This window comes from Streptomyces sp. WAC03905, from assembly GCF_057371075.1.
The window spans coordinates 3,767,962-3,879,504 of sequence record NZ_JBXYDZ010000003.1 but is presented as its reverse complement, the minus strand read 5'-3'; the positions used below and the strand labels follow the sequence as shown (position 1 = coordinate 3,879,504).

Sequence of the window (111,543 nt, the reverse complement as noted above, 5' to 3'; positions counted from 1 at the left end):
CGATGGCGACGCGCTGCTGCTGGCCGCCGGACATCTCGTCGGGGAAGCGGTCGGCGAGGATGCCCAGGTTCATCTCCGCCAGGGCGGCGAGGGCCGCGCCGCGGGCCTTGCGGGCCGAGGTGCCGTCCAGTTCGAGCGGCAGGGCCACGTTCTCGGCGGCCGTGAGGGCCGGGATCAGGTTGTAGTCCTGGAAGACGTAGCCGATGCTGCGGCGGCGCAGGGCGGCCAGCTGCTTGCGGCTCGCGGTGGTGATGTCGGTGCCCTCGACCAGCACCCTGCCGCTGCTGGGGACGTCGAGGCCGCCCGCGAGGGTCAGCAGCGTGGACTTCCCTGAGCCGGACGGGCCCATGACGGCGACGAGTTCGCCGGGGTGGACGGAGAGGTCGATCCCGCGCAGGGCGTGCACTTCGGTGGCGCCGCTGCCGTGGGTGCGGACGAGCCGCTCCAACTGCAGTACGGGTTGCCGGGACTGGCGCTGGTCGGACATGAGGGTTCCCCCCTGGAACGGTGGTTCAGCGGCGCCAGGTGCGGGCGCTGCGGGGCCGGTCGGTGGTGGTCGGAGCCGTGGTCTCGGCGGCGGCCTGGGGCGGTTCGGGTGCGGAGGCCCTCCTGTCGGCCGGCAGGGAGAGCCGGACGAGCCGGGCTTCGCAGTGGTCGAGCCAGCGGGCCTCGGCCTCGGTCTGGAAGATCAGTTGTTCCAGGACCAGCAGCCAGGCGACGTCGTCGCGTTCGCGGGACTGTCCGTTCTCGACCGCCGCGAGGGCGGTGGCCTTGAGCCGGGTGTAGTCCTGCATCGCGCGGATGGTGGCGTGCCGCTGGGACTGGATGACGGCGCGGATGTCCACGCCCGGGGCTCCCACGGCCATGGCGAGCTTGATGGACAGCTCGTCACGGGGCGGGTTGGCCCGGTCGACGGGACGCTCGTACCACTCGCGCAGCTCGGCGCGCCCGGTGTCGGTGATGGCGTACAGGGTGTGTCCCGCGGCGTCCTCGCCGTCGGGTGCGACGAGGCCGTCGCGTTCGAGACGGGCGAGGGTCGTGTAGACCTGCCCGACGTTGAGCGGCCAGGTGGAGCCGGTCCGGGATTCGAATTCGGTGCGCAGCTGGGAGCCGTACCGAGGACCCCGTTCCAGCAGGGCGAGAAGCCCGTGACGGATCGACATACTCGGTATGTATACCGAGTATGTTCACGCAGGGCAACCGTTCTGGGGTGGGCTTCGGCGGTGTCCGGTCCCCGGTGCGGCCGTTAGGCGCCCCGGCGCAGCCGTACGCCCAGATAGCCCAGACCCAGTCCCATCAGGGCGAATCCCGTACCGAGCGGCAGTATGTGCGCGGCCAGGTCCGCGGCGCGGTCGTTCGGGCCGGTGCCGAGCGCGCTGACGTCGTCACGCACGGTCGGCCCGATGGCCGTGGGTCGTGCCTGGGCCCGCGGCGGCGGCGTGGGCGCGGCGGGGGGCGGCGTGGCCTCCGTGCGCGGACGGACCGGCAGCGGCCGGGAGGCGATGAGCAGCTCGGGGTTGGCGGGTTCCCCCGCGGGCCTGCCCGGCCGCTCGCGGCCGACGCCCGCGGCGCTGCCGGCCAGCTCCTCGTGGACGTCCTCGCCCTCGTCCTCCCGCTCGAAGGCCGCGGTGTACGCCGGCCGGGCCGCCCGCGCCGCCTGGGCGGCCGTCCGGGTCACCGCCTGGGCCACCGCACGGGCGGCGTACGGTGCGACGCGCTCGGCGGGGGCGCGGTGGGGAGGGACCGGGCCGAGGGGGCCCGCGTACGCGGAGGCGGCGGGGGCGAGGGCGGCGGCGGCCAGCGCGGCGCACGCCAGCCAGCGCGAAGGACGGAAGCCTTGGATCACGGGGAGCCCCTCCCGTCCCGAGCGGCCGGCGTGCTCGCTGGAGTCAGCGATATGCGCTCAGATTTACATAGTGGGGCAAAACCGGCATCCCGGACGCCCTATCGGGTGTCCGGGATGCCGGTGTGTCGTGCGTCCGCGCGGGGCGGCTACTCCGGATTGCCGGTGGACACGGTCAGCGTGTACTCCGTGCCCTCCTTGTTGATCTTGTCCCCGGCGTTCGGGGTCTGGCTCAGCACCGTGTCCTTGCCGTACACGGCCTCGTCCTTCTGGACGATCGTGTACTTGCCGCCCGAGGCCTGGATGCAGGCCTTGACCGACAGCAGGTTCTTGTACTTGAGGTCCGGCGCCGAGTACTTGCCGGCCTCGCTGTAGTGCTTCACCGGGTCCGAGCACTTCTTCGGGTCGATCGTGCGCGAGACGTCGGGGCCCTTGAACCCGGCCTTCGCCGACGCGGAGGCGGAGGCACCCGGATCCGCCGTGGCGTCCCCCTTGTCCTTGTCGTCCCCGTTCATCGAGATCGCCGCGATCAGACCGCCCACGGCCAGCAGCGCCACCGCGACCGCGCCCACGACCACCGGCATGTTCCGCTTGCCGCCACCGGAGCCCGACGGGCCCGCCGTGCCCGTCGGGGAGATCGTGTACGGGGGCGGGGTCTGCGGCGCGTAGCCCTGCTGCGGCGGGGGCGTGTGCGGGTAGGCGTAGCCGCCCTGCGCGTGCGGCTGCGGGGCGGGCGTCGGCGCGTAAGGGGCCGGTGTCGGGTTGTGCGGCGCCTGGTAGGGCTGCTGCACCGACTGCGGCGGAGCCTGGAAGCCGGAGTCCACCGGCGGGAACACGGCCGAGGACACGCCCGCGCCACTGCTCAGGGGCCCCTGGCCCTGGACGATGACCGGCGCCCCGGTCTGCCCGGAGCCCAGTACCCGCGCGACCTCGTCGCCCATGGCCGCGGCCGTCGGGAAGCGCTCGTTCGGGTTCTTCTTCAGCGCACGCGCCACCAGCGCGTCCATCGCGGGCGTCACCGACCGGTTGATGGAGGACGGGGCGACCGGCTCCTCCTGCACGTGGGCGTACGCGATGGCCAGCGGCGAGTCCGCGTCGAACGGGATCCGGCCCGTCAGCAGCTGGAACAGCATGATGCCGACCGAGTACAGGTCGGACCGGGCGTCGACGCCGCGCCCCAGGGCCTGTTCGGGCGAGAGGTACTGCGGCGTGCCGACGACCATGCCGGTCTGCGTCATCGAGGTGACCCCCGACTGCATGGCGCGGGCGATGCCGAAGTCCATCACCTTGACCACGCCGCGCTTGTTCACCATCACGTTGCCGGGCTTGATGTCGCGGTGGACGAGCCCCATCTCGTGGCTGGTCTCCAGGGCGGCCAGCACGTCGGCCGTCACCTTCAGCGCCTTGTCCGCCGGCATGGCGCCGTACTGCCGGACGTCCGCGTCGAGCACCGAGCCGAGCGGCTTGCCCTCCACGTACTCCATGACGATGTACGGCATCACCGCGCCGTCGCCGGAACGGCCGTCGCCGAACGACACTTCGCCCTCACCGGTGTCGAAGACCGAGACGATGTTCGTGTGCGACAGTTTCGCTACAGCCTGGGCCTCGCGGCGGAAGCGCTCGCGGAAGGACTGTTCCCGGCCGAGGTCGCTGTGCAGGGTCTTGATGGCGACCTGCCGGTCGAGCGCCGAGTCGTACGCCAGGTACACGGAGGCCATGCCGCCGGCCCCCAGCAAGTCCCGCAGCTGGTAACGGCCACCGGCCAGAGAGCCGCCCGCGTACTGGCCCTGAGTGGCGTCCTGGCTCATGACTGTTGGTTCCCCTCGGCGTGTGTCCCCGCGCCCCCGGCGTGGCGCACGTGGCGCCCAGTCTGCCCCAGGGCAAGCACACGTCAAGCCAGGTGCCCGTTCCGTGACCACACGTGCACAGGGTGGCCTTGTCCGAACGGCGACCGGTTCGGAGGCTGTAGCGTTCACCGGAGCACCAATAAAGAGGACACCGCTGAGCGGCGGCCGAGAGATACGACGGCGAGGACTGATGGCACCCGAACCCGAGGGAAACGGCGCCGGGATGACCGATGGTCCTGAGCACTGGGGCGACGGTGGCCTGGTGGGCGACGGTCGTTACCGGCTGACGCACCGGCTGGGCCGCGGCGGCATGGCGGAGGTGTTCGCGGCCGAGGACGTGCGGCTGGGCCGCACCGTCGCCGTGAAGCTGCTGCGCGCCGACCTGGCCGAGGACCCGGTGTCCAAGGCCCGCTTCACGCGCGAGGCGCAGTCCGTCGCCGGGCTCAACCACCACGCGGTCGTCGCCGTGTACGACTCCGGCGAGGACCGGGTCGGCCCGAACACCGTCCCGTACATCGTGATGGAGCTGGTCGAGGGCCGCACCATCCGCGACCTGCTCATCAGTGCCGAGGCCCCGGGTCCCGAGCAGGCGCTCATCATCGTCTCGGGCGTGCTCGAAGCCCTCGCGTACTCGCACCAGCACGGCATCGTCCACCGCGACATCAAGCCGGCGAACGTCATCATCACCGACGCCGGCGCGGTCAAGGTGATGGACTTCGGCATCGCCCGCGCCCTGCACGGCGGTCAGGCGACGATGACCCAGACCGGCATGGTCATGGGCACCCCGCAGTACCTCTCGCCCGAACAGGCCCTCGGCAAGGCCGTGGACCACCGCTCCGACCTGTACGCGACCGGCTGCCTGCTGTACGAACTCCTCGCGCTGCGGCCCCCGTTCACCGGTGAGACCCCGCTCTCCGTGGTCTACCAGCACGTCCAGGACGCGCCCGTACCGCCCTCGCAGCTGCCCGAGGGCCACCACATCCCGCAGGAGCTCGACGGCCTCGTCATGCGCTCCCTCGCCAAGGACCCGGACGACCGGTTCCAGAGCGCCGAGGAGATGCGCGGGCTGGTCCAGTACGCGCTGCAGATGCTGCACGACCAGGGGCCGAACACCGGTACCTGGAACACCGGCCCGGTCACCATGGCGCTGCCCCACGGCCGCGGCGGCGCCGCCGCCACCACGGCCATGCCGGTGGGCGGGGCCGGCGGCGGGCACGGGTACCCCGCGAACGCCTCGACCTCGCAGTTCCAGCAGCCGATGGTGCCGCCGCTGAACCCGGACGACGGCACGGCCTTCCCCGGCGGCCCCGGCGGCCACGGCGGCGGTCACAGCGGGGGCTACGAGGCCTACGACGACCGGCGCGGCAACGGCGGCGGCCGGTGGAAGATGTGGCTGTTCGCGGTGCTCGCGATCGTCGCGATCGCGGGCGGCGTGGCCTACGCCGTCAGCAGCGTCGGCGGTGGCGGGGGCGGCCAGAAGAAGGACCCGGGGACGACCCAGACCGCCCCCAGTGACAAGCCGAGCGCGTCCGACTCGCCGGACCCCACGCAGTCGCGCCAGCCGACGGACACCGCGCCGTCGAACAGCAACGACACCCCGGTGCAGCCGACCCGCACCCGGACGCAGACCGCGAGCCAGTCGCCCACGGCGTCGGCGACGACGTCGCCCACCGCGTCGGCGACGAAGAGCGCGACGGCGAGCGCGACCGCCAGCCCGACCAAGAGCGCCCCGGTCACCAACCCGCCCACCAAGTCCCAGCCCCCGCCGGGGCCCGACAGCGCGGAGTGAGCACGGGACGGGCCCGGCGGAATCCATTCCGCCGGGCCCGTTCCCGTACGAGGGCCGGTGCAGTTCACCGGAACGGCGCAGGTCATCGAGCCGACCGCGGAAGAACGGGAACTCTTCGGCCCGGGTCCGCATTTCGTGAACGGCGAGGTCTTGGCGGGGGTCCGGGGAATTGAAATGGTCCGCCCCGTACGACACCACACTTCGGTTGCACGCCTGGTGGTGGCCCCGGGGTGCTACCGCTTCTCCGCATGCAGGCGGGCCACGTAGGCCGCGGCCTGGGAACGGCGCTCCATGCCCAGCTTGGACAGCAGGCTGGAGACGTAGTTCTTGATCGTCTTCTCGGCCAGGTGCAGGCGCTCGCCGATGACGCGGTTGGTCAGGCCCTCGCCGATCAGGTCGAGGATCTTGCGCTCCTGCTCGGTGAGGTTGGCGAGGCGGTCGTCGCCCTTGCCGCCCTTGCCGTCGCGCAGCCGCTCCAGCACGCGGGCGGTGGCGACCGGGTCCAGCAGCGACTTGCCGGCGGCGACGTCACGCACGGCGCTGAGCAGTTCGTTCCCGCGGATCGCCTTGAGCACGTAGCCCGAGGCGCCCGCCATGATCGCGTCGAAGAGGGCCTCGTCGTCGGCGAACGAGGTCAGCATCAGGCACTTGACGTCCTCGTTGCGGGAGCGCACCTCGCGGCACACCTCCACCCCGCTGCCGTCCGGCAGCCGGACGTCGAGGACGGCCACGTCGGGACGGGTGGCGGGGATGCGGACCAGGGCATCGGCGGCCGTACCGGCCTCGCCGACGATCTCGATGTCCTCCTCGACCGACAGCAGCTCGTGGACGCCCCGACGGACCACTTCGTGGTCGTCCAGGAGGAATACCTTGATTTTTCCGTCTTCGCGCACGAAGTCAGTTTCACACACTCACCCCTTCCCTGCCGGAGTTACCCGGGATAACGTGCCGTTGTTCCCGGCCCCTGCAAGGCTGTGACCAGTGGTTGTTCCCGCCGCTGCGGATTTACTTGGAAATCCAAGCAAAAACGCAGGTCAAACGGGGTTTCGCAGTTATGCGGCGCACTGGGTAACGTGCATTGCGCAGGGCACTCGCCGGGACGCCTGTCACGCCTGAATCCCGTACGCGACGCGCACCCACCCCGTGCGCTCGTTACGGATGCAGGTGAGCCGCACTGGACCCCGGAGAACCCGGGTGCCGGACCGACGGAGGAGCACAAGTGACCGTGGAGAGCACTGCCGCGCGCAAGCCGCGACGCAGCAGCGGCACCAAGCGGGCGGCAGGTGCGGCGAGCGCCGCCAAGCCCGCCGCTGCCACCGCGCAGACGCAGGACGCTGAACCTCAGCTCGTACAGCTGCTGACGCCCGAAGGGGAACGGGTCGACAACGCGGAAAACGCGGAGTTCGCCTCCTTCGTCGCAGACATCACCACCGAGGACCTGCGCGGGCTGTACCGCGACATGGTCATGACCCGCCGCTTCGACGGTGAGGCGACCGCCCTGCAGCGCCAGGGCGAGCTGGGCCTGTGGGCCTCGCTCCTGGGCCAGGAGGCCGCGCAGATCGGCTCCGGCCGGGCGCTGAACGACGCGGACTACGTCTTCCCGACCTACCGCGAGCACGGGGTCGCCTGGTGCCGCGGGGTCGACCCGACGAACCTGCTCGGGATGTTCCGCGGCGTCAACCACGGCGGCTGGGACCCGAACCTCAACAACTTCCACCTCTACACGATCGTCATCGGCTCGCAGACGCTGCACGCGACCGGATACGCGATGGGCGTGGCCAAGGACGGCGCGGACGCGGCCGTGATCGCCTACTTCGGCGACGGCGCGTCCAGCCAGGGCGACGTGATGGAGGCCTTCAACTTCTCCGCGGTCTACAACTCCCCCGTGGTGTTCTTCTGCCAGAACAACCAGTGGGCGATCTCCGAGCCGACCGAGCGCCAGATGCGCGTGCCGCTCTACCAGCGCGCGCAGGGCTTCGGCTTCCCCGGCGTCCGAGTCGACGGCAACGACGTCCTGGCCTGCCTGGCCGTGACCCGCTGGGCCCTGGACCGGGCGCGCCGCGGCGAGGGCCCGACCCTGGTCGAGGCGTTCACGTACCGCATGGGGGCGCACACCACCTCCGACGACCCGACGAAGTACCGCCGGGACGAGGAGCGGGCCGCCTGGGAGTCCAAGGACCCCATCCAGCGGCTGAAGGCCCACCTGCTGGCGACCGGGGGCGCCGACGAGGCGTTCTTCGAGGAGCTGGAGGCCGAGAGCGAGGCCATGGGCAAGCGCGTGCGCGAGGCCGTGCGCGCCATGCCCGACCCGGACACCATGGCGATCTTCGAGAACGTCTACGCAGACGGGCACGCGCTCGTCGACGAGGAGCGCGCGCAGTTCGCCGCCTACCTCGCGTCCTTCGAGCCGGCCGAGGAGGGTCACTGATGGCTGTCGAGAAGATGTCGATCGCGAAGGCGCTCAACGAGTCGCTGCGCAAGGCCCTGGAGCAGGACCCCAAGGTCCTGATCATGGGCGAGGACGTCGGCAAGCTGGGCGGTGTCTTCCGCATCACCGACGGCCTGCAGAAGGACTTCGGCGAGGAGCGGGTCATCGACACCCCGCTCGCCGAGTCGGGCATCGTCGGCACCGCCATCGGCCTGGCCCTGCGCGGCTACCGGCCGGTCGTGGAGATCCAGTTCGACGGTTTCGTCTTCCCGGCGTACGACCAGATCGTCACGCAGCTCGCGAAGATGCACGCCCGGGCCCTGGGCAAGATCAAGCTGCCCGTCGTCGTCCGCATCCCGTACGGCGGCGCCATCGGCGCGGTCGAGCACCACTCCGAGTCCCCCGAGACGCTGTTCGCGCACGTCGCGGGCCTGAAGGTGGTCTCCCCGTCGAACGCGAGCGACGCCTACTGGATGCTCCAGCAGGCGATCCTCAGCGACGACCCGGTGATCTTCTTCGAGCCGAAGCGCCGCTACTGGGACAAGGGCGAGGTCGACACCGAGGCCATCCCGGGCGAGCTGCACAAGTCCCGCGTGGTGCGCGAGGGCGCCGACCTCACCCTGGCCGCCTACGGCCCGATGGTGAAGGTCTGCCTGGAGGCGGCGGCCGCGGCCGCCGAGGAGGGCAAGTCGGTGGAGGTCCTCGACCTGCGCTCGATGTCCCCGGTCGACTTCGACGGGATCCAGGCGTCGGTGGAGCGGACCCGCCGGCTCGTGGTCGTCCACGAGGCGCCGGTCTTCCTCGGCGTGGGCTCGGAGATCGCCGCCCGCATCACCGAGCGGTGCTTCTACCACCTGGAGGCCCCGGTGCTGCGCGTGGGCGGCTTCCACGCCCCGTACCCGCCGGCCCGCCTGGAGGACGAGTACCTGCCGGGCCTGGACAGGGTGCTCGACGCCGTCGACCGCTCGCTGGCGTACTGAGGAGCCGCGTTCCATGACCATCCGCGAATTCAAGATGCCCGACGTGGGCGAGGGCCTCACCGAGGCCGAGATCCTCAAGTGGTACGTCCAGCCGGGTGACACCGTCACCGACGGCCAGGTCGTCTGCGAGGTCGAGACGGCCAAGGCCGCCGTCGAGCTGCCGATCCCGTTCGACGGCGTCGTGCACGCGCTCCTGTTCGAGGAGGGCACCACGGTCGACGTCGGCCAGGTGATCATCTCGGTGCAGACCGGCGACGCCGGCGCCGGGGCACCGGTCCAGACGGCCGCCGCGCCCGTCGCCGAGGCCGCTGCCTCGGCTCCGGCGGCCGCGGCCGCTCCGGCCGAGGAGCCCGCCGCCGAGGCCCGCCAGCCCGTCCTGGTCGGCTACGGCGTCTCCACCGCCTCCACCAAGCGCCGCCCGCGCAAGGCCACGGCCACCACGGCCGCGCAGAACGGCACGGCCGCCCCCGCGGCGCCCGCCGCCCCGGCCGCGCCGGTGCTCCCCGCCGTCCCGGCCCAGCCCACCGGTGAGCGGCCGCTGGCGAAGCCGCCGGTGCGCAAGCTCGCCAAGGACCTCGGCATCGACCTGGCCTCGGTCGTACCGACCGGCGACGGCGGCGTCGTGACCCGGGAGGACGTCCACGCGGCGGCCGCCGCGGCGATCGCCCCGCAGACCGTCCCCGCCGCCGCGGCCCCCGCCGCGGCGCAGACCCCGGCCCAGGCCGTGGTCGCCGAGGCCGCTCCGGCGGCCGGGACCCCGGAGCGCGAGACCCGTATCCCGGTCAAGGGCGTCCGCAAGGTCACCGCCCAGGCCATGGTCGGGTCCGCCTTCACCGCGCCGCACGTCACCGAGTTCATCACCCTCGACGTGACGCGCACGATGAAGCTGGTGCAGGAGCTCAAGGACGACCCGGACCTCGCGGGCCTGCGGATCAACCCGCTGCTCCTGATCGCCAAGGCCGTCCTGGTGGCCATCCGCCGCAACCCGGACGTCAACGCGTCCTGGGACGAGGCGGCCCAGGAGATCGTGCTCAAGCACTACGTCAACCTGGGCATCGCGGCGGCCACGCCCCGCGGGCTGATCGTCCCGAACATCAAGGACGCCCACGCCAAGACCCTGGGAGAGCTGTCGGAGTCCCTGTCCTCGCTGGTCGCCACGGCCCGCGACGGCAAGACCTCCCCGGCCGACATGCAGAACGGCACGATCACCATCACCAACGTCGGCGTCTTCGGCGTCGACACCGGGACGCCCATCCTGAACCCCGGCGAGTCCGCGATCCTCGCGGTCGGTGCGATCAAGCTCCAGCCGTGGGTCCACAAGGGCAAGGTCAAGCCGCGCCAGGTCACCACCCTGGCCCTGTCGTTCGACCACCGCCTCATCGACGGCGAGCTCGGCTCCAAGTTCCTCGCCGACATCGCGGCGGTCCTGGAACACCCCCGTCGGCTGATCACCTGGTCGTAGCCGACCCGCTCACGCGGCCGACGGCCGGTCTCCCCCGAGGAGGCCGGCCGTCGGCCGTTGCCGGGCCCGGAATCCCCGGTCGGGCCGGGAGGCACCGTGTGATCATCGGCGGATGCTCTTCCGCGCTGCCACCGCAGACCCCGCAGACCTGGACCGCGCCGTCGCCCACCCGGCCGACGGCCCCGTCCCCGCCCTGACCGCCGAGAGGATCCGCGAGGAACTCGCCGGGAAGCGGATGCGCCCCGAGTGGACCTGGACCGCCGAGGACGAGAACGGGGAGGTCCTCGCCCGCGCCCTGTGGTGGGGCCGGGCCGACAGCGCGCAGCCGATCGCGCTCGACTGCCTCCAGGTGCGGGCCGGGGTGGCCGACCCCGCCGCGGTCGCCGCCGGGCTGCTGGACGCCGGCCACACCGCCTTCGGCAGGCGCCCGGGCTACAACATCTCGCTGCCCCGCGGCTGGCACACCGACCCCGGGCTGGCCGCGGCGGTCGCCTGGCGCCGGGAGGCGGCGCACCGGACCGGCCTGACCCGCGAGATCGAGCGCCTGCGCTACGAGTGGACCCCGGCGGCCGGGACGGCCGAGCCCACCGGCCGCCTCGTCTTCCGCGACGGCAGCGACGAGGAGATGCTGGACGCCTTCGTCCGGCTCTCCCGCGGCAGCCTCGACCTGGCCACCCGGCACGAACTGGAGCTGATGGACGCCGAGCAGCTGGCCCGCGAGGACTTCGCGTTCTACCGCGACTGCCCCGGCGAGCGCTCCTGGTGGCGCCTGGCCCACCTGCCCGACGGCCGCCTCGCGGGACTGGCCGTGCCCTCCGCGACCCCGTACCACCGCAACGTCGGCTACCTGGGTGTCGTACCGGAGCAGCGCGGCCGGGGCCTGATCGACGAGGTCCTCGCCGAGATCACCCGCTTCCACGCCGCCGAGGGGGCCGACCGCATCACCGCGACGACGGACACCGTGAACCTGCCCATGGCCGCCGCCTTCGACCGCGCGGGCTACCGGGTCACCGAGGTCCGGCTCGTCCTGGAGGCCCCGGGCCGGTGATCCGGCCCGCCCCGGGCGGTAACCTGCCGCCGGGGGAAGGGGGCCGGGGTGTCCATGGCCGAACTGCAGGTCTACTCCGTCGAGGAGGCCGACGTCACGGGTGGCGTGTGCGTGGTCCGCTGCATCGGCGGGGTGGCCCGCGCCGGGCAGGTCTACGCCGTGGGCGCGTCGCGGATGTGCCTGCGCCACATCGAGCGGCACGGACGGCCCGTCCACTCCTTCGACGCCGGGCACACCGCGAAGGTCCGCCTCAGCGGCGCCATGGTCGCGCTGCTCTCCCGGGGACAGGTGCTGACCGCGGTGCCGCCCGACGGGCACGCGCTGGAGGACCTGGAGGCCTGGCTGGCCACCGACCCGCCGCTGCGCGACGAACCGCAGCCCCGGACCCTGCGCGTCCTGGCCGGCGTACGGATGCGCGACGAGCGCCTGGCGGACGGGGTCCGGCTGCGCTGGGGCCGGGTGGCCCTGGCCGCCACCCACCGCTGCGCGGCGGCCGAAGCCACGCCCGAACTGGCCGGAGCGCCCGAACTGGCCCACGTTCAGGTGTACTTGATCGAGCAGTTCGGCCCGGACCGCGGCGGCGACCCGGTGGACCTGTGCCGGGAGCTGCTGGCACTGATCGACCTGACCCCGCCCCAGGCGGCGGCCCAGGGCCGCACCTGGCGCGACCTCCCGCACCACCGCATCCGCCACCTGCGCCGCATCAAGAACCTGATTCCGTGGCTGACCGCCCTGCGCCCCCACCTGCCGGACGACGGCCCCCTGGCGACGTCGGTCGACGCGTGGACGCGGACCAGGGCCCTCCTGCCGTAGCGGGGCGGGGACCCTGATCCGGCGTGCCGACAAGAGCACTTCTAGCGGGCGGCGTTGCCGAGGACCTTGGTCGGGGTGATGCGGACGACCACGCGGACGTCCTCCGGCGGGGCGTCCTGGTACTCCTTGCCGGCGCCCGGGCCCATGTACTCCTCGGCGATGCGGACGGCCACCGCCCTGCCGACGTCCTCGGTGACGGTGGCGGTGCCGCGGATCTCGGCGTAGAGGAAGGGATTGGCCAGGTCGAAGACGGTCAGGCCGACCCGGCCGTCGCGCACGATGTTGCGCTCCTTGCGGCGGCCCTGCTCGGTGGAGATCAGCAGGTCGCCCCCGTCGCGGGTCACCCAGATCACGGAACTCTGCGGGCTCCCGTCGGGGTTGATGGTCGACAGGACGGCGGGATGCGGCGCGTCCAGCAGGCCCCGTACGGTTTCGTTCAGCTCAACGGTCATGGGAGCGAGGTTAGTTGCGGTACGGCGTGCGACGCGGCCGGACGCCGGCCGGGACGACGACTACCCGAGGTCAATCACTTCCAAGGGATGTTGCGCCAGGGGCTGGCGGGGTCGGTGGTCAGCGTGACGTGGGCGGCGAGGGCACCCGTGTACCAGGTGCCGAACTCCTCCTCGTCGAAGTGCAGGCACCGGCCCAGGACGTACCCCGCGGAGAACTCCTCCCACGAGCGGTACGTCCCGCGGGCCGACTCCCCGGCGCGCAGGACTGCCTTCTCCGCCTCGTGCAGGGTGCCGTAGCGGCAGCCGATGCCCCAGCGGGCCATCTGGGAGGCGCGGCCGAGGTCCCACGCCTCGACGGAGCGGACCCAGCCGTCCTCGGGGAGCAGTCCGTCGGCCCGGAAGCGCTGTTCGTAGCGGGCTATCCGGCCTATGAGGCGCCTGACACCGGCTATCTCCCCCTCCACCTCGGCGGCCGGGCGGGGCCGGGCGACCGTGACCCCGTCGGGGGTGAGCTGCGGCTCGGCGGCCCGCTCGGCGTTGCGGCGCATGCTCGCCTCCGCGGCGTGCCGCCAGTGCTCCACGTCCACGGGCCCCGCGAAGTCGGAGGCGAGGACGCGGCGGACGCGCAGCGCGAACTCCCAGACGGGGCTGACCACCGAGGTGTTCAGGAGCTCTTCGAGGGTGGCGAGCCAGTCGGCCCGGTCGGTGATGCTCCAGCTCTTGGCGACGCGGCGGCGCTCGTGCCGGTAGCCGCTGCCGTGGTAGGCGAGGGCGTTCCAGAACTCGCCGTTCGTGACGGCGAGATGCGCGCCGACGGCGAGGCCGTGCGCGATGTCGCCGTGCAGGGGCCCGCCGGTGAAGAGGGCGTGCACCCTGCCCTCGGGCAGGCCGTAGCGGGGCGCGGCGTCGGCGTGGGCGCGCCAGCGGGCCAGGTCGGCGGGGGTGGTGGTGAGGTAGGCCTCGGCGGGCGAGCCCGGGTTCACGGCGAGGAAGGCGGGGTCGTCGGCGGCCCACACCTTGGAGAACCAGCCCAGGCTGCGGGACTCGAAGACCGTCTCGGGGGTGGGCGCGGGCAGCATGCCGGCGGTGCGGACGACGAGCATGCGGTCCGGGGTGGGGTGGAAGAAGACCGCGTCGGGGTGCGCGTCGGCCTGCACGCGGGGCTGCACGAGGAAGAGCTGGGCGCGCGCGAGCACGTCGAAGTACGCGGCCCAGTCGCCCGCGGTCTTGGCCTCGTACAGCTCTCTCTCGATGACGCTCGGCGCGATCCAGGTGCCCATACGGGGACCTTATACGGACCCCTCACCGACCCGGCGGGCCCGTTCCGCCTTCCCCCGGGTACGGTCGTCGGGACAGGTGGGGCACGGTCAAGGGGGTTGGGGCATGGGACGGTTCGGCACGGCGGGGACCGGCGGCGACGCGGCCGTGACCGTGTACTGGCGGCCGGGGTGCGTGTTCTGCATCAAGCTCCGCACGCAGCTCCGGGCGGCGCGGATCCCCTACCGGAAGGTCAACATCTGGCGGGACCCCGACGCGGCGGCCTTCGTCCGCGGCGTGGCCGACGGCAATGAGACCGTGCCGACGGTGGTCGTCGCCGGCCGGCCCCCGATGGTGAACCCGTCCGTGGCCGAGATCAGAACGGCCCTGTCCGCCGGGTGAGTTGACCGCGGCCGGACGGGGCCGCGGCACGCCCCCCGCGTGCCACCGCGCGACCGCGCGGACCCCCTTGACGCTTCCCGGCGGGGGAGGGACGCTCCCCGGATCTCTGATCCGAACGGTCGCAGCCGGGGGGCCGCCATGCCGCAGGAGTCTGTTCAAACGGTGGGGGAGCTGCGCGCGCAGCTGAGTGCGCGGGGGGCGCGCTGGTCGGTGTCGGAGCACCTCGCCGACGAGGACCCGGTGCCGCGGCCCTCGCTCGGTCTGGAGCCCGGCGCGAACCTGACGCCCGCCGCCGAGGCGGGCACGATCGATCTGCGCGGGCTCGTCGGGCACGCGAGCGGCAATCCCCACCTGACCCGCCGCCGCGCCGCTCACGGGCTGCTCGCCGGAGCCGGGGCGGGGGGCCCGGTCCCGGGCGCCCGGCCCGCCGCCGTGGACTGGCGCAACCGCTGGGGCTGGCCGTGGATCACCAAGGTCAAGGACCAGAACCCCTGCGGCTCCTGCTGGGCCTTCGGCGCCGCCGGCCTGGTGGAGTCCATGGCGCGCATCGAGCACGACGTGTGGGCGGAGCGTTCCGAGGGCGACGTCCACGACGGTCTGCGGTTCAGCTGCGGCCAGGGCAGCAACCCGGAGACCGCCCTGGACTGGATCACGGCCAACGGCGGCCTCGCCGACCCGGACTGCTGGCCGTACAGCACCCCGCCCGCCGGGCTGCCGGCCGCCCGGCGCGACGCCTGGCGCGCCGAGTACACGCCGAGCTGGGACCGGTCCGGCCGGACCGTCCGGGTCACCGACTACGTCCGGCTCGGCGACGTCGAGCAGCAGAAGGTGTGGCTGGACACGGTCGGCCCGCTGACCGCCTGCTTCGACGTCTACGACGACTTCTTCGGGCTCGGCTCCGGGGTCTACCACCGCACCAGCGACCGGCTCGCGGGCGGCCACTGCGTGCTGGTCGTCGGCTATGACGACGCGGCGGGCTGCTGGCTGTTCAAGAACTCCTGGGGCACGGGCTACCACGTGGGCGGCTACGGCCGGATCGCCTACGGCGAGGTCGCCATCGACCACTGGGCCAAGTGCGGGCTGCGCGGCACCAATCCGGACCCGTGGACCAAGCGCCGGCTGCACACCGGCAACGTCTACGAGAGCGGCAACGGCCGCGCCCACCGCAACTTCGAGCTCCTCGCCACCACCACGGGTGCCCGGCTCCAGCACTGGTGGCGGGAGGGCGACGCGCCCTTCGCCTGGGCCCGCGCGGGCACCTTCGCCAACGACGCCTCCGGCCAGCCCGCCTTCACGGGCACCACCTACAACCGCAACATGGAGTCCCTGCACGTGACCACAGGCGGCCGGCTGCGCCACTGGTACTACGAGCAGTCCGCCGCCGTGTGGCGCGACGGCGGTGCCTTCGGCCCGGGGGACGCGGCGGTCGGCTCCACCCCGGCGTTCATCCAGAGCGACTACGGCAAGCCGGGCAACTTCGAGGTGGTCGTCCGCACCGCCGACGGCCGGCTCAACCACTGGTGGCGGATCAACGGCGCCCCCTGGACCTGGAACGACGGCGGCCGCTTCGCCTCCGGCATCGCCCACTACGGCCCCGCCCTCGTCCAGACCCGCTCGCGCCACCTCGACCTGGTCGCCGCCCGCACCGACGGCCTCATGCAGCTGTGGTGGCGCGACGACCCCGACGGCTTCGCCTGGCGCGCCGGGGAGGTGTTCGGCAGCGGTACGCCCGCCACCTCCGCGCCCTGCCTGATCGAGGGGCAGTACGGGGCCGCCGACGAGGACACCGCCGGGAACTACGAACTGTGCGTGGCCGTGGCGGGCGGCCGGGTCGAGCACTGGTGGCGCGGCAACGCGAGCGGCTCGCCGTGGCGGCGCGGCGCGGTCTTCGGCCACGACGTCGCCGCGGTCACCGGGATGCTCCAGGGCAGCTTCGGGTTCAACCTGGAAGTCGTCGTCCTGCGCACCGACCGCCGCCTCCAGCACTACTGGCGCGACGGCGCGGGCTGGCACGAAGGGCCGGTGATCGGCCCCGTCTGAGAGGACCGGGCGGGCGTGGAGGTACGCAGTGTCGTGCTGGACCCCGGTGAGCCGTACGAGCTGCGGCTCACCGGACGCGGGGCGCGCGGGTACGTGTGGACCTGGCAGGTCACGGGGGACGCGGACGTCGTCTCGGTGGAGCCGGCCCCGGGCACGGCGGGCGCCGGCGCGCCGCCCGGGGCGGCGGTGGAGCTGGGCTACGTCGTGCGGGCCCGGCCGCCGGGCGGGGGCCGGGCCAGGATCCGCTTCGCGCAGGTCCGGCCGCCCTATCCGGCCGAGGCCCCCTACGACGAGTTCGTGCTGGACGTGGAGGTCAGGCGGCAGGGCGGTGGCGAGGGCTGAGGACCGTGTGCTGCAGGGCCTCCAGGGGCCCGCGGTCGAAGCGGCGCAGCCACAGCCGCGACCCGGCCACCAGGGTCAGGCCCACGCCCGCCCACAGGCCCATCACCCACCAGGGGCCGCTGCCGGCCAGCCGTTCGGCCAGGCCCAGTCCGACGCCGTAGCAGAGCAGCACGCAGAGCAGGTTCTGGGCGACGTAGCAGGACAGGGCGGTTTGACCGACGGAGCCGAGGGCGCGGCTCGCGGCGCCGGGGAGCCACCGCCGGTCCAGGGCGGTGCCGAGCAGGCCGATGTAGCCGAGGGCGAGCAGCGGGGCGGCGCCGTAGCGGCCCAGGAGGTAGAAGTCGTCGCCGCCGAGGGCGGTCGCGGCGTTCAGCGGCAGTCCGAGGCCCAGGCCCCAGGCGGCCAGCCGGATCCGGATGCGCCGGCCGCCGTCGGTGGCGGCGAAGGCGCCGGCGCGGTGCAGGCGCACGCCGAGGAGGAAGAGGAAGACCAGCAGCCCGAAGGAGATGACGGGTTCGATGCGCAGGACGGCGAAGTGCTCCAGGCGGAAGGCGACCTGCTCCGGCCAGCTCCCGTGGGCGTACAGGCCGACGGCGGACGGGTCCGGGGGCTGCGGCGCGCCGTCCGGGCGGGTCACGGCGTCGAGGGTGAGCAGGCCCATGAGGGCCAGGTGCACCGCGCCGGCCGTCCACAGGGCCGTGCGCCGCACCCGCTCGGAGCGGGCCAGCAGCCGGGCGACGAGCAGGGCCGTCACGGCGTACCCCATCAGCACGTCCCAGGCGAAGACGAGGACGAAGTGGAGGGTGCCCTCGACGAAGAGGAAGGCGGCGCGCCGGGGGTAGCGGCCGGGCCACGGCTCGCCGCGCCGGGCGGCGGAGTCGTACTGGATGGCCAGGCCGACGCCGAACAGGACCGTGAGCAGGGCCAGGAACTTGCCGTCCGCGAGGAAGCGGAAGACGGCCTCGGCGATGTTCGCGGCGGAGGGGTCGGCGAGCGCGTCGGGTGCCTTCAGGCCGCCCTGGAGCACGCTCCACTCCGAGCCGGGGGAGGCGAAGATCCAGACGTTGGTCATGAGGGTGCCGAGGATCGCGGCGCCGCGCAGGACGTCGAGGAGGGGGAGCCGGGTGGTCGTGCGGACCACCGGGGCGAGGGTGTCGGCCATGTCTCCAGGCTTCCGGCGCGCCGGGCCGAGTACGTCCTGCGGGCGGACGAAGGCGCCGTACATCCTTCGGTGCAGAGGGGCGCGGCGGAGGTCGGAGAGGCGCGGCCGGGTCGCACCGGCCGCACCGCGGGTCCACATCCTGGACCGGACCACTCCTTGCACCTGTGTTGTATCTATGCTGTGCGCATGTCCGCCGCCACCAGCACCGCGACCGCCGCAGACCGCGTCTACCGCCACGTCAAGCACGGGGTGCTCGACCGGCGCTACGAAGGCGGCACCCTCCTCACCGAGGGCGAACTCGCCGAGGCGGTGGGGGTGTCCCGGACCCCGGTCCGCGAGGCGCTGCTGCGCCTGGAGACCGAGGGGCTGCTGAGGCTGTACCCGAAGAAGGGCGCCCTGGTCCTGCCGGTCTCCGCGCAGGAGATCAACGACGTCCTCGAAACCCGCCTGCTGGTCGAGGAGTTCACCGTGCGCAGGGCCGTGCCCGCGCCACCGGGCCTGCTGGACCGGCTCGGAGAACTGCTCGACGAGCAGCGCCGGCACGCCGCCGCGGGGGACCTCCCCGCGATGATGGCGGCGGACCGGGGCTTCCACGCCGAGATCGTGCGCAGCGCCGGGAACCAGATCCTGTGCCGGCTCTACGACCAACTCCGCGACCGGCAGCTGCGGATGGGCGTGGCCCTGCTGCACGCGCACCCCGACCGGCTGGAGCGGACACTGGCCGAGCACACCGAGATCCTGGACGCACTGCGTGCCGGGGACGCCGAGGCCGCCGCCGCCGCGGTGCGCGGGCACATCGGCCGCGTCGAGTCGCTGGTCCGGGGGCCGGGCCTGTGAGCGCCGGGTCCTCGGGCGCCGGGCAGTTGAAGGACCCGCCGGGCGGCGGGAAGGCCGTCGCCGTCTGGGGCATCGGCGTCGCCGTCTACTTCGTCGCGGTGATCTTCCGTACCAGCCTGGGCGTGGCGGGACTCGAAGCGGCGGACCGCTTCCACGTCAACGCCTCGGCCCTGTCCACCTTCTCCCTGCTCCAGCTCCTCGTGTACGCCGGCATGCAGGTCCCGGTCGGCCTGATGGTGGACCGGCTCGGCACGAAGAAGGTGCTGACGCTGGGCGCGGTGCTCTTCACCACCGGGCAGCTGGGCTTCGCGCTGTCCCCCTCCTACGAGACGGCCCTCGCCGCCCGCGCGCTGCTGGGCTGCGGCGACGCGATGACCTTCATCTCCGTGCTGCGGCTCGGCACCCGCTGGTTCCCGGCCCGGCGCGGGCCGCTGATGGCGCAGCTGGCCGGGCTCGTCGGCATGGCGGGCAACCTCGTCTCCACCCTCGTCCTCGCGCCCGTCCTGCACGGGGTCGGCTGGACCGCGGCCTTCGCCGGCAGCGCGGCGGCCGGGCTGGTCGTGCTGGTGCCGCTGGTGCTCTTCCTGCGCGACCACCCGGAGGGCCACGAGCCGGCGCCGGCTGCCCGGACCGGCGGCACGGGCTTCGTACGGCGCCAGATCAAGGAGTCCTGGAGCGAACCCGGGACCCGCCTCGGCCTGTGGGTGCACTTCACCACGCAGTTCCCCGCCATGGTGTTCCTGCTGCTGTGGGGCATGCCCTTCCTGATCGAGGCGCAGGGGCTGACGCGGACCACCGCGGGCGGACTGCTGACGCTGGTCGTCGCCTCGAACATGGTGCTCGGACTGGTCTACGGCCAGATCATCGGCCGCCGCCAGTCCGCCCGGATACCCCTCGCGCTGGGGACGGTCGCCCTCACGGCCCTGCTCTGGGGGGCGGTCCTGGCCCACCCCGGCGGGCACGCACCCATGTGGCTGCTGATCACCCTGTGCCTGGTGCTGGGCGGCTGCGGCCCGGCCTCCATGATCGGCTTCGACTTCGCCCGGCCCGCCAACCCGGCCGAGCGCCAGGGCACCGCCTCCGGCATCACCAACATGGGCGGCTTCATCGCCTCGATGACGACCCTGCTGACGGTGGGCGTCCTGCTCGACGCCACCGGCGACGACTACCGCATCGCCTTCTCCACGGTGTTCGTGCTCGAAGCGCTCGGAGTCACCCGGATCCTGAGCCTGCGCCGCGCGGCACTGGCCCGCGAAGCCGCGCGCGGCCGCGGCACCGTCCCCGCGCACGCAGCCGTACCCTCGCCCGCTGCACCGCCGGTACCCCGGCCCGCACAGCGGACCGGCCCGGAGGCGGAACCGCAGCCGCGGTCCACCGCGCACCCCCTGCCGGAAACAGCGGGGCGCGAGACGCTTTAGGGCGGCCCGGCGGTCCGGCGGCCCGGCGGTCAGGCGGCCCGGCGGTCAGGGGGCCCGGCGGTCAGGGGGTCACGGCGAACTGCGTCAGGATGGCCTCCGCCAGCTGTCCGTCGCCCTCCACCTTCACCCGGTCGGCGACCGTGTGCGCCCGCACCCGGCCCGCCGCGAGCCGGACGTACGTCTCCCAGTCCATGGTCAGCGTCACCGCCGGACCCAGCGACGGCGACTTGTCCACCGTGCCCCGGCCGTCCGCGTCCACCCGCACCGTCCGCATGAACTCCAGCTGCCCGTGCACGTCGATCACCACCGCCGAGTTCGCCGGGGCGCCCGCCCGCTTCGCGACCACCTTCGGCAGCCCGGACAGCAGCACGTCCCGCGCCACGTGGGCACCCGGCGCGTCCCAGTTCCCCGGCGCGCCCAGCGCCCACCGCAGGTCCTGCTCGTGGATCCACACGTCGAACGCCCGCAGCCGCAGTGCGTGTTCCAGGGTCACCTGATCGCCCAGCGGCCCCCGCACCATCGTGTCCGGATCCCGCTTCTCGTTGCGCAGCTGCCGCGCGCGCCGGATGACGGTGTACTCCAGCTCCGAGGTCATCTCCGGCGCCGTGTGGTGGCGCCGTACGTCGACCTGCACCTCCATGTACCGGCTGAACTCGTCCACCACGTGCCGCAGGTCCCGCGCCACCGTGTGGATCGGCCGCGGGTCCCCGAGCTGCTCGCACTCGATGCCGATGATGTGGGAGACGACGTCGCGCACCGACCAGCCGGGGCACGGAGTCGCCCGGTTCCACTCGCTCTCCGCCAGGGGGAGGACCAGCTCGGATATCGCCTCGATCGAGTGCGTCCACGCGTCGGCATAGGGCTGAAGGGTGGGATGCGGATGGACGGTCAACGGGACCCCTCGCGGTGCTGTTCAGTGGCGTCGTTCAGTGGCGCGTTTCGGAAGCAGTGGACTCAGTTTCCAAAACTACGCTGCCTGTGAGCACCCCGGCAGTGCTTTCGTGTGACGATTCGTAGGCCCGAGTTGACGGCTTGAACGCCAGGACGGTGGTAGTGTGCGCGCCTCGTTGATCCAAATCGCAGTGAACGAGGGCGAGTCGGTGTCTTCCCGGCGCGCCCGTGCGGCCGATCTCGTACGGGAGCAGGACGGGTCCGACCTCGTCGTGCTCCCCGAACTGTGGACGGTCGGGGCGTTCGCCTACGAGCAGTTCGAGACCGAGGCCGAGCCGCTGGACGGACCCACCTTCGAGGCCATGTCCGGGGCGGCGCACGACGCCGGGGTCTGGCTGCACGCCGGCTCGGTCGTGGAACGCGCCGGCGACGGATCCCTCTACAACACCGCCCTCGTCCTCTCCCCGGCCGGCGAGCTGGCCGCCACCTACCGCAAGATCCACCGCTTCGGCTTCGACCAGGGCGAGGCGGTCCTCATGTCCGCCGGCGACTCCCTGACCACGGTGGAGCTGCCGGAACAGACCCTCGGCATCGCGACCTGCTACGACCTGCGCTTCCCCGAACTCTTCCGGGGCCTGGTCGACGCCGGCGCCACCACGATGATCGTCGCCGCCGGCTGGCCCGAGCGCCGCCGCTCGCACTGGACGCTGCTGAACCGGGCGCGCGCCGTCGAGGACCAGTCGTACGTGCTGGCGTGCGGGCTGGCCGGCACCCACGCCGGCGTCGAACAGGCCGGGCACAGCCTGGTCGTCGACCCGTGGGGCGAGGTCCTGGCGGAGGCCGGCCCCGGCGAGGAGGTCCTCACCGTGGACCTGGACCCGGCCAAGGTCCCCGACACCCGCGCGCAGTTCCCGGCCCTCTTGGACCGCCGCCTGAACCGCTGACGGGCAGCCGGGCAGCCGGTCAGCCGCCCTGGAACCAGAACCAGAGCGCGAGGGCGGTCGGAACGGGGCACGCCACCGCACCGAGCAGGAGCATCCGCGCGGACGCGGACAGGTCGCGGACCCGGGGGACGCGGGCCAGGGCGACGATCCCGGCGGCGCCCGCCGGGATCAGCAGGAGCGGCAGGACCGGACCGGCGGCGGGCTCGCCGGCCGCGGCGGTCCAGAACAGTGCGATGCAGGCGAGGCCGCCGATCAGGCAGACCGCGAGGGCGGTGACCGCCCAGAGCAGGCCGGCGAGCACGACGACGCCGGCCCGGTGCCTGCGGACGGGCGCCGCGGGCCGCGCGGGCTGCGCGGACTGCGCGGACTGCCACGGACCGTACGGGGCCGCGTGAGTGCTGGGGTTCACCGCAGGGGTTCCTTCCGTGGTGCAGTGTGCAGTGCTGCATGCCGTGGTGCCCCGGTCCGGTCGTGGTCCGGTGGCGGGACGGCGTCCCGCCGCGGGGACGGACACGATCATCGCCGCCGGTCCGTCGCGGCGGCATGGGCGCGGATGCTCATGTCACCCGGGCCGCGTACTCAGTCGCCCGGGGCGTCGTCCTCCCGCTCCTTCTCGGCCATCCGGATCACGCACACCGCGACCGCGACCAGCAGCGCCGCGTCCGCGTCCTCCCGGACCACGTCCACCGCGTACGTCTCCCGCACCCGGTACCACTGCCGCGAGACCAGCGCGAGCAGCTCCCCGTCGTACTCGACCTTGAACTCCCGGTCCAGGATCCGGCCGCTGACGTCCAGCTCCGTGCCGTCCACCAGCGTCACCCGGAAGTGGTTGCGCAGCAGCGAGAAGCGCTTGCGGCGGATCACCGCGAGCCGCTGCTCGTCCCGCTCCAGGGTCATCGCGTCGCGGAAGGCGAAGAGCTTCTCCCGCAAGGTGATCAGGATCCGGCCGTCGGGGTCCTTCAGCTCCAGCGTGTCCCGGAACCGCAGCGCCTTCCCGTCGACCAGGAAGGCGTGCCGCCCGTCCTCGTCCTCGATCCAGTAATCGTCCCCGATGGCCAGCATTTTGTCCCGTACGAGGTATTTCATGCGCTGATCAGTGCCCGCGATAGGTTGCCCTCATGCCACTCCTCTACGTGACCGACCTGGCGTACCCCGCACGCGGCCGCCGCTACTGCGACGAGGACATATTCCTCACCTCCCGGCTGCGCCGGCACTTCGCGCTGGCCCTGTGCCACCCCGCCGACGCGCGCGCCCTGATGCCCGGCTTCGACGCCGTGATCGTCCGCAACAGCGGGCCGGTCCTGCACTACCAGGAGGAGTACGACGCCTTCCGCGCCGCGGCCCTCGCCACCGGCACGCCCGTCTACAACCCCCTCACCGGCCGCGCCGACATGGCCGGCAAGCAGTACCTCCTCGACCTGACGGCCGCCGGCTACCCGGTCATCCCGACCGTCGACGACCCGGCCCGGCTCGCGGAACTGCCCCAGGTGCCCGAGTACGTCGTCAAGCCGAAGCAGGGCGCCGACTCCATCGGCCTCACCTTCACCGCGACCCCGGCGGGCCCCGCCGGGGACGTCCTGATCCAGCCGCGCATCGACTTCGCGTACGAGGTGTCCTTCTACTTCGTCGACGACGCCTTCCAGTACGCGCTCCACGCCCCCGACCCGGCCCGCCGCTGGGAGCTGCGCCCCTACGAACCGACCGGCGCGGACCTGTCCTTCGCCCGCTCCTTCGTCGAGTGGAACACCCTCGGCCACGGCATCCAGCGCGTCGACGCCTGCCGGGCGCCCTCCGGCGAACTGCTCCTCGTCGAGCTGGAGGACCTCAACCCGTACCTGTCCCTCGACCTCGTGCCCGAGCCGGTCCAGGACGCCTTCGTCACCGCCCTCACCCGGTCCCTCCACTCCTTCCTCGGCTGATGTCAGAGCCGGATGCCAGGCTCTTCCCATGGACAAGACGACGTTCTGGCAGCTGATCGAGACGGCCCGCACGGACACGGCGGCGGAGGCGGAAGCGGGCGGGGACGCGGGCGGGGACGCGGTGGCGCGGCGCGCCGGGGAGCTGCTCGCGGCCCGGCCGCGGGCGGAGATAGCCGCTGCCCAGCAGGTGCTGTGGGACCTGCTCGCGGAGTCCTACCGCAGCCCGCTCTGGGCCGCGGCCTACATGATCAACGGCGGCTGCTCGGACGACGGCTTCGACTACTTCCGCGGCTGGCTCCTCATGCAGGGCCGTTCGGTCTTCGACGCAGCCCTGGCCGACCCGGACTCCCTCGCCGGCCACCCCGCGGTCCGCGAGGCGGCCGCCGAGGGCCTGGAGCTGTGGGACGAGGGCGCCCTCTCGATCGCCTGGAGGGCCTACGAGAGCGCCACCGGCCGAGAACTCCCGGCGGACTCCTTCACGATCAGCTACCCGCCGCTGGACCCGTCCTGGGACTTCGACTTCGACGACGCGGCCGAACTGGCGACCCGACTGCCGCGCCTGAGCGCCCTGTTCGACTACTCGTAGCGGTACAGCAGCGACTCGTGCTCCTGCCGGCGGATGTCCTCGACCGTCAGACCGGGCATGTCCAGGTGGGCGAGGGTGACCTCGGCGGAGCTGGGGGCGGCGTCCTCGGCGAGCCACTGCTCGGGCTTCCAGGCGCCGCTGCGCAGGAACGCCTTCGGGCAGTGCTGGTAAGCCTCCTCGACCCCCACGACGATCGCGCTGCGCGGCGGCTTGCCCACCGCGGTCAGCTGCTCCAGCAGCCGCGGATCGGCGGAGACGCAGGCCCGCCCGTTCACGCGCAGCGTGGTGGCGCGGCCCGGGATCACGAAGATCAGCCCGGCCCGGCCCGTCTCCACGATGTTGTGGGCGGTGTCGAGCCGCTTGTTGCCGGTGGCGTCGGGGACGGCGAGGGTGAACTCGTCGAGGACCGCCACGAACCCGGGCGGACCGCCCCGGGGCGTCACGTCACAGTGCCCACCGGCCCCGGCGCTGGCCACGAACACCAGCGACGACCGCCCGATGACCGCCCGCGCGGCCTCGTGGATCCGGTCCACGGCCTTGCGCCGCGCCATCTCCCCCGGCTCCTCGTACAGCTCGCGCAACTGCGCGGCACTCCGCACGGCACCGGCACTCAAAGCCTCGAACATCCGCCCCCCGCTCCCCCCGCTGTCCGTCACCCCCCGCACGCTACCGGCAGCTCAGAGCCCACTGGTGTCGAGGACGATCCCGAACGGCTCCGGCAGCCGCACGGCCGTCCCGAGGGGATGCGGCCCGTCGACCTTGGTGTACCCCAGGATCCCGGGCTCCGCGAACAGGGTGACGGACCGCTCCGGCCGGTCGACGAGCAGATAGAGCGGCGCCCCGTACGCGGCGTACCGCTTGCGCTTGACGACGCGGTCGGTACCACGCTCCCACGCGGCCGCCGCCACCGTCGTCACCCCTACGGGTGCCCCGCCCCGCGGGGGCGTCGTACCGGCGTGACCGGGCGTTCACGGGCGGATGGCAAGCTTGAAGGATGAACGATGCTGCTCCGGCGCCCACCCCTGCGCCCGCACCCCGCAAGCGTGCCCGTGTCCGTGCCCCCGAGCTGATCGGCAAGGGGGGCTGGCTGAACACCGGCGGGAAGGACTTGACCCTCTCCGACCTGCGGGGACGCATCACGATCCTCGACTTTTGAGAATTGACAACGGACCACCGAACTCTTCGTCACACTGATTGTGTGCACCAAGACACGATCTGTGACCTGTACCTCCGCCTGTCTCTTGACCGGGACGGCAAGACCGCAATCGAACGGCAGGAAGCAGACTGCCGTGCCTGGGCCGAACGCAACGGACTGACCGTCCGCAAGGTCCACATAGACAGAGGGCGCTCCGGCTACAAGACCGTTGAGCGCAAGGGCTTCGACGCCGCGCTGGCGGCCGTCACGGCGGGCGTCGTCGGCACGCTGATCGTCTGGAAACTGGACCGCCTGTCCCGCAAGGGCATCGGCCAGGTCGGCAAGGTGCTGGACGACATCGAGAAGGCCGGCGGCCGTCTCGTCTCAGTCGTGGACGGTCTCGACACCTCGAACGACTCGGCACGCATGGTCGTGGCGATGCTCGCTGAACTCGCCCGATCCGAATCGAAGAATCTCGGCACACGCGTCGGCCATGCCAAGCGATACCTACGCAGCAAGGGTCAGTGGATCGGCGGACAGCCTCCGTACGGGCTGCTCATCGACCCGCAGGCCAAGAAGCTCGTCCACGACCCGGAGCACGCCGTCTACGCCCGGCTGATCGCGGACGAAGCGCTCGCCGGAACGTCGCTGGTCAAGATCGCCCGACTTCTCAACGAGTACGAGATTCTCTCGCCCAGAGGCGGGCAGTGGAACGCGGCCAGCATCATGCAGCTCCTGCGCTCCCCGGCGTTCGCCGGCCTGATGCCGGAGACCGAGACCGTCGAGACGGACGACGGCGAGCGGAAGTACACGGGCAGGGTCTTCCCGTACCGCGATCCCGAGACTCTGGACACCGTCGAGATCGGCGAGGGGATCATCACGGTCGGAGAGCGTGAACGGATCATCCGCACCCTGGAATCCAGGACGTTCGTACACGCAGGAAAGCGGCGGCCGAAGCCCGAGGGGACGGCGCTGCTCACGGGACTCGTCTACTGCGCGGTACCCGGCTGTGGTCGCCGGATGCACCGGGTGGGAGGCAGCTACCAGTGCATGGCTCGCCGCGCGGGTAACCAGTGCATCGGAGCATCAGCGCTGGCTGAAGCGGTTGACCAGTACGTGACGGAACAGTTCCTCACGAAGCTCCCAGCGCTCGAACCAGACGACCCGTTGCTTGTCGCGATCGCAGACCGCTGGGTCCACCGCGTGGACCCGGAGACCTTCGCGAAACGTGATGCGCTTACTGCTGAGATCCAGGATGAGGAAGCCCGCCTCGCCGATCTGGAGGACGCGCGATATGTGCGCGGTGAGTTCAGTGGCCCCGCAGCCGTGGAGCGCTACAACCGGCTTGCAGAGCGACTGAGGGGACGCATCGAAGGGCTCGGCGCCGATCTTCGCAAGCTCCCCATGCCGTCCGTGGACGTGTCGCCGATGCTTGACGGCCTCATCCTGCGTGAGGCGTGGGCTGAGGCCACGAACGAAGACCGGCGCGGCCGGTTGTCACTCGCGATAGACCGGGTTGAAGTGACCAAGGGAGTGCGCGGACAGCGGATCATCCCTGAGCAACGCATCCAGATCCATTGGGCGAAGCTGGATGCCGACAGCGTCACCTGAGCACCGGCGTAACCCTCCGGCTGTCGGCAGCGGACACGCGTGACGAAGTGACGCTCTCCCTCCGTTACCTCTTATAGAAGTGTTGTTGTTTCTATGAGTGGATCAGAAATAATCGTCATTCCGTCACTTCGTCACCCGGGATGTCCAAAGTTCAGGCGCAGCCCCCACTGCGACCCCGGCCCCAGCTCGGAAAACGCGCCCTGGGTGCGGCTCCGTTTTTGGACTGCCGACCCTTGCGGCCACTGGGAAAGGGCCTCTTTGAAACCCTGGGAATGCCCCCGTTAAGGGGTCATAGGCTGTGCGAAAGGTTGCTGGAGCCTCCGGTGGCTGCCCGTGCTGGGTGGCTGTCGGGGGCTTCGCCGTACCCGCGCCGTGAACCAACAAGCTTGTCCTGACGCCCTCTTGCGCCGGTCAGCCGCAGGAGTGAGGCTCGTGCACGTTCGTGCAACCGACTCGACACCTGGAGTGATCGTGAACCTAAGGTTCCTCGGCATCATCCCGAACACGCCGACCGACGAGTCCCCGACCATCTGGCTTGATGAGGAGACCGGTGACCTGCTGATCCAGTCGTACAAAGCGACGTCGGAAGAGGTGAGGGCCTGCCAGGAGATCGGCTCGATCCCCGGGCACTCCACGGACGTGCCGGACCACGAAACGATCATCAGGCTCCCTGCGGTGATGCTGAAGTACATCCCGCGCCCGGACGAGAACGGAGAAGCCGGAAGTGCAGCCACCCGCGCGTAACGCACTGGCCCGCGCGCAGCACTCGGCCGTGCATCTTGAGGTGCGTGACAGCTACATGCTCGATGACCCGGAGTTCCTTGCCTGGCAGCAGGGTAAACGGCTGGACCCGGCTGATCGGTCGTCGTGGTGGGGCGGCTGGCACGACGCGGTGAGTGCTGCCACGGCGCGCGGAGTGGTGGTCCGCCGGGTCCGCATCGTGTCCGAGCCGATCAGTGACTACGTGCGCTATGAGTACGACTGCACCTTCACCAATCTCGCTGCGGGTGAGATGGTCCGGTGGCTGCCCCGCCGGCAGACGACGGACTTGGCGTTGCCAGGTACGGACTTCTGGGTCTTCGACGGCATCCAAGCCCTCTTCCACCACTTCACCGGAGAGGGCCAGTTGGACGAAGACGGGCGGGAGTACACCGACGATCCTGCACGGGTCCACCTGTGCACCACGGCGTTCCAGGCCGTCTGGCAACGCGCCATCCCGCACGAGGAGTACAAGCCGCGCTGACCGGTCACCACCATGGCTGTCTCTCCCTCTTCGAGTGCCCAGCAGGCCCGGCAGGCGCTGGCGAACCGACTCGCTGAGCTATGCCGGGACTCCGGCCTGAACGGGCGCGATCTCGCCCGGCTCTGCGGATGGCACCCGTCCAAGTCATCCCGGATCATGAACGCCCGTACGCCTCCGTCCGCCGACGACATCCGGGCTTGGTGCCGCGCGTGTGGGGCCGAAGGGCAGACGGACGACCTGATCGCCTCGCTGCGAACGGTCGAAGGCATGTGGGTCGGGTGGCGGCGCATGGAGCGCACTGGGCTCAAGCAGGCCCAGGAAGCCCGTCTCCCGCTCTTCGAGCGAACCCACCGGTTCCGCGCCTACTCCTCGTGGTTCGTTCCGGGCCTGATCCAGACCTACGGCTACACGGAAGCCGTCTTGCGTGCCGTTCAGCGGAGGCGGGTCGAGGTCGATGACGTGGCCGATGCCGTCGCCGTGCGCATGGAGCGTCAGCGCGTCCTCTACGAGGGCGACCGCCGGTTCGCGTTCCTGGTTGAGGAGTCGGTCTTGCGTAACGGTCTCGGTGGGCCGGACGTCCAAGAGGAACAGCTCGGCCACCTGCTCACGGTCGGCTCCCTGCCCAGCGTCAGCCTGGGTGTGGTGCCCACGCGGACCGATCGGTCCCGGATGCCGGTGGAAGGGTTCTGGATCTTCGACACGGCACAGGTCAACGTCGAGCTGGTCTCCGGCTACCTCACGCTGACCCAGCCGAGCGAGGTTGCCGCGTACGCGGACACGTTCACCGAACTGGCCGAGATGGCCGTCCATGGGGCGAAGGCCCGCGCGCTGATCACCAGCGCCATTCAGACGCTCAGGTGACGACCGTGCAACCTCATGCAATCTCCTGGGAGTCGCAGCTCCGCCGTTCCTAGCGTGGCCGCTACACGACGAAACGAGGAGCGGGGCCGTGAAGACGATCACGTACGCGCAACCCCCGGTAGAGCTGCCGTTGAGAACAGCCCCGGACCCCGTACCGGCGGCCGGCTGCGGGGTCTGCGCCGCCCTGGCCGCACGGCGCCGGGACGCCCGTCACCGGCGCGACCACTCCACGGCCAGTGATTGCAACGTGGAGCTCCGGAACCACCCGCACCCCGGGGAAGCGACATGACCGTGAGGGCCGTGCTCCGGTACGTCAGCTACGTCATGCACCGCCACCCCTCGGCGGAGACGACGGCGACGGCACGGTGCCTGAACCCGGATTGTCAGTGGCCTGCCTCGCCGACCGGGAACGCGGACGTGTGTACCGACATGTGCATCGAGCACACGGGCCGGACCGGTCACATGACCTTCCTGCGGGAGTTCTCGGAAGTCGCCGTGGTGGAGCGCATGCCCTGAGCAGGCGGTTCGCACCGGCGTGATCCTGCGTACACGGGCGGATGGCAAGCTTGAAGGATGAACGATGCTGCTCCGGCGCCCACCCCCGCGCCCGCACCCCGCAAGCGTGCCCGTGTCCGTGCCCCCGAGCTGATCGGCAAGGGGGGCTGGCTGAACACCGGCGGGAAAGATCTCACCCTCGCTGACCTGCGAGGTAAGTGCGTTGTTGTGGATTTCTGGACCTTCTGCTGCATCAACTGCCTGCACGTTCTCGACGAGCTGCGCGAGCTGGAGGAGAAGCACCGCGACACCGTCGTGATCATCGGCGTGCACTCGCCGAAGTTCGTGCACGAGGCCGAGCACGCGGCCGTCGTCGACGCCGTCGAGCGCTACGAGGTCCACCACCCCGTCCTCGACGACCCCGAGCTCGCCACCTGGAAGCAGTACGCCGTCCGCGCGTGGCCCACGCTCGTCGTCATCGACCCCGAGGGGTACGTCGTCGCCCAGCACGCCGGCGAGGGGCACGCCCACGCCATCGCCAGGCTCGTCGAGGAGCTGGAGGCCGAGCACGAGGCCAAGGGCACCCTGCGGCGCGGCGACGGCCCGTACGTGGCGCCCGAGCCCGTCGCGAGCGACCTGCGCTTCCCCGGCAAGGCGCTGCTCCTGCCCAGTGGGAACCTCCTCGTCTCGGACTCCACCCGGCACCAGCTGGTCGAGCTGGCCGCCGACGGGGAGAGCGTCGTACGCCGCATCGGCAGCGGCGAGCGCGGCTTCGCCGGCGACAGCTTCAGCGAGCCTCAGGGGCTGGCGCTGCTGCCCGACGGCCGGGTGGTCGTCGCCGACACCGTCAACCACGCGCTGCGGGTCCTGGACCTGGAGACCGGCGCCGTCGAGACGGTCGCCGGCACCGGCCGGCAGTGGTGGCAGGGCTCGCCGACCTCCGGGCCCGCCCTTGAGGTGGACCTGTCCTCGCCGTGGGACGTGGCCTGGTGGCAGGGCAAGGTGTGGATCGCCATGGCCGGTGTCCACCAGCTGTGGACCTGGGACCCGGCGGAGGGGACCGTCGAGGTCGCCGCCGGCACCACCAACGAGGGGCTGCACGACGGGCCGGCCGCCGAGGCCTGGTTCGCGCAGCCGTCCGGGCTCGCCGCCGCCGGGGACCGGCTGTGGATCGCCGACTCCGAGACCAGCGCCCTGCGCTACGTCCACCCCACCGACGAGGGCTACGCGGTCACGTCCGCCGTCGGCACGGGCCTGTTCGACTTCGGGCACCGGGACGGCGACGCCGCCCAGGCGCTGCTCCAGCACCCGCTCGGGGTGACGGCCCTGCCCGACGGCTCCGTCGCGGTGTGCGACACGTACAACCACGCCCTGCGCCGTTACGACCCCGCCACCGGCGAGGTCTCGACCCTCGCGACCGACCTGCGCGAGCCCAGCGACGCCGTGCTCGTCGGCGGGGACATCGTGGTCGTCGAGTCCGCCCGGCACCGCCTGACGCGGCTGCGCCTGCCGGAGGAGGCGGTACGGGTGGACGCGGTCGCCCACCGCACCCGGCGTGCCGCCACCGAGGTGGCGCCGGGCACGCTCCGCCTCGACGTGGTCTTCCGGGCCCCGAGCGGCCAGAAGCTCGACACCCGCTACGGACCCTCCACGCGCCTGCTCGTCTCCTCGACGCCGCCGGAGCTGCTGGCGGACGGCGAGGGCACGGGCACGGACCTGTTCCGGGAAGCTCGCGCTGAACCCGGACGTCACCGAGGGCGTGCTGCACGTCTCGGCGATGGCGGCGTCCTGCGACGACGACCCGGCCAACGAGTACCCCGCCTGCCACGTCCACCAGCAGGACTGGGGCGTCCCCGTCCGCGTCACCGCCGACGGCGCCTCCCGGCTGCCCCTCGTCCTCGCGGGCATGGACGACGAGGGATAGCCGCGGCGCACTGCGGGTGCCCGTGGGCCTTCCTGGGGGTCAGCCCTCCAGGAAGGCCACCAGGGCGTTGGCGAGGAGGTACGGGTCGTCCGCGCCGCACAGCTCGCGGGCGCTGTGCATCGAGAGGATCGCGACGCCGATGTCCACGGTCTGGATGCCGTGGCGGGCGGCCGTGATCGGGCCGATGGTCGTGCCGCACGGCATCGAGTTGTTGGAGACGAACGTCTGCCACGGCACGCCGGCCCGCTCGCACGCGGCGGCGAACACCGCGCGCCCGCTGCCGTCGGTGGCGTAGCGCTGGTTGACGTTGACCTTCAGGATCGGGCCGGCGTTGGCCCGCGGGTGGTGCGTGGGGTCGTGCCGCTCGCCGTAGTTGGGGTGCACGGCGTGCCCGGTGTCGGAGGACAGGCAGATGGTGCCGGCGAAGGCCCGCGCGCGGTCCTCGTACGTGCCGCCTCGGGCGAAGACTGAACGTTCCAGCACGTTGCCCAGCAGCGGGCCGTCGGCGCCGGTGTCCGACTGCGAGCCGTTCTCCTCGTGGTCGAAGGCGGCCAGCACCGGGATGTGGTCGAGCTTCGCGGCGCCGGAGACGGCGGCCAGTGCCGCGACGCCCGCGTGCACGGACAGCAGGTTGTCCATCCGGGGTCCGGCGACGAGCTCGCGGTCGCGGCCCAGGTAGGCGGGCGGTTCGATCGAGTGGACCATCAGGTCCCAGCCGGCCACCGAGCCGTGTTCCAGGCCCTCTTCCTCCTCCAGGAACGCGATGAGGTCGCCCTCGTGCGCCTCGCCGAGGCCCCAGATCGGCTGCATGTGCCGCTGCTTGTCGAGCTTGAGGCCGTCGCTGTTCACCGACCGGTCGAGGTGCACGGCGAGTTGGGGCACGCGCAGCAGCGCGCGGTCGATGTTCACGAGGCGCTCGGTGCCGTCGCGCAGGGTGAGCCGTCCGGCCAGGCCCAGGTCCCGGTCCAGCCAGGTGTTGAGCAGGGTCCCGCCGTAGATCTCGACCGCGATCTGCCGCCAGCCCTGCGAGCCGGTGTCGGGGAGCGGCTTGACCCGGAGGTTGGGCGAGTCGGTGTGGGCGCCGACGATGCGGAAAGGCGTGTGGGGGGAGGCCCCTTCGGGGACGTACCAGGCGATGAGCGCGCCACCGCGGAGCACGAACTTGCCTCCGGTGCCCGCATCCCAGGCGTCCGTCTCCGACAACTGCCTGAAGCCTGCCTTCTCCAGCCGTTCGGCGGCGTTGGCCACGGCGTGGTACGGCGACGGACTGGCCGTCAGGAAGGTCATCAGATCGTCGGTGTGGCCGCGGTCGAAGCGGGCGGGAGAGCTCATCGTATTTCCCTTGTGTGGAAGCCCCCGGCTGCAGCCGGGTGAGGAAACGCATTTCCGGCTCGGAGCCTCGCTGCGGAGGATTGCCGCAGCGTGAGGCTGTGACCTGTGCTGGTGTTCGGATCGTGCCCGACCCTAGCGTCCGGGGTGTGGGGAGTCCTTGTGCGAAGCGGTCGTTCACGTGCCGTTTCCGGCCGCCGGCCGCCCGCGCCGCGGAAGGGCCGCGGGCGTGCGGGAGCGCTCACGACCGTGACGGGAACGCCGCGGGCCGTCGTCCGGCCGCCGGCCCGGCTGCTGCTGCCTGTGGAGCGGATCTGAGACCTCATCGGGAGTCCTCCTCTCGGTCGGGGCGGTCCGCGGCGGAACGGGAAGTCCCCACTCGTGAGTGTGGGAACCCCCTCCCGTCGGGGAGGGGGGATGCCAAGTGGTTCACCTTAACGAGGGCCGGGGCCGTGTCCGTCATGGCCGGACCGGGCGGGTCGCCGGGCGGAGCGGGCGTTCCTCAACCCGGCGGGCGGTCGAATCGGCGCTGCAGCTGCCTGCGCTCGCCCCGGCGGATGCGCGGGAGCATTTCCGGGATCTGCGGGGAGCGCTGGGCGCGTCTTCTGCGTCCGGCGCAGAAGATGCAGCCCTCGCCGGGGGGTGCGTCGGGGTCGATGGGGGCGCCGGGGTGCTCGGAGCAGCCCGAGGCGTTGCGCGGGCGGGACAGTTCGCGGGCCACGATGAAGGCGCGGTGGAGGTCGTCGGCGATGCGGACGAAGTCCTCGGCGGGGGAGGACAGGCCCAGGTGGAACCGCTGGTCCTCGACGGTGCGCAGGTGGGCGCGCAGAGCCTGGAGGGTGTACGGGCCGTCCGGTACGGGGTAGCCCAGGCGGCGCTGCTCTCCGGCGGGGGCGGCGCCGGGGCCGCCGCGGTGGCGCTGTCCGAGGCGTCGGCGGTCGTTGCAGAGGAGGCAGCGGCCCCAGCCCTCGGGGGCCTCGGGGTCGAGGGCGCCGTTGGGGTGTTCGGGGCAGCCGGTGTAGCTCCTGGCGGGGGCCAGTCCGGCGGCCGTCTGGAAGGCCACGTACAGCGCGTCGGCGATGGTGTCGTACTCGGCGGGGTGCGCGCCCTCGTACAGCTCGCGCAGGTGGTCGCCGAGGCTGCCCAGGCTCGCCTGCAGCTCCTTGAGGGCGTACGGCCGCCCGGTGGGGACGGAGTACCCCCTGCTGCCGTGCTGATCCTGTGGACTCATGCCTACGAGCGTCCCATGAACGACTGACATCGGGGAAAGCCGCAGTACAGGGCGCCGGTGGGCGGGGCCCGTGCATGCGGCAGCGGCCGGGTCCCTGTGCGGGGGACCCGGCCGCTGTGCGGGCGCGGCGCGGCAGTGCCGCGGGCGGGGCGGCCTCCTAGAAGGCGGCCTCGTCGAGCTCCATGAGGGAGTTGTCGACGGCCTCGGCCAGCTGGCGCTGGACCGAGACGCCCGGGAGGACCTCCGCGGCGAAGAACTTCGCGGCGGCGATCTTGCCGGTGTAGAAGGGGACGTCCTTCGCGGAGGCGGTCGCCAGCTTCTCGGCGGCCACGGCGGCACCCTTGAGCAGCAGGTATCCGACGACCACGTCGCCGGAGGCCATCAGCAGGCGGGTGGTGTTCTGGCCGACCTTGTAGATGTTCTTGACGTCCTCGCCGGTGGCGGTGAGGTCGACGATCATCTGGCCGACGATGGCCTCCAGGTCCACGGCGGCCTTGGCGAGCGCGTCGCGTGCGCCGGCCAGCTCCTCGCCGCCGACACCCTCGGCCAGGAACTTCTTGATCGTCTCGGAGACGATGTTCAGCGAGGCGCCCTGGTCTCGGACGATCTTCCGGAAGAAGAAGTCCTGGCCCTGGATGGCCGTGGTGCCCTCGTAGAGGGTGTCGATCTTCGCGTCGCGGATGTACTGCTCGATCGGGTACTCCTGCAGGTAGCCGGAGCCGCCGAAGGTCTGCAGGGACTGGGCGAGCTGCTCGTAGGACTTCTCCGAGCCGTAGCCCTTCACGATCGGCAGGAGCAGGTCGTTCAGGCCGATGAGGGAGGAGGCGTCCTCGCCGGCGGCCTGCTTGACCTGGATGTCGTCCTGGACGGTCGCGGTGTAGAGGACGAGGGCGCGCATGCCCTCGGCGTACGCCTTCTGCGTCATCAGCGAGCGGCGGACGTCGGGGTGGTGCGTGATGGTGACCTTGGGTGCGGTCTTGTCCATGAAGTTCGCCAGGTCCGGGCCCTGCACGCGCTCCTTGGCGTACTCCAGCGCGTTCAGGTAGCCGGTGGAGAGCGTGGCGATGGCCTTCGTGCCGACCATCATGCGCGCGAACTCGATGATCATGAACATCTGGCGGATGCCGTCGTGCTTGTCGCCGATCAGCCAGCCCTTGGCGGGGTGCCGGTCGCCGAAGGTCATCTCGCACGTGTTGGAGGCCTTGAGGCCCATCTTGTGCTCGACGTTCGTGGCGTAGACGCCGTTGCGCTCGCCCAGCTCGCCGGTCTCCCAGTCGAAGTGGAACTTCGGGACGAGGAAGAGGGACAGGCCCTTGGTGCCCGGGCCGTGGCCCTCGGGGCGGGCGAGGACGTAGTGGAGGATGTTCTCCTCCATGTCGTGCTCGCCGGAGGTGATGAAGCGCTTCACGCCCTCGATGTGCCAGGAGCCGTCCTCCTGCTGGACGGCCTTGGTGCGGCCGGCGCCCACGTCCGAGCCGGCGTCCGGCTCGGTGAGGACCATGGTGGATCCCCAGCGCTTCTCGACGGCGATCTGGGCGATCTTCTTCTGCGCCTCGTTGCCCTCCTCGTGGAGGACGCCGGCGAACGCCGGGCCGGAGGAGTACATCCAGACGGCCGGGTTCGAGCCGAGCAGCAGCTCCGCGTAGGCCCAGACGAGGGAGCGCGGGGAGACGGTGCCGCCGATCTCCTCCGGGATGCCCAGACGCCAGTACTCGGAGTCCATGAAGGCCTTGTAGCTCTTCTTGAACGAGGCGGGGACCGGCGCGGTGTTGGTCTCCGGGTCGAAGACGGGCGGGTTGCGGTCGGCGTCAGCGAAGGACTCGGCCAGCTCGTTCTCGGCGAGGCGGGCTATCTCGGACAGGACGCTCTTGGCGGTCTCGGTGTCCATCTCCTCGAACGGACCGGTGCCGTAGTGCTGGTCGCGGCCGAGCACCTCGAAGAGGTTGAACTCGATGTCGCGGAGATTCGACTTGTAGTGCCCCATGGCGACGGCTCCGTTAAGGCTCGGGGAGACAGGTTCCTCGTACATACCAATCGGTAACGTCATGATGCTACCCGCCGGTAATAACGGCAACCCTTCCACGGGGACTGTGATCAGGGTCAAGCTCGCACCACACGGTCTTGGCGTCCTGCCCCTGCGTGACTCCCCAGCGCAGCGCCACCGCGGCGAGCAGGGCCAGCCCCCTCCCGGATTCGTCGCCCTCGGCCGCCGGGCGCGGCACGGGCCACGCGTGCGGATCGGGATCGGTGAGCTCGACCCGCGTACGGGTTGCCCTTCCGCTGACCCGCAGGGTGACGGGCGTGCCCTCGCCGAGGTGGCGGACGACGTTGGCGAGCAGCTCGGTCACGCACAGTTCGGCGTCCCCGGAGCCCGCCCCGAGGTGCTCCCGTACGGCGTGCCGCAGCATCGGGGCGGCCCGGGCGGTGGCGGACAGCCGGATCACGAACTCGTTCACGGCTTGGCCAGAGCGGTCGCGATCCGCCGCGCGGTGGCCGGGTTGCAGTTGCCGAGGGCGATGAGCGGCGGTGTCCCGTAGCGCCCGGCGTAGGAGGGCAGGTGCAGGTCCAGCGAGGGCAGGGTGATCCCGTGCGCGGCGAGCGCGCCGCGCAGTGCGGTGAGGGCCGCGGCGGCCTCGCGGTCGTGGGGGTGGTCGCTCATGGCAGGCCTTTCGTGGCGCAGTGTGACGAAGTCCTCACAGGCTGCCGCCCGGCCGCCTACCGTGGGAAGGGTTTCCGGTTGCGCTGGACAAGTGGCAAATGGCGGTGGTGGGTTGTGCCGGCTCGCAAGGACCCGGACGCGTCGGCGAACGTGCCGTCCTTCTACGGCGCGGAGCTGCGCTACAAGCGGGAGGCGGCCGGTCTCACGCTCGACCAGCTGGCGGAGGGGAGCTTCCGGGGGGTGCCCTTCCTGAGCCAGATCGAGCGTGGTGAGCGACGCATGCCGCTGGACCTGGCCCGGCACGTGGACGCGAGGCTGGGCACGGACGGCTTCTTCGAGCGCCGCTGTGAAGACGCGCGCCGTGCGAGGCAGTCGGGGCACGCCGAGTACTTCGCGGACGTCGCGGAGATGGAGCCGTTCGCCGAGACCATCGACGAGTGGGCCCCGATGCTCGTGCCGGGGCTGCTCCAGACCCCCGCGTACGCGCGGGCGATCAGCCGCGCCGCCATGCCCCGGGCGTCCGACGAGACGATCGAGACGCTGGTGGCGGCCCGGATGGGCCGGGCGAAGCTCTTCGACGGCGAGTGTCCGCCCGACTTCTGGGTGGTGCTCGACGAGTCGGTGCTCCGCCGCCCGGCCCTGCCCGCGCCGCAGATGGCGGAGCTGCTGGAGCACATCGCGGCGGTGGTCCGCCGGACGAGGTCCATTCTGCAGATCGTCCCGGAAACGACCGCCGCGCACGCGCTCATGATGGGCATGGCGAAGCTGATGACCTTCCCGGAGGCGCCGCCCGTGGTCTACCTGGAGAGCCTGCACAGCGGCCAACTCATCGACTTTCCGGCCCTCGTGAAGGAGTACCGCAGGTCTTACGATCTGCTGAGGGCCGCCGCCTTGCCGCCGGAGGCGTCCCTGGCCCTCCTCGACGCCGCGGCAGAGGACTACCGAGATGGCAAGCAGCGGAATTGACCTGAGCGCCGCGACCTGGCGCAAGAGCAGCTACAGCAACGGCACGGGCGGCGACTGCGTCGAGGTGGCGGACGGCCTCGTCGGTGTCGTGCCCGTGCGGGATTCCAAGCGGCCCGACGGTGGGGTGGTCGTGGTCAGTGCGGCGGCCTGGGCGCCCTTCGTGGCCGCGCTCAAGGGCTGCTGACCGCACCCCGCAGGGCATCGGTGGCCGGTACCGGCCGGTATGGGGGTGGGCGCTCGGTAGGGTGGCCGCATGTACGGCTATGACCAGAACCCGGGCGCCCAGCAGCAGTACGCCCCTCAGCAGCCCCCGCAGGGCTACGGGCAGGCGCCGCCGCTGTACCCGGAGCCGTCCCCTCCCTCCCTCGCGGACGCCGTACGGGCCTTCACCACGGGGTCCATGTCCGCCGAGGACTTCCAGCAGGTCTTCGCCACCTCGAAGGTCTACTGCCCGCGCGGGGAGACCCCCGGGTTCCTGGCGCTGCACAACACGCAGCAGCCGGTCATCCCCATGTTCACCACGCTCAAGGAGCTGCGCCGGTACGCCGGCAAGGAGTCCAAGTACTTCGTCATCACCGGCGCCGAAGTGATCGACCTGCTCCCGACCGGCTACGGCTTCGTCCTCGACATGGAGGGCGACCACCGGATGGTCTTCGACGCCAAGGCGGTCGAGCAGATGGTCGACTTCGCCATGCGCCGCATGTACGGCTAGACGCCGTTCCGGCCGACGTCCCCGGGGGTGGACCGTGCTGAGGGTGCACTTCACGACCGAGGACCTGCTGAACGTCACCTTCGCGAGCGAGCCGCTGCCCCTGGTGGAGACGGCGATGGCGCTCGTCGCCTGGCAGCGCCGGGACGAGCAGGCGGTTTTCGGCCGCTGGCGCGGCCGTGTCGGCAGGGAACTGCCCGACCGTGCGCTGCCGCTGCTGGACCTGCTCCGGCCGGACGGCGACAACCCCGCGTTCATGGAGCCGTACGCGCGCACGCTGGAGGAGGGTATGGCCGCCGTACGGGACGCCGCCCCCGGCCTCACGGCGGCGCAGCTCGCCCGCGCCGCGGCCCGGGCCCCCGGGCCGGACTCCTGGCTGCGCGCGCTGTGGGGCGGCGACCGTGACGCCTGGGACCAGCTCGACGGGGCCGTCCGGTCCGCGCACGAGGTGCTGGTGGCCCCGGTACGGGCCCGGATCCGGCAGTCCTTCCGGGCGGACGTCGCCTGGCGCACGCGGCTGCTGGCCACGCACGGCATCAGGGCGTGCCTGGCCAGTACGCACCCGGCGGCGGGCTGGTCGGGTGCCGTCTTCGAGGTGGACCGTCCGCCGCACTACGAGGTGCGCCTCGGCGGGCGCGGGCTGGTGCTCATGCCCTCGCCGTTCTGGACGGGCCGCCCGCTGGTGGCCGAGCACCCGGACGGGCCGTACGTCCTGCTGTACCCGGCGCTGACCCCGCTGCCGCTGACCTCCCCCGAGCCGGCGGGGAGCCCGTTGGACGCCCTGCTGGGCCGGACCCGGGCGGCGGTGCTGCAGCTGCTGGTGGAGCGGCGCACGACCAGTGAACTGGCCCGGGACCTGGCCATCAGCCTGCCCTCGGTGTCCGAGCACACCCGCACCCTGCGCGCGGCCGGCCTGATCACCACGGAGCGGGACGGCCGGGCCGTCCTGCACGCGGTGACCGGCCTCGGCGTGGACCTCCTGCACAGCGGCGTCTGACCGACGCTTCGGCCCTGCCCGAAAGGGTCGCGGGCCGGGCGCCCGCGTCGGAGCATCGGTGCGGCGGGGGCGTCCCGCCCCCGGCCGACGGGACGTGCCGGTGAGCGGGTGTGCACCGTCCCTACAACCATGCGGGCCCGAACGTGGTCTCCGACTGCGGGCCCACGGTGCAGCCGGGCGACGGCGGGCCCGAGGACCCGTCGCCCGTCAACTCCCTGTTGATCGCGTCCTCCTGGGGCGGCGCCGGGTACGGGGGTCCCGGCACCGCCCACGGACACGCAGGTCAAGGGGGGAATGGCCCCCGGGGAATGTCCCCGGGGGCCACTCTGTTCTGTGGGGTGTGGCAGAAAGTTCGAGTTTCAACTAAACTCGGATCAGAAGGAGGTCCTGACCATGCCCGCAGTGACTGTTGAGAACCCGTTGACGCTTCCGCGCGTGGCCGAGCCGCAGGCGGTCGTCCCGCGCAAGGTGCTGGCCGTCGTCTCCGCTCCGAGTGGGTTCGAGGGTGAGGGATTCCCGGTGCGGCGCGCGTTCGCCGGGATCAACTACCAGTACCTCGACCCGTTCATCATGATGGATCAGATGGGCGAGGTGGAGTACGCGCCGGGCGAGCCGAAGGGCACCCCCTGGCACCCGCACCGCGGCTTCGAGACCGTCACGTACCTGATCGACGGAACCTTCGTCCATCAGGACACCAACGGCGGCGGCGGAACCATCAACGGCGGCGACACCCAGTGGATGACCGCCGGTTCGGGCCTGCTGCACATCGAGGCCCCGCCGGAGTCCCTCGTCGTCAGCGGCGGGCTCTTCCACGGCCTCCAGCTGTGGGTGAACCTCCCGGCCTCCGACAAGATGATGCCCCCGCGCTACCAGGACATCGGCGGCGGCAAGGTCACCCTCCTGACCACCCCGGACGGCGGCGCCCTGCTCCGCGTCATCGCGGGTGAGATCGACGGCCACCAGGGTCCGGGCATCACCCACACGCCCATCACGATGATCCACGCGACCGTCGCACCGGGTGCGCAGATCACCCTGCCGTGGCGCGAGGACTTCAACGCGCTGGCGTACGTGATGGCAGGGCGCGGGGCGGTCGGCGAGGACCGCAGGCCCCTGCACACCGGGCAGACGGCCGTCTTCGGCGAGGGCGGATCGCTCACGGTGCGGGCGGACGAGTCGCAGGACTCCAACGCCCCGGACCTGGAGATCGTCCTCCTCGGCGGGCGCCCGATCCGGGAGCCGATGGCGCACTACGGGCCGTTCGTCATGAACAGCCGGCAGGAGCTCCAGCAGGCCTTCGACGACTTCCAGGCCGGCCGCCTGGGCCGCATCCCCACCACGGCCCGCACGGGCCTGGGCCACCGCGGCACGGGCGAGGCCGCGGAGGACTGACCGTCCACGGCGCCACGGCGCCACCGGCGCACCACCACGGGCCGCGCCCCCTGGCACGGGGGCGACGGCCCGTTTGCGTCGTGTCCGGGGCCGGACACCCCCTAGGCGTCCGGCCGCTTGGACTGCTCGTACAGCTCGAACCAGATCGACTTGCCCTCGCCGCGCGGGTCCACGCCCCACGCGTCGGCCAGCATCTCCGTCAGCAGGACCCCGCGGCCGCTGGACGCCATCTCGCCCGGGTGCCGCTTGTGCGGGAGCTCGTCGCTGGAGTCGGCGACCTCGACGCGCAGCCGGCGCCCGCCCAGCTCGCCGACCGCCTCCGCGACCAGCAGGGCGTCGCCGTCCGTGTGCATGAGGACGTTGGTGACCATCTCGGAGACCATCAGCACCGCCGAGTCGACCTGCTCCTCGTCGGCCCAGTCGTGCAGCAGCTCCCGGACCTGCCGACGGGCCCCGGCGATGCGTTCCGGTTCGGCCTGGGCCACGGTCAGCATGGTGCGGCGGGCCGGCCGGACCGGGTGCGGCGACGGGCTGCCGCAGCCGCAGCCCCCGCCCTCGCGGCACAGCAGGACGACGGCTATGTCGTCCTCGCGGCGGTCGGCCAGCGGGCCGGTGGTGTGGTGCGAGGACGGCCCGTGCACGGCCTGGACCAGCAGGTCGGCCAGCGTTTCCAGATGTTCCGGCTCCGGGCCGCCGGCCTCGTGCGTGTCGGCCTCCAGGACGGCGCGCAGCCGGGCCCAGCCGGTGTCCAGGTCGTGCCCGCCGGTCTCGATGAGCCCGTCGGTGCACAGCATCATCGTCTCGCCCGGCTCCAGCGTGAACCGGGTCGTCGGGTAGTCGGTGTCGGGGACGATCCCGAGGGGGAGCCCGCCGGCGGTGGGCCGCATGAGCACCGTGCCGTCGGTCATCCGCACCGCCGGGTCGGGGTGGCCGGCGCGGGCCACCTCCAGCGTTCCGGTCTCCGGGTCGCACTCCACGTACAGGCAGGTCGCGAACCGCGGGCTCTGCGCGTCCGGGTCCTCCTGCGCGCCGGACTCCTGGGTGGCGCACAGCCCGGCGAGGAAGCGGGAGGCCCGCGAGAGCACGGCGTCCGGCCGGTGCCCCTCGGAGGCGTAGGCCCGTACGGCGATCCGCAGCTGGCCCATCAGGCCGGCCGCCCGGACGTCGTGGCCCTGCACGTCGCCGATGACCAGAGCGAACCGGCCCGAAGGCAGCGGGATCATGTCGTACCAGTCGCCGCCGACCTGGAGCCCGCCGCCGGTGGGGACGTAGCGTGCGGCGATCCGCATGCCGGGGATCTCCGGGCCGAGCTGCGGCATCATCGACCGCTGCAGGCCGGTGGTGAGTTCCCGCTCGGACTCGGCCACCCCGGCCCGCTGGAGCGCCTGGGCGAGCATCCGGGCCACGGTCGTCAGGACGGACCGCTCGTCGGGGGAGAAGGACGCCGGCTGCCTGAACGCGGCCATCCAGGCGCCCATGGTCCGTCCGGCCACGATCAGTGGCAGGAAGGCCCACGACACCCGGTCGAAGCGCTGCGCGAGCGGCCACGTGGCAGGGAAGCGCCGCTTGTAGTCCTCGGGGGACGGCAGGTAGATCGCCCGGCCGGTCCGGACGACCTCGGCGGCCGGGTAGTCCGTCTCCAGCAGCATGTCCGTGAAGGGGCCCTCGTCCCCGGCGTCGTGCCCGTGGTGCCCGATGACGGACAGCCGGTCCCCGGCCACGCCGAAGACGGCGAGCCCGTCGGGGTTGAAGCCGGGCATGGACAACGAGGCGGCCACCCGCAGCACCTCCGCCGTGGAGCGGGCCTCCGCCAGCGCCCGGCCCGCGTCCAGCAGGAAGGCCTCCCGGGAGCGCCGCCAGTCGCCGGTGATGGGCGTGTGGACGGCCGTGGTGCCCGGCTGGGGTTCGGCGATCTCCTGGATGGTGCCGATCAGCTCGTAGTCCAGGGTGCCGTCGGCCGACCACCTCTCCAGGGGCTTGGATCGGCTGCGCACGGTCCGCATGACTCGGCCGTCCATGTCCATGATCCGCAGCCGTGCCTCGGCGAGGGTGCCCTCGGCGACGGCCAGGTTCACGATCCCGTTGATCTCGTTCCAGTCCACCGGGTGGAAGCGGGAACGCACGGCGACCTCGGGCAGCACCACCGGTTCGGCGGGCAGCCCGAGGAGCCGGGCGGCCTCCGCGTCGAGGGAGACCGTCCCGGAGGCGTTGTCCCATTTCCACAGACCCGTGCCGACGGCGGCCAGGACATCCTCGGTGCGCACCCGGTCATCTTTACAGGTCGCATCCGGTACGTGCCTGTTCGCACGGTGTCGGGCCCATTTGCGCAGGCGGGCGACAGTGCCCGACCCGCCGCCGTCCCGGACGGTAACCTTGGGACGGTTGAATCCACCCTGGTATCGCGTAGAACTGGATGACTGATGCATCGGTACAGGTCCCACACCTGCGGCGAGCTCCGCGCCTCTGACGTCGCCGCCGACGTCCGACTGAGCGGCTGGCTGCACAACCGTCGAGACCTGGGCGGCATCCTCTTCATCGATCTGCGCGACCACTACGGCATCACGCAGCTGGTCGCCCGCCCCGGCACCGCGGCGAACGAGGCCCTCAGCAGCGTCACCAAGGAGACCGTCGTCCGCATCGACGGCAAGGTCGTCTCCCGCGGCGCGGACAACGTCAACCCGGACCTGCCCACCGGCGAGATCGAGATCGAGGTCTCCGCGGTCGAGGTGCTCGGCGCCGCCGCCCCGCTCCCCTTCACGATCAACACCGACGACGGTGTGAACGAGGAGCGCCGCCTGGAGTACCGCTTCCTCGACCTGCGCCGCGAGCGCATGCACCGCAACATCATGCTGCGGTCGGCGGTCATCGCCTCGATCCGCTCGAAGATGGTGGCCCTCGGCTTCAACGAGATGGCGACCCCGATCCTCACCGCGACCTCCCCCGAGGGCGCCCGTGACTTCGTGGTGCCGTCCCGCCTGAACCCGGGCAAGTTCTATGCCCTGCCGCAGGCCCCGCAGCAGTTCAAGCAGCTGCTGATGATCTCCGGCTTCGACCGGTACTTCCAGATCGCGCCCTGCTTCCGCGACGAGGACGCCCGCGCCGACCGCTCGCCGGGCGAGTTCTACCAGCTCGACGTCGAGATGTCCTTCGTCGAGCAGGAGGACGTCTTCCAGCCGATCGAGCGCCTGATGACCGAGCTCTTCACGGAGTTCGGCGGCGGCCGCGAGGTCACCTCGCCGTTCCCGCGGATCCCCTTCCGCGAGTCGATGCTGAAGTACGGCAACGACAAGCCCGACCTGCGCGCCAAGCTGGAGCTCGTCGACATCACCGACGTCTTCGAGGGCTCGGAGTTCAAGGCGTTCGCCGGCAAGCACGTGCGTGCCCTGGCCGTGCCGGACACCGCCGCCCAGCCGCGGAAGTTCTTCGACGGCCTCGGCGAGTACGCGATCTCCCTCGGCGCGAAGGGCCTGGCCTGGGTCCGCGTCGGCGAGGACGGCACGCTGACCGGCCCGATCGCGAAGTTCCTCACCGAGGAGAACGTCAAGGTCCTCACCGAGCGCCTGGGCCTGGTCCCGGGCCACGCCGTGTTCTTCGGCGCGGGTGAGTTCGACGAGGTCTCCAAGATCATGGGCCCGGTCCGGGTCGAGGCCGCCAAGCGCGCCGGCCACTTCGAGGAGAACGTCTTCCGCTTCTGCTGGATCGTCGACTTCCCGATGTACGAGAAGGACGAGGAGACCGGGAAGATCGACTTCTCCCACAACCCGTTCTCCATGCCGCAGGGCGGCATGAAGGACCTGGAGGAGAAGGACCCGCTCGACATCCTGGCCTGGCAGTACGACATCGTCTGCAACGGCATCGAGCTGTCCTCCGGCGCCATCCGCAACCACGAGCCCGAGGTCATGCTGAAGGCCTTCGCGATCGCCGGCTACGAGGCGGAGACCGTCGAGCGCGAGTTCGCGGGCATGCTGCGCGCGTTCCGCCTCGGCGCCCCGCCGCACGGTGGCATCGCCCCGGGCGTGGACCGCATCGTGATGCTGCTGGCCGACGAGCCGAACATCCGCGAGACCATCGCCTTCCCGCTCAACGGCAACGCGCAGGACCTGATGATGGGCGCGCCGACGGTGCTGGAGGAGGCCCGCCTGCGTGAGCTGAACATCGCACTGCGCAAGCCGGTCGAGACGAAGGCGGCCGACGCCAAGCCGGTCACCGAGTCCGTCCACCCCGACGCGGCGCGCTGAGCGACAGCCGGACGCGGAAGGGCCCGGGGGCGGGCGATGCCCCCGGGCCCTTCCGCCGTTGTGCCTAGAAGTTCCCCAGGACGCCCTTGAGGAGGGCGGCCGAGGTCAGTTCGGCGGGGGCGGGGCCGGCGTGGAAGAAGCCGGCGTTCTCGGCGTCCAGCTTGCGCAGGAAGTCGAAGGCCTTGGAGTCGTGGTCGCCGAAGGCGACGAACTGCCAGTGGATGCCGGGGGCGGCGGTGGCGGCCTCGGTCAGTGCCTGCCGGGCGGGCTGACGGTTGTCGGGGGCGCCGTCCGTCTGGAAGACGACCAGGGCCGGGCCCTCGCCGCCGTCCTTGCGGTAGTGCTCGACGACGGCCTCGACGGCCACGTGGTAGCTGGTGCGGCCCATCCGGCCGAGCTCGGCGTGCCGGCCCTCGACCCATGAGCCGTAGTGGCTGTCGAGGGTCAGGTCGGCGGTGCCGTCCACGTCCGTGGAGAAGAACACGGTGTGCACGGTCGCCTCGTCGTCCAGGTGCGCGGCGAGGGCGAGGGCGTGGTCGGCGAGGTGCTGGGCGCTGCCGTCCTTGTAGAACCCGCGCATCGAGCCGGAGCGGTCGAGGACGAGGTAGACCTTGGCGCGGGCGCCGGCCTTCCCCTTGCCCCTGAGCACCTGCCCGGCGGCCTTGTACGCGGCCGCCACCCCGGGCGCCCGCCGCCGCACGGCGGCAGCCGCGTGAGCGGGCCCCTGAACCCCTGCCTCCGGCGCGGCGGTGACGCCCGGCTCCGTGGCGGCGGTGGTGTCCGCCTCCGGCGCGGCCTGCTCCGCGGGGACGGCCGGGGTCTCGTCCGCGGCTTGCGCCGCGGGCTCGGCCTCCGGGACATCGGTCGCGACCGGCGCGACGGCGGGTGCCTCGTCCTGAGCCTGCGGCGCGGCGGCGACGACCGGCTCGGTGGGAGCAGGGGCGCCGACCTGACCCTCGGGCTCGGCGGGCTCCGGGGCGGCGGTGATGTGCGCCTCCGGCGCGGCCTGCTCCGCGGGGACGGCCGGAGTCTCGTCCGCGGCCTGCGGCGCGGGCTCCGCGACAGTCGCGTCGGCCTGCGTCTGGGGCTCCGTGACGGCGGCGGCCCCGGCGGGCTGCGCCTGCGCCGCTGCGGGGGCGGGTGCCTCGTCCTGGGCCTCCGGCTCGGCGGGCTGCGCCTCCGCCGCTGCGGGGGCCTCGTCCTGGGTCTGCGCCTCCGCGGCGGTGGTGGTGTCCGCCTCCGGCGCGGCCTGCTCCGCGGCGACGGCCGGGGTCTCGTCCGCCGCCTGCGGCGCGACCTCGGCCTCCGGGGCATCGGTCGTGACCGGCTCGGCGACGGCGGCCTCGGCGGGCTGCGCCTGCGACGCTGCGGCGGCGGGTGCCAAGTCCTGAGCCTCCGGCTCGGCGGCGGCGGCCGGCTCGGCGGGCTGTGCCTCGGGCGCCGCGGGCTTCGCCGAGGGCGAGGGGCGGCGGGCCTCCGGGACCGTGGGGTCGGCCGCCGGGGCGGGGGCGGTCAGGACCGTGCCCGCCTCGCGGTCCCGCGTGGTCTGCGGAGGAACCGTCGGGTTGTCGAAGGACGCCGCCACCAGTTCGGCGGCGGCGTCCAGGGGGTTGCGTTCCGCCTGGTTCGGGACACCCGCCGAGGTGGCGTCCGAAGTTTCCGGAACCGGTTCCGCAGACCGTCCGAACACCTTGCGCAACAAGCTCCGAATACCCATGGGCCAGGCCTTTCGCATGAGTGCGTGCGTCATTTGTCCGTGCTGCGCGGTTGATCCCTGCCCAGAGTGGACACGTAAGGTTATCGGCCGCCCGGCTGGATCTTCGGCAGGGGCGCCTTTCGTGGCGTCCGCCTCCCAGGGGCGCGCACACCGATCCCGAACTGCCGCTCCGACGTGCCGGGTTCACCCATCGTTCATCCCCGCGCCGCCGCTTCGGCGCAACCCGGGCCTACCGTCGCGGCTGGATTGTTCCGACACGTTGTCGGCGGCCACGCAGCTACTCGGAGGACACTCGTGCGCAAGCTTCTGCCGTTCATCGGCAACCCGCATGGGAGCGGCCGTTCCGCTCTCACCTGTCGTTACCGCTGTGGCGACGCCTGCTTCCACGAGGTGCCGAACACAAGCGACAACGAGTACGCGGGCGATGTCATAGCCCGTGCCTACTCCCGCCGCTCGATGCTGCGCTCCGCCGCCGTCGTGACGGTCGCCACCGCGGCCGGTTCGGCCGTCGCGCTCAGCGGCCCGGGGCAGACCGCCAACGCGGCCCCCACCGCAGAGACCCCGGGTGCCGGCAAGGGCGGCGAGGCCGCCCGCGGCCTGCGCTTCAAGGCCGTCGCGCCGAACACCGACGACAAGGTCACCATCCCCGAGGGCCACGAGCAGAACGTGGTCATCCGCTGGGGCGACCCGATCGTCAAGGGCGCACCGGGCTTCAACGCCGACAAGCAGACCGCCGCCGCGCAAGCCGGTCAGTTCGGCTACAACAACGACTTCCTGAGCCTCCTCCCGCTCGGCGGCGACTACGAGCGCCAGCAGCTGCTCGTGGCCAACCACGAGTACACGGACGAGAACCTCATGTTCAAGGCGTACGACCCGGCCAACCCGACCCGCGAGCAGGTCGAGATCGCCTGGGCCGCGCACGGCCTGTCCGTGGTCGTCGTCCAGGAGGACCACCGCAGCGGCAAGCTGACCGCGGTCACCCGCCACCAGCTCAACCGCCGTCTGACGGCCACGAGCGAGTTCCGCATGACCGGGCCGGCCGCGGGCAGCGCTCTGCTGAAGACCTCCGTCGACACCACCGGTACGAAGGTGCTGGGCACCCTCAACAACTGCGCGGGCGGCACCACCCCGTGGGGCACCACCCTCCACGGCGAGGAGAACTTCAACCAGTACTTCGCCAACGCCGGCCAGGTCACCGACCCCACCCGGGCCGCCCGCCTGAAGCGCTACGGGATGACCACCGGTGCCACCGAGCGCAAGTGGGAGCGCTTCGACAAGCGCTTCGACGTGGCCCAGGAGCCCAACGAGTCGCACCGCTTCGGCTGGGTCGTCGAGCTGGACCCCTACGACCCCCACTCCGTCCCGCGCAAGCGCACCGCACTGGGCCGCTTCAAGCACGAGGCCGCACAGCCCCGCCTGACCGAGGACGGCCGTCCGGTCGTCTACATGGGCGACGACGAGCGCTTCGACTACTTCTACAAGTTCGTCTCGTCGAAGCAGATGAAGAAGGGCAACTCCCGCGCGGCGAAGGAGCACAACCTCACGCTGCTCGACGAAGGCACCCTCTACGTCGCCAAGCTCACCGGCGACAGCCCGGCCGCCGAGCTCGACGGCACCGGCAAGCTCCCCGCCGACGGCGAGTTCGACGGATCCGGCGTCTGGATCAAGCTGGCCACCGGCAACGTCTCGCACGTCGAGGGCATGACCGCCGAGGAGGTGTACGTCTTCACGCGCCAGGCAGCCGACAAGGTGGGCGCCACCAAGATGGACCGCCCCGAGGACGTCGAGCCCTCCCCGCGCACCGGCCGCGTCTACGTCGCGCTGACCAACAACACCGACCGCGGCAAGGCCGGCAAGGAAGGCGCCACCGAGGCCAACCCGCGCAACCTGAACAAGCACGGCCAGATCCTGGAGCTCGCCGAGAACTTCGACGACCCGGCCGGCGACGGCTTCGCCTGGCGGCTCTTCCTGGTCGCCGGTGACCCGAACGACCCGGCGACCTACTTCGCGGGCTTCCCGAAGGACAGGGTCAGCCCCATCTCCTGCCCGGACAACGTGGCTTTCGACCCGCACGGCAACCTGTGGATCTCCACCGACGGCAACCAGCTCGGCTCCCACGACGGCCTGTTCGGCGTCGCGACGGCCGGTGAGCGCCGCGGCGAGCTCAAGCAGTTCCTGACCGTGCCGCGCGGCGCCGAGACCTGCGGCCCGCTGATCCAGGACAAGCGCGTCCTGGTCTCCGTCCAGCACCCGGGCGAGATCGACGGCGCGTCCGTCGAGAAGCCCCAGTCGGTGTGGCCCGACGGCCCCGGCAGGATCGTCCGTCCGGCCGTCGTCTCGGTCTGGCGCAAGGACGGCAAGAACATCGGCGTCTGATTCCCTGCGCCGAGCAGATGTTTCATGTGAAACACACATCGCGTGCAGCGTCTGCCCGGCGCGTCAGCTTCCCTCCGGCAGCCGTCCGACGGGAAGCCTGAGCGTCGTCAGCGCACCCCCGTCCGGGGCGTTGGCGAAGCTCAGGTCGATGTCCAGGACGGCTGCCTGGCCCGCCACGATCGTGAGTCCCAGCCCGTGGCCCCGCCCGCGTCCGGGGTCTCCTGTGCGGAAGCGCTGGGGACCCTGCTCGATCAGTTCGGTCGGATAGCCGGGCCCGTGGTCGCGTACCGTCACCACGGGGCCCTCGACGGTCACCTCGATGGGTGGCCGGCCGTGTTTGTGCGCGTTGACCAGCAGGTTCGTCAGGATCCGGTCGAGGCGCCGCCGGTCGGTGAGCACCGCGGCGTCCCTGATCACCCGTACCGAGACGGCGGGACCCGCTCCGGAGACGGCCCGTTCCACCGCCCGCCCCAGTTCCACCGGGGCGAGGTCGGCCCGCTCCACGCCCGATTCCAGGCGGGAGATCTCCAGCAGGTCCTCGGTCAGCAGGTGCAGGGCCTTCAGCCGGTCGTTGATCATTTCCTTGGGGCGGCCCTCGGGCAGCAGCGCCGCCGCGGCCAGCGACCCGGTGAGGGGGGTGCGCAGCTCGTGCGCCACGTCCGCCGTGAAGCGCTTCTCGGCCTCCAGCCGTTCCTGGAGCGACCCGGCCATGAGGTCCAGCGCCTGCGCCACGTCCCGTACCTCGTCCCGGTCCCGGGAGCGGCGGCCCGAGCGCCGCTCGTCGGCGCGGGAGGGGAAGCCCACCCGCGCGTCCAGGTCCCCGGCGCTGATCCGGCGGGCCACGGCGGCGGTCGTCGCGAGGCGGCGGCTGATCCGGTCGGCGAGGAACAGGCCGGCCAGCGCGACCACGCCGGCTGCCAGCGCGGCGGAGGCGAGGATCGCGGTGTCGATGTCCCGCAGCCGGTTGCGGGTGCCCTCGAACGGGATCCAGACGGCGAGGGCCCGCTGGTCGGCGGGGGCCGCGGCCCACATGACGGGCTTGCCGTCGAACGTCCCGACCATGCTTCCGGTGTCGCCGCGGGCCACGAGGTCGCGCAGCGGGCGTGGCAGCTGGGTCGGGGCGAGGACGATGTTCACGTCGCCGTGCGTGGTGCCGTACTCGTAGTGGCTGAGGGCGTGCTCCAGGGCCGCGTCCGCGTCCTTGCGGACCTCGCCGACGATCTGCCGGGCGACGACGTTGTGCACCAGGACCCCGAGTGCGGCGGCCACCATGCAGCACACCGCCGTGGTGGTCAGCGCGATCTTCCAGCGCAGGCTGCTCAGCGCGTGCATCGGCGTGCGTCCGGGCCGAGCGGGACACCGGTGAGGGACGCGCAGTCGTCGAGAGTGAGCTGGCTCAGGTTCATGATCCCGGCCTTGGAGTCCCACACGTAGTCGGAGACGGCGTAGTAGGCGGGGTTCGACGTCGGTTCGCGGACGGCCAGGTGTTCCGCGGCGACCTCCACCCCCTCCAGTACCGCCCGCCGGGACAGGATCCGGGCGATCCGCCCGTCGTCCTGGACGGTGTAGACGCGCAGCTCGCTGAGCCGGCCGTCGAGGTCCAGGGCGGTGATCAGCTCCTCCCGGCCGTTGCCGGTCAGGTCGTGGTAGACCGCGGGGCGCACCGGGCAGTCGGGGCCGCCGTCCACAGCCTGTGTGCAGAGCGCGACGCGCTGGACGGCCCGGGGGTCGACGAGCAGGCCCGTACCGCGGTCCTGTTCCGTGGCGGAGGTGACGTCGGCGCGTACGACGCTCACCGGGTTCACCTCGCGCAGGTGCAGGTCGGGGACCTTGGGCAGGTCCGGGACGACGGCGGCCGTGCCCGGCCTCTGGGCCGCGTCGGGCGGGTCGGGCCGGATGTCCTGCCACAGGCTCTGCGGGGCGTGCACCGTGCCGAGGTCGCCTTCGTTCTGGAGCCCTTCCACGTCGGCGCACCCCGCCAGGGCCAGGGCCAGGACGAGGACCGTGACGGCGGCCGGTGCGCGGTACATGCTCCGATGCTCCCCCGTTCGGTCCGGTGCGGCCCGGTCAGCGCTCCGGCTGGGTGATGCCGCGGGCCGCCGCGAGTTCCTGGTGCACGGGTGCCAGGACGCCGGAATCCTCGCCCTCCGGTTCCCCTTCGCCCAGGACCGGGGTGGTGCTGCTGCGGACGCGGACGGCCAGGTCCCGCAGTTGCCGGGCGATCGCCGCCACTTCCTCGGGTGCCGGGGGCGGGGCGCCGTGGTTGACGCGGACCCGGGCGGCGGTGACGGCGTCCACGATGCGTTCGACGGCGACGACCAGCGGCCACCAGGCGGCCGCGCGGGTGCCGGTCGGCGGCGGTTCGGTCAGGGCCCGCTGGAATTCGCTGCGGACGCCCGACAGGTCGCGGTAGAGCCGCCGCCGGGCCTGGAGGCGGCCGGTCCGGGCGGCCGCGAGCGCCGCGTCGTCCGCGGCCGGTGCGAAGGCGCGTTCCACGTAGCGGGCGGCGTCGTCCACGGTGTCGGCGAGCCGGTCCCCGATCCGGGTGTGCCAGCTCTCGGGCCACAGCAGGTACCCGGCGATCAGGGTGATGGCGCAGCCGATCAGGCTGTCGAGCAGGCGGGGGCGGATCAGGTCGAAGCCCTGGTGGTTGAGCAGGTCCGAGAGCAGCAGGATCACCGGGGTGATCGCGGCGGTCTGGAAGGCGTACCCCTTGGCGGAGAAGACCGGGATCAGCGCCCCGAGGACCATCATCACCGGCACGTCCCACCAGCCGCGCGGTACCTCGGAGAGTACGGCGGCCGCCACGACCAGTCCGAGGGCGGTGCCGAGCGCGCGCAGCAGGGCCCGCGAGAACACCGAGCCGAAGTCCGGCTTGAGGACGAAGGTGACGGTCAGCGCGACCCAGTAGGACCGTTCGATCTCGACGACCGACACGAGGGACTGGGCGAGGCCCACGCACAGCGCGAGCCGCAGTCCGTAGCGCCAGGACGTCCCGGACATCATCATGTCGCGCACCGCCCGGCGGGCGCGGACCCGCAGCGCGGCGGGCCGGCCGAGGCGGTCGTCGACGTTGTAAGGGTCCGGTTCTGCCAGGTGCACGATGGTCGCGGCGTGCCGCAGCGCCGCGTCGAGGGCCCGTTCGGCGGGGGTGCGGGCGGGGGGCAGGTCCAGTACGGGCGCCTCGGTGCGGCCCTCCTCGACGGCGGTCGCCAGCTCCCGTACGGCCGCGGGGATCCCGGGCGGCAGCGGCCGACCGCGCAGGTGGGCGGCGGGCGCGGCCTCCACCAGCGGGATCACCACGTTGAGCTGGGACAGCATGCGGACGAGGGACGGGCTGCGGCCGTGCACCCGGGCCCGGCGGCCCAGGATCAGGTCGTAGGCCTGGTTGAGTTCCCGGGTGACCCGGCGGCGCCGCTCGTCGTAGAGGTCGCTCGGGCCGCCGGCGGCTTCCAGGGTGTCCGCCAGGGCCCGGTAGGCGGCGGCGACCGCGGCCCGTTCGGGCCGGCGGCCGCGCAGGGGCCATCCCAGGAGGGTGAGGGCGAGGACGAAGAGTCCGCCCGCGCCCAGCAGCAGCGGGGCCGTCCACCAGGGCTGCGGCATCGGGAGCCCGGCGCCGACCACGGCGTTGAGCAGGAGCAGCAGTCCGGACACGGAGGCGACCGTGCCGATGGAGGAGATCATCCCGGAGACGAGGGCGATCAGGGTGAGCACGCCGACGGCCACCCAGCCGTGGCCGTAGACCAGCGTGCCGAGGGTCACCCCGACGGCGCCGAAGAGCTGCGGGACGGCGATGTTGAGGACGCGCATCCGGTAGGCGTCGGCCGTGTCGCCGATGACCCCGGACAGGGCGCCCATGGAGGCGAGCGCGCCGTACTCGGGCTCGTTCAGGGCGAAGCCGACGGCGAGCGGGACGGACAGCGCGACCGCGGCTCGTCCCGCGGCGGCCCAGGGGACCGGAGCGGTGGTCGGCTTCAGACCCCGGAGCAGCCAGGCGGGCGGGGCCAGCGGGTGGTGCCGGGGGCGCCGCGACGATATGTGTTCGGTGCGTTCGGTGCTCATTCCCGCTTCCGTGCCGCCGCTCGCGATTCGGTTCTTCTGCGTTCTTCTGCGCCGTTCTGCGCGTGTTGTACCTTCCGAGCTTATGGGGTGCGGCGCAGTCGTCCCGTCACCCATGCCGCGAGGGCCGCCGCGAGCCCGATCAGCAGCACGACCCAGGCGGTGGTGCGCAGGAACGCGGTGAGGGCGTCGTACACCGCGCCGGCCGCGGCGCGGTCGATGTCGGCCGGCAGGTCGTCCAGCGTGAGGCGGCGGCACACCTCCACCGTGATCCACAGCAGTACGGCCCCGACTGCCAGTCCCAGGCCGGTGGCGATGACGGCGCGCCGCCGGCGGACGGCGACCGCGACGGCCGACACGGCCAGGAGCAGGGTCAGTACGGGGAGCCAGACGCCGGCGATCTGGAGCATGCGGAACCCCTTCCGGAGAGCGCCGAGGTTGTCGTACTCCATGACCTCCACCGACAGCCGGGTCACCGGGATGCGGTCCGCGAAGGGCACCTCGTCGGCGACGAGTTCGCTCTTGATCTGGGCGACGACGGGCGCGAGGTCGATGGTGACGGCGTTGCCGTGACCGGTGGTGAGGGCGTCGAGGAAGGCGGCGTGGGCGGCGCGGTTGGCCGCGTCCCAGGCCGTCCGGTAGGCGGGGGTGTCGGCGAAGGAGTGCAGTGCCTCGCCGAGCAGGGCGTCCACTCCGGCCTGGAAGGGGCCCGCGTCGATCTGCCCGGTGAGGGCGCGGGCGGTGTGGGTGACGACGACCTCCTGCACCGCCGGGTTCTCGGCGAGCGGCGACATGGCCGCGGTGTAGCGGCCGGCGTCGCCCAGGTCGCGGTCGGCCCAGTACGCGACGGCGCCGGCGGGCACCATGAGGGCCACGAGCACGATGAGTACCGCCGACAGGATGGTGCGCACGTCACCAGGGAAAGCGGCGACGGGCCGGGGCGCGAGCGGTGTTGCTGCGGGCGGGTGGCCGACCGTGCGAAGCCGTGGCGGCCCGCACGCCCTGACCGCTGATCCACTTGCCGGTCCCCGGCGGCGGGTGTGCCCTGGATGATGGGAGAGAGGAGCCCGTCATGGCACATGCGGCACCCGCTGCCCCGCGGCAGCACCGACAGATGGCGGACATGGCCCACCTGAGCAAGGGCGCCTACGTGCGGCCACTGCTCCTCGGACTCGTCTACGGCGTCTGGTGCGCCTTCATCGAGCGCCAGGAAGGACCGGTGACCGTCGCCAACGTCTTCTACGGGATCCTGTGCGGCGTGATCTTCGCCGGGATCATGTTCGCGCTGGCCAGGATCGGCCCGCGGATGATGCGCGAGGTCCACGCCGCCGCCTACGGGGCCTTCGGCGGTATCGCGGTGGGCTATCTGCACAGCCTCACCGACGAATCGATCCTGAAGTCCGTCGTGATCGGCCTGGCGGTCGCCGTGGGCGTCGGCGCGACCGCCTTCTACCGCTACTACACGCACGAGGACTGAGCGCGGGCGCCCGCCCGGTACGCGCAGGGGCGCCGGCTCCGCCGCCCGTGAGCGGGACGGGGGAGCCGGCGCCCCTCGCTGCGTGCCGGCCGGTCCTACGCGGCCGGGGTCCGCTGCGGATCACCCTCGTCCTCGACGGACGACGGGGCCGGGGTCTTCGGCGGAGTGCTGGGCTCGGCCTGGCGCACGGGCGGCGCGAAGCGGGAGACCTCGGCACGGAGCATGGCGTTCAGGGCGGCGTACGGGTCGATGGGCATGCGGAACCTCACGGTGCTCAGGGGGGTGTGGGGATGCGCCGGGGACTCGGTCCGCTCAGCAGCGCAAAACCACACTCCGCACCGTCCGCAGGGCCGGGGCGGGCTCGGCCGCCGCTCCCGCACGCGGCCCGCACCCCGGGGCATCGCCCTGTTTCACGTGAAACACCGCGAGCGGCGTCCGCGGTACGCCGTGGAGCCCGCGTGCGGGTGCCCGTACGGCCGCGCGGGCCTCGGGGCCGGCGGCCGGATCGGAGGAGCCCTCGGTGGGTTCACCGGGCTCGGCGGGAGCCATGGGCTCGGCTGGTGCCGAGGAGGCCGGGCGGTGCTCGGCGGCGGCCGCGCCGGCCGGACCGGCACCGAACACGCACAGCAGCACGACGCAGGCCGCGGTGAGCGCCCTCGTCAGTGCCGTGCGTGCGTGTCGCCTCCAGGTCATGCGAGGGGTCTGCCCCGCCACACCGGGCGACTCCCGGACGGACCCCCAGAAGCAGCCGACCGGGGGACGAAGACACACCACACGGCTGACAGTCCGCCAGTGTCAACTGCTGCTGCGGTGTCCCGTCAGCCTCGCCAGCACGGCGGTCTCGCCGCCGATCACGCGCAGTTGGGCCCGGCCGGGCAGGTCATCGCGTCCGGAAGCCCTGCCGGGCGAGACCCCGACGACGGTGAACACGGCCGTACGCCGGTCCGCGCGCGGGATCTCGATGGTCCGGCCCCGCCGCAACTCCCCCAGCCGCAGACCGCTTCCGGTGACCACCGCGGTGCCGGCCGCTCCGGGCGCCGGCCCCGCCGAGTCCCAGGACGCCTGCTCGTCCTCCCCGCCGAACGGCACGTCGACGCCCAGGCTCGGGATGCGCAACCGCAGGGGCCGCGCGGCCCGCAGGGGCCCCGAGACGGTCCTCAGCGGCCCCGCGGCGATCCTGTGCGGCCGGGCCACCTCACCGGGACGGTTCCCGCCGGACTGCTCCAGCTCCCGGACGAGACGGCGATGGCCGGACAGCCCCAGCGCCCGTGAGGGCAGCGCGTCGTCGGTGGTCGCCGCTGCGGCCGGCGCCGCCCCCTCCGTCCGCTGCAACGCCACGACGGTGGTGACCAGCAGAGCCACCGTCAGAGAGGCGACCACCCACTTGGCGCGGGGCATGGGATTCCCTCCTGTCCGGCTCGTGCGGCCGGGTCATGTGAGCAGTGGACACTTCCTCTGCCCATCGGCACACCGTGCAACACGGAGGACTGACACGGAGTCACGGGCGTGTCCCCGCACGATCGGGGAGTCTTCGCAGCTCGCGCCGGTCCGGGCCGCCGGCCGCCGGGCCCGGCGCGGATACGCCCGAACGGGTGAGGGGCCGACGGCACCGCGAGCCCCGGCCCGCGGGGTCACATGACGACGGCCGCGGTGCCCGCCCCCATGGCCACGGCGGCCAGGTGCACCGCCGGGTGGCCGTAGTCGCCGTACCAGAGGTGGCGGGCGAGGCCGCCCAGTGCGGCCAGGGCGGCGATGATGCCGATCTGGCCGAACAGCGTGACGGCGCAGCAGGGAGCCAGGAGCAGCAGGAAGGAATTCAGCCAGAAGGGTGCGGCACCCGTCCAGCCCCGCCATTCCCTGATCGCCGTCGCCATGGACTATCGACCCCTTCATCATCAACTCGTCGGCTGCACAGCCTCCTTGGGTGAACGGGTGGGCACAAGGGCCCGGTCGGCTAGAAAACCGGGGGCCAGGCCGAAAGTCGTCCCCGCCCGGTCCGGACGGCCGGGGGCGCCCGGGGAGGTCCGGCAACCGACCGGGCTTACGCTCCCCCCATGAAGAGTCAGTCGGTGCGCCTCCTCCTCGTGCGCCCCCCGCTGGACACGGCCGCCCGCCAGGGCCGCTTCGGTCACGCACCGCCCTGCCCCGGGTACGACGGCCTGCGCGGTCTGGACACGGGAGAGTGGGCCGGACGCACCCTGGACGAGGTGGCGGCCGAGGCCCCGCAGGACCTGAACGCCTGGCTGACGGACCCCGCCTGGGCGCCGCCGGGCGGGGAGTCCCTGGACGCGCTGATCGCCCGCGTCGGGGCGGAGCTGGCCGGCCTGGCTCCGGGCACGCACCGGGCCGAGGTCGAGCAGGCCGTCGTACGGGCGGCCGTGGTGCACGCCCTGGAGCTGCCCGCGGCGGCCTTCTGGCGCCTCGACGTACGCCCGGAGTCGGTGACGACCCTGACCGGGCGGGCCGGGCGCTGGAACCTCCTCGTCGGCCGGGCGCAGGACGAGCTGCCGGGGCCCGGGAGGACGGCGTAGCGGGAGGGCGGCCACGGGAACGGGCCCGCACCCCGCGACGCGGTGCGGGCCCGGCTCACGACGGCGCGTGCTGCCGGACGCGTCCTACGCCACGATCCAGTCGGACGTCGCGATCACGGGCCGCACGCCGTCACGGTGGATGGTGCCCTCGATCAGGCCGTACATGCGGTCCGCCGCGAAGTAGACCTCGTTGTCGTTCTTGAGGCCGAAGGGCTCCAGGTCGACGAGGAAGTGGTGCTTGTTGGGCAGGTTGAGCCGCACCTCGTTGACCTTGGGGCAGTTGTCGAGCACGCGCTCGGCCATCTGGTTCAGGGTCTGCTGGAGCGAGTAGGAGTACGTCTCCGCGAAGGCTTCCAGCATGTGCTTGCGGACCTTCTTGTACGACTGGTCCCAGTCGTGGCCGGGGTCGTCGGCGGCCAGCGCCGAGTGCGCCCAGCGTGCGGTGACCTTGGTCGCCAGGATGCGGTCGTACGCCTCCTTGAGCGTCGTGTACTTGTCCTTGATGTACCCGTGGAACTCGGAGTTCGTCGAGTTCATCACCGTCAGGTCCTTCAGGCCCGAGATGACCTGCAGCCCCGTCGTCTCGCTGTAGGTGACCTGCGCGGTGCGCACCTCCTGGCCCTTGAGGACGAAGGAGTGCTGCTCCTTGCGCGTCGGGACCGGGATGCGCTCCCAGGCGAATTCCTCGATGCGGATCTGGGCCTCGCGGATCGGCGCCTGCGAGGAGACGAAGTGCTTGGCGAGCAGGATGCCGAAGGCCTCCGGGGACTCGATGCCGTGTTCCTTGCCGAAGGCGTACACCGTGTTCTTGGTGGTGTCGGTCGGCAGGCAGTTGGCGTTGTCGCCGGTCAGGTGGACGTCGCGGAACTCACCGCGGAGCGCCACCGAGACGTTGAGGTCGCGGATCTCGTGCCAGGAACCGTCGTTGCCCTTGCGGGTGACCTTCACGATGCGGTTCTCGGCCTTGCCGTACTGGTTCTGTGCCAGGACGTGCTTGCTCATGCTGTCTTCCTTCGGGTACTCGGGAACACGGAGTCCGTACTTCTGGATCCCGTACGCCCGGCGTCCAGCGGTCGTCCCGCTCCCCGCCGTTCGGCCCCGAGGGGCCGCCCCGGGACTGACGTGCATCCCGGTCCGTAGGTGCTCGGCCTGTTCTGGCGTTGGTGGCCTGCACGGATTGCAGCACGCGCGCGGCGGGTTGACCACCGCACGGATCCTCCGAACACCGGCACCAGCGGATTGGGCGACCCCACAGAAGAGCAGGTCAGACGGTGTGCGCGTCGGCCACCGTCAGGGCCTCGTCCAGGATCCGCAGCCCCTTCTCCACGTCGTGCGGCGCGATGTTGCAGGCCGGGGCGATGTGGATCCGGTTGCCCGCGACGAGGGGCCAGAGCCCGCCCTTCTTGCACGCGGCCGCGAACTCCGCCATCGGCGCGTTGTCCGCCCCGGCGGCGTTGTACGGGACCAGCGGCTCGCGCGTCTCCTTGCTGCGGACGAGTTCGAGCGCCCAGAACGTGCCGAGGCCGCGGACCTCGCCGACCGAGGGGTGCCGCTCGGCGAGGGCGCGCAGACCGGGGCCGAGGAGGTCGGCGCCGGTGCGTGCGGACTGCTCGACGACGCCCTCCTCCTCCATGACGTTGATGGTGGCGACGGCGGCCGCGCAGGCCAGCACGTGCCCGGAGTACGTCAGGCCGCCCGGGTAGGGCCGGCGGGCGAAGGTCCCGGCGATGGCTGCCGAGACGGCCACCCCGCCCAGCGGTACGTAGCCGCTGGTCACGCCCTTGGCGAAGCAGATCAGGTCGGGGGTGACGTCCCAGTGCTCCGAGGCGAACCACTTCCCCGTGCGCCCGAAGCCGACCATGATCTCGTCGAGGACGAAGACGATGCCGTAGCGGTCGCAGAGCGCGCGGACCCCGGCGAGGTATCCGTCGGGGTGCACGAGGACGCCGGGGGCGCCGCCGACGGTCTCCAGGATGATCGCGGCGATGGACTGCGGTCCCTCGAAGACGATGGTGTCCTCCAGGTGACGCAGGGCCCGCTCGCACTCCTCGGCCTGCGTCGCCGCGTAGAAGGGCGAGCGGTAGGCGAAGGGCCCCCAGAAGTGCACGACGCCGGCCGTCGCGGAGTCGTTGCCGAAGCGGCGGGCGTCGCCGGTCAGGTTGATCGCGGTGGACGTGGCGCCGTGGTACGACCGGTACGCGGACAGCACCTTGGGGCGCCCGGTGTGCAGCCGGGCCATGCGGACGGCGTTCTCCACCGCCTCGGCGCCGGCGTTCGTGAAGAAGATCTTGTCGAGGTCGCCCGGGGTGCGCTCGGCGATCAGCCGGGCGGCCTCGGAACGGACGTCGACGGCGAAGCCGGGCGCGACCGTGCACAGCCTGGCGGCCTGCTCCTGGATGGCGGCGGTGACCTTGGGGTGCTGGTAGCCGATGTTGGTGTAGACGAGGGCGCTGGAGAAGTCGAGGTAGCGGTTGCCCTGGTAGTCCCAGAAGTACGACCCCTCGGCGCCGGCCACGGCGAGCGGATCGATGAGTTCCTGCGCCGACCAGGAGTGGAAGACGTGCTTCCGGTCAGCGTCTTTCACGGTCCTGAGGGCGTCGGCTTCTGCGTTCATGAAACGAGGGTAATAGTCCAGGATGTGGACGCGGCGGGGGTCGCCCGCGCCGCGGGGTCTTCGGACGCGAGCACCCGACCCGGTTCGGGCGCCGGCAGGATCGGCGGGGCCGGCAGTCGTGGTCCGCCGATTTCGACGCCGTTTCGGTCCTCGTCCCGTGCGTCCAGGGGGCCGGCGTCGAAATCCGCAGGCGGCCATTGCGTGATGTGCCCCCGGGACAGTGCCGTTTCGTCGGGGCGGGGCGCCGGAAGGACCCGAAATGCGGCCAGTTGGCATGAGGATCCGATGGGAGTCGCGTCGGTGTGGTGACCGGCCAGGGTGAATTCCAGCCGCTTCGGCGTCAGTTTGGCGCCGGCCGCCTCGGGGAGGAAATGGGGCGGTGCGCGCATTCCGGCAATCGCTACGGCCGGGGGGAACGTGTCTTTCGTTTCGAGTGAATGCGTCCTGCGCGTGACCGTGGCGGCGGCCCCTGTGGCGTCCTTCGACCCGACGGGCCCGCGGGCCCCGGCGGCCGAGGCCGCGCCGGCGTCCGGAGGTGTCCGCGCCGGGTGCCTCCCTGCAAGGAGCACGCCGAGGGACCGGGACGGCCTCCGCGCCGGTGCGCGGGGGCCGTCCGCGGTGTGCTGGACGGGGTGGAGGCTACTTGTCGGAGTAGCTGAAGTCCCCGACCGTCCAGGCGCTGACGTTGTCGAGGGCGATCCGGTACATCCCGCCGGTCTCGGGGATCCCCACCGGGCCCTGCAGGATGCGTGCCACGTGGAAGTGCAGGTGCGAGGGCGGGTCGCCGGGCTCCGCGGCCCCGCCTCCGGGGGAGCTGAACACCTCGGCGAACGGGCCGAGCTGGTCGGAGTCCCGCAGGACCTCCGCCACGCGCTGGCGCCAGACGCGTTCGGGGGCGAGGCGGCCGGTGATGACGGCGCCGTTCACGACCACCGTCAGGGACATCTGATTGGTCTGTTCCGACTCGACCATGGCGGCGAGGTCGCGGAGCAGGTCGTCAGGGATCGACATGGGCAGGGACTCTAGCAAGCGGTCCCGCCCCCGGGTGGTGCTTCCGGCGCTGCGGCGGCCGATTCCCGACGGCGGTGAAACGGGCCCGCGGCCCGCACGCAGGGGTGCGGGCCGCGGGCCCGTTCGCTCGCGCGCCGACGCGGGCACGGGGCCCGGCGCCGGCGTGGGCGTCAGTGTCAGGCGGGAACGATGTTCTCGGCCTGCGGGCCCTTCTGGCCCTGGGTGACGTCGAAGGTGACCTTCTGGCCTTCCTGGAGCTCACGGAAGCCGGACGTGGCGATGTTCGAGTAGTGGGCGAAGACGTCCGCGCCGCCACCCTCCTGCTCGATGAAGCCGAAACCCTTTTCCGCGTTGAACCACTTCACGGTGCCGGATGCCATGCGAGTTCTCCTTTGGGGCAGTGCCCGGGCCGCACTGTGCGGACCCGGCGTCGACGAGATGATTGCCCCGACCGGAAATCTGTACCGGAAATGAAAAGTGCACCCACCGAGAATAAGGTGAGAGCACTTGTAAGCTTTTTGGGGACCACAACCGCAACTGCCGTCACCGTAGCACAGGGAAACCGGTGGGCCGGGAAAGCCTTCCCGTCCCGTATTCTGGCGTCGCGGAACAAGATATCCGGCCATTAGATCCTATGAATGCGCCACCGGATCAGGCGCCGATGCGCACGAGCGCGAGCGTGATGTTGTCGGGTCCTCCCGCGTCGATAGCGGCTTTCCACAGCTCGAAGGCCGCCCTGCCGTCGTCGTGCACCCGCAGCAGTTCCTCGATCGCGTCGTCCGGCACCGGATCGGTCAGCCCGTCGCTGCACACCAGGTAGCGATCGCCCTCGGCCAGCGGGAAGGTCCCGATGTGCGGGGTGATCGGGCTCGGCCCGCGGCTGCCGCCGAGCACCTGCGTGACGGCGGAGGTGGTGCGGTGCCCGGGCGCCGGGGGCGGGCTGTCGTCCACGCTCACCTGGTGCAGGCCGTCCCGCGCCGCGTGGAACACCTTGCTGTCGCCGACGTTGAACACCAGCAGCGACTCGCCCAGGACCAGGGCACCCGCGACCGTCGTCCCCATGGCCGTCAGGTCCGGCCGGCCGTCCGCGGCCGCGTGCACCGCGTCGTTGCACAGGTCCAGCGCCCCCGCGACCGCCTCCGCACGGTCCAGGGAGGGGCCGAGGGAGGACAGCTGGCGCACCACCAGCTCACTGGCCACCTCCCCCGCCGGCTGCCCGCCCAGCCCGTCGGCGACCGCGACGACGAGTGGCCTGCCGAGCGGGAACACCAGCGTCTGGGGGTTCTGGGTCACGGTCCCGCACAGGGTCCACGGCCCGATGACGAGACTGTCCTCGTTGTGCTCGCGGACCAGGCCGACATGGCTCAGGGCGGTCACAGCTATGTACGACACCTCGACGTCCCGCCTCTCCGCAGCGTGATCCGGCAGACGCGTACCCGCCACCATTGTCGCGCCGCTCCGGCATGCGCGGCGCGGCCTGCCGGAGCACGCTGGTCGTGGAGCCGCCTGTCCCCCGACGGCGGCCCGGCCAGGAAGGACTGCCGTTGATGTTCGCGAGGCTGAGCACCTACCAGGGTTCCCCCGTCCCCGCGGAAGGGGACCTGGGCGCGCATTCGGAGGAGATCGTCCGGCGGGTGCAGGACGCGCCGGGCTTCCGGGGCGTCTACTACCTGGTCGACCGGGCCACCGGTGAGGCGAGGTCGCTGACCCTGTGGGAGGACGAGCGGAGCATGCGGGACAGCGAGGAGCTCGCCCACCGGATCCGCGAGGACACCGCCCGGCGGGAGGGCCAGCAGGTCGTCGCGGTCGAGCACTTCGAGGTGGGCTTCAGCCACCTGGGGACGTAGGGGCAGCACCCGGCGCCCGCGTCCCGGCGCGGCGTGCGGGCGAGGTACGAAGGACGAGGAGCGATGGTCATGGGCAAGCTCGCGATCGACCAGCTGCGGGAACGGGTGCGCGGGGCGGTCGTCGCCCCCGACGACGCCGCCTACGAGGAGGCGCGCGCGGTCAACAACGCCATGATCGACCGGAGGCCGGCCGTGGTCGTGCGCTGCGCCAACGCCGGTGACGTGGTGGCAGCGGTCGACTTCGCGCGGGACAACGCGCTCGACCTCGCCGTGCGAGGCGGCGGCCACAGCGTGCCCGGCTTCGGCACCTGCGACGACGGCGTCGTCGCCGACCTGTCGGGGATGCGCGGGGTACGCGTCGACGCCGCCCGCCGTACGGCGCGCGCGGAGGGCGGCGCCACCTGGGGCGACCTCAACGCGGCGACGTACGCCTACGGGCTGGCCACCACCGGCGGGATCATCTCCACCACCGGCATCGGCGGGCTCACCCTCGGCGGCGGCATCGGCTACCTGTGCCGCGGGCTGGGTCTGAGCTGCGACAACCTGATCTCGGCCGACGTGGTGACGGCGGACGGCCGGATCCTCGTGGCGAGCGAGGAAGAGAACCCCGACCTGTTCTGGGCGCTGCGCGGCGGCGGCGGGAACTTCGGCGCGGTCACCTCCTTCGAGTACCGGCTCAGTCCGGTCAAGGACGTCTACGGCGGCCCGATGCTCTTCGAGCTGGACGACGCGGCCACCGTGCTGCGCTCCTTCGCCGACTACATCGCCGACGCCCCGGAGCAGCTCGGCGGCTTCCCGGCCTTCCAGCTGGCCCCGCCGCTGCCGTTCATCCCGGCGGACCGGCACGGTGAGCCGTTCGCGCTGATCGTGGCGTGCTGGGCCGGGCCGCTCGACGAGGGGGAGCGGGCCCTGCAGGCCTTCCACGACTTCGCCCCGGTGGTCGCGGAGCACGTCGGTCCCATGCCGTACCCGGCGCTCAACGGCGCCTTCGACGCGCTCGTGCCGCCCGGTCTCCAGCACTACTGGAAGGCCAACTTCGTGACGGAGCTGAGTGATTCCGCGATCGAGGCGCACCTGGTGCACGGCCCGAAGCTGCCCGCCGTGAACTCGACGGTCCACATCTACCCGATCAACGGCGCCTGCCACCGCGTCGGACCGCAGGACACGGCCTTCGCCTACCGCGACGCCTCCTTCGCCACGGTCATCGCCGGCATGTGGCCGGACCCGGCCGACAACGAGGCGAACACCGCCTGGGTCCGCGACTACTACGAGGCCACCGCCCCGCACTCGGAGGAGGGCGGCTACATCAACTTCATGGCCGAGGACGACCAGAGCCGGATCAGGGCCAACTACAAGGGGAACTACGACCGTCTGGCGGAGGTCAAGCGGGCGTACGACCCGGACAACCTCTTCCACCTGAACCAGAACATCCAGCCCGCCGCCTAGCGGCCTCCCGGCCGGCGCGGACGGTGGCGGGGCGGGCGGCGGGCCGGTCGCGGGGCGGTCTCGGGGCGGATCGGTGCGGATGCGGAGCGTGTCCGGTTGTGCATATTTTGTCGTAGTACCGGATGGTCCCGTACGCCTGGTTCGCCCTGATCGAGGAAGGCCCCTCCATGAAGCGTTTGCCGGTGATCGGTGTGCTCTGCCTCAGCGCGGTGTTCGGTCTCAGCGCGTGTTCCGACGACAGTTCCTCCCCCGCCGAGGAGGCCACCGAAGCCGCGGCCGACCTGTGCACCGACCTGAACCAGCTGAAGGCGGACAACGCGAAGCTGAAGGCCCTCGACCCCGCCGTGGCCACCAAGGACCAGATGAAGGACGCCTACGACGCCGTCCAGCAGGACTGGGAGGACGTCAAGGAGAACGCGAGCAAGATGAAGGACGCGGAGCGTTCCGCGGTGCAGTCCGCCGCCGAGAACCTCAAGAAGAGCTACGAGAACCTGCCGGGAGACACGACCGGCAAGGACGCGCTCACCCAGCTCCAGCCGCAGATCCAGCAGCTGGACCAGGCCGCGACGAACGCCTCCGCCGGTCTCAAGTGCTGACGACCGGTTGAACGCCCGCCCCGCTCCGCGCAGCAGGCCCCGTCCGGACCCCCGGGCGGGGCCTTCCGCCGCTCAGGGCTCCTCGTCGTCCACGAAGGGAGGGCCCGCGTGTCCCCCGCCGCTCCGCTTGCGCATGGCGACCTTCATGGCGCCGAAGAGGGCCTTGGCGATGACGCCCACCACGATCAGGTCGGCGACCATCTGCACGGTCGTCAGCACGCGCCCCGTGCCCGTGACCGGGACGATGTCGCCGAAGCCCACGGTCGCGAACACCGTGACCGTGAAGTACAGGGCGTCCGTGCGGTTCAACGACTCGGAGAAACTGCCCGGCACGCTCTCGGAGAGCATGAAGTAGGTCGCCGAGAAGACGATGAGGAACAGCGGTACGCCGGTGGCCATCGCCTCCAGGGCCGACAGCCGCGGATACTCCGAACGGGCGATGGCCGAGACCTGCCAGGCCGTCAGCAGGCCGAAGGCCAGCAGCCCCAGTACGAGCGTCAGGACCGTCAGGACGCCGAAGCCGCCGTCCAGGGGTGACAGGTAGTACAGGGCCGTGAGCAGGCCCGCGGCGGCCGTCGCGCGCAGGCAGTGGCCCAGCAGGGCGCGCCTGCGGCGACGGGCTGCGTTGCGTTCCATGCCTTCAGGAGAACGGCCCGGCCCGTATCCGGCGACCGGAGCCGGCGCCGGGAGGCGCACCCCGTCAGCGCGTGAGGTCGTACAGGCTCCGGCCGACCAGCCACAGGCCGAGGACGAGGCAGGCGAGGACGATCGCCGGGTCCTTGTGGTCGGAGAGCCACGCCCGCATCCCCGTCAGCGCCCGCGCCGCCCGCTCGGGGGCGAACACCATGTACAGCTCCATCGCCAGCAGCGTGGCGGACGCCAGGATGCAGAAGCCGAACAGCGCCAGGTACGTGGCGCTGTCGGAGAGGTTCGCCTCGACGACGGTGGCGGCGGCCGCACCCACCATGCCCCACGGCTGGAGGAGCACCGCGAGCCCGGCGGCGGACCACGCCGACGCCTGGTCCATGCGCGAGGTGATCGGGTGTGCGTCCTCGTCGGCGGGGCCGGGCCGGGCCCCCTCGGAGGCGGGTGCCGCGCCGGCCGCGGGCCGCCGCCGGCGCCGGTACTCGGCGTAGGCGACCAGCCCGATGCCGATGGCCAGCCGGACCGCGAGACCGGCCGTGGACGGCGGGGAGCGCGGCGGCGGTGGCTGGCCACCGGTGAGGAGCAGCACGACGGCGATCACGGCGACGAGGCAGCCGAGCCAGGCCAGGATGAAGGCGAGCCCCTTCCACAGGCCGCCGGGCGCGGACACCACCAGCACGAACGCCATGACGGGCAGCGGATAGAGCGTGATGATCAGCCCGATGACGATCAGGTCAAGCACCATCGGCTTTTCCCCGTCGGTGGATCGACCCCTCCTCGGGGACCGGTAGGGGAATGCTCATGCGTCCATCGTTCCCCCGCCCCCGCAGGGCGGCAAAAGATGCGGCATTCGCTCCGCATGCGGAGCAACTCACCCGCCTGTATCAATGAAGTACCACGTGCATGATCGGAGTCGGGCATGGACGACTATCCACTTCTCAACCTCTTCTGGACGATGCTGTGGTTCTTCCTGTGGGTCATGTGGTTCTTCCTGCTCTTCAAAGTCATCACGGACATCTTCCGTGACCACAGCCTGCACGGCTGGGGGAAGGCGGGGTGGCTCATCCTCGTGCTGCTGGTGCCGTTCATCGGCGTGTTCGTCTACGTGATCGCGCGCGGCCGCAGCATGCACGAACGGGACGCCAAGCAGATCAAGGACAACGAGGCGGCCTTCCGCTCCTACGTCCAGCAGGCTGCCGGCAGCACCGGCGGTGGCGGCGGTTCGGCGGACGAGTTGAGCAAACTCGCCGCGCTCAAGGACAAGGGCGACATCAGCCAGGAGGAGTTCGACCGGGCGAAGGCCAGGATCCTGGCCTGATCCCGGGCGGCCCGCGGGCTCACGCCCGGTCCGGGGGCGGGGGCGGAGGACCGGCCGGTCCTCCGCCGCCGCCCCCGCCGCCGCCACCGGCGCCGGCCGTGTCGTCGGTGACACGGCCGCCGGCCGCGAGCAGGGCCAGTACGGCGAGCACCGCCAGCAGGATCAGCACCAGCAGCAGCACCGTGAGCACGGTCGGGTGGTTCCACAGCGCGAACACGAGCGCGACGACGAGCAGGACGCCCACGGTGAGCGCGTGCCGGTGTGCCTCCACCCACCGGCCCGCGGTCCCGGTGCGCACCCCGTGTCCGGCGCCCCAGCGGGCGGCGGAGTCGGCCGTACGGTCGGCCCGGCCGCGCACGCCGCGCGGCAGCCGGCCCGCCCCGGACAGGTAGGCGCCGAGCGCCACGACGACGCCGAGCACCATCGCGGTCCGCAGGCTGACCCGCAGGAACCGCACCAGCGTGTCGAAGACGGCCGCCGCCGCGGCCGGGGACTGGACCTCCGGGGGGAGGTGGTCGAGGTAGTAACGGCGGCCCACGACCAGGGCGATGGCGACCAGCAGGCAGGCGAACGCCGCGCACAGGGCGGTGGTCACCAGCGCCCGGCGCCGGCGCCGGGCGAGCAGCACTCCGGCCGCCCCGAGGACGACCGTGACGACCGGCAGCCAGTTGCCGAGGACGTCCAGGAGACGCACCGCGCCCCGGATCTTCCCCAGCTCGTCGTTCTGGAAGAGCACCATCTGCTTGTCGACTTCGGGGATCTTGGACGCGGGGGAGACCCCGGCGGCCACCAGCTCGTCCTTGACCTTGTCGACGGCCTCGCCGACGTCGAGGGTGACGGTGCCCCCGTCGACACCGACGGCACCGCGCCCCTTGCCGGTGAGCGCGTGCACCACCGCGTTGTGGGCGGCGCGGTTGGCCACGGTCCACACCTTCTCGAAGCGGTCGCTCTCCACGAAGCGGGTCGCCACCTTGGAGACGACCTGGTCGGCGGCCGAGTCCAGCTGCGGGCCCAGCGCCTTCACCGCGGCGCCCACCCGCGGCGGCAGCCCCTGGGCCTCCAGCCACTTCGCCAGGTCGGCCGTGACCTGGGAACCGTCCACGCGTACGTCCGCCGCCTTCGTGATGCGGTGGACGGCGGCCTCCTCGATCGCCGGGTTCGAGGCGAGGGGCTGGACCGTCGAGACGTACCGGTCGGTGTCCAGCACGATGTCGTGCACCCAGACCGTGAGCAGGGAGATCGGCACGAAGATGCAGGTCAGCGTGATCAGCACCGCCGACACCGCGCTCTTGGCGATCCGCCCGCCCCGGGACCCGCCGCTCCGGGCCGCGGTCGGTGGGGCGGTCGGCGCCGCGCCGGGCGGGTCACCGGGTGACGGGGACGGCTCGCTCATGGCTCTCCCGGGGACGACGGTGCACGGCAGGGCGCGGCGAAGGGCCGCACCCTGCCATTGGACCCGGGCCGCCCGCCGCCGCGCCTGTTCGGCTGGGCCCTCCAGGTGACGCCGCCCCGGACGGCCCAACGGGCCCGACGGGCCCGTCCCTCAGCCTCCGGCCACGGCGTGCAGCGGGCTCAGCGATGCCGCCCGGCGGGCGGGGACGACCGCCGCGGCCGTGCCGATCGCCAGGGACAGCAGGCACACCAGCAGCAGCGTCCCCCACGGCAGCACGAACGCGTACTGCGCCACCGCCCCGTTCGCCAGCGAGCCGACGGCCCAGGCACTGAACACCCCGCCCACCAGCCCCAGCAGGGTGCCGAAGCCGGCGACGATCACGGCCTCCAGCCGGACCATGCGCCGCACGCCGGCCCGGTCCATGCCGATGGCCCGCAGCACGCCGATCTCCCGGGTCCGCTCCGAGACGGACATCGCGAGGGTGTTCACGATGCCCAGCGCGCTGATCACGACGCCGATCGCGAGCAGCCCGTACATGACGGTCAGCAGCTCCCCGACACTGCCCGCGGCCTCGCGGACGAGGGCCGCCCGGTCCTGCACCTTCAGCAGCGGGTTGGCGCCCACCGCCGTGCGCAGCCCCTTGGCCACGGCGTCGGAGGCGGCGCCGTCCTCGGCGCGGACGAGGATCCGCTGGACGGAGCCGGGCAGGAAGGCGTCGCGGCGTACCTCGCCGAGGTCGCCCAGGGCGTCGCCCGCGACGGGGTTGTCCCGGTAGACGCCGACGACCGTGTACGGGCGCGGGTCCTTGCCGTGCCCGACACGGGCCTCGATCCGGTCGCCCGTGGCCAGGCCCTGCTCGCGGGCGAGGGTGGCGGAGACGGCGATCCGGCCCGGCCCGAGGTCCGCGGCGGAGCCGCCGGTGAAGTCGAGCCGCAGGACGGCGTCGACGGCCGCCGGGTCCACGCCGGCGATCTGCCGGACCCCGCCGCCGATGAACACCGGCGCGTCGGCGACGGCCGCGGCGGTCCGCACCCCGGGAGTGGCGGCGACCCGCTCGACGGCGGCCGGGTCGACGCCGGTGGTGGGGGTGCGGGTGCCGATCACGTAGTCGGCGCCGAGGCCGGCGGCTGCCTGCCGGTCCAGGGCCCGCGCGGTGGAGGTCCCCACGACGGCCAGCCCGGCCACCAGCGCAGTACTGATCATCAGGGCGGAGGCGGTGGCGGCGGTGCGCCGCGGGTCGCGCAGGGCGTTCTCCCGGGCGAGGTGACCGACCGGGCCGAAGCGGCCGGTCAACCGCCCCACCAGCCGGATCACCGGTGCGGCGAGCAGCGGCGCCAGCACGATCAGGGCGACGACGAGGACGCCGCAGGCGAGCATCGCGTCCTGGAGGTTCTGCTCCGAGGCGTCCTTCACGCCGCTCAGCGACACCAGCAGCCCCGCGCCGAGGACCAGCAGGACCAGACCCGCGGCGGCACGGATCCGCGAGCGCGCGGCGGACGGCGGCTGCTGCGCCGAGCGCATCGCCTCGACCGGCGCGACCCGCGCCGCCCGCCGGGACGGCAGCCACGCGGCGAGCACCGTGACGCCCACGCCGACGCCGAGCGCGGCCACGACGGGCCGCGGGCCGATCACCAGGGGCCCGTCGGGCAGGGCGTCCTGCGCGGTGCCGAGCAGGCCGGGCAGGACGGCGGCGACGCCGAGGCCGAGGAGGAAACCGGCGGCGGAGGCGACGAGTCCGAGGAGGGCGGCCTCGGCGAGCACGGAGCCGGCCACCTGGCGGCGTGAGGCGCCGATCGCCCGCAGCAGCGCGATCTCACGGGTGCGCCGCGTCACGAGCATCGTGAAGGTGTTGACGATGAGGAAGGACCCGATGAACAGCGAGACCCCGGCGAAGACCAGCGGCAGCTTGGCGTGGCCGCGGGTCAGGGTGCCGACGTAGAGGGCCTGTTGGGCGGCCTGGGCGGCGCCCGTGGTGGCCTCGGCCCGGCCGGCGGGGAGTACGGCAACGACCCGGCCGGCGAGTTCGGCCTGGCTCGTGCCGGGCGCGGCGGTCAGGTCGATCCCGGTGTACCGGCCCGGCGCGGCGAACAGCCGCTGGGCGGTGGCCCGGTCGAACAGGACGAGGGTGCCGCCCGCGGTCACCCGGGTGTCCTCCGTGGCGACGATGCCCACGAGCCGTCTGGTCATGACCGGGCCGTCCGTGGCCAGCGTGACCATGTCCCCGATGCGGTACCGGCCGGCGGTGGCGGTGCCCCGGTCCACGGCGATCTCGTCGCCGTCGCGCGGGGCCCGGCCCTCGGTCAGCGGGTACCGCGGGTCCCGGCCGCTGCCGTCCGGTACGTGGGCGGCGCCGAGGTTCGCCCAGGCCCTGCCGGCCCGGAGCGGGGTGCCGTCGGCGGCGGACAGGGTGGCCGAGCCGTCGGCGGCCGGCCGTACGGCGGCAACGCCGGGTACGGCGGCCAGTTTCCGTACGAGTGCGTCGTCCAGGGCGTTCGAGCGGTCCTCGCCGGGGGGTGCGTCCGGGGAGTCCTTCGGGGTGACGGTGACCGAGACGCCGGCGAAGCTCTTCGACGCGGCGGCGCGGTGGGCGGCGGCGGAGGAGTCGGCGAAGACGAGGGTGCCGGAGACGAACGCGACACCGAGGCACACCGCCAGGACGGTCATGGCCAGGCGGGCCTTGTGCGCGAGGAGGTTGCGCAGGGCTGTTCGCAGCATGGGGAGGCTTTCGGAGAGCTGTCGGGGAGCGGTCGGGAGCGGGTCGGCGAACCGGAGAGGAGGAGCGGGTCGGCGAACCGGAGGGGAGGAGCGGGTCCGCGAATCGGAGGGGAGGAGCGGGAGGGCGTCAGCTCGCGAGGCCGGGCATCCGGTCGAGCACGGCCGCGGCGGACGGCTCGTGCAGCTCGTCGACGACGTGCCCGTCGGCCAGGAACACGACCCGGTCCGCGTACGAGGCGGCCGCCGGATCGTGCGTGACCATCACCACCGTCTGCCCCAACTCCCTTACGCAGTCGCGCAGGAAGCCGAGGATCTCGGCGCCGGAGCGCGAGTCGAGGTTCCCGGTCGGCTCGTCGGCGAAGACGATCTCCGGCCGGGACACCAGCGCCCGCGCCACCGCGACCCGCTGCTGCTGTCCGCCGGACAGCTCGGCCGGGCGGTGGCCCAACCGGTCCGCCAGGCCGACCGTGGCGACCACGGCCTCCAGCCAGGCGGCGTCCGGCCGGCGCCGGGCGAGCCGCAGCGGCAGCGTGATGTTCTCCAGCGCGGTCAGGGTGGGCATCAGGTTGAAGCCCTGGAACACGAAGCCGACCTTGTCGCGGCGCAGTGCGGTGAGCTGCTTCTCGGTCAGCGAGGACAGTTCGGTGCCGCCGATGCGCGCCGAGCCGGAGGTCACCGTGTCCAGCCCGGCCAGGCAGTGCATCAGCGTGGACTTGCCCGAGCCGGAGGGGCCCATGACGGCGGTGAACCGGCCCCGGGCGAAGTCGACCGTCACCGCGTCCAGGGCGGTCACCCGGGTCTCCCCCTTCCCGTACACCTTCGTGAGACCGGTGGCGCCGGCGGCCGGCCGGGGATGGGGAGAGGACTGCGACATGGGTGCTCCGCCTCGGGTGGGAGATGCGTCGGTCCGCACCCGAAGGGGTGGCCGGACCGGGGGACGCATTCCATGCTCACCGGTCTGACCTGCACGGACATCGTGCTGGAGGCGGGATTCGGGCTCTGTCCGAGGGAGGGCGCAGGGCCGGCCGCCTCTGCCTCCGGGCCCAGCCGGGGCCGCCGGGTCTCCGCCTTTGGTCACAGGCACGACGGCTTCGCGCCGGCCGCCGCCCCACGGTGTCGGGGGCCGTGCGGCGGGCGCGTGCGGCCCTCGCGAGCCGGGCGGGTCCGGAAGGAGCGCCCCCGGGGCCCCGTGGTCAGGAGGCCAGGCCGGTCCGGTGGGCGAGGAGGGCGGCCTGCACCCGGCTCGCCGAGCCCGTCTTGTCCAGGATCGCGCCCACGTGCGTCTTCACCGTGCCGATCCCGATCCCGAGCCGCCCGGCGATGTCCTGGTTGGACAGTCCCTCCCCCAGCATCGACAGGACCTCCCGCTCCCGGACGGTGAGCCGCGCGATCCGCTCGTCCGTGGCCGCGGCGCCGGGGCCGTCCCGGTCGCCGCCGCGCAGCATCCGGGCGATCACCGACCCGGTCACGCCCGGGGAGAGCACCGCGTCGCCGGCGGCCGCCGCCCGTACCGCGGCGATCAGTTCCTGCGGGCCCTCGTCCTTGAGGAGGAAACCCACGGCCCCCTCCCGCAGCGCCCGGACGACGTTGTCCTCGTCGCCGAAGGTCGTCAGCATCACCACGCGCGGCGCCGGATCGAGGGCGAGCAGCGGCGCGATCGCGGCCAGGCCGTCGCAGACCGGCATCCGGACGTCCACCAGGGCCACGTCCGGCCGGTGGGCGGCCGCCAGCTCGACGGCCTGCCGCCCGTCGGCGGCCTCGGCGACGACGTCGATGTCGCCGGCGTGCCGCAGGATCAGGCGGACACCGTGCCGGATCATCGTCTCGTCGTCGGCGAGCAGCACGCGGATGGGCCGGGCGGGTGCGGTCACGGTGTCTCCCAGGGCGTGGCGTCCCGGACCGACGGTACGTCGAACCGGTCGATGGCGATCAGCCGCCGGGCGGCGTCGAAGCAGTAGCGGGCGATGAGCAGGCCTCCGGGGTGCCGCTCGGTGGCGCCGTTGAAGGGGTAGACGCAGCCGGCGGTACCGGGTGGGCGCGGCGGCTCGTGGCCGGTGGCGGCGGCCCGTACGGCCGCGTTGTCCAGCACGCCGTACCCGGCCACGTCCTCGTACGTCATGCCGACGCGCGGCAGCGGGGGCGGGCCGGAGCGGCCGGCCGGCTGGGCGGCGTACACGAAGGCGATCCCGATGACCATGAGCGCGGACAGCGCCGCCAGTCCGAAGGCGAGCGTCAGCAGCTCGGCGGTCCGGCGCCCGTCCGGGTCCGGGACGGCCGGGGCCACCAGGACCTGAGCCGCCGGGTCCGCGGCCGGCGCGTCCGACGCCGCCGGGTCGTGAGCCGCCGGGGCCGGGCGCGCCGCGTGCGCGGCTACCGGGTCGTGAGCCGCCGGGTCCGGGCCCCGGGTCGCGGTGGCCGGGTGCGGGGCGGGCGCCGCGGTCGTCCCCGCCGCCCCGGTGCGCCCGCCGGGGGAGGGGCCGCTGCCGGGCTGGGCCGGCTCGGCGGGCACGGCCGCGGCCACCCGGAAGCCGCCGGACGGCAGGGGGGTCGCCTCGAAGGTCCCGCCGAGCAGCTCCACGCGCTCGCGCAGCCCGGTCAGGCCGCGCCCGGTGCCCAGCTCCTCCACCGGTGGCGGCGCGGGCGGCCCGGGCCGCGCCCCGTTGCGTACGGTGACCCGCACCTGCCCGCCGTGGGCGGCGGCCGGAGCGGCGGTGTCGTGCTCGACCGCCACCGTGACGTGCGCGTCGGCCGCGTACCGGTGCACGTTGGTCAGGGCCTCCCGTACGACGCGGTGCACCGCCCGGCGGACCGCAGCGGGACGGGAGTCGAGGTCCGGCCCCGCCCAGTCGAGCCGCACGGCGATCCCTCCGTCGCGGGACTGCGCGACCAGGGCCTCGATGTCGGCGCGGGTGCCGGTCGCGTCGGTGAGGGCGTCCGGGCCGGTGTCGCGGGCGAGGGGCCCGAGGACACCGAGCACCTGGCGCAGCTCGCGCATGGCGTCGCGGGTGGTGCGCCGCACCAGGACGGCCTCCTCGCGCAGTTGCGGGGCCGCCCCCTCCAGGGCCAGCTCCAGCCCGCCGGCGTGCAGCGACACCAGGCTGAGCCGGTGCCCGACCAGGTCGTGCATCTCGGCGGCGATGCGGGACCGCTCGTGGGTCCGGGCCTCGCTGTCGGCCAGCCGGCGGGCCCGTTCGGCCGCGTCGCCGCGCTCGCGCAGGGCCCGCAGCAGGCGCCCCTGCTGCCCCCGCACCGTGCCGACCAGGCCGGGGACGACCACGGCGGTCGGCGCGAGGACCAGGCCGAGGGCCAGCCCGTACGCCGCGGACCCGGGCCCGAGCCGCGGTCCGGCCACCGTCGCGCCGACCACGAGGAGCGCTCCGGCAGCCGCGAGCAGCCGGGCGCGCAGACGCGGCCGGGCCATCCGGCGGGCCACGGAGTAGGCGGCGGCGGCCGTGACCGGCCCGACGGCGGGCACCGGGCCGGTCAGTGCGGCGAGCACCAGGAGCACGGGCCCCGGGAACCGGCGGCGCAGCGCGAACAGCCCGGCGGCCGCGGCGAGGACGAGGAGCTGCGCGGGAGGGTGCGGCAGGTACCCGAGCCGGCCGACCGCCGCGTACACGCCCAGGCCGACGAGGCCCACGCCGGCCGTCTCCGCGACCGGGCGGAGGCGGGCGTGACGAGGCGAAGAGCTGAGGGGCACCACGCTGACCAGTATCGACGCCGGGCCGGGCGCGGGCATGGACCCTGCGGCCGATCTGCGCCTCTGCCGAAAGGCAGAGGGGACGAGGAGGCCGCGGCCCGGAAGGGGGCCGGAAAGCTCGGCAAGCTCGGAAAGGGTCGGAAAGGGTCGGAAGGTATCGCAAGAACATGGAAGGCGACGGAAGGGACCACAAGGGACCACAAGGGATCGGAAGGGATCAGAAGGGAACGGACGCGGCCGGTCCGACGACGCCGAACAGCGCGCCCTCGGGATCGCGCAGGGTGACCTCGTGCGGGCCGGGGCCGGAGTCCGCCACGGAGACGGCGCTGCCGCCAAGGGCGGTGGCGGCCCTGACGGCGGTTTCGAGGTCGGGCACCCGGAAGTGGACCTGCCAGCGCGGTCGCAGCTCCGGATCGGGGGCCTGCGCGAGCGTGCCGCCGTGCAGGCGGGCCACCGTACGGCCGCCGTGGCGCAGCAGGATGCGCTGGTCCGCCTCCACGTAGGCGACCTCGCAGCAGCCCGCCTGGGCGCAGGCCCATTCCAGGACCTCGCCGTAGAAGATGGCGGCGTCGAAGGCGTTCCGGGTGCGCAGTTCGAGCCAGGCCGGCGCAGCCTCCGCGCCCATGCCCCAGTCGGGGATGGCGTCGCCCTGCCAGATCCCGAAGACCGCGCCGTCGAGGTCGGAGGCGAGCGCGGCCCGTCCCGTACCGAAGGCGAGGGGGCCGACGGCGACCGTGCCGCTGCGCTCCAGGATGCGTGCGGCGGTGACGTCGGCGTCGTCCACGGCGAAGTACGGCGTCCAGGCGACCGGGACCGTGACGCCGGCGGGCATGGAACCGAGGCCGGCCACCGGGACCCCGTCGCCGAAGCCGACGGCGAACCCCCCGCCGAGCCGGTCGTTGCCGAACCGCCAGCCGAGGACCGCGCTGTAGAAGGCCTGTGCCGCGCCGACGTCGCGCGCCATGAGGCTGACCCAGCAGGGTGCGCCGAATGTTTCGTGACTTGATGTCGACACGCCTGTCATCCCCATCCGCCGGTGCGGCCCCCGGATGCCCCTCCCACGGTACTCGCGGGAGCTCCCGGGAAACGTCGGCCACATCCTCGTGGCGCCGCCGCCCGCGCCCACGCCGACACGGCGACCGGCACCGGCGCCCCACCCGGCGGAACGCATCCGGCGCCCGCGCCGCGGCCGTCAGGCGGCCCGGTCCTCCGGCCCGCGTTCCGGGTCGTCCCGCGGGTCGTCCCCCAGCCACAGCGGGTGCTCCCGTTTCGCCCAGGCGCGGTCGACCGACCCGGTACGCATGCCCCGGCGCGCCTCGGGGTCGGCGAGCGCCATGCGGATGTGCCCGGCCACCACGATGCCGATGGCCGCCGCCAGCCAGTCGTGCACGAAGGTGGCGCTCGTGCGCCACACCAGCGGCGTCAGGTGCGTGAACCACATCAGCAGTCCCGTCGCCAGCATCACGAGGACGGCGCCGGTCACCCACGACGCGTAGATCTTCTGCCCGGCGTTGAACTTGCCCGCCGGCCGGGACCCGCGGCGGCGGTCGCGGCGCCGCACCGCGCGCAGCCACTTCCTGTCGTGCGGCCCGAACCGGTTCAGCCTCCGCAGATCGGTCCGGAAGGCGGGAGAGGCGAGGCCCAGCAGGAAGGGCGCGGGCAGCAGGATCCCGGCCCACTCGTGGACGGTGACGACGAGGGCGCGGCGGCCGACGAGTTCGGCGATCTGCGGGACGTAGAGGGCGGCCGCGGTCGCCGCACAGAGCAGCAGCAGGCCGGCCGTCGCGCGATGGACCGCGCGCTCGGCACGGGTGAACCGGCCCACCCGCCCAGCCGGTTCAGACCGTGGGTGCGTCACCGCGCCCGTTGGATCCACCGACCCAGGCGTCGACGTCATAGCCCCGCTCCTCCCAGTAGCCGGGCCGCACCTCGGACGTGAGCGTGATCCCGGAGAGCCATTTCGCCGACTTGTAGAAGTACATCGGCGCCGCGTAGAGCCGGACCGGGCCGCCGTGGGCGTGGCTGACCGGCTCGTCCCGCATCTGCAGGGCGACCAGCACGTCGTCACGCCGGGCCTGCGGGAGGGTGAGGCTCTCGCTGTAAACCCCGTCGAAGCAGGTGAAGCGGATCGCCTTCGCTTCCGGCCGCACTCCGGCCGCGTCGAGCAGGAGGGAGAGCCCGACGCCGGAGAAGGGCGTCCGGGGGACCCGCCAGCCCGTGACGCACTGCACGTCCCGTACGACGCGGGTCTGCGGCAGTTCCCGCAGCGCGTCGAGGGTGTACGTGGTGGGGCGTTCGACCAGACCGTCCACGGTGAGCCGGTAGTTCTGCCCGTTCTTCTGCGGGACGGAGGACACGACGGAGTAGTAGCGGAAGCCGCCTCCGTTGGGCAGCAGTCCGGTCGGATCCCTGTCCGAGGCGGCGCCGAGGAGGGTCTCCGTCGCGCGCTGCGCGTACGGCGCGGCGACGAGGCTCCCGGCGCCCAGCCCGATCATGCCGAGCACCAGACGGCGCCCGACGGGGGCGCCCTCGGTGTCGTCGGTGGTGTCGGTGTCGTCTTTCGTCACCCCTTGAGTCGACCACCACGGGGCGCGCCCGGCCAGGGAGGCGCGGGCGACGTCAGACTTTCGTCACAGATCGTCGAAGGCGGGCCCGGGGCCGGGGCCGGGCCGGGGCGTGTGGTGTGCCGGAACAGCCCGGTTCTCTGAGAACGTTGACGCGGGCCGGCGCAAGGCCGCGACCGCGCGCCGCGCACCGCACCCTTCGTCGACTGGGAGAACGTGTGACCATCAAGGACATCGGGCCGGAACCGCAGAGCTTCGACCTGGAGAAGGCGACGATCGACAACCCGGACTACCGCGCGGTCGCCTGGTCCGGGAAGTACCTCCAGCTGACCCTCATGTCGATCCCGGTGGGCGAGGACATCGGCCTGGAGGCGCACCCGGAGACCGACCAGTTCCTGCGCCTCGACGCGGGGCGGGGCCGCGTCCAGATGGGGCCCGCCAAGGACCGGCTCGACTTCGACCGGGAGGTCGAGGACGGATGGGCGATCTTCGTACCCGCCGGCACGTGGCACAACGTCACCAACATCGGTGACGAGCCCCTGCAGCTCTACGCCGTGTACGCGCCGGTCCACCACGCACCGGGCAGGATCCACCCCACAGCCGCCGACGCGGAGCACGACGAGGACTCGGGCGGCGACGAACCGCCCGGCTGGTCGGTCCAGCCCACCCGCCAGCCTTCGGACGAACACGCCTGACGCCCCGACTCCAGCCCCCGGCCCCCGGCCCGGGGGTTGTGGACGAACAGGGGAAGTCTCGTCCAGTGGGCCCTGGTAGGGGGCGTCGGCGTCCTCCATGACGGACGGCATCCGCGCGTCGACCACGTCGGGGTGGTCGATCTGCCGGCCGTGCCCGGCCGCTGCGACGATCTCGGCCCGGACCCGGGTCCGCGCGCCACGGTGGAGGCGCTGCTCCCTTCATCGACAGCCTCGACGCCGACGCCCGCACGGAGACGATCAGCCTCCTCGCGATGACGGCGACGACGGGCACCGGCATCCTCGTGGGCCGGCGCACCTCGGAGTCCGCGATCGCGGTGCTCCACCACCACGTGGGCCGCGCGGGGGGCCGGCCGGGCGGGTGTGATCCGGCGCACACTGCGCGGAGCGATGACTCCGCCCTCCGCCGTCGGTCATATGGGCGAGAACCCTGTCGCGAGGAAGGCCCTGCCATGACTGACACGCTCCCCGCTCCGACCCGCCGAGCCCGTGCGGTGCCCGCCTCACGGCCCGTCGCACCGTGGTCCGTGGCCGGCGGCATGGTCGCGGGTCCGCTGTTCCTGGCGGCCGGGCTCGCCCAGGGCTTCGCGCGCGACGGATTCGACTTCAGCAGGAACGCGATCAGTCAGCTGGCACTCGGCGAGTCGGGCTGGCTCCAGACGGCGAACTTCCTGCTCACCGGGGCGCTGCTGATCCTCGGTGCGGCGGGACTCGGGCGGGCGCTGCGCGGCGCGCCGGGCGGAACGTGGGGGCCGGCCATGGTCGGCGTCTTCGGCGTCTCCTTCTGGGTCGCGGCGGCCTTCCCCGCCGACGCCGGGGCGGGCTTCCCCGCAGGATCGCCCGAAGCGGCCGGGATGAGCGCGCACGGCGCGGTCCACATGCTCGGTGGAATGATCGGCTATCTCGCCCTGTGCGCCGCTTTCGTCGTCCTGGCCCGTCCGCTCGCTGCCCGGGGCCTGCGGGGCTGGGGCGTCGCGTCCCGCGTCGTGCCCGCGCTCGTGCTGGCCGGCTTCATGGCCTCGGCTGCCTCCGTCCTGGCGTTCACCGCAGGCGCCGCCCTCGGCCTCCTGTGGCTGACGGCGGTGACTGCTCGGCTGGTCGGCCCTCCGGCGGAGGACAGCGGCGAGTGATCAGGCCGGGACGCCGGGGCCGGACTCGGCGCTCAGCCGATCCGGAAGGCCGAACAGCGGGAAGACGCGTGCGGTGTCGCGGAGGGCGGTGATGCCGGCGATGCGACGCCGGAGAATTCGACGACCTGGAGCGCCCAGGGCTCGTAGCGGTCGGGACGAGCCGTGATCCGCGACAGCCGATGGCCGGACCGGTCAGCCACGGCCGGATGTCGGTCATCCCCCCCCCGCATCCACTTCGTGTACGGCGGCAGGGACAGCTGGTCCCAGTGGCCTACCGCCCCGCGAACGGGCCACGAGTGCAGCCGACAGTGCCCCCGACACCACGCAATCCACGGTTCCCTCCCCTCACGGTGCCGCAGCAGCAGAACTTCCAGACCTGGCTGAACTCGCTGCGTGCGGGCGACGTCTCGGGCGGCCGGCCCGCTGAGGTCGCCTATCAACTGCGGGTGGCCGGCTATCCCGAGTACGAAGTGCCCATCGCCCCCGGCACGGGCAAGGGCAAGGGCACCACTCTGATGGTGGATGGCTTCCGCGACAGCGATGGCATGGCAGTCGAAGCCAAGTACGTCAACAATCCGGGCAAGAAGTGTTACCGGGCGCTCGAAGAGCCCATGCCAACCACCGGACGGGAAAGAAGGAGTTCCTGTTCGACCCCGACCGGAACGAGTTGCAGAAGTACGCCGCCGCACTGAACGATCCCCGCAACACCGAGATGCGCGGAGTGGAAACGGTCACCAACAAAATCCGACTCAGTCGCCTACTGGCGCGTGATGACGGCGGCATACGGCGTCAAGGGTTATGCCCGCTACGTTCCCTGACCCACCCTGCACGCCAAGGAGTACAACCGTGGACGCGTCCCAGCTCGCCGAACTGCGCACCATGTATGTCTTCACCCCCATAGAGGGCCAGACCTGGGGGCTGACGTACGCCAGCCTGAAGGCCAGGCTCCTGGAGCGCGATCCGGACGAGTTCATCCGGATCCAGGAAGGCGGACAGATCCGAGGATCGGCCATGCACTATGGCATCACCCTCGAAGGAGAAGAGCTGGAAGGGTACGCGCGGATCCGGCCCGAAGGCATCTCGATCCTCGACTCCACAGCCCGAGCGACTGCGAACTTCGTCGGCTGGCTCCGGGAGCACGTCGTCCCGGAGGGCGTGGCGATGACGTTCAACACGGCATGGGTGCTGGAGGAGGACCTGCCCGACGCCACAGTCCCCGAAGTGACGCGGCCCCGACTCGTTGCGGCCTTCCTCGCCCATCTCGAAGCCACCGGGTTGGAGTGAGAGCTCGGACGCGAGGGTTCCCGATGGCTGGGCCTCGGTTTGTCGAGGCGGTCGGACTCTCTTCCCTCCGTCGGGGGCACCGTTGTGCGGGCCCGCCCGGCAGAAGGCAGCTGAGCACGCCGGTTAGGGGTCAAGTAGTGCGGGATTTCTGAATAGATCTAGACAACACAAAAGCCCCGGGTCGTTGACCTGGGGCTTTGTCGTGGAGCGGATGACGGGAATCGAACCCGCGCTATAAGCTTGGGAAGCTCATGTTCTACCATTAAACTACATCCGCGCAGAGGGCCAGTTGCCTGGATCCCTACCGTTGCACACTCTACCCCATGATCGACCCCCGGCGAATGTGCCGCGGGGTCGCTGTTGTCTGTCGTGTGCACCGGGGCGTGTGGGAGCGGGAGTTGGGGCGTACCGTGTCGTGCGGAGCGCGGCGGCTGGAGCGGGTGCGGATCATCCCCTAATGTGGCGATTCGTCGCAGAATGGCTCGTTGGGGAAAGGGACTCGATGGAGCACACCGTCGTCCGTTGTGCCGAAGGGCACGTTTTCAGTACCGCCTCCTTCCCGCTGCAGCACCTCGGTGCCGGCCGGATCGGGCCCGGGCGGCTGCTGCGGTGTCCGCGGTGCGCGCGCCTGCGGCAGGCCGTGCCCGTCGGCGGTGCGCCCAAGCGCTGAGCGCGGGTGCGAGACGTACGGCCGGGCGCGCGGGCGGTCCCTCTCGATTGGGGGAGGCCCGCGCGCTCTGCGTATCCTCGGGAGGTGCTTCTCTCTGACAAAGACATCCGGGCCGAGCTGGACAGCGGACGGGTTCGCATCGACCCGTTCGACGAGGCGATGGTGCAGCCCTCCAGCATCGACGTGCGTCTCGACCGGTTCTTCCGGGTGTTCGAGAACCACCGCTACGCCCACATCGATCCCGCGGTCGAGCAGCCGGACCTGACGCGGATGGTCGAGCCCGAGGGGGACGAGGCGTTCATCCTGCATCCCGGTGAGTTCGTCCTGGCGTCGACCTACGAGGTCATCTCGCTGCCCGACGACATCGCCTCCCGGCTGGAGGGCAAGTCCAGCCTGGGCCGCCTCGGCCTCGTGACGCACTCGACCGCCGGGTTCATCGACCCGGGCTTCTCGGGTCACGTGACCCTGGAGCTGTCGAACCTCGCCACGCTGCCGATCAAGCTCTGGCCGGGCATGAAGATCGGGCAGCTGTGCATGTTCCGGCTCAGCTCGCCCGCGGAGTTCCCGTACGGCAGCGAGCGGTACGGCTCCAGGTACCAGGGGCAGCGCGGGCCGACCGCCTCGCGCTCCTTCCAGAACTTCCACCGCACCCAGGTGAGGCACGAGGCATGAGCGACGCAGTACGCGAGAACCTGACCTACGAGGGCTTCGGCGCAGCCGTGCGCGAGCTGGCGCAGACCATCGCCGACGACGGCTACGAGCCCGACATCATCCTGAGCATCGCCCGCGGCGGCGTGTTCGTCGCCGGCGGCCTGGCGTACGCCCTGGACTGCAAGAACATCCACCTGGTGAACGTGGAGTTCTACACCGGCGTCGGCACCACGCTGGAGATGCCGGTCATGCTGGCGCCCGTGCCCGAGGCGATCGACTTCACCGACAAGAAGGTCCTCATCGCCGACGACGTCGCCGACACCGGCAAGACGCTGAAGCTGGTGCACGACTTCTGCCTCGGCCACGTCGCCGAGGTGCGCTCCGCCGTCATCTACGAGAAGTCCCACTCCCTCGTGAAGTGCGAGTACGTGTGGAAGAAGACCGACGAGTGGATCAACTTCCCGTGGTCGGTCGAGCCGCCCGTCGTCAAGCGTGAGGGCCAGGTCCTCGACGCCTGATCGTCTGGTCGTCGCGGTTGCGCGCCGTGCGCGAGGGGCCCCCGGCTGTTGCCGGGGGCCCCTCGCGCGTGGGCGTGGTGCGTCCTGCCTAGATCGTGCCCAGCTTGATGATCGACAGCAGGGCGATCAGCTGGATCGCGGAGGCGCCGAGCGCCTTGGGCCACGGCAGGTCGTGCGACTTGCTGATCAGCGAGGTGAAGAGGGCGCCGGCGGCGACCCAGGTCGCCCAGCCCAGCACCTGGACGATCATGTTGTCGCCGCCGAGGAACACCGCGAAGAGCAGGCGCGGGGCGTCCGTGATGGACATGACCAGCATCGACAGGCCCACGGTGGGCTGCCAAGCGCCGTCGCCGCCCATCTGGCGGGCCAGGGTGTGCGTGACCGCGCCCAGCAGCAGACCGCAGATCACGAAGGCCACGCCGGCCGACAGCACGATCGGGACGGCCTTGGAGAGGGTCGCGTTGATCACGTCCTGGCGGGCGTCGTCGAGGCCGAAGACCGCGAGGAGACCGTAGAGGAAGGTCACGATCAGCGCCGGACCCCAGACGGGGTAGTCGCGCATCTGGAGGAAGGTCTGGCCCGGCCGCGTCACGATGCCGCGGAGCAGTTCCTTCCACGGCAGCCGCGGCCCGGAGGGTGCCGCCGCGGCAGCGCCCGCGTGGTACGTCGCGCCCTGGCTGTACGGGTCCTCGCCGACGGCGAAGACCTGGGTGTGCCCGGGATTGTCGTTGCTGTAGTTGCCGCCACCGCCGCCGCCACCTCCGCCGTGGCCGTACGGGGGCTGCTGCGCGTGCGGGTGCTGCTGCCCGTACGGGTCGAAGTACTCCGGCTCGCCGTGGCCCCCGGCGTTCGGCTGCGGCCACTGCTGCTGCGGTGGCGGCCCGCCGGCGGGAGGGTAGGACGGCTGGCCGTACGGCGGCGGTTGCTGCTGACCGTACGACTGCTGCTGCTGCGGGGGTTGTTGGGGAGCGCGGTTGTTGTCCCGGCCGCGTCCCATCCTGAATCCAGCCACGTGATCGAACGTACCTGGTCCGGCGGGCTCCGGTGGCCGGGGAGCCGGATAAGGCACGCTTTGCGGCTGACCTGTGACATCCCTTAGGGGATCCCCGGGGGGTGGTCCCCACCCCTGGAGAGGCTCGGGCGGGTGTCCGGTTTACGTGGTTGCGTAGCGTTCTGCGGCTCTTCGTTACATTGCCGATGGAATACGCACATATCGGGCCCGTAGCTTCGTCTGCGTCGACTCCACGCAGCACGAACGAACACGAACGAGCCCGAGGAAGAGTCCCATCATGCGCAGCACTCGCCGAACCACCCTCCGTACCGCCGCCGTCATCACCGGCGCGGCCACCGTCCTGGCGCTCCCGGCCGGGGCCGCCTTCGCGGACTCCCCGGCCGACGTGCCCGGGCAGCCGCCGGTGGACTCGCGGGTGGCGCCCGCGCGCACCCTCGTCACCGCCGTGAAGCTCGCGGACGGCTCCGTCGCCAAGGTCTACCGGGTCGGCGGGGCCCACTTCGAGGCCGACATCCACGCGGGCGGCGCCAAGCTGGACACCCTGGTCGGCCGGGGCGGCGCGGCGGCGTACGGGCAGAGCAACGGCCTGCACGTGGTGCTCCATCCGAACGGGACGGTGACGTCGTGGCTGGACGGGGCGCCGAAGCCGGCGCCGAAGCCGGAGGTGCGCGAGCACGGGAAGGCGGAGAGCTCCGTACGGGTCGCCCTGCCGGACGGGAGGATCGCGAAGCTGGTCGACGGGCGGCGCGGACCGTACGCCGTGATCTCCATGCCGACCGGCAACGTCCTCGGGGCCGTCGACCTGAAGCGTCCGAGCACGCAGAGCGACGGCTGGACGTACAAGCTGGTCCAGGACGGCAAGCGCGTGAAGTTCGTCGTCATCGACGGCGAGCGCGGCGGGAACAGCTGGGTCTACGACTTCGACGGCAGGCTGATCGAGAAGTACACGGTGGCCGCGCCGAAGCGGACGGGCCACGGCGTCGGCGGAGCCGCGTCGACGAACGCCGCCGGACTCGGCTTCACCGCCCTGCACTGACGCACCGCAATGCCGGAACGGTGTGTGCGTGGTACCGAGTGCGCTTTCGCCTCCGGCTCGGGTCGGCCCGGCCTGCGGCCCCGTGTCAGCCCTCCAGGCCGGGGCTCGGCCTTGGCTCGGCCGGACTCCGGCGCTCTGCGGCGCCCCTGCGGGTGGGGCCCGGGGGTGCTGCTGCAATGCCGGAACGGCCGGCCCCCGGGGTGGGGACCGGCCGTTCCGGTGGGCGTGGTGCCGAGTGGGCTTTCGCCTCCGGCTCGGGTCGCCGGCCTGCGGCCCGTGTCAGCCCTCCGGGCCGGGGCTCGGCCTTGGCCGCGCACGCCGTCTCGGCCTGCGGCCGTGACCTCGGCCCGCTGAGTTCCCACCCGGTGGGTGCGGTCTTCGGCCGCGGTCCGGACCTCGGTGGTCGCCCCGGGCCCCTGCGGGTCGGGCCCGGGGCTGCTGCTGCAATGCCGGAACGGCCGGCCCCCGGGGTGGGGACCGGCCGTTCCGGTGTGTGCGTGCTGCCGTAGCTGGTGGCTACTTGGCGTCCTCGGCCTTCGCCTTCGGCTTCGGCTCGGCCTCGGCGCCGCCGTCGGCCGGAGCCTCCGGCTCGGTGTCGGCCTCCGTGTCGGCCTTCGCCTCCGCCTCGGCCGCCGGGGCCTCGGACTCGTTCTTGGCCTCGGCCTGCGGCGTCGCCTGGGTCTTCGGCTTGGGCTCAGCCTCCGTGGCAGCCTTCGGCTCCGCCTCGGCCGGCTTGGCGTCCGCCTCGGCCTTCGGCTCGGACGGGGTGGGCTGTGCCTCGGCCTCCGGCTGTGCCCCGGCCTTCGCCTCGGTCTCGGCCGTTGCCTTGGCTTCGGCCTCCGGCTGTGCCTCGGCGTCCGCTGCCGCCTTCGCCTCGGCCTCCGCCGCTGCCTTCGCCTCGGCCTCGGCCTTTGCCGCCGCCTCCGCTGCTGCCTTGGCCGTCGCTTCCTCGGCCGCCTTCGCCTTCGCCGCCGCTTCCGCTTCCGCCTTCGCCGCCGCTGCGGCCTCCGCTTCCGCCTCCGCCGCCAGGGCGGCGAGCTCCGCCTCCGTCGGGCCCGGGGCCTTGACCGACTCCAGCAGCAGCTGGGCGACGTCCACGACCTGCACGGATTCCTTCGCCTGGCCCTCGTTCTTCTTGCCGTTGACCGAGTCGGTCAGCATGACCAGGCAGAACGGGCACGCGGTCGAGACGATGTCCGGGTTCAGGGACAGGGCCTCGTCGACGCGCTCGTTGTTGATGCGCTTGCCGATCCGCTCCTCCATCCACATCCGCGCGCCACCGGCGCCACAGCAGAAGCCCCGCTCCTTGTGGCGGTGCATCTCCTGCTGGCGCAGGCCCGGGACGGCCGACATGATCTCGCGCGGCGGCGTGTAGACCTTGTTGTGCCGGCCCAGGTAGCACGGGTCGTGGTACGTGATCAGACCGTCGACCGGCGTCACCGGCGTCAGCCGGCCCTCGTCGATCAGGTGCTGGAGCAGCTGCGTGTGGTGGATGACCTCGTACTCGCCGCCCAGCTGCGGGTACTCGTTCGCGATGGTGTTGAAGCAGTGCGGGCAGGTCGAGACGATCCGCTTCGCCGACTTCGGCTTCTTCGTCTCCGGGTCGTCGTCGTCCTCGCCGAACGCCATGTTCAGCATGGCCACGTTCTCCTGGCCCAGCTGCTGGAACAGCGGCTCGTTGCCGAGGCGGCGCGGCGAGTCACCGGTGCACTTCTCGTCGCCGCCCATGATCGCGAACTTGACGCCCGCGATGTTCAGCAGCTCCGCGAAGGCCTTCGTGGTCTTCTTGGCCCGGTCCTCCAGGGCGCCGGCGCAGCCGACCCAGTAGAGGTAGTCGAACTCGGAGAGGTCCTCCGCGTCCTTGCCGATGATCGGGACCTCGAAGTCCACCTCCTTGGTCCACTCGACGCGCTGCTTCTTCGCCAGGCCCCAGGGGTTGCCCTTCTTCTCCAGGTTCTTGAGCATCGTGCCCGCCTCGGACGGGAACGCGGACTCGATCATCACCTGGTAGCGGCGCATGTCGACGATGTGGTCGATGTGCTCGATGTCGACCGGGCACTGCTCCACGCACGCACCGCAGGTCGTGCAGGACCACAGCACGTCCGGGTCGATGACGCCGTTCTCCTCGACCGTGCCGATCAGCGGGCGCTCGGCCTCCGCCAGCGCCGCGGCGGGGACGCCCGCGAGCTGCTCGGCGGTGGCCTTCTCGTTGCCCTCCATGTCCTTGCCGCCGCCGGCGAGCAGGTAGGGGGCCTTGGCGTGCGCGTGGTCGCGCAGCGACATGATCAGCAGCTTCGGGGAGAGCGGCTTGCCCGTGTTCCAGGCGGGGCACTGCGACTGGCAGCGACCGCACTCGGTGCACGTGGAGAAGTCGAGGATGCCCTTCCAGGAGAACTGCTCGACCTGGGAGACGCCGAAGTTGTCGTCCTCGCCCGGGTCCTCGAAGTCGATCTCCTTGCCGCCGCTGGTCATCGGCTGGAGCGCGCCCAGCGCGGACGCGCCGTCGGCGTTCCGCTTGAACCAGATGTTCGGGAAGCCGAGGAAGCGGTGCCACGCGACACCCATGTTGGTGTTGAGCGAGACCACGATCATCCAGATCAGCGAGGTGCCGATCTTGATCATCGCGGTGAAGTAGATGGCGTTCTGCAGGGCGCTCGCCGACAGCCCGTCGAAGGCCATGACCAGCGGGTACGAGATCGCGTACGCCGGCTCCCAGCCGTCCACGTGGTGGATCGCGCCCTCGAGCCCGCGCAGGCACAGGATCGCGAGGCCGATGGTGAGGATGATGTACTCGACGAAGTACGCCTGCCAGGCCTTCGAGCCCGCGAAGCGCGACTTGCGGCCGGCCCGCGAGGGCAGGCTGAGCAGGCGGATCGCGATCAGGACCAGGATGCCGACGACCGTCATCAGACCGATGAACTCGATGTAGAGCTCGAACGGCAGGAAGCCGCCCAGGACCGGGAGGGTCCAGTCGGCCTGGAAGAGCTGACCGTAGGCCTGGGCCAGGGTCGGCGGGAGCGTCAGGAAGCCGATCGCGACGAACCAGTGCGCGAAGCCGACGATGCCCCAGCGGTTCATGCGGCTGTGGCCGAGGAACTCCCGGACGAGGGTCAGCGTCCGGGCCTTCGGGTCGTCCGTGCGGCTGCCGGCCGGCACGGACTGACCGATCTTCACGAAGCGGTAGATCTGCGCCACGGCTCGTGCGAGCAGCGCGACGCCGACCACGGTCAGGACCAGCGACACGATGATCGCGGCGAGTTGCATGGGAGGGCTCCTCGGGCGGCACTTACTAAGCGGTAACTTATGAAGTCAAGGCTTGAGGTTACCCATTCCCGACGCCGCAATGTAGCTGAGCGTGCGGTGATCTGTGTCGCTCAGGCGAGCCTTTGTCGGTAGGCCGCCCGCGGGGTCCGCGCCAGGATCGCCAGGTCCATCCCGAGCCAGTGGTTCTCCACATAATGCCGGTCGAGCAGCGCCATCTCCTCCCAGGGGAGGTCGGAGCGCGCGCTCACCTGCCACAAACCGGTCATTCCAGGGCGTACGAGGAGTCGTTCCGGGTGGTCCGTACGGGCCTGCGGGCGCGGGCCGACCAGCGACATCTCGCCGCGCACCACGTTCAGCAGTCCGGGGAGCCCGTCGAGGGCGCACCGCTCCAGCAGCGCTCCCGTCCGCCCCGCCGCGGCCGTGTCGAAGCGCCAGGTGCGGAACGGGCGTCCGGCGAGGCCGGCCGCGGCCTCCCGGGCGAAGGGGCGCCCGCCGGTGGTCGCGTACGCCAGTGCGGTGGCCGCGGCCAGCACCGGCGCGAGCAGGAGCAGCAGGAGCGCCGCCCCGGTGAGGTCGAACACCCGCTTCGCCGGCGGGGCCGCGGGCAGGCGCGTCCGCAGCCGGGGGGCGGTGGGTGTGAGGGGCATGCCAGCACGCTGCCCCACGGGTGTCGCGGCCCCGGCGCGCCGCGCGGCGCGGGTCCCTCGTCCGGCCGCCCCGCCCGTCGGAGAACCCCAGGTTGCGCGTAAGGGGCAGCTAAAGGTTGAGCCGACCCGACTCAGTTCTGTTGACGCGGGAGCGGCGGTACGGCATGGTTGAGTCTGTTCCACTCAAGTCAGCTGGAGGAATCGAAATGGCACGTGCGGTCGGCATCGACCTGGGCACCACTAACTCCGTCGTCAGCGTTCTGGAAGGCGGCGAGCCCACCGTCATCACCAACGCCGAGGGCGCCAGGACCACGCCGTCCGTCGTCGCCTTCGCCAAGAACGGCGAGGTCCTCGTCGGCGAGGTGGCCAAGCGCCAGGCGGTCACGAACGTGGACCGGACCATCCGCTCCGTCAAGCGCCACATGGGCACTGACTGGAAGATCAACCTGGATGGCAAGGACTTCAACCCGCAGCAGATGAGCGCCTTCATCCTGCAGAAGCTGAAGCGCGACGCCGAGGCGTACCTGGGCGAGAAGGTCACGGACGCGGTCATCACCGTCCCGGCCTACTTCAACGACTCCGAGCGCCAGGCGACGAAGGAGGCCGGCGAGATCGCGGGCCTGAACGTCCTGCGCATCGTCAACGAGCCGACGGCCGCCGCCCTGGCCTACGGTCTCGACAAGGACGACCAGACCATCCTCGTCTTCGACCTCGGTGGCGGCACCTTCGACGTGTCGCTCCTGGAGATCGGTGACGGGGTCGTCGAGGTCAAGGCCACCAACGGTGACAACCACCTCGGTGGTGACGACTGGGACCAGCGCGTCGTCGACTACCTGGTGAAGCAGTTCGCCAACGGTCACGGCGTGGACCTCTCCAAGGACAAGATGGCGCTCCAGCGCCTGCGCGAGGCCGCCGAGAAGGCGAAGATCGAGCTGTCCTCCTCCACGGAGACCACGATCAACCTGCCGTACATCACGGCGTCCGCAGAGGGCCCGCTGCACCTGGACGAGAAGCTCACGCGCGCCCAGTTCCAGCAGCTGACCGCGGACCTGCTCGACCGCTGCAAGACCCCGTTCCACAACGTCATCAAGGACGCCGGCATCCAGCTGTCCGAGATCGACCACGTGGTCCTGGTCGGCGGCTCCACCCGCATGCCGGCCGTCGCCGAGCTCGTCAAGGAGCTGACCGGCGGTCAGGAAGCCAACAAGGGCGTCAACCCGGACGAGGTCGTCGCCATCGGCGCCACCCTCCAGGCCGGTGTCCTCAAGGGTGAGGTCAAGGACGTCCTGCTCCTCGACGTGACCCCGCTGTCCCTCGGCATCGAGACCAAGGGCGGCATCATGACCAAGCTCATCGAGCGCAACACCACGATCCCGACCAAGCGGTCCGAGATCTTCACGACGGCCGAGGACAACCAGCCGTCCGTGCAGATCCAGGTCTACCAGGGCGAGCGCGAGATCGCGGCGTACAACAAGAAGCTCGGCATGTTCGAGCTGACCGGCCTGCCGCCGGCCCCGCGTGGCGTCCCGCAGATCGAGGTCTCCTTCGACATCGACGCGAACGGCATCATGCACGTCACGGCCAAGGACCTCGGCACGGGCAAGGAGCAGAAGATGACCGTCACCGGCGGCTCTTCGCTCGGCAAGGACGAGGTCGACCGCATGCGCCAGGAGGCGGAGCAGTACGCGGACGAGGACCTGCGCCGCAAGGAGGCGGCCGAGTCCCGCAACCAGGGCGAGCAGCTGGTCTACCAGACCGAGAAGTTCGTCAAGGACAACGAGGACAAGGTCCCGGCCGAGGTCAAGACCGAGGTCGAGTCCGCCGTCGCCGAGCTGAAGGACAAGCTCAAGGGCGAGGACACCGGCGAGATCCGCAGCGCGACCGAGAAGCTCGCCGCGGTCAGCCAGAAGCTCGGCCAGGCGATCTACGCCGACGCCCAGGCCGCCCAGGGTGCCGCCGGCGCCGCTGCCGGTGACGCGGGTCAGGCCAAGGCCGACGACGACGTCGTCGACGCCGAGATCGTCGACGACGAGAAGCCGAAGGGTGGCGCTGCCTGATGTCGGAGGAGACCCCGGGCTTCGACGAGAAGCCCGAAGTCCCCGCCGACGCCGCTCAGGACGACGCCGAGCCGAAGGCCGCCGACTCCGCCGACACGGCGGAGGGGGCGGCCCCGGCCGGGGACAGTACTCAGGACGTGGCCCTGCTGGCGCAGCTGGACCAGGCCCGTACCGCGCTCGGTGAGCGCACCGCGGACCTCCAGCGACTCCAGGCGGAGTACCAGAACTACCGCCGCCGGGTGGAGCGGGACCGGATCACCGTCAAGGAGATCGCGGTCGCGTCCCTCCTGACGGAGCTCCTGCCGACGCTCGACGACATCGGCCGGGCGCGGGAGCACGGCGAGCTGGTCGGCGGCTTCAAGTCGGTGGCCGAGTCGCTGGAGACGGTCGCCGCCAAGATGGGCCTGCAGCAGTTCGGCAAGGAGGGCGAGCCCTTCGACCCGACGGTCCACGAGGCCCTGATGCACTCGTACGCGCCGGACGTCACCGAGACGACCTGCGTGGCGATCCTGCAGCCGGGGTACCGGATCGGCGAGCGTACGATCCGTCCCGCGCGGGTCGCGGTGGCCGAGCCCCAGCCGGGCGCGGCCCCCAAGTCCGAGTCCGCGGAGGGCGACAAGCCGTCCGGCGAGGACGCGGATGCAGCCGACAAGGGCTGACGCAGTACAGGTAGAGGCACGGGAGGAGGGACACCGGGGATGAGCACGAAGGACTTCGTCGAGAAGGACTACTACAAGGTCCTCGGTGTCCCGAAGGACGCCACCGAGGCCGAGATCAAGAAGGCGTACCGGAAGCTCGCGCGCGAGTTCCACCCGGACGCCAACAAGGGCGACGCCTCGGCCGAGGAGCGCTTCAAGGAGATCTCCGAGGCGAACGACATCCTCGGGGACGCCAAGAAGCGCAAGGAGTACGACGAGGCGCGCGCGCTGTTCGGCAACGGCGGCTTCCGCCCGGGGCCGGGCGGCGGCGGCTCCTTCAACTTCGACCTGGGCGACCTGTTCGGCGGCACCCAGCAGGGTGGTCAGGCAGGCGGCTTCGGCGGCGGCCTGGGCGACGTCTTCGGCGGCCTCTTCAACCGCGGCGCCGGCCCGGGTGCGGGCACCCGCACCCAGCCGCGCCGCGGCCAGGACATCGAGTCGGAGGTCACCCTCTCCTTCACGGAGGCGGTGGACGGGGCCACGGTCCCGCTGCGGATGTCCTCGCAGGCGCCCTGCAAGGCCTGTTCGGGCACCGGTGACAAGAACGGCACGCCCCGGGTGTGCCCGACCTGCGTCGGCACCGGCCAGGTCTCGCGGGGCAGCGGCGGCGGCTTCTCGCTGACCGACCCCTGCGCGGACTGCAAGGGCCGCGGCCTGATCGCGGAGACCCCCTGCGAGGTCTGCAAGGGCAGCGGCCGTGCCCGCAGCTCGCGCACGATGCAGGTCAGGATCCCGGCGGGCGTCTCCGACGGCCAGCGGATCCGGCTGCGCGGCAAGGGCGCCCCGGGCGAGCGCGGCGGCCCCGCCGGCGACCTCTACGTGGTGGTGCACGTCGGGACCCACCCGGTGTTCGGCCGCAAGGACGACAACCTCACGGTGACCGTCCCGGTGACGTTCGCGGAGGCGGCCCTGGGCGCCGACATCAAGGTCCCGACCTTGAACGGTCCTTCCGTGACGCTGAAACTGCCCCCGGGCACCCCGAACGGGCGTACGATGCGGGCCCGCGGCAAGGGAGCGGTCCGCAAGGACGGCACCCGCGGGGACCTGCTGGTCACCGTCGAGGTGGCGGTACCGACCGAGCTGTCCGACCAGGCACGCGAGGCGCTGGAGATGTACCGCGAGGCGACGGAGTCGCAGGACCCGCGCTCCGCGCTGTTCGAGTCCGCGAAGGGAGCATGACATGGACGGCCGCCGACGACAGTCCTCCCGTCTGGGAAGTGCCTATCAACTCACCGACGAGACCCCGGTCTACGTGATCTCGGTGGCCGCCCAGCTCTCGGGTCTGCATCCGCAGACCCTCCGCCAGTACGACCGGCTCGGCCTGGTCTCCCCGGACCGTACGGCCGGCCGCGGCCGGCGCTACTCGGCCCGGGACATCGAACTGCTCCGCACGGTGCAGGCGCTGTCCCAGGACGAGGGCATCAACCTGGCGGGCATCAAGCGGATCATCGAACTGGAGAACCAGGTCGCCGCGCTCCAGCAGCGCGTCGCCGAGCTTCTCCGCGGCGGTGGACGGCGCGGCCGCGACCCTGCGGGCCCGCGAGGCCCAGGTGCACGCCTCGTACCGGCGTGACCTGGTCCCGTACCAGCCTCCGCAGCCGGGCAGCGCCCTGGTGGTCTGGCGTCCCGGCCCCAAGCGGCCGATGGACTGACCGGCGGGCCGTCCCGGCCCCGGAAGCACCCCCACAGGCTCCGCCCCTCCCAGGGCGGGGCCTGACGGCTTTCTAGAGGCCTTCCCGGCCCGGGTCGTGGCCCGGGTGTTCGAAGTCCTCGGGGGTGGAGGGGCGGCCCAGGATGCCGGACTGGGCGATGAGGTAGCCGAGCTGGGCGCGGCTGCCGCTGCCGAGGGTGGTGGCGAGCTTGGCGATGTGGGCGCGGCAGGTGCGGACGTTCATGCCGAGGCGGCGGGCGATGGCCTCGTCCACGTGCCCCTCGATGAGCAGCTGGGCGATGGTGCGCTGCACGCCGGTGACGCCGCCGGGGGTGCTGCGGTACGTCACCTCCTCGGTGAGCGGTACGGCGCGGTGCCAGAGCTGCTCGAACACCTTGATGAGGTAGTCGACGAGGCCGGGGTGGCGCAGTTCCAGGGCGACCCGGCGGTCGTCGCTCACGGGGATGAAGGCGACCGTGCGGTCGAAGATGATCAGGCGTTCGATCAGCTCTTCGAGGGTGCGGATCTCGACCTTGCCCGTGGAGATCCGGTCCACGTAGGCGAGGGTGCCCTGGCTGTGCCGTGCGGTGTGCTGGTAGAGGGTCCGTATGCTGACCCCGCGGTCGATCAGCGGCTGGTCGCGCTCCAGGGCCTGGGTGAGGGCCTCGGAGGGCCGCGCTCCGCCCGGCTGGACCGTCAGCACCTCGGTGTGGCATTCGGCCGTCGCGAGGTTCAGTGCGGCGTTGATCCGCTCGAAACCCTCCAGCACCGTGATGGCGTGGGTGTTGGCCGGGCTCTGTGCGCTGATGGCCAGGAAAGGCTCGAAAGTGTCGGTGAGATCTACAGCGCTGCGTCGGCGGTCCTGGATCTCGCGTTCAATCGGATGGAGCCGTTGAGCCAAAGCCACGGACGGAGGAACCGGGCGGAGCTGGTTCGCGTCATCGGGGTCGGGCTGCAGAAGGGCGAGTTCCAGCAGGCAGGGGGCGTTCTGGATCTCTCCCCGGGCTATCCGGCCGGTGCTCAGGGCAGCCGCGTAGAGCCGGGTCCCCTCGGCGCACATGGACGTGACGGGGTGGGGATGTGTCGCCTTTGTCTGGTTTCGCGTCAAATCTCCACCCCCCAGGGTCCTGAACATGCAAGAACATGATGCATCGTCCCTGTGGCATTGACGTGCCTGAATGAGCCATCGTCTGACACGCGGGGGAGAGGATTCCATCAAGTGAGGACGAAGCCGACCATGTACAAGAGAATGCTTCGCTCGGTGCTTGCCATAGGTTTCTCCGCCGTTGCGGTTTTTGGGGCAGTCAGCGCCGTCGAAAGTGACGCGGGGAGCGCTAGGGACGGTCAGGGCACGAGCCTGACCAGCACGGAGTTCGACACCGGCTGGACCACGGCGCCCGTGGGCAAGTACGGGGACACCGGCTGGACCGCCGCCGAGCTGGGCGGTAAGGACGACACGGGCTGGACCGAGGCTCCTGTGACGGTGTCCGCGTGACCCCCGACGACCGCGGCTTCCGCCGCGAAATGGCGTCGGCCTACCGCTCGGGCTGGCAGTTCATCGACCTCGCCACGGCCATCCCCCACCCCGGCGACTCGTTGATGGTCACCCTGTTCGGCCAGCCCATCGTCATCGTGCGCGAGGAGGACGAGGACGTACGTGCCTACCGGTGCCTGCGCCGCCCGCGCGGCGCGCCGCAGCCCGTGCGCTGCGAGGTGCGCTACGGAATGGTCTTCGTCAATCTCGATCAGCGGGACCACCAGCTCTTCGAACCCGACATCACCACCGCCACCCCCCGCAGTGCCTGAAGCGATTCCCCCGTCGTTCCAGATCGCTCAGGTGCTACCCCCACACAACGGCGCCATCGTGGACCTGACCACGATGGCGCCGTTGTGATGCCCCCGTCCAGTGCGTGAACCGGACAAGATGAAGAATCAACGGCTCAGGCGCGCCCCATGGCCCGGTCCAGGGTGATCTCGATGACCACGCGGTCGGGATTGGGTGACGGCGTCCGTCCGTACCGCTCCGCGTAGCGCGCCACCGCGTCGGCGACCGACGCCTCGTCCGCGCGGATCACCGCACGGCCCTCCAGCGTGGCCCAGCGGCGCCCCTCCATCTGGCAGACCGCCACGCGGGCCCCGCCGCCCCGTCCGTCCGGCGCCTCCTGCGCCGCCAGGACGTTGCGGACCTTCTTGCTGTGCTTGTTGCTGATCACCCGGGCCAGGCCGGCCTCCGGGTCGTACGTCACGCCGACCGGCACCACGTGCGGGGAGCCGTCGGGGCGCGGGGTGGTCAGCGTGCAGACGTGCCGCTCCCGCCAGAAGGCGAGGTACTCGGGCGTCGGGTTGAGTACGTCATGGGACATGGGCCGAAGGGTACGGCCAAAGCGGTCCCCTCAGGTGCCTTGAGTGGAATAGACTCAACTTTGCATACGCTGACTCTGTCAGACCAGTCTGCTTCCCGGAGAGGAGAAGGCGCAGTGGACGCCGAGCTGACCAACAAGAGCCGTGACGCGCTGAACGCGGCCACCGGCCGGGCCGTCAAGGAAGGCCACGCGGACCTGACCCCCGCGCACCTGCTGCTGGCGCTGCTCGCCGGCGAGGACAACGAGAACGTGACCGATCTGCTGATCGCCACGGACGCCGACCAGGCCGCCGTGCGCAGCGGCGCCGAACGCCTGCTCGCCGCGCTGCCCAGCGTCACCGGCTCCACGGTCGCGCCCCCGCAGCCCACGCGCGAACTGCTCGCCGTGCTCGCCGAGGCCGACAGCGAGGCCGGCAAGCTCGGCGACGACTACCTCTCCACCGAACACCTGCTCATCGCCGTCGCCGCCAAGGGCGGCGCGGCCGGTGAGGTCCTTTCCGCCCAGGGCGCGACGGCGAAGAAGCTGCTGGACGCCTTCCAGAACGCACGAGGAGCACGGCGGGTGACCACCCCCGACCCCGAGGGCCAGTACAAGGCCCTGGAGAAGTTCGGCACCGACTTCACGGCGGCCGCCCGCGACGGCAAGCTCGACCCGGTCATCGGCCGCGACCACGAGATCCGGCGCGTCGTGCAGGTCCTGTCGCGCCGTACGAAGAACAACCCGGTGCTCATCGGCGAGCCCGGCGTCGGCAAGACGGCCGTCGTCGAGGGCCTGGCCCAGCGCATCGTCAAGGGCGACGTGCCCGAGTCCCTGAAGAACAAGCGGCTCGTCTCCCTCGACCTCGGCGCGATGGTCGCCGGCGCGAAGTACCGCGGCGAGTTCGAGGAGCGGCTCAAGACCGTCCTCGCGGAGATCAAGTCCAGCGAGGGCCAGATCATCACCTTCATCGACGAGCTGCACACGGTCGTCGGCGCGGGCGCCGGCGGCGACTCCGCGATGGACGCCGGCAACATGCTCAAGCCCATGCTGGCCCGCGGTGAGCTCCGCATGGTCGGCGCGACCACCCTCGACGAGTACCGCGAGCGCATCGAGAAGGACCCGGCGCTGGAGCGGCGCTTCCAGCAGGTGCTGGTCGCCGAGCCGTCCGTCGAGGACACCATCGCGATCCTGCGCGGGCTCAAGGGCCGCTACGAGGCCCACCACAAGGTGGTCATCAACGACAGCGCGCTCGTCGCCGCCGCGACCCTCTCCGACCGGTACATCACCTCCCGCTTCCTGCCCGACAAGGCCATCGACCTCGTGGACGAGGCCGCGTCCCGGCTGCGCATGGAGATCGACTCCTCGCCCGTCGAGATCGACGAGCTGCAGCGCTCGGTGGACCGCCTGCGGATGGAGGAGCTGGCGCTGAACAACGAGTCCGACCCGGCCTCCCGCGAGCGTCTCGACAAGATCCGCAAGGACCTCGCCGACAAGGAGGAGGAGCTGCGCGGCCTGACCGCCCGCTGGGAGAAGGAGAAGCAGTCCCTCAACCGGGTGGGCGAGCTCAAGGAGCGCCTGGACGACCTGCGCGGCCAGGCCGAGCGCGCCCAGCGCGACGGTGACTTCGACACCGCCTCCAAGCTCCTCTACGGGGAGATCCCGCAGCTGGAGCGCGAGCTGGCCGAGGCCACCGAGGAGGAGGCCGCCGCCGAGAGCGCCAAGAACTCCATGGTCAAGGACGAGGTCGGGCCCGACGACATCGCGGACGTGGTGGGCGCCTGGACCGGCATCCCCGCGGGCCGCCTGCTGGAGGGCGAGACCCAGAAGCTGCTCCGCATGGAGGACGAGCTGGGCCGCCGCCTGATCGGCCAGACCGAGGCCGTACGGGCCGTCTCCGACGCCGTGCGCCGCACCCGCGCGGGCATCGCCGACCCGGACCGGCCGACCGGCTCGTTCCTCTTCCTCGGCCCCACGGGCGTGGGCAAGACGGAGCTGGCCAAGGCGCTCGCCGACTTCCTCTTCGACGACGAGCGGGCCATGGTCCGCATCGACATGTCGGAGTACTCCGAGAAGCACAGCGTGGCCCGGCTCGTCGGCGCCCCGCCCGGCTACGTCGGCTACGAGGAGGGCGGCCAGCTCACCGAGGCCGTCCGGCGCCGCCCGTACAGCGTGGTGCTCCTCGACGAGGTGGAGAAGGCCCACCCGGAGGTCTTCGACATCCTGCTCCAGGTCCTGGACGACGGCCGGCTCACGGACGGCCAGGGCCGGACGGTCGACTTCCGCAACACCATCCTGATCCTGACCTCGAACCTGGGCAGCCAGTTCCTGATGGACCCGGCCACCCCCGCCGACCAGAAGAAGCAGCAGGTCCTGGACGTGGTCCGGGCGAGCTTCAAGCCGGAGTTCCTCAACCGGCTGGACGACCTGGTGGTCTTCTCCGCGCTGAGCCGGGACGAGCTGGCGCACATCGCCGAGCTGCAGATCGGCCGCCTCGCCCGGCGCCTCGCCGACCGGCGCCTGACCCTGGACGTCACCCCCGAGGCCCTGGCCTGGGTCGCGGACAAGGGCAACGACCCGGCGTACGGCGCCCGGCCGCTGCGCCGCCTGATCCAGACGGCGATCGGTGACCGGCTGGCCAGGGAGATCCTCTCCGGCGAGGTGCGCGACGGCGACACCGTGCGCGTCGACGTGGCGGGCGACGAACTGCTGGTGGGCAAGCAGCTCTGACCTGGTACGGGACCGGGCACCCCGCGTACGGGAACGTGCGCGGGGTGCACTCCTGTCCGCCCGCAGCGGATCCGTGGCCGTCGGGCTGGACATGGGGTGGGCGGGATGGGGGAGGATGCAAGTATCCGCACGAAGGGAAGTACACGGTGAGCATCGACCCGGCCTCGATTCCGAACTTCGGAGGGCAGCAGCCCGATCCGCAGGCCACAGGACCGGCGGGCCCCGTCGTCCCCGACCAGGATCTGGTCAAGCAGCTGCTGGAGCAGATGGAGCTCAAGTACGTCGTCGACGACGAGGGTGACCTCGCGGCGCCGTGGGAGGAGTTCCGGACGTACTTCATGTTCCGCGGCGAAGCGGAGCAGCAGGTCTTCTCGGTGCGGACCTTCTACGACCGTCCGCACAAGATCGACGAGAAGCCGCAGCTCCTCGAGTCGATCGACGACTGGAACCGTCGCACCCTGTGGCCGAAGGTCTACAGCCACACGCACGACGACGGCTCCGTCCGTCTGATCGGCGAGGCGCAGATGCTGATCGGCACCGGCGTCAACCTGGAGCACTTCGTGTCCTCCACGGTCAGCTGGGTCCGCGCGTCCATCGAGTTCGACAAGTGGCTCACGGAGCAGCTCGGACTGGAGAAGGACATCGACTCCGCCGACGGCGAGGAAGAGGACGGCGGGGACAACTGATCCCGCGGTCCCTTCCTCACGGGGGCGTCTTGGCGAAGACCAGGAGGTAGACCCCGTAGGCGTAACTGAGCCCGGCCAGCCCCGCGGTCACCACGACCGCGGAGCGCGGCCGGGCTCGTGCCATCGCGGCGGCCAGCGGCAGCAGCAGCGGGAACGCCGGGAGCAGGAACCGCGGCTTCGACTCGAAGTAGCCGGCCCCGCCCAGGGTGATCACCAGCAGGACCGCGGTGTAGACGAGCAGCGGCAGCGGCGGGCGGTGGACCAGCAGCAGCACCGCCAGCAGCAGGGCCGCCCCCAGCAGCACCGCGGTGACGCCGGTGGCGAGCGCCACCGGGCCGCCGCTCAGCACCCGCCAGAGGGCCGACAGCACGTAGCCGCCCCCGTCGAAGCGGGAGCCCCACTGGCGCTGCACGGTGAAGTAACCCGCCACGTCGTGCCGGCGCACCCCGACGGCCGCCACGTACGCCAGCCAGCCCGCCGGGGCCAGCAGCCCGGCCGCCCACACCCCGGGCGCCCGGGATCTTCGCACGAGCAGGGCGTGCGCGGCCGTGACGGACACGGCCGCGGCGACCGCGATCCCGGTGGGCCGGGTCAGCCCCGCGACCAGGGCCAGCGACGCGGCGAGCAGCCAGCGCTCGCGCAGCAGCGCGTACAGCGACCAGGCGGCGAGGGCGACCAGCAGCGGTTCGGTGTAGGCGAGGGTGAGCACCACCGCGTGCGGGACCACCGCCCACAGCGCGACCAGCAGTAGCGCGACGCGCCGTCCGGCCACCAGCTCACCGACCCGGTACACGCCGACGGCGGCGACCGCGGCCGCGGTCCAGGCGATCAGCAGCGCGCCCCATTCGCCACCGCCGGAGAGCCGTACCAGCACCGGGTACAGCGGGAAGAAGGCGTAGTCGCTCTGCACCAGCCCGGTGGCGGGCCACATCTGGGTACGGCCGTAGCCGTGCCGGGCGATGGCGAGGTACCAGACGGAGTCCCAGGAGTGCCCCAGCACCCGTACGGGGCTGCGCCCGGCCCACCACGCGGCGAGGGCCAGCACGGCGGCTCCGGTGACACGGACCGCGGCGAACACGCCGAGCGCGAGCGCGGCGGTGGGCACGCCGACGGCCCTGACGTCCCGCGGCCGCACGAAAACAGACGCACTGCCCGTCGCCGTCATCTACCCCGACTTCCTGCGCTGCGTGAGGACGCCCATCCGGACCAGGAGGAGCCTCGGGCACCCTAAGCGGCCCCGCGCCCCACCGTGGGTGAATGGCTCCGGAAGCTCCGGTGAAATCGGGCACGCCGCCGGGGGACGAGGGCCGCGCCCGTGACGGGCGGGGCCACCGGGGTCCGGATCAGAGGCGGCGCAGCCGGTCGGCGGCCTCCCGGAGGACATCGGTCCTCTTGCAGAACGCCCAGCGCACCTGGGTTGCGCCGGCGGCCTTGTCGTCGTAGAAGACCTGGTTGGGGATGGCGACGACCCCGCACCGCTCGGGCAGGGCGCGGCAGAAGGCGAGGCCGTCCTTCTCGCCGAGGGGCGTGATGTCGGTGGTGATGAAGTAGGTGCCCTCCGGGCGGAAGACCTCGAAGCCGGCCGCCGCGAGGCCGTCGGCGAGGATGTCGCGCTTGGCGGCGAGGTCGGCGCGGAAGGCTTCGTAGTAGGTGTCCGGCAGCTGCAGGGCCTCCGCGACGGCGTACTGGAAGGGGCCGGAGGAGACGTAGGTGAGGAACTGCTTGGCCGAGCGGACCGCGGAGACGAGCTCCGGCGGCGCGGTGATCCAGCCGACCTTCCACCCGGTGAACGAGAACGTCTTGCCCGCACTGCTGATGGTGACCGTGCGCCCGCGCATGCCGGGGAAGCCCGCCAGCGGGGTGTGGGAGCCCTCGAAGACCAGGTGCTCGTACACCTCGTCCGTGACGACCAGCAGGTCGCGCTCGACCGCGAGCGCGGCGATCGCCGTGAGCTCGTCCGCGGTGAGGACGGTGCCCGTCGGGTTGTGCGGGGTGTTCAGCAGGAGCAGCCGGGTGCGCGGGGTGACGGCGGCGCGCAGCTCGTCCAGGTCGAGGGCGAAGGTCCCGCCGTGCGGGCGCAGGGTGACGGGGACGCGGGTGGCGCCGGCCATCGCGATGCAGGCGGCGTAGGAGTCGTAGAACGGTTCGAGCGCGATGACCTCGTCACCGGGCTCCAGGAGGGCGAGGAGGGAGGCGGCGATGGCCTCGGTGGCGCCCGCGGTGACCAGCACCTCGCTGTCGGGGTCGTACGAGAGGCCGTAGAAGCGCTGCTGGTGCGAGGCGATCGCGGCGCGCAGCTCGGGGACGCCGGGCCCGGGCGGGTACTGGTTGCCGAGCCCGGTGAGGACCGCGCGGGAGGCCGCCTCGGCGATCTGTGCGGGGCCGTCGGTGTCGGGGAAGCCCTGGCCGAGGTTGATCGACCCGGTGCGCGCGGCCAGTGCCGACATCTCCGCGAAGATCGTCGTGCCGAAGGGTGCCAGGCGGCGGTTGAGGAAGGGGCGGTCGCTGCTCACGGGTGCGCTCATGGGCGTCATCCTGCGGGCAACCTCTGGACTTGCTCAAGTGTGCTTTGGGCCGTGCGGGCCGTGGGAATCCCCACCCCACGCGGGACGCGGGGATCCCGCTCCCCGGGAGGACCGGGGCGTGAGAGAGGGGCGGACATGGAGTTCGTCTTGGTCGTGCTCGTGCTGTGTCTGGGGATCGTCTTCCTGTGGAGCCGGCTCGTCCGGTCCAGGACGGCGCACGTTTCGCGCCCGCGCCGGCAGCGGCGCCGCCGCAGCGGCAGGGGCAGCTGGTGGGCGGGGGACTCCGGCTCGTCGGGGGGCTGCGGTTCGTCGTCCTCGTGCGGTTCGTCCTCCTCCTGCGGTTCGTCCTCCTCCTGCGGGGGCGGGGGCGGGGGGTGTGGCGGCGGCAGCTGACACGGGGCAGCCGACGCCGTCCTGACCGGGGCGTCCGACGGGCCGTTTCCCGTCGGACGCCCCGGGCGTTCTCCATGCATGCCGACGCGCGGGACGCAACGGGTTGAACACGTGAACTGCCGAGCCCCCGGGGGGATGTAAACCCCGTCAAGTTGGGTAAAAACGCTGTGAGTGCCGTGCCTTTCATGATTCCCTCGGTTGAGTAGACCAGTCCTCGGACCTCCCTGGACTTCCTGTGGACCCGTGCCGGTGTCCCCCCACCCGTGCTTGCTACCGCTGGCGGGCCCCGGCCCATCTCCCTCGCGCGTTTGCGGAGCCGACTCATGCTCACGACCCTCCAGACCTCATACACCGACACGCGTGCCGCCGATCTCGCCTGGGCCCTGGGTCGGGACCGGCTGCCCGCCCTGGCCGTGCTGAACCTCGAACTTTCGGGTGCGAAGGTCGAGTTGCGCCTGCTCGGGGCCTCCCATCAGGTTCTGCTGGAGGAGAAGGACGTGCTCTGTTCGGAGACGGTCGCCTGCATGCCCGGCAGCAGTACGCCGCTGCCGCTCGGCGTGGCGAAGCGGGTGGGCGACTGGGAGTACGAGTTCGCCGCGCGGGTCGAGACCCTGTCCCGGGGATCCTTCGCGGGGCGGGCCCAGGAGCTGCTCGCCCTGGTGGCCGACCACCCGAACGGGCTAGCGGGGACGTTCCCCGGGAGCCCGCACGCCTTCACCGCCATGCTCGCCCAGCGCTACGAGGGCCAGGTGCGGTGGCGCACCTGGCACGCGTACCCGCAGGAGGGGCAGTTGGTGGCCACGCGGACGCGGATCGGGGTGCGGGTGGGCGCCCCGGCGCCCGCACTCGAATCGCCCGCCCTGCTGTAGGCCGTCCGGGCGAGGAGGGCCCGACGGGACGGTGTGCGGCCCACCGCCCGTCGGTGTGCGGCCCACCGCGCGCCGGTGTGCGGCCGGCCGCGTGCGCCGGTGTGCGGCCGACCGGCGCGTCGCGGTGCGGGGTGCGATGTGGTTACGCCAACTGGCCCAATCGGTGCACCAGTTGCACCCATGTGGGTGACCGGATGCGAGTGGGCGGTGACGTACGGTTCGCTTCATGATCGACCGTTCCGTCCCGCGCCGGGTTCTCCCGGCTCCGGAGCCGGGAGGCGCCGAGACCGTCACGGCCGCCCTGCCCGTACGGCCCCGGACCGGCCGACTCCTGGTCCTGGCCACCGTGTTCGTCTGCGCCGCCTGCGGGCTCGTGTACGAGCTGGAGCTGCTCGCCCTGGGCACCTACCTCATCGGCGACTCCGTCACCCAGGCGTCGGTGGTGCTGTCCGTCATGGTCTTCGCCATGGGCGTCGGCTCCCTGCTCGCCAAACGCTTCCGGCACCGGCCGGCCCTCGGCTTCGGCGTCATCGAGGCCGGACTCGCCCTCCTCGGCGGGCTCTCCGCCATAGCGCTGTACGCGAGTTTCGCCTGGCTCGGGGAGTCCCGCCCGGCGCTCGTCGCCTTCTCCTTCGCGATCGGCATGCTCATCGGCGCGGAGATCCCGCTGCTGATGGTCCTCATCCAGCGGATCCGCAGGCAGGACGCGGGCGGCGCCGTCGCGGACCTGTTCGCCGCCGACTACGTGGGCGCCCTCGTCGGCGGTCTCGCCTTCCCGTTCCTGCTGCTGCCGATGCTCGGCCAGCTCACCGGCGCCATGCTCACCGGAACCGTCAACGCCGTCGTCGGCGGCGGCCTCGTCCTGTGGCTCTTCCGCCGCGACCTGACCCCGCGCTGCCGCTGGCTGCTCGTCGCCGCGAACCTCACCGTCCTGGTCGCGCTGGCCTCCGCGACCCTCCTCGCCGACGACTTCGAGCGGGTCGCCCGGCGCGCCGTCTACGGCTCCGAGGTGCGCGTCGCCGTGCAGACCGGCGTGCAGGAACTGGTCCTCACCGGCCCGCCGACCGGCTCCCCGCGCTCCCTCGACCTGTACCTCGACGGACGGCTGCGGGTCAGCGGCTACGACGAGTACCGCTACCACGAGGCCCTGGTCCACCCTGCGATGACCGGCCCGCACGCCCGCGTCCTCGTCCTCGGCGGCGGCGACGGTCTCGCCGCCCGCGAAGTGCTCCGCTACCGGGACGTCGCCTCCGTCACCGTCGTCGAGGTCGACCCCGGGGTGGTCCGGCTCGCCCGCACCGACCCCATGCTCTCCGCCCTCAACGCCGGGGTGTACGCCGACCCGCGCCTGGCCGTCGTCACCGACGACGCCTTCCACTGGCTGCGCGGACCCGCCGCGGACGACCGCTTCGACGTGATCGTGTCCGACCTCCCCGACCCGGGCATCACCCCCAGCACGAAGCTGTACTCGCAGGAGTTCTACGGACTGGCCGCCCGGGCCCTGGCCCCCGGCGGCCGGATGGCCGTGCACGCCGGACCGCTGGCCACGCGCCCCCGTACGTACTGGACCGTCGACTCCACCCTCCGCGCCGCCGGCCTGCACACCGCCCCCTACAGCGCGGGCGGCCGCCTCACCGGCTTCGCCGCCGGACCCGACCGCTCCCCCCTCGGCGGGACCGGCGCGCCGCCGCGGGACTGGGGCTTCGTCCTGGCCGCCCGCGACCAGGAGCCCCGGCTGCGCGTGGACGGCGAGACGCCGGTGCTGCGCTCGCTGTCGACGGGCTCCCTGCAGGACGCGGCGCGCGACGCCGAACGCACCCGGGTGGGCGGACTTCCGCCGTCGACGCTGCCGCATCCGCGGTATTCGTGACCCGGTGCGGTCCAGGCCGTAGGCTCGACCGCATGGAGCATCAGGTGTTCGTCCCGGTACCGGCAGACGACCTCCGCGCCGTGCTGCGCGACCCCGCCCTGGTGGCCCGGTGCGTACCGGGACTCCAGCAGGACGCCGACACCGGCGCCGGGCCGCTCTCCGGGCGGCTGAAGGTGCGGGCGGGCGGGAGCACCGTGACCTACCGGGGATCCGCGGCCGTCACCGAAGGGGCGCCCGACCACTTCACCTTCGAGGGTGAGGGCGCCGAGGTGCGCGGCAGCGGCACCGTGACGTTCTCCCTCGGCCTGCGGCTGACCCCGGCTCCCGGCGGGACCCGGCTGGACTTCACCGGCCGTGCCACCGCCGACGGCCGCGCGGCCGCCTTCGACCCCGACGCCGCGGACACCGCCCTGCGCAGGCTCCTCGACCGGGCCGCCCGCCAGCTCGCCGCCGGGTCCGCGCTCAGCGACCCCGTCGCCGAGGCCGAGGCCGCCGGGGGCGACGGTCCGGCGGAGTCCGACGACGACGTCACCGAGGTCAGCGCCACGGTCTTCGAGACCGAGGTGCCGCCGCCGTCCCTGGACCCCGCCCTGGACCCGTTCCTGGCCGGCGGGTTCGAGGACCTCGGCGCCAACGGGGCTCCGCGGCCCCCGGCCGAGGCCGCCCACGCCCGCCGCACCATGATCGGCCGGAGCGCCGAGGAGGTGGACCACGCGCCCCCGCGCGGCCGGTACGCCCCGGTGCCCGCGCAGGCCGCAACCGCCACCGGCGACAGCCTGCGCTGGATCGCCCCGGCCGCCGCCCTCGCGCTCGCCTCGGCCGTCGTCATCGGCAGGGCCCTGCGGCGTCGCCGCTGACCCGGTCCTCCGCCCGCGGACCCGCCTGATCGACGACACCCCCTAGGGTCGACCGCATGAGTACGCAACTGAGCGCCGGCGGCGCCGAGGTGACGGTCGACCAGGAGAACGGCTGCCGGATCAGCAGTCTGCGCATCGACGGGACGGAACTGCTGCGCCAGGGACCGCGCTACGGATCCTTTCCGATGGTCCCGTGGTGCGGCCGCATGAAGGACGGCCGGTTCCACGACGGTGCGACCGTGCACCAGATGCCCCTGGACCATCCGCCGCACGCCCTCCACGGCTTCGGCCGCGACGCGCGCTGGCGCCCGGCAGGCGCCACCGCGACCGAGGCCGCCTTCACCTACGACCTCGTCCACCCGTGGCCGACCCCCGGCCGGGTCACCCAGGTCGTCACCCTCGCCGAGGACTCGCTGACCCTCACCATGGGCGTCGAGACGTACGGGGACTCCTTCCCGGCCCAGGCCGGCTGGCACCCCTGGTTCCTGCGCAACCTCGGCGGCCAGGACGTGGAGCTCTCCTTCGACCCCGCCTGGCAGGAGGAACGCGGCGCCGACCACCTCCCCACCGGCAGGCGCATCGACCGGCGGCCCGGCCCCTGGGACGACTGCTTCGGCATGCCCGACGGAGTCGACGTCACCCTCACCTGGCCCGGCACGCTCCAGCTGCGCGTCACCAGCCGCTCCGCGTGGGTGGTCGTCTACGACGAGCAGGCCGAAGCCGTCTGCGTCGAGCCGCAGTCCGGCCCGCCGAACGGCATCAACACTGCTCCGCGCCTGGTCACCCCCGTGGACCCGCTGGAGGTCTCCACGACCTGGACCTGGCGGCGGCTCGCACGGCCCGCGACGTGACACCCCCTAAGCTCGTCGGCATGAGTGACGTACGCGATGCGCTTCTGCAGCAGATCAAGGACAAGGCCGTCGTGCACGGCAAGGTGACCCTCTCCTCCGGGCGGGAGGCCGACTACTACATCGACCTGCGCCGGATCACCCTCGACGGAGAGGCGGCCCCGCTGGTCGGCCAGGTCATGCTCGACCTCACCGCCGAGCTCGACTTCGACTGCGTCGGCGGTCTGACCCTCGGCGCCGACCCGGTGGCCACCTCGATGCTGCACGCCTCCGCCGCGCGCGGTCAGCGCCTGGACGCCTTCGTCGTCCGCAAGGCGCAGAAGGCGCACGGCATGCAGCGCCGTATCGAGGGCACCGACGTGAAGGGCAAGCGCTGCCTGGTGGTCGAGGACACCTCGACCACCGGCGGTTCCCCGCTCACCGCCGTCGAGGCCGTCCGCGAGGCCGGCGGTGAGGTCGTCGCCGTCGCCACGATCGTCGACCGCGGTGCGGCCGACGCGATCGCCGAGGCGGGCCTGCCCTACCTCACCGGCTACCGCCTCGGGGACCTCGGACTGTCCTGACCAGCCACAGCGACAACGGGGGACGAAGGTCCCCGGCCGCTCCTGAAGCCGGTCTGACCTGGCCTTTCCCAACGGCCCGGGATGTTTCACGTGAAACATCCCGGGCCGTTCGCCCACCACGTGAGACCGGTGGGCTGGACCCCTGCGCGGAGTCTGGAAAGATAGGCGCGACGATGACGTCGCCCCCAGGTCAGGGCCCGCAATAAGCACACTCCCCGCACATCCAAGGAGCGGACAGATGCCCATCGCAACCCCCGAGGTCTACAACGAGATGCTCGACCGGGCGAAGGCAGGCAAGTTCGCCTACCCGGCCATCAACGTGACGTCGTCCCAGACCCTGCACGCCGCTCTGCGGGGCTTCGCGGAGGCCGAGAGCGACGGCATCATCCAGATCTCCACCGGTGGTGCGGAGTTCCTGGGTGGCCAGCACAACAAGGACATGGTCACCGGCGCCGTCGCCCTGGCCGAGTTCGCGCACATCGTCGCCGCCAAGTACGACGTCACCGTCGCGCTGCACACGGACCACTGCCCCAAGGACAAGCTGGACGGCTACGTACGTCCGCTCCTGGACATCTCCGCCGAGCGCGTCGCCCGCGGTCTGAACCCGCTCTTCCAGTCGCACATGTGGGACGGCTCCGCCGAGACCCTGGCCGACAACCTGGCCATCGGCCAGGAGCTGCTCGCCAAGGCCGTCGCGGCGAAGATCATCCTTGAGGTCGAGATCACCCCGACCGGCGGCGAGGAGGACGGCGTCAGCCACGAGATCAACGACGAGCTGTACACCACCGTCGAGGACGCGATCCGTACCGCCGAGGCGCTGGGCCTGGGCGAGAAGGGCCGCTACCTGCTGGCCGCCTCCTTCGGCAACGTCCACGGCGTCTACAAGCCGGGCAACGTCGTCCTGCGCCCCGAGCTTCCTCAAGGACCTCCAGGCCGGTGTCGCCGAGAAGTTCGGCAAGGCCTCGCCGTTCGACTTCGTCTTCCACGGCGGGTCGGGCTCCACGGCCGAGGAGATCGCCACCGCGCTGGAGAACGGCGTCGTGAAGATGAACCTGGACACCGACACCCAGTACGCCTTCACCCGCCCGGTCGTGGACCACATGTTCAGCAACTACGCCGGTGTCCTGAAGGTCGACGGCGAGGTCGGCACCAAGTCGAAGTACGACCCCCGCACCTGGGGCAAGGCCGCCGAGGCGGGCATGGCCGCGCGCGTCGCCGAGGCGTGCGCGAACCTGCGCTCCAGCGGTACCAAGCTGAAGTAGCCGCCGCCGCGGGCAGCCGACACAGGGCCCGGCCCCGTCCCCCAGGGACGGCGCCGGGCCTTCCGCCGTCACCGGCCGTGCCGGGCCGTCCACCTTCACCGGCCCCGCCCCGGGGGCGGACCTCGCGCGACGTGTCCGGAGCGCGCCGTCGGGGTGACCGGTCGGACCCGGGGCGGACGGAGGGCGGGTTCCGCGGATCACCGCAACCGGCAGACTGGGGGCATGTCCATTCACCAGAACCTGCTCGGGGGCCCCGCCCCCACCCACCTCCCCGACGAGCCCGGCCGCGAGGCCGTCGCCGCCGGCACCCCGGCCGTCGAGGTGGCGGCCGCGCACCCCACCTCCTCCCTCGCCTGGGCGGTGCTCGCGGACGAGGCCTACGCCGCCGGCCGCACGGTGGAGTCGTACGCGTACGCCCGTACGGGCTACCACCGCGGTCTCGACGCGCTGCGCCGCGCCGGCTGGAAGGGCCACGGCCCCGTCCCGTGGGAGCACGAGCCGAACCGCGGCTTCCTGCGCGCCCTGCACGCCCTGGCCCGCGCGGCCGGAGCGATCGGCGAGAAGGAGGAGTACGAGCGCTGCACGACCTTCCTGCGCGACTCGTCCCCGACGGCCGCGGACACGCTGAGCGCCTGAGCCCGTACGGCGGGGAGTGACGCGCGGGCACGCCGTGTGGTCTGCGTCACTCCCCGCTGGAGCGTCGGCGCGACGGGGTCCTATGATGCGGGCAGGGGACCGGGGCTCCACTCACCTCACGGAAGGAGCGGACCGCTACCCGGAAGCACGTGTCGAGGAGACAGCGATGTCGAACACCCTTGATGCCTCCGGAGTCGGCGGGGACACCCCGAACCTCGACTTCGACGGCACGACCCCGTACGAGGACTACGTCCAGGCGGACGTCCTCACCCACCTCCAGCAGCTCCGCTCGGACGATCCGGGCGAGATGGTCTTCCTGGTGACGACCCAGGTCATGGAGCTGTGGTTCACGGTCATCGTCCATGAGTGGGAAACCGCGGCGAAGGCGCTGCGCGAGGACCGCATCCCGGTCGCGATGGACGCGCTGAAACGTTCCCTTCGTGAGCTGGAAGCCCTCAATTCCTCCTGGCGCCCGCTCGCCCAGCTCACCCCTGCGCAGTTCAACGCCTACCGCGGCGCCCTCGGCGAGGGTTCCGGTTTCCAGTCGGCGATGTACCGCCGGATGGAGTTCCTGCTCGGCGACAAGTCCGCCTCCATGCTCGTCCCGCACCGCGGCGCGCCCCGCGTCCACGCGGAGCTGGAGAAGGCCCTCCAGGAGCCCAGCCTCTACGACGAGGTGCTGCGCCTCCTGGCCCGCCGCGGCCTGCCGGTCCCGGAGTCCGTCCTGAACCGCGACCTGTCGCTGCGCTACGAGGCCTCCCCCGAGGTCGAGGCCGTCTGGACCGGCCTGTACGCCGCCCCGGACGAGAACCTCGACCTCCACCGCCTCGGGGAGGTCCTCACCGACGTCGCCGAGCTGGTCTGGCGCTGGCGCAACGACCACCTGGTCGCCACCCGCCGGGCGATGGGCGCGAAGACCGGCACGGGCGGCTCCGCCGGCGTGGCCTGGCTGGAGAAGCGCGCGACCAAGAACGTCTTCCCGGAGCTCTGGACGGCGCGCAGCCATGTCTGAGACCTCCACGACCTCCGCGACCTCCACGACCTCCACGACCTCTGCGACCTCATCGGACCGCGCCGCCGGGCTGCGTGACCGCGCGGCCGCCCTGGACGCCGCCGACGCGCTGGGCACGCTGCGCGAGCGCTTCACCCTGCCCGACGGAGTCGTCTACCTGGACGGCAACTCCCTCGGAGCCCTCCCGGCCGGTGTCGCCGCGACCACCGCGGACGTCGTCTCCCGGCAGTGGGGCGAGCTCCTCATCCGCTCGTGGGACGAGAGCGGCTGGTGGACCGCCCCCGAGCGAATAGGCGACAGGATCGCCCCGCTGATCGGTGCCGCCGCCGGCCAGGTGGTCGTCGGCGACTCCACCAGCGTCAACCTCTTCAAGGCCCTCGTCGGGGGCGCCCGTCTCGCGGGCCCCGGCCGGACCAGGATGCTGGTCGACGCCGCCACCTTCCCCACCGACGGCTACATCGCCGAGTCGGCGGCCCGGTTGACTGGGCTGACCGTCGTCCCGGTCGACCCCTCACGGGCGGCGGAGGCGATGGACGCGGACACCGCCGTGGTGCTCCTCAACCACGTCGACTACCGCAGCGGCCGGCTGCACGACCTGCCGGGCCTCACGGCGGCGGCCCGCGCGGCCGGAGCGGTCGTGGTGTGGGACCTCTGCCACTCCGCGGGCGCCCTGCCCGTCGGCCTCGACGCGCACGGCGTCGACCTGGCGGTCGGCTGCACGTACAAGTACCTCAACGGAGGCCCCGGCGCCCCCGCGTACCTGTACATCGCCGCCCGGCACCAGGACGCCTTCGACTCTCCGCTGCCCGGCTGGAACGGTCACGCGGACCCCTTCGCGATGACGCCGGGCTACGAGGCGGCGCGGGGCGCGACCCGCGGCCGCGTGGGTACCCCGGACATCCTGTCCATGCTGGCGCTGGAGGCGGCGCTCGACGCCTGGGACGGCGTGTCCGTCGAGGCGGTGCGCGCCAAGTCCCTCGCCCTGACCGACTTCTTCCTCGAATGCGTGGCGGCGTACGTCCCGCAGGGCCTGGTCGAACCGGTCACCCCGGCCGAGCACGTACTCCGCGGCAGCCAGGTCTCGCTGCGCACCGAGAACGCCCGTGAGGTCATGGGGGAGCTCATCTCCCGGGGCGTCATCGGCGACTTCCGGGCACCCGACGTCCTGCGCTTCGGCTTCACCCCGCTCTACGTCGGATTCGCCGACGTGGAGCGCGCGGCGCGCACGCTGGGTCACGTTTTCGGGTGACGCGGTAGCGAAACGTCACATCGCAGGGCGGACGGGGCCACGGCTCCGTCCGCCCCGTCGCATCCCGCTCCCCGCACGGAACGGCGTGTTCCAGGCTGATACGGTCCCGCTCTGCCGGAACACCGGAACATCTGTCCCCGCTGTCCCACGCGTTACCGAAAGGTTGAGCCGATGACGGACCCCGCCGCCGTGGAACGGGACGCCGCCGAGGCCGCCTCGGCCTTCGCCCATCCGGCGGTCGCCCCGGACGCGACGGCCGCGTACGGCGAACACCCCGACCACGTCGTCGACTTCTACGCCCCGCGCGGGACGAGCGACGGCCCGGTCCCGCTGGTGGTGCTGCTGCACGGCGGAGCGTGGCGGGCGCCCTACGACAGGCAACACGTGACCCCTTTCGCGGACTTCCTGGCAAGGCGCGGTTTCGCCGTGGCCAACGTCGAGTACCGGCGCGGCAGTTCCCTGCCGCACCAGCACGCCGAGGGGCCGGTCGCAGGGCGCTGGCCGGACACCTTCGACGACGTCGCCGCCGCGATGGACGCCCTCCCCCGGATCGCGGCGACCGCCCTGCCGCAGGCCGACGTCCGCCGCGTGGTCGTCACCGGCCACTCGGCGGGCGGCCACCTCGCACTGTGGGCCGCGGCCCGGCACGTGCTCCCGTACGGCTCCCCCTGGCGGCTGCCCGCGCCGCCGATGCTGCGCGGGGTGGTGGCGCTGGCGCCGATCGCGGACCTCGCGGTGGCGGAGGAGCTGGGCGTGTGCGGCGGGGCGAGCGCGCAGCTGCTGGGCGGGGCGGCCCACTGGGACGAGCGGCTCCCGTCCGCCGACCCGGCGTCCCTGCTGCCGACCGGCATCGCCACGGCCGTCGTCCAGGGCCGGGACGACATCGTGGTCCCGCAGCAGGTGGCCGAGGCGTACGTGGCGGCGGCGGCGAAGGCGGGCGAGACGGTGGGGCTGACGCTGCTCGACGGGGTCGGTCACTTCCCCCTGATCGACCCGGCGGCGGACGCCTGCGCGGTGGTCGCGGAGGAGATCGCCCAGCTGGCCTGGTAGCGGACCCCACCCCTCCGCACGCCCCCGCTGGCCAGGGCGGAAACCCATGACGGCGATCGCCGGCGCG

The 111,543-nt window shown here is 72.3% G+C and carries 106 protein-coding genes, 1 tRNA gene and 6 pseudogenes (1 of these 113 only partly in view); 61 read left to right on the top strand and 52 right to left on the bottom strand.

The genetic code is table 11. From position 1 onward, the window contains the following. From AC2RP6_RS20015 to AC2RP6_RS20000, 4 genes are all read right to left on the bottom strand, one after another. A protein-coding gene (locus AC2RP6_RS20015; RefSeq protein ID WP_486447437.1) for an ABC transporter ATP-binding protein crosses the window boundary here: on the bottom strand, positions 1-487 show its 5' portion. 260 nt of this gene lie to the left of the window's left edge; only the first 487 of its 747 coding nucleotides appear in the window; its start codon is at positions 485-487; its stop codon lies off the left edge, out of view. A gap of 25 nt (positions 488-512) precedes the next feature. Continuing rightward, positions 513-1,163, bottom strand: coding sequence for a PadR family transcriptional regulator (locus AC2RP6_RS20010; protein WP_486447436.1), 651 nt, complete (start codon positions 1,161-1,163; stop codon positions 513-515). 83 nt (positions 1,164-1,246) lie between these two features. Further along, positions 1,247-1,846, bottom strand: coding sequence for a hypothetical protein (locus tag AC2RP6_RS20005; protein ID WP_486447435.1), 600 nt, complete (start codon positions 1,844-1,846; stop codon positions 1,247-1,249). Positions 1,847-1,992: 146 nt separating this feature from the next. After that, positions 1,993-3,651 (bottom strand): Stk1 family PASTA domain-containing Ser/Thr kinase, encoded by a 1,659-nt coding sequence (locus AC2RP6_RS20000; protein WP_486447434.1) that lies wholly within the window; start codon positions 3,649-3,651, stop codon positions 1,993-1,995. 229 nt (positions 3,652-3,880) lie between these two features. Here AC2RP6_RS20000 and AC2RP6_RS19995 point away from each other — a divergent pair, with 229 nt between their 5' ends. Then, positions 3,881-5,479 carry a protein kinase domain-containing protein gene (locus AC2RP6_RS19995; RefSeq protein ID WP_486447433.1) on the top strand — a complete coding sequence of 533 codons (1,599 nt, stop codon included), beginning with the start codon at positions 3,881-3,883 and terminating at the stop codon, positions 5,477-5,479. Between the two features lie 233 nt (positions 5,480-5,712). Here the strand turns inward: AC2RP6_RS19995 and AC2RP6_RS19990 are convergent, their stop codons facing one another. Continuing rightward, positions 5,713-6,372, bottom strand: a complete 660-nt coding sequence (locus AC2RP6_RS19990) for a response regulator (protein WP_486447432.1) — start codon at positions 6,370-6,372, stop codon at positions 5,713-5,715. Positions 6,373-6,698: 326 nt separating this feature from the next. Between AC2RP6_RS19990 and pdhA the strand changes: the two genes are divergently transcribed. The 5 genes from pdhA (at position 6,699) to AC2RP6_RS19965 (ending at position 12,210) form a co-directional block, all read left to right on the top strand. Further along, a complete protein-coding gene (gene pdhA / locus AC2RP6_RS19985) occupies positions 6,699-7,907 on the top strand; it encodes a pyruvate dehydrogenase (acetyl-transferring) E1 component subunit alpha (protein ID WP_486447431.1) in 1,209 nt (402 codons plus the stop codon). Beyond that, the gene (locus tag AC2RP6_RS19980) at positions 7,907-8,887 is read left to right on the top strand and encodes an alpha-ketoacid dehydrogenase subunit beta (RefSeq protein ID WP_486447430.1); all 981 of its coding nucleotides are present in this window, start codon (positions 7,907-7,909) and stop codon (positions 8,885-8,887) included. Before pdhA ends, AC2RP6_RS19980 begins: the two co-directional genes overlap by 1 nt. Positions 8,888-8,900: 13 nt before the next feature. Beyond that, on the top strand, positions 8,901-10,349 hold the full coding sequence (locus tag AC2RP6_RS19975) for a dihydrolipoamide acetyltransferase family protein (protein ID WP_486447429.1): 1,449 nt from the start codon (positions 8,901-8,903) through the stop codon (positions 10,347-10,349). Between the two features lie 112 nt (positions 10,350-10,461). Then, positions 10,462-11,397, top strand: a complete 936-nt coding sequence (locus AC2RP6_RS19970; protein ID WP_486447428.1) for a GNAT family N-acetyltransferase — start codon at positions 10,462-10,464, stop codon at positions 11,395-11,397. A gap of 54 nt (positions 11,398-11,451) precedes the next feature. After that, positions 11,452-12,210 (top strand): hypothetical protein, encoded by a 759-nt coding sequence (locus AC2RP6_RS19965; protein ID WP_486447427.1) that lies wholly within the window; start codon positions 11,452-11,454, stop codon positions 12,208-12,210. Between the two features lie 41 nt (positions 12,211-12,251). Here the strand turns inward: AC2RP6_RS19965 and AC2RP6_RS19960 are convergent, their stop codons facing one another. Both AC2RP6_RS19960 and AC2RP6_RS19955 read right to left on the bottom strand, forming a co-directional pair. Continuing rightward, positions 12,252-12,662, bottom strand: coding sequence for a PPOX class F420-dependent oxidoreductase (locus AC2RP6_RS19960; RefSeq protein WP_486447426.1), 411 nt, complete (start codon positions 12,660-12,662; stop codon positions 12,252-12,254). Between the two features lie 74 nt (positions 12,663-12,736). Further along, a complete protein-coding gene (locus AC2RP6_RS19955; RefSeq protein WP_486447425.1) occupies positions 12,737-13,942 on the bottom strand; it encodes a DUF1266 domain-containing protein in 1,206 nt (401 codons plus the stop codon). Positions 13,943-14,045: 103 nt separating this feature from the next. Between AC2RP6_RS19955 and AC2RP6_RS19950 the strand changes: the two genes are divergently transcribed. From AC2RP6_RS19950 to AC2RP6_RS19940, 3 genes are all read left to right on the top strand, one after another. Beyond that, on the top strand, positions 14,046-14,321 hold the full coding sequence (locus tag AC2RP6_RS19950) for a glutaredoxin domain-containing protein (protein WP_486447424.1): 276 nt from the start codon (positions 14,046-14,048) through the stop codon (positions 14,319-14,321). Positions 14,322-14,483: 162 nt separating this feature from the next. Next, entirely contained in the window at positions 14,484-16,361 is a 1,878-nt protein-coding gene (locus AC2RP6_RS19945; RefSeq protein WP_486447423.1) for a C1 family peptidase, read from the top strand. 15 nt (positions 16,362-16,376) lie between these two features. After that, positions 16,377-16,703: a hypothetical protein gene (locus AC2RP6_RS19940; protein ID WP_486447422.1), complete on the top strand. Its 327-nt coding sequence runs from the start codon at positions 16,377-16,379 to the stop codon at positions 16,701-16,703. On the opposite strand, the gene AC2RP6_RS19935 is transcribed toward AC2RP6_RS19940, so the two are convergent. Next, positions 16,675-17,865 carry a DUF418 domain-containing protein gene (locus AC2RP6_RS19935; protein ID WP_486447421.1) on the bottom strand — a complete coding sequence of 397 codons (1,191 nt, stop codon included), beginning with the start codon at positions 17,863-17,865 and terminating at the stop codon, positions 16,675-16,677. The two genes, AC2RP6_RS19940 and AC2RP6_RS19935, sit on opposite strands and share 29 nt — an antisense overlap. A 186-nt stretch (positions 17,866-18,051) precedes the next feature. On the opposite strand from AC2RP6_RS19935, the gene AC2RP6_RS19930 reads away from it, so the two are divergent. Continuing rightward, positions 18,052-18,702, top strand: coding sequence for a GntR family transcriptional regulator (locus AC2RP6_RS19930; protein WP_486447420.1), 651 nt, complete (start codon positions 18,052-18,054; stop codon positions 18,700-18,702). Next, positions 18,699-20,120 (top strand): MFS transporter, encoded by a 1,422-nt coding sequence (locus AC2RP6_RS19925; RefSeq protein WP_486447419.1) that lies wholly within the window; start codon positions 18,699-18,701, stop codon positions 20,118-20,120. The genes AC2RP6_RS19930 and AC2RP6_RS19925 overlap by 4 nt, the downstream gene beginning before the upstream one ends. Before the next feature lie 61 nt (positions 20,121-20,181). Here the strand turns inward: AC2RP6_RS19925 and AC2RP6_RS19920 are convergent, their stop codons facing one another. Beyond that, a complete protein-coding gene (locus AC2RP6_RS19920; RefSeq protein WP_486447418.1) occupies positions 20,182-21,012 on the bottom strand; it encodes a maleylpyruvate isomerase family mycothiol-dependent enzyme in 831 nt (276 codons plus the stop codon). A 163-nt stretch (positions 21,013-21,175) separates the two neighbouring features. Here AC2RP6_RS19920 and AC2RP6_RS19915 point away from each other — a divergent pair, with 163 nt between their 5' ends. Next, positions 21,176-21,955: a carbon-nitrogen family hydrolase gene (locus tag AC2RP6_RS19915; protein WP_486447417.1), complete on the top strand. Its 780-nt coding sequence runs from the start codon at positions 21,176-21,178 to the stop codon at positions 21,953-21,955. A 19-nt stretch (positions 21,956-21,974) separates the two neighbouring features. Here AC2RP6_RS19915 and AC2RP6_RS19910 read toward each other — a convergent pair whose 3' ends face one another. Continuing rightward, on the bottom strand, positions 21,975-22,364 hold the full coding sequence (locus AC2RP6_RS19910; RefSeq protein ID WP_486447416.1) for a hypothetical protein: 390 nt from the start codon (positions 22,362-22,364) through the stop codon (positions 21,975-21,977). A 170-nt stretch (positions 22,365-22,534) separates the two neighbouring features. Next, the gene (locus AC2RP6_RS19905) at positions 22,535-23,041 is read right to left on the bottom strand and encodes an LURP-one-related/scramblase family protein (RefSeq protein WP_486447415.1); all 507 of its coding nucleotides are present in this window, start codon (positions 23,039-23,041) and stop codon (positions 22,535-22,537) included. Positions 23,042-23,073: 32 nt separating this feature from the next. Here AC2RP6_RS19905 and AC2RP6_RS19900 point away from each other — a divergent pair, with 32 nt between their 5' ends. After that, positions 23,074-23,874, top strand: a complete 801-nt coding sequence (locus AC2RP6_RS19900) for an ATP-grasp domain-containing protein (RefSeq protein WP_486447414.1) — start codon at positions 23,074-23,076, stop codon at positions 23,872-23,874. A 28-nt stretch (positions 23,875-23,902) separates the two neighbouring features. After that, complete coding sequence (locus AC2RP6_RS19895) at positions 23,903-24,460, top strand: DUF4240 domain-containing protein (RefSeq protein WP_486447413.1); 558 nt, start codon at positions 23,903-23,905, stop codon at positions 24,458-24,460. On the opposite strand, the gene AC2RP6_RS19890 is transcribed toward AC2RP6_RS19895, so the two are convergent. Continuing rightward, complete coding sequence (locus tag AC2RP6_RS19890; RefSeq protein ID WP_486447412.1) at positions 24,451-25,086, bottom strand: MSMEG_1061 family FMN-dependent PPOX-type flavoprotein; 636 nt, start codon at positions 25,084-25,086, stop codon at positions 24,451-24,453. The genes AC2RP6_RS19895 and AC2RP6_RS19890 overlap by 10 nt on opposite strands. Before the next feature lie 51 nt (positions 25,087-25,137). Next, a pseudogene (locus AC2RP6_RS19885) lies at positions 25,138-25,341 on the bottom strand (Uma2 family endonuclease); the annotation flags it as partial. Between the two features lie 113 nt (positions 25,342-25,454). Here AC2RP6_RS19885 and AC2RP6_RS19880 point away from each other — a divergent pair. The 7 genes and pseudogenes from AC2RP6_RS19880 (at position 25,455) to AC2RP6_RS19850 (ending at position 31,729) form a co-directional block, all read left to right on the top strand. Beyond that, positions 25,455-25,616: a hypothetical protein gene (locus AC2RP6_RS19880; RefSeq protein ID WP_486450587.1), complete on the top strand. Its 162-nt coding sequence runs from the start codon at positions 25,455-25,457 to the stop codon at positions 25,614-25,616. 42 nt (positions 25,617-25,658) lie between these two features. Then, positions 25,659-27,206 (top strand): recombinase family protein, encoded by a 1,548-nt coding sequence (locus AC2RP6_RS19875; protein ID WP_403782906.1) that lies wholly within the window; start codon positions 25,659-25,661, stop codon positions 27,204-27,206. A 471-nt stretch (positions 27,207-27,677) separates the two neighbouring features. Further along, positions 27,678-27,950, top strand: coding sequence for a hypothetical protein (locus AC2RP6_RS19870; RefSeq protein WP_486450386.1), 273 nt, complete (start codon positions 27,678-27,680; stop codon positions 27,948-27,950). Positions 27,951-27,978: 28 nt separating this feature from the next. Then, positions 27,979-28,449, top strand: a complete 471-nt coding sequence (locus AC2RP6_RS19865; RefSeq protein WP_486447411.1) for a DUF6879 family protein — start codon at positions 27,979-27,981, stop codon at positions 28,447-28,449. Positions 28,450-28,461: 12 nt separating this feature from the next. Beyond that, the gene (locus AC2RP6_RS19860) at positions 28,462-29,310 is read left to right on the top strand and encodes a helix-turn-helix domain-containing protein (protein ID WP_486447410.1); all 849 of its coding nucleotides are present in this window, start codon (positions 28,462-28,464) and stop codon (positions 29,308-29,310) included. Positions 29,311-29,595: 285 nt separating this feature from the next. After that, positions 29,596-29,826 (top strand): DUF7848 domain-containing protein, encoded by a 231-nt coding sequence (locus AC2RP6_RS19855; RefSeq protein WP_486447409.1) that lies wholly within the window; start codon positions 29,596-29,598, stop codon positions 29,824-29,826. A gap of 57 nt (positions 29,827-29,883) precedes the next feature. Further along, a pseudogene (locus tag AC2RP6_RS19850) lies at positions 29,884-31,729 on the top strand (NHL domain-containing thioredoxin family protein). A gap of 39 nt (positions 31,730-31,768) precedes the next feature. On the opposite strand, the gene AC2RP6_RS19845 reads toward AC2RP6_RS19850, so the two are convergent. The 5 genes from AC2RP6_RS19845 to AC2RP6_RS19825 all read right to left on the bottom strand — a co-directional run bounded on the left by AC2RP6_RS19845 (position 31,769) and on the right by AC2RP6_RS19825 (position 36,948). Then, a complete protein-coding gene (locus tag AC2RP6_RS19845; RefSeq protein WP_486447408.1) occupies positions 31,769-33,061 on the bottom strand; it encodes a M18 family aminopeptidase in 1,293 nt (430 codons plus the stop codon). A 499-nt stretch (positions 33,062-33,560) separates the two neighbouring features. Continuing rightward, positions 33,561-34,289 carry a hypothetical protein gene (locus tag AC2RP6_RS19840; RefSeq protein WP_486447407.1) on the bottom strand — a complete coding sequence of 243 codons (729 nt, stop codon included), beginning with the start codon at positions 34,287-34,289 and terminating at the stop codon, positions 33,561-33,563. Positions 34,290-34,446: 157 nt separating this feature from the next. Beyond that, positions 34,447-36,273, bottom strand: a complete 1,827-nt coding sequence (locus tag AC2RP6_RS19835) for an acyl-CoA dehydrogenase (protein WP_486450385.1) — start codon at positions 36,271-36,273, stop codon at positions 34,447-34,449. A gap of 67 nt (positions 36,274-36,340) precedes the next feature. Then, positions 36,341-36,745 carry an ATP-binding protein gene (locus AC2RP6_RS19830; protein ID WP_486447406.1) on the bottom strand — a complete coding sequence of 135 codons (405 nt, stop codon included), beginning with the start codon at positions 36,743-36,745 and terminating at the stop codon, positions 36,341-36,343. Continuing rightward, the gene (locus tag AC2RP6_RS19825) at positions 36,742-36,948 is read right to left on the bottom strand and encodes a hypothetical protein (RefSeq protein ID WP_486447405.1); all 207 of its coding nucleotides are present in this window, start codon (positions 36,946-36,948) and stop codon (positions 36,742-36,744) included. Before AC2RP6_RS19825 ends, AC2RP6_RS19830 begins: the two co-directional genes overlap by 4 nt. A gap of 114 nt (positions 36,949-37,062) precedes the next feature. On the opposite strand from AC2RP6_RS19825, the gene AC2RP6_RS19820 reads away from it, so the two are divergent. From AC2RP6_RS19820 to AC2RP6_RS19800, 5 genes are all read left to right on the top strand, one after another. Beyond that, positions 37,063-37,914, top strand: a complete 852-nt coding sequence (locus AC2RP6_RS19820; RefSeq protein WP_486447404.1) for a helix-turn-helix domain-containing protein — start codon at positions 37,063-37,065, stop codon at positions 37,912-37,914. Next, the gene (locus AC2RP6_RS19815; RefSeq protein ID WP_486447403.1) at positions 37,895-38,098 is read left to right on the top strand and encodes a DUF397 domain-containing protein; all 204 of its coding nucleotides are present in this window, start codon (positions 37,895-37,897) and stop codon (positions 38,096-38,098) included. Before AC2RP6_RS19820 ends, AC2RP6_RS19815 begins: the two co-directional genes overlap by 20 nt. Before the next feature lie 69 nt (positions 38,099-38,167). Beyond that, positions 38,168-38,626, top strand: a complete 459-nt coding sequence (locus AC2RP6_RS19810) for an SseB family protein (protein WP_486447402.1) — start codon at positions 38,168-38,170, stop codon at positions 38,624-38,626. Positions 38,627-38,669: 43 nt separating this feature from the next. Beyond that, positions 38,670-39,620, top strand: coding sequence for an ArsR/SmtB family transcription factor (locus tag AC2RP6_RS19805; RefSeq protein WP_486447401.1), 951 nt, complete (start codon positions 38,670-38,672; stop codon positions 39,618-39,620). Between the two features lie 393 nt (positions 39,621-40,013). Continuing rightward, positions 40,014-41,009, top strand: a complete 996-nt coding sequence (locus AC2RP6_RS19800; protein ID WP_486447400.1) for a pirin family protein — start codon at positions 40,014-40,016, stop codon at positions 41,007-41,009. 101 nt (positions 41,010-41,110) lie between these two features. Here AC2RP6_RS19800 and AC2RP6_RS19795 read toward each other — a convergent pair whose 3' ends face one another. Beyond that, positions 41,111-43,273, bottom strand: a complete 2,163-nt coding sequence (locus AC2RP6_RS19795) for an ATP-binding SpoIIE family protein phosphatase (RefSeq protein WP_486447399.1) — start codon at positions 43,271-43,273, stop codon at positions 41,111-41,113. A gap of 156 nt (positions 43,274-43,429) precedes the next feature. Here AC2RP6_RS19795 and aspS point away from each other — a divergent pair, with 156 nt between their 5' ends. Beyond that, a complete protein-coding gene (aspS, locus tag AC2RP6_RS19790; RefSeq protein WP_486447398.1) occupies positions 43,430-45,247 on the top strand; it encodes an aspartate--tRNA ligase in 1,818 nt (605 codons plus the stop codon). Between the two features lie 64 nt (positions 45,248-45,311). On the opposite strand, the gene AC2RP6_RS19785 is transcribed toward aspS, so the two are convergent. Continuing rightward, a complete protein-coding gene (locus AC2RP6_RS19785) occupies positions 45,312-46,964 on the bottom strand; it encodes a VWA domain-containing protein (RefSeq protein WP_486447397.1) in 1,653 nt (550 codons plus the stop codon). Positions 46,965-47,258: 294 nt separating this feature from the next. On the opposite strand from AC2RP6_RS19785, the gene AC2RP6_RS19780 reads away from it, so the two are divergent. Continuing rightward, positions 47,259-49,340, top strand: a complete 2,082-nt coding sequence (locus tag AC2RP6_RS19780; RefSeq protein WP_486447396.1) for a PhoX family protein — start codon at positions 47,259-47,261, stop codon at positions 49,338-49,340. Between the two features lie 63 nt (positions 49,341-49,403). Here the strand turns inward: AC2RP6_RS19780 and AC2RP6_RS19775 are convergent, their stop codons facing one another. From AC2RP6_RS19775 to AC2RP6_RS19760, 4 genes are all read right to left on the bottom strand, one after another. Further along, positions 49,404-50,672: a sensor histidine kinase gene (locus AC2RP6_RS19775; RefSeq protein ID WP_486447395.1), complete on the bottom strand. Its 1,269-nt coding sequence runs from the start codon at positions 50,670-50,672 to the stop codon at positions 49,404-49,406. Then, entirely contained in the window at positions 50,660-51,370 is a 711-nt protein-coding gene (locus tag AC2RP6_RS19770; RefSeq protein WP_486447394.1) for a hypothetical protein, read from the bottom strand. The genes AC2RP6_RS19775 and AC2RP6_RS19770 overlap by 13 nt, the downstream gene beginning before the upstream one ends. Positions 51,371-51,407: 37 nt before the next feature. Continuing rightward, on the bottom strand, positions 51,408-53,402 hold the full coding sequence (locus AC2RP6_RS19765; RefSeq protein WP_486447393.1) for an FUSC family protein: 1,995 nt from the start codon (positions 53,400-53,402) through the stop codon (positions 51,408-51,410). An 80-nt stretch (positions 53,403-53,482) separates the two neighbouring features. Continuing rightward, positions 53,483-54,310 carry a hypothetical protein gene (locus AC2RP6_RS19760; RefSeq protein WP_486447392.1) on the bottom strand — a complete coding sequence of 276 codons (828 nt, stop codon included), beginning with the start codon at positions 54,308-54,310 and terminating at the stop codon, positions 53,483-53,485. 161 nt (positions 54,311-54,471) lie between these two features. Between AC2RP6_RS19760 and AC2RP6_RS19755 the strand changes: the two genes are divergently transcribed. Beyond that, positions 54,472-54,876, top strand: a complete 405-nt coding sequence (locus tag AC2RP6_RS19755; RefSeq protein ID WP_486447391.1) for a hypothetical protein — start codon at positions 54,472-54,474, stop codon at positions 54,874-54,876. Between the two features lie 95 nt (positions 54,877-54,971). On the opposite strand, the gene AC2RP6_RS19750 is transcribed toward AC2RP6_RS19755, so the two are convergent. From AC2RP6_RS19750 to AC2RP6_RS19735, 4 genes are all read right to left on the bottom strand, one after another. Beyond that, positions 54,972-55,133, bottom strand: a complete 162-nt coding sequence (locus AC2RP6_RS19750; protein ID WP_486447390.1) for a hypothetical protein — start codon at positions 55,131-55,133, stop codon at positions 54,972-54,974. 55 nt (positions 55,134-55,188) lie between these two features. Next, a complete protein-coding gene (locus AC2RP6_RS19745) occupies positions 55,189-55,569 on the bottom strand; it encodes a hypothetical protein (RefSeq protein WP_486447389.1) in 381 nt (126 codons plus the stop codon). Between the two features lie 102 nt (positions 55,570-55,671). After that, positions 55,672-56,274 (bottom strand): class F sortase, encoded by a 603-nt coding sequence (locus AC2RP6_RS19740; protein WP_486447388.1) that lies wholly within the window; start codon positions 56,272-56,274, stop codon positions 55,672-55,674. Between the two features lie 233 nt (positions 56,275-56,507). Beyond that, positions 56,508-56,750, bottom strand: a complete 243-nt coding sequence (locus AC2RP6_RS19735; protein ID WP_030030486.1) for a hypothetical protein — start codon at positions 56,748-56,750, stop codon at positions 56,508-56,510. A 180-nt stretch (positions 56,751-56,930) separates the two neighbouring features. Here AC2RP6_RS19735 and AC2RP6_RS19730 point away from each other — a divergent pair, with 180 nt between their 5' ends. Further along, on the top strand, positions 56,931-57,407 hold the full coding sequence (locus tag AC2RP6_RS19730; RefSeq protein ID WP_486447387.1) for a histidine phosphatase family protein: 477 nt from the start codon (positions 56,931-56,933) through the stop codon (positions 57,405-57,407). 84 nt (positions 57,408-57,491) lie between these two features. Here AC2RP6_RS19730 and pucL read toward each other — a convergent pair whose 3' ends face one another. The 5 genes from pucL to AC2RP6_RS19705 all read right to left on the bottom strand — a co-directional run bounded on the left by pucL (position 57,492) and on the right by AC2RP6_RS19705 (position 62,424). After that, positions 57,492-58,409, bottom strand: coding sequence for a factor-independent urate hydroxylase (gene pucL / locus AC2RP6_RS19725; protein ID WP_486447386.1), 918 nt, complete (start codon positions 58,407-58,409; stop codon positions 57,492-57,494). 262 nt (positions 58,410-58,671) lie between these two features. Further along, positions 58,672-60,021, bottom strand: a complete 1,350-nt coding sequence (locus AC2RP6_RS19720; protein WP_486447385.1) for an aminotransferase class III-fold pyridoxal phosphate-dependent enzyme — start codon at positions 60,019-60,021, stop codon at positions 58,672-58,674. 639 nt (positions 60,022-60,660) lie between these two features. After that, a complete protein-coding gene (locus AC2RP6_RS19715; RefSeq protein WP_486447384.1) occupies positions 60,661-61,032 on the bottom strand; it encodes a hypothetical protein in 372 nt (123 codons plus the stop codon). A gap of 176 nt (positions 61,033-61,208) precedes the next feature. Beyond that, positions 61,209-61,412 carry a cold-shock protein gene (locus tag AC2RP6_RS19710; protein WP_030030412.1) on the bottom strand — a complete coding sequence of 68 codons (204 nt, stop codon included), beginning with the start codon at positions 61,410-61,412 and terminating at the stop codon, positions 61,209-61,211. 271 nt (positions 61,413-61,683) lie between these two features. Continuing rightward, the gene (locus AC2RP6_RS19705; RefSeq protein WP_486447383.1) at positions 61,684-62,424 is read right to left on the bottom strand and encodes a PP2C family protein-serine/threonine phosphatase; all 741 of its coding nucleotides are present in this window, start codon (positions 62,422-62,424) and stop codon (positions 61,684-61,686) included. 155 nt (positions 62,425-62,579) lie between these two features. On the opposite strand from AC2RP6_RS19705, the gene AC2RP6_RS19700 reads away from it, so the two are divergent. The 3 genes from AC2RP6_RS19700 (at position 62,580) to AC2RP6_RS19690 (ending at position 64,921) form a co-directional block, all read left to right on the top strand. Then, a complete protein-coding gene (locus tag AC2RP6_RS19700; protein WP_486447382.1) occupies positions 62,580-62,879 on the top strand; it encodes a hypothetical protein in 300 nt (99 codons plus the stop codon). A gap of 69 nt (positions 62,880-62,948) precedes the next feature. Further along, complete coding sequence (locus AC2RP6_RS19695) at positions 62,949-64,325, top strand: FAD-binding oxidoreductase (RefSeq protein ID WP_486447381.1); 1,377 nt, start codon at positions 62,949-62,951, stop codon at positions 64,323-64,325. Positions 64,326-64,492: 167 nt separating this feature from the next. Continuing rightward, positions 64,493-64,921 (top strand): hypothetical protein, encoded by a 429-nt coding sequence (locus AC2RP6_RS19690; RefSeq protein WP_486447380.1) that lies wholly within the window; start codon positions 64,493-64,495, stop codon positions 64,919-64,921. 72 nt (positions 64,922-64,993) lie between these two features. On the opposite strand, the gene AC2RP6_RS19685 is transcribed toward AC2RP6_RS19690, so the two are convergent. After that, the gene (locus AC2RP6_RS19685) at positions 64,994-65,557 is read right to left on the bottom strand and encodes a potassium channel family protein (RefSeq protein ID WP_486447379.1); all 564 of its coding nucleotides are present in this window, start codon (positions 65,555-65,557) and stop codon (positions 64,994-64,996) included. Positions 65,558-65,621: 64 nt separating this feature from the next. After that, entirely contained in the window at positions 65,622-66,311 is a 690-nt protein-coding gene (locus tag AC2RP6_RS19680) for a GAP family protein (RefSeq protein WP_486447378.1), read from the bottom strand. A 174-nt stretch (positions 66,312-66,485) separates the two neighbouring features. On the opposite strand from AC2RP6_RS19680, the gene AC2RP6_RS19675 reads away from it, so the two are divergent. Then, positions 66,486-66,884: an SHOCT domain-containing protein gene (locus tag AC2RP6_RS19675; RefSeq protein ID WP_486447377.1), complete on the top strand. Its 399-nt coding sequence runs from the start codon at positions 66,486-66,488 to the stop codon at positions 66,882-66,884. A 19-nt stretch (positions 66,885-66,903) separates the two neighbouring features. On the opposite strand, the gene AC2RP6_RS19670 is transcribed toward AC2RP6_RS19675, so the two are convergent. The 8 genes from AC2RP6_RS19670 to AC2RP6_RS19635 all read right to left on the bottom strand — a co-directional run bounded on the left by AC2RP6_RS19670 (position 66,904) and on the right by AC2RP6_RS19635 (position 77,187). Then, a complete protein-coding gene (locus AC2RP6_RS19670; RefSeq protein ID WP_486447376.1) occupies positions 66,904-68,277 on the bottom strand; it encodes a hypothetical protein in 1,374 nt (457 codons plus the stop codon). A gap of 150 nt (positions 68,278-68,427) precedes the next feature. Next, positions 68,428-70,992, bottom strand: a complete 2,565-nt coding sequence (locus AC2RP6_RS19665) for an ABC transporter permease (protein ID WP_486447375.1) — start codon at positions 70,990-70,992, stop codon at positions 68,428-68,430. A gap of 127 nt (positions 70,993-71,119) precedes the next feature. Then, positions 71,120-71,866 carry an ABC transporter ATP-binding protein gene (locus AC2RP6_RS19660; protein WP_486447374.1) on the bottom strand — a complete coding sequence of 249 codons (747 nt, stop codon included), beginning with the start codon at positions 71,864-71,866 and terminating at the stop codon, positions 71,120-71,122. Between the two features lie 319 nt (positions 71,867-72,185). Beyond that, positions 72,186-72,863 carry a response regulator gene (locus tag AC2RP6_RS19655; RefSeq protein WP_486447373.1) on the bottom strand — a complete coding sequence of 226 codons (678 nt, stop codon included), beginning with the start codon at positions 72,861-72,863 and terminating at the stop codon, positions 72,186-72,188. Further along, positions 72,860-74,413, bottom strand: a complete 1,554-nt coding sequence (locus AC2RP6_RS19650) for a sensor histidine kinase (protein ID WP_486450384.1) — start codon at positions 74,411-74,413, stop codon at positions 72,860-72,862. The genes AC2RP6_RS19655 and AC2RP6_RS19650 overlap by 4 nt, the downstream gene beginning before the upstream one ends. Before the next feature lie 496 nt (positions 74,414-74,909). Continuing rightward, a complete protein-coding gene (locus AC2RP6_RS19645; RefSeq protein ID WP_486447372.1) occupies positions 74,910-75,656 on the bottom strand; it encodes a VOC family protein in 747 nt (248 codons plus the stop codon). A gap of 228 nt (positions 75,657-75,884) precedes the next feature. Further along, on the bottom strand, positions 75,885-76,589 hold the full coding sequence (locus AC2RP6_RS19640; RefSeq protein ID WP_486447371.1) for a cytochrome b/b6 domain-containing protein: 705 nt from the start codon (positions 76,587-76,589) through the stop codon (positions 75,885-75,887). Continuing rightward, positions 76,531-77,187, bottom strand: a complete 657-nt coding sequence (locus tag AC2RP6_RS19635) for a molybdopterin-dependent oxidoreductase (RefSeq protein WP_486450383.1) — start codon at positions 77,185-77,187, stop codon at positions 76,531-76,533. Before AC2RP6_RS19635 ends, AC2RP6_RS19640 begins: the two co-directional genes overlap by 59 nt. A 287-nt stretch (positions 77,188-77,474) precedes the next feature. Between AC2RP6_RS19635 and AC2RP6_RS19630 the strand changes: the two genes are divergently transcribed. Then, entirely contained in the window at positions 77,475-77,951 is a 477-nt protein-coding gene (locus AC2RP6_RS19630; RefSeq protein WP_486447370.1) for a cupin domain-containing protein, read from the top strand. 470 nt (positions 77,952-78,421) lie between these two features. Continuing rightward, positions 78,422-79,099, top strand: a complete 678-nt coding sequence (locus tag AC2RP6_RS19625; protein WP_486447369.1) for a DUF998 domain-containing protein — start codon at positions 78,422-78,424, stop codon at positions 79,097-79,099. On the opposite strand, the pseudogene AC2RP6_RS19620 reads toward AC2RP6_RS19625, so the two are convergent. Then, positions 79,100-79,356 (bottom strand): annotated as a pseudogene (locus AC2RP6_RS19620) (RNA polymerase subunit sigma-70); the annotation flags it as partial. Between the two features lie 93 nt (positions 79,357-79,449). On the opposite strand from AC2RP6_RS19620, the gene AC2RP6_RS19615 reads away from it, so the two are divergent. From AC2RP6_RS19615 to AC2RP6_RS19605, 3 genes are read left to right on the top strand one after another with little or no spacing between them, the layout of a single operon-like run. Beyond that, positions 79,450-79,791 (top strand): restriction endonuclease fold toxin-2 domain-containing protein, encoded by a 342-nt coding sequence (locus tag AC2RP6_RS19615; RefSeq protein ID WP_486447368.1) that lies wholly within the window; start codon positions 79,450-79,452, stop codon positions 79,789-79,791. Continuing rightward, a complete protein-coding gene (locus AC2RP6_RS19610) occupies positions 79,686-80,000 on the top strand; it encodes a restriction endonuclease fold toxin-2 domain-containing protein (protein WP_486447367.1) in 315 nt (104 codons plus the stop codon). The genes AC2RP6_RS19615 and AC2RP6_RS19610 overlap by 106 nt, the downstream gene beginning before the upstream one ends. After that, on the top strand, positions 79,946-80,383 hold the full coding sequence (locus AC2RP6_RS19605; RefSeq protein ID WP_486447366.1) for a hypothetical protein: 438 nt from the start codon (positions 79,946-79,948) through the stop codon (positions 80,381-80,383). Before AC2RP6_RS19610 ends, AC2RP6_RS19605 begins: the two co-directional genes overlap by 55 nt. A 203-nt stretch (positions 80,384-80,586) precedes the next feature. Here the strand turns inward: AC2RP6_RS19605 and AC2RP6_RS19600 are convergent. Next, positions 80,587-80,660 (bottom strand) — tRNA-Gly (locus AC2RP6_RS19600). A gap of 180 nt (positions 80,661-80,840) precedes the next feature. On the opposite strand from AC2RP6_RS19600, the gene AC2RP6_RS19595 reads away from it, so the two are divergent. The 3 genes from AC2RP6_RS19595 (at position 80,841) to AC2RP6_RS19585 (ending at position 82,222) form a co-directional block, all read left to right on the top strand. Then, on the top strand, positions 80,841-81,053 hold the full coding sequence (locus tag AC2RP6_RS19595) for a hypothetical protein (RefSeq protein ID WP_078658298.1): 213 nt from the start codon (positions 80,841-80,843) through the stop codon (positions 81,051-81,053). An 84-nt stretch (positions 81,054-81,137) separates the two neighbouring features. Continuing rightward, on the top strand, positions 81,138-81,725 hold the full coding sequence (gene dcd, locus AC2RP6_RS19590; protein WP_030647898.1) for a dCTP deaminase: 588 nt from the start codon (positions 81,138-81,140) through the stop codon (positions 81,723-81,725). Next, positions 81,722-82,222, top strand: a complete 501-nt coding sequence (locus tag AC2RP6_RS19585) for a phosphoribosyltransferase (RefSeq protein WP_030647900.1) — start codon at positions 81,722-81,724, stop codon at positions 82,220-82,222. The genes dcd and AC2RP6_RS19585 overlap by 4 nt, the downstream gene beginning before the upstream one ends. Positions 82,223-82,310: 88 nt before the next feature. On the opposite strand, the gene AC2RP6_RS19580 is transcribed toward AC2RP6_RS19585, so the two are convergent. Continuing rightward, positions 82,311-83,234 (bottom strand): Yip1 family protein, encoded by a 924-nt coding sequence (locus AC2RP6_RS19580; RefSeq protein WP_486447365.1) that lies wholly within the window; start codon positions 83,232-83,234, stop codon positions 82,311-82,313. 277 nt (positions 83,235-83,511) lie between these two features. Between AC2RP6_RS19580 and AC2RP6_RS19575 the strand changes: the two genes are divergently transcribed. Continuing rightward, entirely contained in the window at positions 83,512-84,270 is a 759-nt protein-coding gene (locus AC2RP6_RS19575; protein WP_486447364.1) for a hypothetical protein, read from the top strand. Positions 84,271-85,326: 1,056 nt separating this feature from the next. Here the strand turns inward: AC2RP6_RS19575 and AC2RP6_RS19570 are convergent. After that, a pseudogene (locus AC2RP6_RS19570) lies at positions 85,327-87,534 on the bottom strand ((Fe-S)-binding protein); the annotation flags it as partial. Positions 87,535-87,644: 110 nt separating this feature from the next. Continuing rightward, positions 87,645-88,181: a sugar transferase gene (locus tag AC2RP6_RS19565; protein ID WP_486447363.1), complete on the bottom strand. Its 537-nt coding sequence runs from the start codon at positions 88,179-88,181 to the stop codon at positions 87,645-87,647. A 206-nt stretch (positions 88,182-88,387) separates the two neighbouring features. On the opposite strand from AC2RP6_RS19565, the gene dnaK reads away from it, so the two are divergent. The 4 genes and pseudogenes from dnaK to AC2RP6_RS19545 all read left to right on the top strand — a co-directional run bounded on the left by dnaK (position 88,388) and on the right by AC2RP6_RS19545 (position 92,588). Further along, a complete protein-coding gene (gene dnaK / locus AC2RP6_RS19560) occupies positions 88,388-90,238 on the top strand; it encodes a molecular chaperone DnaK (RefSeq protein WP_486447362.1) in 1,851 nt (616 codons plus the stop codon). Continuing rightward, positions 90,238-90,897 carry a nucleotide exchange factor GrpE gene (gene grpE / locus AC2RP6_RS19555; protein WP_486447361.1) on the top strand — a complete coding sequence of 220 codons (660 nt, stop codon included), beginning with the start codon at positions 90,238-90,240 and terminating at the stop codon, positions 90,895-90,897. Before dnaK ends, grpE begins: the two co-directional genes overlap by 1 nt. A gap of 39 nt (positions 90,898-90,936) precedes the next feature. Further along, positions 90,937-92,115, top strand: coding sequence for a molecular chaperone DnaJ (gene dnaJ, locus AC2RP6_RS19550; protein WP_486447360.1), 1,179 nt, complete (start codon positions 90,937-90,939; stop codon positions 92,113-92,115). Position 92,116: 1 nt separating this feature from the next. Continuing rightward, positions 92,117-92,588 (top strand): annotated as a pseudogene (locus AC2RP6_RS19545) (heat shock protein transcriptional repressor HspR). 72 nt (positions 92,589-92,660) lie between these two features. Here the strand turns inward: AC2RP6_RS19545 and AC2RP6_RS19540 are convergent. After that, positions 92,661-93,722, bottom strand: a complete 1,062-nt coding sequence (locus AC2RP6_RS19540) for a helix-turn-helix transcriptional regulator (protein WP_486447359.1) — start codon at positions 93,720-93,722, stop codon at positions 92,661-92,663. Between the two features lie 84 nt (positions 93,723-93,806). Here AC2RP6_RS19540 and AC2RP6_RS19535 point away from each other — a divergent pair, with 84 nt between their 5' ends. Beyond that, positions 93,807-94,082, top strand: a complete 276-nt coding sequence (locus tag AC2RP6_RS19535) for a hypothetical protein (RefSeq protein ID WP_486447358.1) — start codon at positions 93,807-93,809, stop codon at positions 94,080-94,082. 29 nt (positions 94,083-94,111) lie between these two features. Beyond that, on the top strand, positions 94,112-94,393 hold the full coding sequence (locus AC2RP6_RS19530; protein WP_051734285.1) for a Rieske (2Fe-2S) protein: 282 nt from the start codon (positions 94,112-94,114) through the stop codon (positions 94,391-94,393). A 134-nt stretch (positions 94,394-94,527) separates the two neighbouring features. On the opposite strand, the gene AC2RP6_RS19525 is transcribed toward AC2RP6_RS19530, so the two are convergent. After that, on the bottom strand, positions 94,528-94,950 hold the full coding sequence (locus AC2RP6_RS19525) for a pyridoxamine 5'-phosphate oxidase family protein (protein WP_486447357.1): 423 nt from the start codon (positions 94,948-94,950) through the stop codon (positions 94,528-94,530). 114 nt (positions 94,951-95,064) lie between these two features. Between AC2RP6_RS19525 and clpB the strand changes: the two genes are divergently transcribed. Further along, positions 95,065-97,656: an ATP-dependent chaperone ClpB gene (gene clpB, locus AC2RP6_RS19520; protein WP_486447356.1), complete on the top strand. Its 2,592-nt coding sequence runs from the start codon at positions 95,065-95,067 to the stop codon at positions 97,654-97,656. A gap of 146 nt (positions 97,657-97,802) precedes the next feature. Then, complete coding sequence (locus tag AC2RP6_RS19515; protein ID WP_030026713.1) at positions 97,803-98,342, top strand: YbjN domain-containing protein; 540 nt, start codon at positions 97,803-97,805, stop codon at positions 98,340-98,342. Positions 98,343-98,358: 16 nt separating this feature from the next. Here AC2RP6_RS19515 and AC2RP6_RS19510 read toward each other — a convergent pair whose 3' ends face one another. Continuing rightward, entirely contained in the window at positions 98,359-99,507 is a 1,149-nt protein-coding gene (locus AC2RP6_RS19510) for a hypothetical protein (RefSeq protein ID WP_486447355.1), read from the bottom strand. 178 nt (positions 99,508-99,685) lie between these two features. After that, a complete protein-coding gene (locus tag AC2RP6_RS19505; protein ID WP_486447354.1) occupies positions 99,686-100,876 on the bottom strand; it encodes a pyridoxal phosphate-dependent aminotransferase in 1,191 nt (396 codons plus the stop codon). A 707-nt stretch (positions 100,877-101,583) separates the two neighbouring features. Here AC2RP6_RS19505 and AC2RP6_RS19500 point away from each other — a divergent pair. The 10 genes and pseudogenes from AC2RP6_RS19500 (at position 101,584) to AC2RP6_RS19455 (ending at position 111,476) form a co-directional block, all read left to right on the top strand. After that, positions 101,584-102,129: a DUF2617 family protein gene (locus AC2RP6_RS19500; protein WP_486447353.1), complete on the top strand. Its 546-nt coding sequence runs from the start codon at positions 101,584-101,586 to the stop codon at positions 102,127-102,129. Between the two features lie 226 nt (positions 102,130-102,355). Then, positions 102,356-103,999, top strand: coding sequence for a polyamine aminopropyltransferase (locus AC2RP6_RS19495; protein ID WP_486447352.1), 1,644 nt, complete (start codon positions 102,356-102,358; stop codon positions 103,997-103,999). A gap of 32 nt (positions 104,000-104,031) precedes the next feature. Next, positions 104,032-104,856: an SRPBCC family protein gene (locus tag AC2RP6_RS19490; RefSeq protein WP_486447351.1), complete on the top strand. Its 825-nt coding sequence runs from the start codon at positions 104,032-104,034 to the stop codon at positions 104,854-104,856. A 56-nt stretch (positions 104,857-104,912) separates the two neighbouring features. After that, the gene (locus AC2RP6_RS19485; protein ID WP_486447350.1) at positions 104,913-105,707 is read left to right on the top strand and encodes an aldose epimerase family protein; all 795 of its coding nucleotides are present in this window, start codon (positions 104,913-104,915) and stop codon (positions 105,705-105,707) included. 20 nt (positions 105,708-105,727) lie between these two features. Beyond that, positions 105,728-106,267: an orotate phosphoribosyltransferase gene (gene pyrE, locus AC2RP6_RS19480; protein ID WP_486447349.1), complete on the top strand. Its 540-nt coding sequence runs from the start codon at positions 105,728-105,730 to the stop codon at positions 106,265-106,267. Between the two features lie 238 nt (positions 106,268-106,505). Further along, positions 106,506-107,529, top strand: a pseudogene (gene fbaA, locus AC2RP6_RS19475) (class II fructose-bisphosphate aldolase). A gap of 222 nt (positions 107,530-107,751) precedes the next feature. Next, positions 107,752-108,165: a DUF3151 domain-containing protein gene (locus tag AC2RP6_RS19470; protein WP_486447348.1), complete on the top strand. Its 414-nt coding sequence runs from the start codon at positions 107,752-107,754 to the stop codon at positions 108,163-108,165. 166 nt (positions 108,166-108,331) lie between these two features. Then, positions 108,332-109,177 carry a tryptophan 2,3-dioxygenase family protein gene (locus AC2RP6_RS19465; RefSeq protein ID WP_486447347.1) on the top strand — a complete coding sequence of 282 codons (846 nt, stop codon included), beginning with the start codon at positions 108,332-108,334 and terminating at the stop codon, positions 109,175-109,177. After that, positions 109,170-110,426, top strand: coding sequence for a kynureninase (kynU, locus tag AC2RP6_RS19460; RefSeq protein WP_486447346.1), 1,257 nt, complete (start codon positions 109,170-109,172; stop codon positions 110,424-110,426). Before AC2RP6_RS19465 ends, kynU begins: the two co-directional genes overlap by 8 nt. Positions 110,427-110,597: 171 nt before the next feature. Then, on the top strand, positions 110,598-111,476 hold the full coding sequence (locus tag AC2RP6_RS19455; RefSeq protein WP_486447345.1) for an alpha/beta hydrolase family protein: 879 nt from the start codon (positions 110,598-110,600) through the stop codon (positions 111,474-111,476). The last annotated feature ends 67 nt before the right edge of the window (positions 111,477-111,543 follow it).

Coding starts and splice junctions, on each gene's coding strand:
- AC2RP6_RS19880 (WP_486450587.1), top strand. CDS start 25,455: ATGAACGATGCTGCTCCGGCGCCCACCCCTGCGCCCGCACCCCGCAAG.
- AC2RP6_RS19995 (WP_486447433.1), top strand. CDS start 3,881: ATGGCACCCGAACCCGAGGGAAACGGCGCCGGGATGACCGATGGTCCT.
- AC2RP6_RS19750 (WP_486447390.1), bottom strand. CDS start 55,133: ATGCCCATCGACCCGTACGCCGCCCTGAACGCCATGCTCCGTGCCGAG.
- AC2RP6_RS19455 (WP_486447345.1), top strand. CDS start 110,598: ATGACGGACCCCGCCGCCGTGGAACGGGACGCCGCCGAGGCCGCCTCG.
- AC2RP6_RS19665 (WP_486447375.1), bottom strand. CDS start 70,992: ATGCTGCGAACAGCCCTGCGCAACCTCCTCGCGCACAAGGCCCGCCTG.
- AC2RP6_RS19585 (WP_030647900.1), top strand. CDS start 81,722: ATGAGCGACGCAGTACGCGAGAACCTGACCTACGAGGGCTTCGGCGCA.
- AC2RP6_RS19495 (WP_486447352.1), top strand. CDS start 102,356: ATGATCGACCGTTCCGTCCCGCGCCGGGTTCTCCCGGCTCCGGAGCCG.
- AC2RP6_RS19785 (WP_486447397.1), bottom strand. CDS start 46,964: ATGGGTATTCGGAGCTTGTTGCGCAAGGTGTTCGGACGGTCTGCGGAA.
- AC2RP6_RS20000 (WP_486447434.1), bottom strand. CDS start 3,651: ATGAGCCAGGACGCCACTCAGGGCCAGTACGCGGGCGGCTCTCTGGCC.
- AC2RP6_RS19980 (WP_486447430.1), top strand. CDS start 7,907: ATGGCTGTCGAGAAGATGTCGATCGCGAAGGCGCTCAACGAGTCGCTG.
- AC2RP6_RS19540 (WP_486447359.1), bottom strand. CDS start 93,722: ATGTTCAGGACCCTGGGGGGTGGAGATTTGACGCGAAACCAGACAAAG.
- AC2RP6_RS19950 (WP_486447424.1), top strand. CDS start 14,046: ATGGGACGGTTCGGCACGGCGGGGACCGGCGGCGACGCGGCCGTGACC.
- AC2RP6_RS19740 (WP_486447388.1), bottom strand. CDS start 56,274: ATGCCCCGCGCCAAGTGGGTGGTCGCCTCTCTGACGGTGGCTCTGCTG.
- AC2RP6_RS19680 (WP_486447378.1), bottom strand. CDS start 66,311: ATGGTGCTTGACCTGATCGTCATCGGGCTGATCATCACGCTCTATCCG.
- aspS (WP_486447398.1), top strand. CDS start 43,430: ATGCATCGGTACAGGTCCCACACCTGCGGCGAGCTCCGCGCCTCTGAC.
- dnaJ (WP_486447360.1), top strand. CDS start 90,937: ATGAGCACGAAGGACTTCGTCGAGAAGGACTACTACAAGGTCCTCGGT.
- AC2RP6_RS19710 (WP_030030412.1), bottom strand. CDS start 61,412: ATGGCATCCGGCACCGTGAAGTGGTTCAACGCGGAAAAGGGTTTCGGC.
- AC2RP6_RS19505 (WP_486447354.1), bottom strand. CDS start 100,876: ATGACGCCCATGAGCGCACCCGTGAGCAGCGACCGCCCCTTCCTCAAC.
- AC2RP6_RS19770 (WP_486447394.1), bottom strand. CDS start 51,370: ATGTACCGCGCACCGGCCGCCGTCACGGTCCTCGTCCTGGCCCTGGCC.
- AC2RP6_RS20010 (WP_486447436.1), bottom strand. CDS start 1,163: ATGTCGATCCGTCACGGGCTTCTCGCCCTGCTGGAACGGGGTCCTCGG.
- AC2RP6_RS19930 (WP_486447420.1), top strand. CDS start 18,052: ATGTCCGCCGCCACCAGCACCGCGACCGCCGCAGACCGCGTCTACCGC.
- AC2RP6_RS19645 (WP_486447372.1), bottom strand. CDS start 75,656: ATGGCGCGCGACGTCGGCGCGGCACAGGCCTTCTACAGCGCGGTCCTC.
- kynU (WP_486447346.1), top strand. CDS start 109,170: ATGTCTGAGACCTCCACGACCTCCGCGACCTCCACGACCTCCACGACC.
- AC2RP6_RS19500 (WP_486447353.1), top strand. CDS start 101,584: ATGCTCACGACCCTCCAGACCTCATACACCGACACGCGTGCCGCCGAT.
- AC2RP6_RS19860 (WP_486447410.1), top strand. CDS start 28,462: ATGGCTGTCTCTCCCTCTTCGAGTGCCCAGCAGGCCCGGCAGGCGCTG.
- AC2RP6_RS19825 (WP_486447405.1), bottom strand. CDS start 36,948: ATGAGCGACCACCCCCACGACCGCGAGGCCGCCGCGGCCCTCACCGCA.
- AC2RP6_RS19525 (WP_486447357.1), bottom strand. CDS start 94,950: ATGTCCCATGACGTACTCAACCCGACGCCCGAGTACCTCGCCTTCTGG.
- AC2RP6_RS19765 (WP_486447393.1), bottom strand. CDS start 53,402: ATGAGCACCGAACGCACCGAACACATATCGTCGCGGCGCCCCCGGCAC.
- AC2RP6_RS19890 (WP_486447412.1), bottom strand. CDS start 25,086: ATGTTCGAGGCTTTGAGTGCCGGTGCCGTGCGGAGTGCCGCGCAGTTG.
- AC2RP6_RS19595 (WP_078658298.1), top strand. CDS start 80,841: ATGTGGCGATTCGTCGCAGAATGGCTCGTTGGGGAAAGGGACTCGATG.
- AC2RP6_RS19895 (WP_486447413.1), top strand. CDS start 23,903: ATGGACAAGACGACGTTCTGGCAGCTGATCGAGACGGCCCGCACGGAC.
- AC2RP6_RS19485 (WP_486447350.1), top strand. CDS start 104,913: ATGAGTACGCAACTGAGCGCCGGCGGCGCCGAGGTGACGGTCGACCAG.
- AC2RP6_RS19640 (WP_486447371.1), bottom strand. CDS start 76,589: ATGACGTCGACGCCTGGGTCGGTGGATCCAACGGGCGCGGTGACGCAC.
- AC2RP6_RS19470 (WP_486447348.1), top strand. CDS start 107,752: ATGTCCATTCACCAGAACCTGCTCGGGGGCCCCGCCCCCACCCACCTC.
- AC2RP6_RS19625 (WP_486447369.1), top strand. CDS start 78,422: ATGACTGACACGCTCCCCGCTCCGACCCGCCGAGCCCGTGCGGTGCCC.
- AC2RP6_RS19835 (WP_486450385.1), bottom strand. CDS start 36,273: ATGGGGCACTACAAGTCGAATCTCCGCGACATCGAGTTCAACCTCTTC.
- AC2RP6_RS19660 (WP_486447374.1), bottom strand. CDS start 71,866: ATGTCGCAGTCCTCTCCCCATCCCCGGCCGGCCGCCGGCGCCACCGGT.
- AC2RP6_RS19575 (WP_486447364.1), top strand. CDS start 83,512: ATGCGCAGCACTCGCCGAACCACCCTCCGTACCGCCGCCGTCATCACC.
- AC2RP6_RS19565 (WP_486447363.1), bottom strand. CDS start 88,181: ATGCCCCTCACACCCACCGCCCCCCGGCTGCGGACGCGCCTGCCCGCG.
- AC2RP6_RS19650 (WP_486450384.1), bottom strand. CDS start 74,413: ATGGCCCGGCCGCGTCTGCGCGCCCGGCTGCTCGCGGCTGCCGGAGCG.
- AC2RP6_RS19800 (WP_486447400.1), top strand. CDS start 40,014: ATGCCCGCAGTGACTGTTGAGAACCCGTTGACGCTTCCGCGCGTGGCC.
- AC2RP6_RS19715 (WP_486447384.1), bottom strand. CDS start 61,032: ATGTCGATCCCTGACGACCTGCTCCGCGACCTCGCCGCCATGGTCGAG.
- AC2RP6_RS19685 (WP_486447379.1), bottom strand. CDS start 65,557: ATGGAACGCAACGCAGCCCGTCGCCGCAGGCGCGCCCTGCTGGGCCAC.
- AC2RP6_RS19735 (WP_030030486.1), bottom strand. CDS start 56,750: ATGGCGACGGCGATCAGGGAATGGCGGGGCTGGACGGGTGCCGCACCC.
- AC2RP6_RS19905 (WP_486447415.1), bottom strand. CDS start 23,041: ATGAAATACCTCGTACGGGACAAAATGCTGGCCATCGGGGACGATTAC.
- AC2RP6_RS19670 (WP_486447376.1), bottom strand. CDS start 68,277: ATGAGCGAGCCGTCCCCGTCACCCGGTGACCCGCCCGGCGCGGCGCCG.
- AC2RP6_RS19690 (WP_486447380.1), top strand. CDS start 64,493: ATGAAGCGTTTGCCGGTGATCGGTGTGCTCTGCCTCAGCGCGGTGTTC.
- AC2RP6_RS19965 (WP_486447427.1), top strand. CDS start 11,452: ATGGCCGAACTGCAGGTCTACTCCGTCGAGGAGGCCGACGTCACGGGT.
- AC2RP6_RS19695 (WP_486447381.1), top strand. CDS start 62,949: ATGGGCAAGCTCGCGATCGACCAGCTGCGGGAACGGGTGCGCGGGGCG.
- AC2RP6_RS19855 (WP_486447409.1), top strand. CDS start 29,596: ATGACCGTGAGGGCCGTGCTCCGGTACGTCAGCTACGTCATGCACCGC.
- pyrE (WP_486447349.1), top strand. CDS start 105,728: ATGAGTGACGTACGCGATGCGCTTCTGCAGCAGATCAAGGACAAGGCC.
- AC2RP6_RS19955 (WP_486447425.1), bottom strand. CDS start 13,942: ATGGGCACCTGGATCGCGCCGAGCGTCATCGAGAGAGAGCTGTACGAG.
- AC2RP6_RS19815 (WP_486447403.1), top strand. CDS start 37,895: ATGGCAAGCAGCGGAATTGACCTGAGCGCCGCGACCTGGCGCAAGAGC.
- AC2RP6_RS19490 (WP_486447351.1), top strand. CDS start 104,032: ATGGAGCATCAGGTGTTCGTCCCGGTACCGGCAGACGACCTCCGCGCC.
- grpE (WP_486447361.1), top strand. CDS start 90,238: ATGTCGGAGGAGACCCCGGGCTTCGACGAGAAGCCCGAAGTCCCCGCC.
- AC2RP6_RS19775 (WP_486447395.1), bottom strand. CDS start 50,672: ATGCACGCGCTGAGCAGCCTGCGCTGGAAGATCGCGCTGACCACCACG.
- AC2RP6_RS19840 (WP_486447407.1), bottom strand. CDS start 34,289: ATGAGTCCACAGGATCAGCACGGCAGCAGGGGGTACTCCGTCCCCACC.
- AC2RP6_RS19730 (WP_486447387.1), top strand. CDS start 56,931: ATGAAGAGTCAGTCGGTGCGCCTCCTCCTCGTGCGCCCCCCGCTGGAC.
- dnaK (WP_486447362.1), top strand. CDS start 88,388: ATGGCACGTGCGGTCGGCATCGACCTGGGCACCACTAACTCCGTCGTC.
- AC2RP6_RS19510 (WP_486447355.1), bottom strand. CDS start 99,507: ATGACGGCGACGGGCAGTGCGTCTGTTTTCGTGCGGCCGCGGGACGTC.
- AC2RP6_RS19975 (WP_486447429.1), top strand. CDS start 8,901: ATGACCATCCGCGAATTCAAGATGCCCGACGTGGGCGAGGGCCTCACC.
- AC2RP6_RS19530 (WP_051734285.1), top strand. CDS start 94,112: ATGGCGTCGGCCTACCGCTCGGGCTGGCAGTTCATCGACCTCGCCACG.
- AC2RP6_RS19900 (WP_486447414.1), top strand. CDS start 23,074: ATGCCACTCCTCTACGTGACCGACCTGGCGTACCCCGCACGCGGCCGC.
- AC2RP6_RS19745 (WP_486447389.1), bottom strand. CDS start 55,569: ATGACCTGGAGGCGACACGCACGCACGGCACTGACGAGGGCGCTCACC.
- AC2RP6_RS19465 (WP_486447347.1), top strand. CDS start 108,332: ATGTCGAACACCCTTGATGCCTCCGGAGTCGGCGGGGACACCCCGAAC.
- AC2RP6_RS19810 (WP_486447402.1), top strand. CDS start 38,168: ATGTACGGCTATGACCAGAACCCGGGCGCCCAGCAGCAGTACGCCCCT.
- AC2RP6_RS19720 (WP_486447385.1), bottom strand. CDS start 60,021: ATGAACGCAGAAGCCGACGCCCTCAGGACCGTGAAAGACGCTGACCGG.
- AC2RP6_RS19845 (WP_486447408.1), bottom strand. CDS start 33,061: ATGAGCTCTCCCGCCCGCTTCGACCGCGGCCACACCGACGATCTGATG.
- AC2RP6_RS19635 (WP_486450383.1), bottom strand. CDS start 77,187: ATGATCGGGCTGGGCGCCGGGAGCCTCGTCGCCGCGCCGTACGCGCAG.
- AC2RP6_RS19935 (WP_486447421.1), bottom strand. CDS start 17,865: ATGGCCGACACCCTCGCCCCGGTGGTCCGCACGACCACCCGGCTCCCC.
- AC2RP6_RS19755 (WP_486447391.1), top strand. CDS start 54,472: ATGGCACATGCGGCACCCGCTGCCCCGCGGCAGCACCGACAGATGGCG.
- AC2RP6_RS19960 (WP_486447426.1), bottom strand. CDS start 12,662: ATGACCGTTGAGCTGAACGAAACCGTACGGGGCCTGCTGGACGCGCCG.
- AC2RP6_RS19700 (WP_486447382.1), top strand. CDS start 62,580: ATGTTCGCGAGGCTGAGCACCTACCAGGGTTCCCCCGTCCCCGCGGAA.
- AC2RP6_RS19970 (WP_486447428.1), top strand. CDS start 10,462: ATGCTCTTCCGCGCTGCCACCGCAGACCCCGCAGACCTGGACCGCGCC.
- AC2RP6_RS19675 (WP_486447377.1), top strand. CDS start 66,486: ATGGACGACTATCCACTTCTCAACCTCTTCTGGACGATGCTGTGGTTC.
- pucL (WP_486447386.1), bottom strand. CDS start 58,409: ATGAGCAAGCACGTCCTGGCACAGAACCAGTACGGCAAGGCCGAGAAC.